This window comes from Pseudomonas sp. MWU12-2319, from assembly GCF_023242525.1.
GTDB classification, from domain to species: domain Bacteria; phylum Pseudomonadota; class Gammaproteobacteria; order Pseudomonadales; family Pseudomonadaceae; genus Aquipseudomonas; species Aquipseudomonas gingeri_D.
In genome coordinates this window covers 1-86,807 of record NZ_JALJES010000026.1, presented here as the reverse complement: position 1 = coordinate 86,807, position 86,807 = coordinate 1, and the positions used below count along the sequence as shown (strand labels likewise).

Here is an 86,807-nt window from a genome sequence, read left to right as displayed (position 1 = left end):
GAAAGGGCTGGTCGCTGCGGATTGATGGGCCAATGCCTGGCTCAAGATCCAGCTTGCGCGCATGTTCCAGATCGCGTGATGGTGCCCGCGTCGCAAGCCCGGGAATTTGAATGCGTCGCCCTTGCTTGGATTACGACGTTTAGGGACTGCGGCGCTCTCGCCCTCCTTCGCGGGAGCCCACGGGAAACGCAGGCCATCAGGAAGAGCATGGATGCCCTTTTCCTCACAGAAGATGACAACAAGCATGCCCAGGGCAGCGGCGACGCGGCTGTCGTAGATGATGAAGTCCTGGCAGATCAGCGAATACACCTTGGTCATGCCCGCGTTGAAGCGAAGATTATTCTGGAATTGAGGGCTGTCGAGATTACCAATACGCAGCACCTGTGCGACCTGTGCAATCGTGTTGGCCAAGCCTTTCTGATTGGCCTCAAGCCACTGATTGTTGTGCGCCGACACGCCACCCCAGAACATCGTAGCTTTCGTTCCTCTCAGCATGGTGGCATCGCAGTTCGCCAAGCTGAGATCAGTGCTCAGCGCATTCAATGCATTCGTGTTGCTAGTGGCGCAAGTGCCAGCGCTCACCTTCAAATGCGGTACCCCGGGGTGCTGCCATTCGTACTGTTGGTAAGCATCGTACAGGTCAGTGAACTGCCAGCGTTTAGCCGTTTTCCGGTTGACGTACTCATGCTTGAGCTGCTGATTCGAACCAAGGTGCAGGGCGAGCCACTCGATGAAGGCTTTAACTTCTGCGCGTTGTTTGTATGGGGGATAGATGCGACGGGTCACTTTGGTTTTCATAACCACTCCAGGGTATTGTCCAGAATTCGTTGCTGGCAAAGCGATACTGCAGCACCATAAGGACACTTTTTGTCCCTGAGTACCTGGTGTGAGCGAAATAAAGCCAAAAGATTTGCGCCGCAGAACGCTGACAAAAATTTTGCGCCGTGCAAGAACTCCGCTCACGACCGAGGAACTGCATGCCTTGCAAACGGAATGGGCCGAGCAAATCCCTCACATCAAAACCACCTTGCGTGATCTGCGAGCCCTGGCCGAAGATGAGCAGGTCGTCGGTGAGAAACCCAAAGGTAAAAAGTCCTTTCAATGGAGGTTGCACAGGAATGTGAGCCTCGACCTGGTACTGACGCCGACCGAATCGATGACCCTCCTCGCGATGCTGCAGCATTCTGAGCGCTTCGGCTTCAAGCTTGTGGCCAAGCAGCTGGTCAAGCTGCGTGACTATGCTTTGGGCGTGATCACTCGGAACTCGAAGCAAGACCTGATTGCGCAAGGCCGCATCACGTCCGGCACGCGATTCATGACCCTCCTCCCTGGCATCTACGACCCGGCCCACCTGGATATCATTCAAGCCGCTTTATTGGCTGGCCATAGCCTCACCATGGTGTACAAGCCGCGGGATGCCGAGGACGCGGAATGCAACTATCTGCTGAAGCCCCTGGCGCTCTCATTCCAGGATTCCAATATCTATCTTTCTGCTTACGTCGAGTCAGAACAATGGCCAAGCGGCGAACCACCTGAGGGAACTTCGCGTGGCAAGTACAGCAGCAATGGCCCTGGAATGACCTGTGTCCTGATGCTGCATCGCGTGGTCAGCGTAAGCACTAGCTTCTTGGACATTCCCGACCCTAAAAATTACCGGTTCGATTCATTCGCTATCCAGAAAGATCTCATGACCGTCCACGGCCAGGATGAGATCGATCTCGTGCTGGGGTTGGGGCCGAATCTCTTGAACCGGCTCACAGAAAATCGCCTGAACGAAACACAGAAGATCGAACCTACCGAAGCGGGAGCGATCTTGAAGTGCTCCGTCCAAGACACGCAGGGGCTGCGTCTGTTCCTGATGAGTAACGCTGATGAGATCGAGGTGCTGCAGCCTACCTATCTGCGCGAACACATGCGCAAAACACTGATGAAGGCACTCCACATGTATGTCGAGGAGAATGAGACTGCATAGCGTCATCCCCGATACCCGATGAGTGCAGGTCTAAATCCCCAAACCGCTTTCCAGCACAAGCATCTGGATGCACACAGGTCAAGCGCTCTACAGAGCTGCTCGTGTAGCATTGGATGGCACAACCAAAAATCAAAATTCCAAGAGGCTAATGTGAAAATCTATACAGCCAGGACGCTCGTAGAATTCGTAGGCATCATTGACAGCTTGAAACCTGACGAACCCAACTCACTGTGGTTCCGAGGGCAATCGAGCGCCAGTCACCGGCTCATACCTGGAGCACTGCGAAATATCCATCAGTCTCACGACCACCTTGGCGAAGAGATTGACGACACGGCAGTAAGACTCAGCAGTGGTGGGGTCTACTCCGGCCCGGACTCGGAAAAAATGCTCCAGGACTTCAAGCAGCTAGGCAGGCCATTTCTGGAACAGCAACCCACGAACGAATTCGAGTGGATGTTCATCGCTCAGCATCACGGCTTGCCGACAAGGCTGCTCGACTGGTCTACCAATGCCCTAGTGGCATTGTATTTTGCAGCCCAGGGCGCTCAGGTACGCGAAGGCGATGGAGAAGCTGAATGCGAGCGATTTGAGGAAGATAACTTCAGCGAGGAAGGCTTCGCGGTGTTTGCCATTGAGCCGACGAAGATCAATGCGAAAACGGTTTTGCAGTCTAAGACGATTGATATCGCGTCACACGCAGAACGCTGGGACAAATATCTCAATCCCGTTGAAAAAGACACCACCACGCTACCGGTATGTATCACCGCTCCCCACATGACAACCCGAATACGGGCCCAGAGCGGTACGTTCACACTTCATGGTGCGCAAATCGCAGCACTTGACTACTACACCGATTTACAAGATCTCATCTCAAAAATTTTCATCCCGTACACGTCTACCAAAGCCATCCTGGCCAGCTTGGCAAAATTAGGCATCAACGAAGGCTTCATCTATCCCAGTCTTGATTCGATCGCCAAAGACATCGCGAAGTCGGCCAACCTGACGTACGCCAACGCACGAAACAAAAAGGCAGGCAAACGATCCGCTCGTTGATCCTGAGTCTGTGTTAGGTACTGCTGGTAGAATCTGGCGCAATACCTGCCTGCCCATTTTGACGATTGGCTGTGTTCCATGGCAGTCAGCCTGGCTCACCGTTCGCCCGAACGTGCAATACATCGTCCATCCTGGCGGCACTGATCATGTGGACAACGTGCTGGTCGCTGGCATCAAGCTGCAGACCAAATTCTGATTAACGCCCGCTCTGGTGTGGGTTTTGGGCAGCTTTGCTGCCCTTTTTTTATGGTTGAAATTTACTGCCTACGATGGGTCAAGAAGGGTCTTGGTGGTGGTGCAATCCTGATGGTCATCAATATGACAACGAGAGGATTGTTTGGATTGGCAAACGAGGCCAACGCTCACAGATATTGAGCTAGTCCTACAACAGCTTATGCTGCACGGTCAGGTCTGCTTTAGACTCAGATGTAGTGTCGACCTTGTGAGTGCCGCCGGAGACCTCTGATACTTGACCTCTCTGATCGGGACTCCCGGTCTCAGATCTTCCCCCATCGTCATCGCTTTGATGATCGGACTGATCGTGACAAATTCCTTCAGCCGGCGCAGCACTTGAATGAAGGTCATCAGGACTGTTTTTGGAAAGATCGTCTCTCTCAAGCACCAGAGATGCTTGCTCTCTCCCCTCCTCGCCATCAAGTGCCATTTCCTCTTCCGCCTCAAGTACGCCTACAGACGCGGAGACCAGTCGGGGATAGTCTTCCCTTGCCCGCAACACGATTACTTTTGAAAGCCTACTGAGGTGACACTTGAGCAAATTGGCACGGTCGATGTCCGCGTCCGAATTCGCAATCATCAGATTCGCCTGGATCTTCGGTTCATTGGCCAACTCGTCTGTAGCGGTTGGGTATGGCACAGCCAACCAACGCTCGTAGTCCAGCGCAGCCCTGGAGGCGTGGAGACTGCCTCCCTTGAGGTCAGATTGGATCATCACAACGCCCTGGGCTAGGCCAGCTTGTGTGCGATCACGCTTCACGAACTGGGTGGGGAGAGCTCCCTGCCCAAATCTGTACTCGGAAACTAAAGCGCCTCCGCTGTTCAGTATCTCCTCAGCCAGCTTTCGATGCTGCGACGGAGCAACGGTCTGCAACCCGTGAGCTAGCACCGCAACGGTGTGTCCCCCAGCCTCGATGGCCGCTCGATGAGCTATCCCGTCGCATCCCAGAGCCAGCCCACTCACTACGCTCCAACGCTGGCCACAAAAAAAATCAGTGATTCGGCGGGTGATCAGCTCTCCATGTTTCGTAGGCTGCCGGGTGCCAATGATCGCTACGGACTTTTCAGGGGTTTTGAATAGAGTGCCTTTGACGAAAAGGATAAAGGGATCGTCTTTGGTGGCGGAAAGCAAAGCTGGATAGCCTTCATCCAGAGCACTGATGATGTACGCACCTGCCTTCTCAGCCGCGTCGCGCTGCTTCTGCGCAAGCTCTTGAGCCAGCTCCCAGGCACTGGGGGCAGCAACCGCCTTGGCTATCGCAGGTATTCTCAGCGATAGCTCAATGATTGGAGCAGACACCAAGCCATGAGATACAACCCGTCGAAGGGTCGCGGGGCCCACCCCGGACAGCATGGATAAGGCGAGCATTTTTTGGGTTGAAGGCGAAATCGTGATCATTGGGTATTGATGGCCTTTGTCAGTGAAAGGCACGTAACCTGCCTGGCCCCAGCTGCCATTAGATATTTCCTAGCGTAAATGAGTGAAGCCCCTGTGGTGGCGACGTCATCAATGACTACCACATGCTTATTCTCGTAGCCAGATCCTGCTATGACCTCTAGGTGATTCCTAACGTTCTGAATCCGCTGCTCCTTGGTCAGGCCCTCGCCGTGGTGCGAGAGCACCCCCTCGCGATACCGCATGAGGTCAGGAGTGAACGACACCCCTGCATTCACAAGTGGTCTCTGAGCATGGACAGTCGATAGCTGGGTCAGCATCGCCTCCAAGCGCCTGGTTCTGCCCGGCTTTGCGGGTACAACGGTCACTACGAGGGAATTACCGAAGGTGAGATGCGGGTTTCTCCGCACCAAATTCTGGAGGAAAGCGCCTATGGCCGCTACCCAATAATCAGGAACGACCAAGGCATTCTTCATGGCATGGATATCGTTGGTGACTTGGTGCCAAACCGCACGGTTTTGCGCCTGTACAGAAAAGTGCCTTCCTAAATAGTGGATGTCATGCTTCACACTCTCGTGGTCGAAAGCGCCGAACTTCTCCATACGCGCGAAGGGTTGGCGGTTCGGAATCGGGGCGCACGCCGTCTGCTGCAGGCGTTCAGCAACAGGCAGATAAGACACGTGGGAGTTTAGTGTGGAAAGCAAATCGACAGGATCATCGATGATGGCATCAGGCATTCTCTCTAGAGCCCTCCAGTCATCCCGGCGGCGAGGGGCTGGAATTCTTGGCCAAGTGGTTGTGTCAAGAACGACCTGGCAGCCTGCATCATAGGCAGCTCGTATATCTACGGGGGAATCCCCAACCATCCAAACATCCCGGGGGTCGGGAACGTTAAAATGTGCCATCGCCCCACGAATACCCGCACCACTAGGCTTGGGTTGCGCTGTGTCCTCGAACGCTATAAGGAAATCCCAGGCCAGCCCAGGATAGGCGACACCTAGAAGAGTTTCTGCGTAATGCCTAGGTGACCTTGTGAAAACACCAATTCGGGCTCCAGGGAATCTTGCTCGCAGCATTACGATGGTGAGTGCCGAGTAAACTATTCGGGCAGGATCCTGACGATAAGCGGCGCGGAGATCATCCACATACTGCTGCGACTGCCTGCCTAGAAACTGCTGACCACGAAATCTCTGCTCCAGGTCACCGGTGCGGATGAGCGTGTCATCCAGATCGAAAATCAAAAGCTGTACCGCCATGCTGTCGTCCTTGATACGTTGCGATTCCAAGACAACTAACACGGATAAAAAGCGTCAGCAACATCAATTTGCCACTAATTCGTCCAGTCAATAATTCGGGGAGCCCCTCTAGAACGAAAACGCTTTGAGGGCCCCTTTTAACGCTCAGTATCTCAGACAACGCGCGCGGACAGGTTCTTGATCCGATGGTCTATGCTGGCTTCCTTGCCTCGATCACCCGAAACGTGGCAATCGGTACCGCAGGCATCGTTTTACCGCTGCGCGACCCACTGATTGTTGCGAAGCAGACAGCCAGCGTTGACCAACTGCTTGGGGGGCGTTTCATTCTTGGATTGGCGTCGGGTGTGCCTATCGAAACCGCCAGGGAAGCTCGCGACGTTGCCCGGCAACTTGGGGCGGACTGTGCGATTGCGATCGGCGGTGGTTCAACCACTGGCTTGGGCAAGGCCATCGCCCTTGACTCAGGCCTGCCGATTCTCGCTTTCCCCACCACGTACGCCGGCTCCGAGATGACCCCGGTATCCGTCCAAGTTTCCTCCGTTCACCAAGCGGCTGTAGCCAAACGGAGCATTCCTCCCCTCCTAGGAAACCTCTACTGATCGTCAGCCCCTCGTTTCGGATCAAACCGCCACGGCCAATCATGGCTCAGCGCCCTATCGCAGGCTGGCCATCGACAGTAACCTCGCTTTTATATCAACACGAACGGCACAAGGCCTATCCACACGAAATTTTTTGAGGCTATAATCTCGTTATTCGAAACCAGAGAATCACTCAATGATTGAACCCCGCAGCCTTACCATTCCCGAGTTGCTGATCCAGCACGTCCCGCGCGACCTGATCATGGGCGTTGAAGACGCCTGCGAGGTCGGTGCAGTGCGCGCCCATGAAGCGACAAAGGACATGGACGAGAACCATCGTAAGAATGCGTTGGGTCAGATGCGGGCGTTTTTCATGAATGAAGCGTTTGACGAGACCCTGCGCGCCGCGGATTCCGTCCACACCCCGCTCAAAGGCAACAGCGTTGTCGTGGGGCGTGCTGGAATTTTCAAATTCAGCCGGGTGAACATGTCCTCGGAGACTTGGAACAACTGCGGGCGCAGCGCGATCCGCCGTCAGCTTGCCGAGGCCAATCAGTCGATCACCCAACTGGTGCAGCCGTCGCTTTTTGCTGCGGAACCTATCACCACCGCTACGTTCTTCTTCGTAGCGTGCTTCAGCGGCTCGTTGACCAACCAACCTGAACGGCCACTGGAAATACACATTGCAGTGCCAGACACCAAAATGAAGGGCTGGCTTTTCCGTGAGCCATTGGGCCGATTCCTGGCTCGCTACGACGAGGCGCCTCAGTTGCAAGTCGACCTGGCAACGCCGAAGCTCAAGAAAGGCCTACTCGAAACAGGACAGCAAACAACATCATGAGTCGTGGAATTACAGGGTTTGAGCCGGGGCGGCTGATACAAGCGCTCTCGGCGCGCGGCCTTTCTCAAGTTGCCCTGGCCAGTATGGTCGGGGTTTCACCTGCTACCGTGAGCAAGTGGAAAAATGGCCAGCAATCCCCTGAAGCTGAGGCGTTGACGAGTCTCTCCCAGGTCATCAACGTGACCCCGGAGTGGTTCACTCGCCCCTTACCAGAGAAGTGCTCTCTCCCACTGTTCAGGAGCAACGCCTCGGCGCACTCCGACGCTCGAAAAATGCTCGAAGCCCGGTTGGAGTGGGCTCAAGACATCGCGCTGGCCCTCAGCGAATTCGTGGATTTTCCAGACGTGAATTTGCCTGTGCGCTCATTCACGGATCCTGAGCAGATCACGAGCGCGGATATCGAGGAAGCTGCAGATGAATGCCGCGCGCTCTGGAATCTGGGGCGACGCGCTATCCCAGATCTGGCCATGGCAGTTGAAGGCGCTGGGGTAATTCTGGTTCGTGAAGAAACAGGCATCGCGACTATCGAAGGCCTTTCTTCATGGAGCCAAGTTTTGGGTCGCCCGATGATTTTGCTGTCAGCGGACAAGCAAAATGGCTTCCGTAGCCGTTTCGACTTGGCTCATGAGTTGGGTCACCTGATCCTGCACAAAGGCATCGAGCGCTCGACCGACCCTGTTCGACACAAGATGATGGAAGACCAGGCACACCGATTTGCGGGTGCGTTCCTGCTTCCGGCTGAAACCTTTGCCGCCGATGTGCGAAGCCCGGTCACGCTGGACAGCCTCCTGTTGCTGAAACAACGATGGGGCGTATCCGTTGCCGCCATGTTCATGCGCCTTTGGGCCTTGAAGATCATCGACGACGAAACCAAGAGCTTGCTCTTCAAGCGCCGCTCTGCTCGTTGGGGCGTCAAAGCTGAACCGGGTGATGATGGCCGTGCACCGGAGCAAACTCGACTCCTCAAGCGCACCATTGAGCTATTGGCGTCATCGGGAGTTATGCCCGTCGATGCGGTATCTAGCTACATTGGCTTGTCGGCAACTGATATCGAGATGCTCACCGGCTTGCCCCTGCGCTACCTCAGCGGCAACGGTGCTGTGGTGCACCTGGCCAAGCTCAAAAGTGTTAATGCTCCCCAGGCCAAGCCTGCGAGCGAACCTGGGGTTGTAGTTCCGTTCACCCGGGGTCGCTGACCCTGGGTGGCCGAAGTGTTCAGCCTCTGATCAGAAGTGCCAATACCGACTGAAGGCCCTTTGCAGGAGAGTGCACCCGGTACTCTTCTGCCCTGTGTTCACGGGCTGGATTCATGTGATTTCCAGCATGTTGGATGCCGGTCGCATTCAGGCTGAACGCTGTCCTCGGATCAAACTGTTTTACGACTGTTGTGGCCAATATCATACTCTTAACACTTACGGACTGAATGACCGGGACGCGGTTAAATTTACGCAAGGAAAAAGCATGTTTTTGTACAAGTATCGATCCGCAATGGGAAGCGCTGACAACGACAACACACGCCGAATTTTTTCTTCGTCTAGTTTGTATTACGCCAAGGCCTCAACCTTCAACGACCCCTTCGACGCGCAAGTCAATGTAGAGCCTAACTCGTCCCGAGCAGAGGCCATAGACCGACACTGGTTAATATTGCGCGAGCGAGCCCGTGGCAGGGGCGGCTTTATCGACAGCGTTCAAAGTACACACTCGAATGCGACATTCAACATCGAGCGCATATACGACAAGGTATTGAACGACACCCATATTGATCACGACCGATACTACCGGGACATGATCGACTCATTCGGAATAGTGTCGTTGGCGGAAAATCCCGACAATCTTCTGCTCTGGGCTCACTACGCCACCAACCACTACGGAATGTGCTTGGGATTCGAGTGGGACGAGACAGGCTTACCACCTGCTGAAGAGGTCATCTACCAGAATCGCTATCGCACGCTCGAATACTATTCACACACTGAAGCTGAACTCGCGGCGATTTCTCTTTTGCAGAAATCAGCAGATTGGGCATATGAGCGCGAGTGGCGTTCGGTGGCTAAACCCGAAATGGAGTACAACAGCAGCTTTGCGCCTGATGAACACTACGAACGAGAACTAGAGGTGCTTAGGTCGAATCCAAGCCAGTCACCCTACTACTCCGAAGAGCAACTCAAAGAAAAATACACATTCCTGGTGGGTAATGTGACGGTTGAAGGTTCTGGGCCCAAGGTTTTCAACCAGAGTGCTCTGAAGGAAGTCGTGTTTGGCATGCGCATGAGTCAATCCGACGTGATAGACCACATCAACGCAATTGAGAGCTATGGGTTCAAGCCAAAATTTTTCCAGGCTCGCAAGAATCCGAAGCGGTACCAGGTGGATATCCACGAACTCTAAGGCGTCGCCCTTCTTGGGTGTTGTGCCGATTAAGGGGTTAACCTTCGCCCACCATGAAAGACCGTAGCGCTGGGTTTTGGTCATGGACACCCAGCGCGCTGGCCAAATCCAGTGCAAACGACTCCTCAGGTTGAATGCAATTGGGAGATCGTTGGCGATGCAAACGGTTGCTCAAGTGGAATGCAATTACGCACTCCGCGGTTGATGCCAAGGAACGCAGGAAGAACACGTCATGTCAGTCGATTACCCAACCCTTGATGAAGCCCAGGAAAAGCGGATTGCTGCTGTCCATGGAGGCTTCCTGTATCAGCATCTGTTCGCGGTGGCTTGCCTACTCAAAGCCAAGGCATCAAACGTCCTGAGTGTGGTGATCGAGCGAGATGAGGACGTCGAAATCGTGCTCGCCGATACCCGAATTTATGTCCAGGTTAAAACTCGCAGTGATCCCCTAATCCCGAGCGACCTCGGCACTGCTTTAGACCGGTTTCAGCTACTCCGCGAGCAGCACGAGCAAGGCCTTCGACACGGCACTCCTCTTTTCGTGGTTGCCTCTAACCAGCCCCCTGGCCCGAAACTTAGTGCCCGTATCAAGCAGGGTGAATTGGGTGATGATGTGCAGTTCATCCATCCGGGCGAGACGCTCCCTGCGGAGCTTGCGTGCCTACCGAGTTGCTGGACTGATCTGAGTAGCGCGGTGGCCGACTGTGTGAAGCTGGCAGAGACGATTCCACATGGGGCATTGGTACCCGAATCGCTGGTATGGAAACTGGCGGGAAAGGTGCAAGCCGCCGCCACTGGCCACCAGAATCTAGGTGGTTACACCTTCCATTCAGAATCGCTACCTGCCCTGTTCGAGCAGCTACTGACGCAGCTGCAAAGATTGCCGGCGCTTCAAACCCACTATCTCCCGCAGATTGACGAGCCTGCACTCATCAACGGCGAGCGCATTCGGATCATCTGCGGCTTCTCCGGCGCAGGCAAAACATCCTGGTGCGCTCAGGCCGCAATGCATACCCCGGAACCGTGCATCTACTTCGACGCACGTGAGACCGCGGGCCCAGCGTTCGCACGATCCCTGGTGAGGGAAATCGCAGGCGGGCTGGTCGACAACCCCCATGAAATTGGTGAACTCTTCGCCCCAGGCACATCTGGCATCGACTCGATGACAGCACTGGGTCGTCACTTGGAGATCCAAGGCATAGAGCCATTGGTGATCATCGACAACGCTCACGAAATTCCTGCCGCAGATCTACAAGCCGTGTTCGGTTGTACCATGCATATGCGCTTCATCCTTCTGTGCCAACCCGTCGGGTCGATTCAGGAAGTGGAGCAAGTGTCGGGGGTGCTCCGGGAGGTGCTTCAGGGGTGGAGCTTGGACTCCGTGGCGGCGGAAGCCTCTCGCCTGGGTGCCAAGGGCAATGTTGAGACAATGGAAAGGGTGCGCGTACTGACAGGTGGCATGCCGCTGTATCTCCAAAGCGCCGCCAGACTCGCAGCCAAGGACTATGCGGGAGATCTGTCCGAGCTTTGCACCGCGCTGGAGCAACAGGCCACGCTGGAGACGACCGCACAGGAACTCATTCTTGCCAAGGTGTACCAGGGGCTCCCAGAACCGAGCCAGCACATCGTTACCCTTCTGAGCATGGTCGATGTTGCTATCACTCAAAACGAGCTGCAGAGCTTGATGGCAGCTTACGCAACAACACCTCCTGCTGCGGTTAATCAGGCTATCCGAGCACTTCGTGCGCTCGGCGTCCTGGAGGTGCAAGGCAGCCTCGAAATCAAACTCCACGATGCCATGCGATTGGTTGGAGCAAGCGGGTTGCTCGCCATGGCAGACCCACGCTTGCTGGCAACCAAGGTGGTGCTCAAAGATCTGCTTCTGACTTCCCTGAAGCAAACGCGTAGCCACCATAAGCTCAGGCTGCTCATCAAGACGTTGATCGATCTTGAAGAGAGCGAGTTTCTCATTGAGCTGGCCGGGGAAGAGCTTTTCCAGGAAACGGGGCTAGGGCCACTGCTCATCGATTATCTGGAAAAGGCGTCCAGCTCATCTGAGCTTGATGCAGAGACTAGGTGTTCAGTCCCGGAAAGTCATGGTGCATCCTTAACCCCTCAAAAGGAGGATGCATTTTGGAAGGACGTATCCATGGCTCAGCCCGAACGACGCCGCGAATTAGAGCCGAGCTCCAAGCGTCGCAAGAGTCGAATCGAAAGCTTGCCACTCGCTACAGATTGAACGTGAAAACTGTTGCCAAGTGGCGAGCTCGATCAACAACCCAAGACTCACGAATGGGGCCTGCCAAGCCCAGTAGTGCCTGCCTCACTGTGTCGGAAGAGGCAATGGTGGTCGACTTCCGCCGTCGCACGATGCTGCCGTTGGACGACATGCTGGGGCATCTCCACGAGAGCCTTCCCCAACTGAGTCGCAGCGCCCTGCACCGGTGCCTGGTTCGTCATGGCATCAGCCAACGGCCCAGCACCACCAACGCAACCAAGCGTGGAAAGTTTTCACCGGTTGAGATGGGTTATCTGCACATCGATAGTTCCGAGCTACGCCTGGAGCATGGCAAACGGCATTTGTTCGTCGCTATCGATCGAGTCACCAAATTTACCTATGTGGCTTTTTTCGATGCGGCGACGAAACGCAATGGCGCCGCTTTTTTGCGGGAAGTCGTTGATGCCTTTCCGTACAAAATTCATACGGTGCTGACTGATAACGGAGCTGCGTTTACTGAGCAGCCTAGGTACCGAAATGGGGCTACTCACCGTTTCGGCGGGCATATCTTTGATCGTGTCTGCTATGAGCACGGTATCAAGCACCGACTGACCAAGCCCTACCATCCGTGGACTAACGGCCAAGTCGAGCGCATGAATCGCACGATAAAAGAGGCCACGATCAAGGCTTTCCACTATCCAGATTGGGACGCACTGAAAGCCCATACGCTGGCCTTTATTACGGCCTACAACTTTGCCAGACATCTGAAGGCGCTGAGATGGCGAACGCCCTTTAGGGTGATCTGCGAAGCCTGGACTCTGACTCCAGAACGCTTCAAGATTAATCCGCACCACCTCATTCCGGGACCGCACACCTAGGCCTCATAGGGTTTGAATTAGCAGCGCTCCGAGTTAGCCGTGCGAAGCGCTTCAAACTGCCTATATCCTTTGATGCTCATTTTGCCGTCGGACGGTTCACAGCTCGCCCTGCTCAGTAACCGTATTCGTTCAGCAGTTTGTGCAAGAATTCACGTCGCCGTTGGACGATACTCAAAATGAGATAGTCGCGCTCGGTGTCCCTTGTCGATAAATGCCCCGCGTCCACCAATCCGTGAATGTAGCCCTCGGCCTTACCTCTTGCTTCGAGCAACGCCTCATTAGATGTGCTTTTGTAGATGTCTTCAGCGATGAGCTGCCACCGCTTCATTTGGCGCCGTCCAACCGGGTCGTCTGAAAATTTTGGTGCGTTGATCAGTGTTTTGAAATCGTTAGGTAGGCTAACTATGCTCAAGGTGGGTTCTCAGAACAGTGATGTCTGAGTCGAGGTTATCATGCGCACACTTAATCGCCTGTTGCTGGTGGGGTTATGGTTCAACCACCTTCCCCATTGAGCGCACAGCACACCACCGCACCGCACCGCTAGGCGCTTACGCGAAGAAGCGACTGCATCACTTCCGGTGTCACATCGAATAGGGGAACACTGCGCTTGGCGAGTGTGCCAACCAATCCGGATTGAGGTATGTGTCACCGCCAATGTAAAACTGACCCCCTGGGGTCAGTTTTGGGCCGGCGTTGACAGGTATGCGAAGGGAGATGATGAGCCAGAGCTTTACGACGCGAATGGATCAGTTTTGGACGGTGTACTGCAGGTGATTCGAGTTTCGCCAGCGACAGAGACGGCGGGGGAAACGGCAAAACTGAATTATTGGAAATTATGGCTCAGCCATAATTATTGCTGAGCCATAATTTTTCACTTCAAAAAGTCCCTGTAATCGGAGCAACACGTCGTCATCCAAATAGGCGAAATTCCTGCTGGTGCTGCGACGTCGAAAACAGATAAGGTTTGATCATGAATGATCCTCGCATGCCCATCATCACTGCTGATAACCACGTTCAGAGCAAGACCGCTGAACCGATGGAAGCTCATCCCTCCGTATCTCGAACTCTCGAACTCTCGAACTCTCGAACTCTCGAACTCTTGAACTCTTGAACTTTTGGCTGCTAACATGAATGCGTATCCTGAGCGCATGCTGCCTGTGGATACATGTTTGGTCACCCGCATAATTTCGCTAGTCGGTCAGGCTGATGTTGACCTGAATACGCCGCTCTTCGCGGAGGACGAATAAATCAGGGCAGCGAACCTCGACGTGCACACACTTGGCACCCAGACTCTAAATTCAAATTGTAGTTTTTGGTGTATTGTTAGGTGACTAACTACCTAGAGAACGACCATGTCCAAACTCGCAGAATTCCGCCAACTCGAGAAACACCTCGCCGAACAGCTCCAAGCCCTCGAAGCTCTGAAAGGTGATGTCGGCCTAAAGAAAGAAATTGAATTCGAGGCCAAGCTACGTGCACTGCTGGGTGAGTACAACTACAGCCTGAAAGACGTAATCAACCTGCTTGATCCACAATCCGGCCGTCGCGTTCCAGTAGTAGAGTCCAAGTCTGGCAGCCGCAAGCCTCGCCAGGTGAAGATCTACAAGAATCCCCACACCGGTGAAGTCGTCGAAACCAAAGGCGGCAATCACAAGACGCTGAAGGAATGGAAAGCAGAACACGGCTCCGCGACCGTTGAGTCTTGGCTGACAAAGTGATTTTTGTTTGAGTACGAAAGGGCCCGACGAGGGCCCTTTTTTGGTACTTGATTTCAAAAATTTCATTACAGCTCAAGCGAGCTATGATGAGTTCGTAAGAAATTTCTTACAGTTGCGCTGGCTCGGCGCGGACTACGCCGTATGACTCAAGCCTCAAAAATTTAGATCCATTATCAAGTGGAATTTTCTTTTGAAGTAACTTGTAGAAATTCTCGTCGTGAGTGGAGATTATGATCTGCTTGTTTAGTTGGCGACTAATGTTTCGCAGCAAATCGATGGTTGATAGGATATTGATGGAGTCCATAGAGTGCATCGGATCATCGATGAATATCACGTCGATTGGAGTACCTTCGTAAGTAGCGTGAATAGCCTTTGCCAAGAATATACTGAGGCTCAGAATGTTAAGTTGTGCGGCGCTAAAATACAAAGTCGGCGGGACTCGTTTGTTTTTCTCATCTACCACTACTATATGCAAGCTAGGTCGCTCATCTTGCGAGAAAGTAGGGACGAATTCGACAGTATTGAAATTGGGGTGTGGATCTATTTTTTTATAAATCTCGTTTATGAGGTCGTTGTAGAAAAAGCCAGATATTTTTGATTCCAAATACGATACAACCTCGGAGATTTCATTTTTCAACCTCTCCTGTAAAGCTTCATGTTGTGTTTTGAGCAGCATCAAGGGCGAGAGGTTTCGCTTATGTGTGAGATGCTCAATATAAGGTAGGAGGACAGGAAGCAATTCCTGCAAGGTAGAACACGTATCTATTTTTTTTCTGAGCGTTGTGCACTCTGTCAAGTACTCAGAGATTTTTCCGTTTAGTAGGCCGTGAGTTAGATTTAGAGTGCTCGGTGCAGGTATATTCAAAGCCTCGGAAAATCTTTTTCTAAAATTAGACTGCAGATCGAGCCAAGTCACCCTCGAGGCATAGAGTTCGGTATAAGCTTGTTCGATATCCGAATCTTTCAACCAAGTTTCCGCTTGAACCATCCAGCTTTGGAGAGTGGAGGTTTCGGTAAGTGCTTGGTTCAGCAAGGTTTCAGAATTACTTAATTGTTGAATTAACTTCTCTTGCTGAATTGTGCAGTGGTCATGGAGCCCTGCTCCCAATGGTAGTCCTATTTTATTCGCATACTGAGCAATAAATAGATAAGCCGGTTGCCCTTTGTATACGTCTATAGATAAACTGAGCTCTTGTATCTTTTTTTGTGACTGTTCGATAAGAGACAAGCATTGACGAAATCCCTGCTCTTCAATTATGCGGAGAGATACATGGCTTTTCTTATTTGCTTCGATAATGCTTATTTGTGAATTTATATGATTGGCAAGCGCCGGTTCGTCCATTTGCAGAGTGTGTTCTTTAGCTGCATTCAGTTTTCCTGTGGCAGTGGTCTGCTGAGATCGAAGAGTAGTAATCTCTGATTCAGTTATAAGTTTATTTTTTGTTACCTCTGCCAGCGTCAGTCGTACTGAAGCTAGGGCTTCATCGACAAACTGCAGAATGCGCCGAAGCAGCTCGTCAGCTTCGTTAACGGTGGTTTCTCTCTCAGCGGAAATACTCTGCGCCTGTTGCTGTAAATAGTTCTGTAGAGAAGGGATTGCATCGTTCTTAGCAATGGCTGCTAGAAGCTTTTCATGATCATCATAGGGGTGGTTGCACAAGGGACAATTCGCACCCTTATGCTCTAGAATTAGTGACTGTCCAAGGTTTACCAGTTGCCCAAATAGCCCGGACTGATCATTAACTGCCTTTAAAGCCAAGGCGTTTTCAGATAATTGAGCATCCAGCTGAATAACTCTTCGATTTGCTGAGGCAAGCCTAATAGATACGTCTTCGGATATGGGGATGAGCCCTGTCATGTTCGATATGACATTGTGTCGATCTAGACCAGAGATGCTAAGTTTGTTTATGCGTTCAGAAAGTGCGAGTTCACTTATGTTTAGTGCCGATAGTCGCGATTCTAAATCTTGAATCTTAAGGTTGACGTCTTGGACTAGGGCAGACTCCGTCTGAATTATCAGAAAGCTATTTCGTGCGGCGTCTTGGTATGATCTCCACTGGTGTAATAATGTATCTGTGTCAGTGATGTTTTTAGATAATTTTTCGAGCGCGATACTGATGGTCTTGTGCGTGGATTCTTCGTTTTTAAGTGATAGTGACGCTTCCGATAAGCTCTGCTCTAAGGTTGCAATGCTTTTAGTTGTAATGTCAAATTGTGGCAGCGACTGTGCAACCTGTTTCAATTCGCTAAGCTGTGAATTGAGTTCGGCCAGTACAGCCTGCTGGCTCCCAATTTGTATGTTGAGCTCTTTATATCTCCTGCTTTTTGTAACTGCAGTCGAAAGGTGGCCGAAAGTCTCGCTGGTGTCAGCTAGGCTGTTTTCTGAGTCATACGCAACTGCAGAGTCCAATATGAGACTTTTCAATAGCTCGATTTTTGAGTTTTTTAGCTCTGTAAGACTTTCGAAGCGTCGAATTATCTCTGCAATCATGAACTTGAGATTGCCTTCCGAGGCTTGATTTAAATTGCTTTCTGATACCTTAAGGTTCTGGCCTTCTTCATCTAGTGAATCCACGGCTAAATTATATTGCTCAAAAGCCGTTAGATCTACAGGTTGAGCTATCAGTTCCTCTAGTTTAGAAATCTCATCGCTAATCTCATCCAGCACCTGGGCATTTTCAGATCTGAGGGCATAGAGCTTCTTGCGAGTGTCTTCCGCATCCACGGAGAAGGTATCCATGAAGCGTTCATAGCGCTCAGCAGGTTTGCTTTCTCGAATGAACGCATCCACACCTTCTTGGGATAAAAATATATCTCTGAAAGCTGCTCGTCCCTTGGCGACTTTTCCAGTGAATGAAAAATCTCTTGCTCCCTCTACGGCTGGCGATAGATTTCGAGTAAATGGCTTTTTACTTATAGTTGTGAGGACGCTGACAGATGTCTTAAGCTTGAGGGGGGCATCATGGTTGCGTAAAATGTACTGAGGAGACTCCGGGTCTTTGCTGTTATCTGCTGCCGCCACGTTATTTGTTTTTGTTGAGGCACGAACATATCGACCTATGCTCTTGGTGAGAGCCCATTCTACAGCATCATAAAAGGAGCTTTTTCCGAAGCCATTAGGCGCATAAAGCGCGACAAATTTTGCAGGCTCACCATCTTTAAGTAGAAAATCGAAAGTGCCATTTTCAATGCTGTTGTAAGCACGAAAGGCCTGAATCTTAACGTTCTTGATTTTCATTTGTTATGTACCTATCAAGTTACTTAAAATTGCCCGCCTTTTTTCTTTGTCTATGGGGCTGTGGCTCAATGGTACGGAATTCAAAATTTCAGACAAAGAACTGATAAATTGTTCTGGTGTTTGTCGTAGGTCTAACTGCAGCGATGATCCCAGTATATCCCTGCTCAGAATTTGTTGGATGTGCTCAGCATCGAAGGGGTGCACATGTTTATCAAATATCAATTTACGACAACAGAATCTGTCATTTTGGATGCGATAAATTTCTGTTAGGGGTAACTTTTCAGGGGTGAAGAAGGCGAGGTAATAATTCCATTTTGCGCAATTGTCTGTGGCTTGAAATTTACCGGCTATGATGCTTTGTATGCTTTCCCAATTGGACAGTATGTTTTCCATGCTGCTATTGAAACATGCAAAGCAAACAATTGACTGGTCACTTGAGGCGTATGCGTAAAATTTGAAGCTTGGGAATTCAGCCTCCAGGCTTCGAAGATTAAGGTCAGCCCTTAATAAACTCTCCATAGTATTCCTTAAATAGTTTTATAAACTCGATTTGGCTCTTGCCTCTGAGTCGGTACTCATTCTTAACTAAGCAATTGCTATTAAGTGCAGTGAGGTGGTGCACCGAAAGGCTTTCAAGTTTGCTTACCGTATGTGCATCTATTTCTTGCTTTTGCGCAACAGGGTTAGGGGAGGCAATGTCGATTATTATGTCGTTTAGATGGATTTCGTCAGGCTCTATCAATGGATTGCCTTCTGGTGAGCCTACAATAATCACACCATGAGAGCTCATGGTTTGGTTTGCGAAATCCAATATCTCCCTGAGTTTTGCGAGCCAACTTTGACTTGAGTTGTGATACAAAAATTTTCGAATTTTAGCTGAATTCTCAATATATTCACTTGTAAGACATTGTACGGAATCAATTGCGCTGCAAATTACGTAAAACTCCAAAAGGCCGATCCAAAGGTTTCGATCCATTATTGCCCCAGGGGCTGTGCTTGGGATCAAAAGATTGGGGCCATATTTCTCTACCATTTGGAAAGGTTTAGGAAGGCCATTGTCAATTAGGTTTTGAGAGATTCGATTTAAGTAAACTTGGACTTCTGTAAGGGTTGTGTTGTTTATAAAGTTCAGATTGAAAGTCAGATTGCTTATGCGGGAGAAACACGCTAAGTAATCCGGGGCAAGTTGTGGGAGTTTTTTATCTGCCAAAAGCTGTATGAAGTGGTTCATTGTGTAGCAAACTAGCCGTCCAGCTTGTTCGTTATAATCAATCGGCGCTTCATCTACTCCATATTCTATCCCTAAAAGCTCGAGTCGTCCATTTGACTCGATAAAAACACCCGCCCCAGAAAATCCATTAATGTATATTTTCTGAGGGCCATTTGTGGCATTTATGATGAACTGGTGGCTCTCTGCAGAGCCTATGGTGCAGTCTTGATTTTTGATCTGCTTGGCATTTCCAACCATCTGAGCCCGACTTTCTGGGTAACCAATCATCCAGCAGGGCGTTCCTGTTCTAATGGCAGATGTTGTCACCGGCGCATAATTTAAACCTTCGATCGGCTCAATTACCAAAATGGCACAATCTAGGCCTTTAGTTTTTCCCCGATCAGGAAATGTAAGGCATTTTTTTACCTTTATCTTTAAGCCGTCGTAACTCTCTACTACTTGCTTTTTTTCAGCAACATGCCGTGCAGTTAAGATATATGCTACGTCGGGGTGCAGAGAACTTACTAAAACTCCGCTTCCTCCGTTAACCTTTACAGCGTACTGATTGACGTGCTGCAAGGCGGTCGTATCTTGTGAGAAGTTCACGGGTAAAAATCCAAACTTTGTATTGTGGATATGTTCGAGGCGTATGTGGCAAGCTCAGCGTTACTGAAAGTCTGGCTTATCACCCCTTGGTAGTTGAAATACAGTTTGGCCTGTGGATGTTGCTTGAGAATCCTGGCTATGGTCAGTCTGTCGGGATGCTGGTGTATCAAACCGTTTGTAGAAAAAAAGAACAACGAGTTATCAATCATCGAGAGAAACTCTTGGCTCGTATTGCTCTGGCTTCCATGGTGAGATACCTTAACGAAATCAACTTTTATCTTGTTAGAATCGCTATATCCCAAGGATGTAAGAGACTGTCGCACCACATCATCGGGTGCATCTGCCAAAAAGAGTGCTCTAAAGTTTCCTAGCTCCAAAAGGAATGAAATGGAGCTACGATTCGCAGGTGCGTCATCATCAACAAATAAATCCTTACTTAGTAAATTTGTAAAAGATTCATTTGTGTCTTTACGCTTTCCAGAAGTATAAGGGCTTATAAACTCTTTCGGCCATTTGTTCGCCAGTTTAAGAATGTCGCTTTTACAAGGGGAGAGTACAGTTAATGTGAATGGCCCTTCTGTATGCTTCTGCCCTGTTAATATTAGATCTTTATGCCAATAGTTTTCCGACATGATTTTGCTTTCTAGGGTAAATGCTTGTCGAAAACTGGTTTGTGGATTTTCGTCCTTGTCAAACTTGACATGGTTTTCAATAATGTCGGGGGTTTTTGTTGCCTCAGTGATCAGAATGGATGAGTTATACCAGAGCTTCTTGGTGATAGTTCCAAGATACCCATCGGTTTCAAAAGCTCGCTTCATTCCACCAATATGATCGCTGTCAATGTGAGTCAGTACGCAGAGGTCGATTGACTGTCCGCTTGCTTTAAGATTATCAAGGATTAGCCTCAATGGGCCGGGTGCCCCATTGGGTCGTCTAAAAGTATTGACCGTTCCCCCATCAATCAATATGTTGAAGGGCCCTTCGTCCCCCAGATAAGAGACCAGCAGGCAATCTCCATGGTCAGCCTGTAAGACAGTCACTCGAATGCTCATCCGAAGCTTCCTTGTTCTATTCACGCTGGCGCATTCCCAACTGCGAAGCTTCGCAGCCGCATCCCTCATAACATCGTCGTGCGAGAGAGGTGTCGGTGTCTTCACGTGACTTGGGCACTAGGTATGGCAAAAGGCCGGCTAGCACGTAGGTTACATCAATCCTGTTTCCCCGTCAGGGTCTGCCTTCGGCTAGTAGACATAACGCTCCCCTGCCTGTGTCGCCAAGCCGGCGCCAGGTGCCGACACTCTGTCCAAAGCTCCATGATGTGCTCGACTTCACCGACGAAGCGCTCCATATCAGCCAATTGCCATGCTAGCAGGCGCATCACGAATCATCTTACTTCTTCGCAGGGAATAATCTTCCACTTCTCCGACACGCCTCAATACCTTAAAGGTATTCAGCAATACTTACTCAATATTAGACACCAAAAACCAAAGGTAGGAAGCTAAAAGCCACAACAACAATACTTAAAGAGCATCACCATGAACCCAGCCTGCGAACGCGCCCCTGCTGCATTTCCCTCAACCTTCCTCACGTTGATCGGGTAATGACCATGCAGTCCCACTCCTCCTGGATCGTCCTTTCCATCACCGCGTTCTACATGCTCAGCCTCGCGCTGATCAGTTTCGGTGTGCGTCGGCACTCGCGTAGCGCCAATAACTACACCACCGGCGGCGGCCACTTTCCGGCGTTTCTGATCGGCTTTTTGATGCTGTCGGAATTTATCGGCACCGCCGTCAGTATCGGTACCGCGCAAACCGGCTTCAAAACCGGTATCTCCGCCGCCTGGAACCTCTTCGCCCTGGCCCTGGGCTTTGTGTTGTTCGCCTGGCTGCTGGCGCGTAAATACAAGGACCTGGGCGACAACACCATCTCCGGCGTGCTGTCGCGCAACTACGGGCAGAAAACCCGTTTTGCCACCTCGATCATCACCATCTTCGCCCTGGAAATCGTCGCGGTGTCCATCTATGCCAGCGGCGGCGCGGTGCTGGCCAGTGTGCTGCAGGTTGATCGCACCCTGGCGATCATCATTGTCGGTGTGGTTTCAGTGCTGTACGTCAGCATCGGCGGTATGCGCTCGGTCATCTATACCAACTTCGTCCACGCCAGCCTCAAGTACCTCGGCGTCGGGTTGGCGTTGTGGTTCGGCTTGAAACAGGTCGGCGGCATCAGCACACTGCGCACTCAACTGCCGCCCAGCATGTTCGACTGGACCGCCATCGGCTGGGGTCAGATCATCGCCTGGATGATCGCCGGGATCGGCTCGATCTTCTCCACCCAGTATGTGATTCAGGCGGTGAACACGGTCAGCGACGCGGGCAAGGCGCAACGGGCGTGCTTCTATTGCGCGGGTCTGATGATTCCCTTCGGTATCGGCGCGGCCTTGATCGGCATGTGCAGCGCCGCCTTGTTTCCCCAGGTGGATTCGCTGCAAGCCTTTCCGCGCCTGATCGCGAGCATGGATCAATTGACCGCGGGCCTGGTGGTGGCGGGTTTGGCCGGTTCGCTGTTCGGCACCATCTCAGCGGTGAGCATGGGCTCGGCCACCTTGTTGCTGCGGGACTTCTACGAGCCCTGGTTCAACCCGGAAAAAAGCGACGTCAAATCCCTGCGTTTTGTCCGACTGGCAACCGTCGTCGTCGGCCTGTTGCCGATCGCGCTGGCCCTGACCTCCGACAAGGTGCTGATGATCGCCTTCCTCGGCAAAGCCCTGCGCGCGTCCCTGGCGGTGCTGGTGCTGATGGTGTTCTATGCGCCTAAATTCGGCACGCCGAAAGCCGCGTTCATCAGCATTATCGCCTCCCTGGTGGCGACCGTCGGATGGTTCCTGGCCGGCAATCCGTGGGGCATCGACAATGCCTATATCGCGCTGTTCACGCCCCTGGTGATCATGAGCATCGGCCACCTGCTGCCACGCGGCACGAACGGCTCGCCCCTGAAAGCCCTGGAACTGCCTTGATCCCGGCGCTCTAGTCAAACCCCGAGAGATCGAGCCACCCTGGGCTTGATCTCTTAGCGCAGCAGCGCCTGCGCCACACTTCTTGACGGCGCCACCGACGACGCTTCGCTCACGGTCGAGGTGACCATGGTCGCAATGATCGACTTGAGCGCCAGTTGCCCCACGGGCTGCCCCTGGCTGTCCGTCACCACCAGCTCATCGACGCCCGCTTCAACCAGCCGCTTGACCGCCGACTCCAGTGACGTCCCCACGGGGACCGTCAGCGCGGCCTGGGCCTTGACCTGGACAAACGGGCGCATGATCGCCTCGACGTTGATCACCCGCCCCCGGTTCACTTCCTTGACGAAGTTGGCGATGTAGTCGTCGGCGGGGCTCATGACGATCTCCTGCCGGGTGCCTTGTTGCACTACCTCGCCGTCACGCAGGATCGCGATGTGATCACCGATGCGCAGCGCCTCATCCAGGTCATGGGTAATGAAGACGATGGTCTTCCTGATTTCTTTCTGCAGGTCCAGCAGCACCGATTGCATGTCCATGCGGATCAGCGGATCCAGAGCCGAGAAGGCTTCATCCATCAACAGGATCGGTGCGTCGCTGGCCAGGGCCCGGGCCAGGCCGACCCGCTGCTGCATGCCGCCGGACAGCTGATTCGGGTAGTGCCGCTCGTAGCCCTTGAGGCCGACCCGCTCCAGCCAGCCCATGGCGATCTCCATTTGCCTGCCACGGGCCATGCCCTGGATCTCCAAGCCGTAGACGGCATTCTCGAGCACGGTCCGGTTCGGCAGCAGCGCGAACTTCTGGAACACCATGGAAATGCTGTGCCGGCGAAATTCCCGCAACTCGTGGGGGCTCATCTTCAGCACATCCACGCCACCGACCATGACTTCGCCGGCCGTGGGCTCGATCAGGCGGTTGATATGGCGGATCAAGGTCGATTTGCCCGACCCGGACAGCCCCATGATCACCTGGATGCCGCCGGATGGCATGCTGATATTGATGTCCTTCAGGCCCAGCACATGACTGTGCCGGCTCAGCAGCTCGGCCTTGCTCATGCCCTGCTTGACCCGCTCGATACTGGCTTGCGCCTGGTAACCGAAGATCTTGTAGAGATGCCTGATTTCGATGCCGAAATCATCGCTCGGATTAGTGGCCATGGACCCGCTCCAGGTGCTTTTGCAGTCTTCTGCCGTAGGCCTGGCTGACCCGGTCGAAGATCACCGCAATGCCGACAATCGCCAGGCCGTTGAACATGCCCAGGGTGAAGTACTGGTTGGAAATGGCCTTGAGCACCGGTTGCCCGAGCCCCTCGACCCCGATCATCGAGGCGATGACCACCATGGCCAGGGCCATCATGATCGTCTGGTTGATGCCGGCCATGATCGAGGGCAACGCCAGCGGTAACTGGACATTTTTCAGTTTCTGCCAACTGGACGAACCAAAGGCATCGGCGCACTCCAGCATCTCGGCATCGACGTGGCGGATGCCGAGATTGGTCAGGCGGATCATCGGCGGCAAGGCATAGACCACCACCGCGATCAGCCCGGCGACCTTGCCGATGCCCAGCAACATCACCACCGGAATCAGGTAGACAAAGCTCGGCAATGTCTGCATCACATCGAGTACCGGGCTGATCAGGTTGCGCAGGCGATTGGAGCGGGCCATGGCAATGCCGGTGGGCAAGCCGATGACGATGGAGATGACGGTGCAGACGAAGATCATCGACAGGGTTTTCATGGTGTCGGTCCACATGTCCAGATAACCGATCGCCATCAGCGTGAACACGCACCCCAGGACGATCCGCCCACTGCGACTGGCGAACCAGGCAATCAGCGCCACCAGCACGATGATGACCGGCCACGGCGTGGTGGTCATGAACCGTTCGGATTGATTGAGGAACACTTGCAGCGGCTGGAAAAAAGCTTCGAACGCATCGCCGTAGGTACTGGTGAAATGACGAAAGGCCCCGTCGATGACCTTTTTCAAGGCGCGGAGTCTTTCGTCATCCATATGTGGAAAGCTGAGCAACCACTCCATGACATTCCCCTTTCGTAGAAGACCGTAAGAACGCTGGCAGGTCATTTCAATACATGGGTGTTTTTATTGTTGTCGCCGCCAAGGGAGCCATGCAGCCCGTCGCAACGGACTGCATGGCTCCGCGGGATTACAGCGCGGCCTTGATCTTGCTCGACGCCTCAGGGCTGACCCACTGGCTCCACAGCGCTTCGTTGTTTTTCAGGAAGTACTTGGCGCCCTCCTCGCCGGTGGCCTGGTTATCGGTCATCCAGGCGATCAGCTTGTTCACCGTGGTATTGGACCAGGCGCGCTTGTTCAGGTAGGCCATGACGGTGGGCGAGCGCGCGGCGAAGGACTTGGTGGTCAAGGTATAGACCCGATCGATCGGCCAGCCGTTGGGTTTCGGATCAGGACAGTCGGCGACCGTGTTGCAACGCTTCCACTCCGCCGGATCGACCGCATGGCCATTGTCCAGTTTCACCATCGGGTACTTGCCCAGCAAGGCGGTGGGTGCCCAGTAGAAGCCCAGCCAGGGCGCCTTGCGTTCGTAGGCCTTGGCGATGGAGCCGTCCAGCGCCGCCGCCGAGCCGGTATCCACCAGCACAAAACCGGCCTTCTCGAAACCGTAGGCCTTGTAGAACTGGCTGGTGACCACCGTGCCGCCCCAGCCTTGCGGGCCGTTGTAGATCGCGCCTTTCTTGGGGTCGTCCGGGGCCGGAAACAGTTCCGGATGCTTCTTCACATCATCGAAGCTCTTGATGTCCGGATGGGCGTCGGCGATGTATTTCGGAATCCACCAACCTTGCGAACCGCCGTCGGACAAGGAGTTCGCCGCCTGAATCAGGTTACCGCTCTGAATGCCCGTCCTGACGACCTCGGGCACCAGGTCGATCCAGCCTTCCGGGGCGATGTCGGGTCGGCTTTTTTCGGCCATCGAGGTGATGGTCGGCACCGTATCGCCGGTGACCAGGCTGGCATTGCAGCCGTAGCCGGCATTGAGGATCAACTTGTCGACGTTGGCCATCACCTCGGCCGATTGCCAGTTCATGTTGGCGATGGTCACATCGCCGCACTCCGCTGCTGCCGCCCATCCACTGAAGGCGACGATCCCCAGGGCAAGTCCCGTCTTCGAGAAAGACTTTATATTCATAAACGCTAACCTCGATTGCGGCCAGAGTTAGGAAGGGCCAACTACCGCGTCATCGGACCTTCTTGGGTGTCAGCAGAATGGACAAATGGACCCATGGCACTGGCGACCGAGGCCGCCGAATCCAGACCTGCTTTTATTGTTTTATCGAAGCCGCCGGCAATCATGGCTTCAAGGCCCGCGGCGGTGACGCCGCGGTAACTGATGAGTGTCTGCAAGAGTTCATCGACGCTGTAGCCAGGGCCGATCAGCTGGCTGGCGTCCACCACCACGGCGTTCACCGCACGCCGGGCAATGGCGACAGGCAGGCCGACGCCCAGGGCATGTTCGAGCAGGCTGCGCGCCAGCAGCGCCGGGTAGGCCGGCCCGGTCCCCACCAGCGCCGTGAGGTAGTTCAAATGACCTTCGCTGAAGACCTGATCGGTGCCGCCGAAGGTTTCGAACAGCCGCTGGGCAAAGGCTTTCTGCGGGTCGCTGACCGCCTGCGCGGCCAACCAGGGCGTGTAGGACTTGCCGATTTGCGCGGCGGCATTGGCCATGGCGCGGATCACCTGGCGGCTGCCGGTCAGCGCCATCACCTCCGCCAAGGGCACACCGGCCATCAAGGAAATCACCAGGCGGTTTTCAGCGAAAATCTCCACCTCGGCAAACTGTTCGGGACGTACGGCGAGGATGATCACCTCACAACGCTCCACCAGGGCCTGGTTGTCACAGGTCAGCGTCACCTGCGAGCGCCTGGCGCCCGTTAACGGGTTACGGCCGCTACGGTTCGACAGCACCAACGCCTCGGGCGGGATAAACGCCTTGTCGAGCAGCGCCTGGGCAATCGAGCGGCCAAGCCATCCCGATCCACCGATAATGCCTATCGTGGGTGCGTCGAACATATGAACCTGCCTTCGTCAGTCAGAAGTCGCGGTCATTGCGGGTTGGGGGGTGACGCGTCATCCGTGACATACCCATGGCGGGCGTAGAAGCGTTTCAACTCGCGCTCCAGGGGTTCCTGGCCGGTAAAGATCTTCACGTACTCGGGAATCCGCCGCATGCGCTCGCCGATGTCCTCCCGGGTGTTGGTGCTGATGTAGCCGATCTGCGTCAGGTAGATCGTTCGCGCCCGCACATCGGCGGCGTCGAAGTCATAGTCGAAACGCCTGAACATCCGGATCAACGCTTCACGTCGGGCGATGTCGGCGACCCGGATATGTTCGGCCACTTCTGCGGACTGCAAGGCCCAGCTGCGCATGGCGAACTCGAACTGTGAATCGAACAGGTCGGGGTTCAGCCAACAGTCGAAAACATTGAGCATCGCCTCGGCAATGCTCTCGGCATAACACTCGGTCTGGGCGACCAGGTTGCCGGTGTTCTTCACCCGCCAACGTTCGATCAAGGCGCCGAGCAGCTCTTCGCGGTCCTTGAAGAACCAATAGAAACTGGTGCGCGACAGCCCCAGCTTCTTGGCCAGCGGCATCACCCGGACCGTGTCGACGCCGCACTCGGTCAGGCTTTCATACGCGGCGTCGAGCCACCCTTCCAGGGACCCTCTCCAGCCGCTTTCTACTGCTTTGGATGGTTCGTTCATGGCTCGATCCTAATCCCTCACCCAGCACTGCGCAAGCAAAATGTACACCTGTGTCCAGCTTATTGACACAGGTGTACATTTCGCCCTACCGTAATTTCAACCGAGGTCCCTGCCCTGTTCCGGAGAGTCTTGACGATGCTGAACGATCCGCTCCTCCAGCCCTATCAGTTGAAGCACCTGACTCTGCGCAACCGCATCATGACCACCGCCCATGAACCGGCCTATCCGGTGGACGGCATGCCCAAGGCGCTGTATCGCGCCTACCACGTGGAACGGGCGAAGGCCGGCGTGGCCCTGACCATGACCGCGGGGTCGGCCGCGGTTTCCCGGGACAGTCCGCCGGTGTTCAACAACATCCTCGCCTACAAGGATGAGGTGGTCGGCTGGATGCGCGACCTCACCGACGCCTGCCACGAGCATGGCGCGGCGGTGATGATCCAGTTGACCCACCTGGGCCGGCGCACGCGCTGGGACAAGGGCGACTGGCTGCCCGTGGTATCACCGTCGTTCGAACGCGAGGCCTCCCATCGCTCCTTCCCGAAGAAGATGGAAGACTGGGATGTGGAACGCATCATCAAGGACTATGCCGATGCCGCCGAGCGGATGAAGGCCGCCGGCCTGGATGGCATCGAGCTGCAAGCCTATGGGCATCTGATGGATCAGTTCTGGTCACCGCTGACCAACGACCTCGAGGCGCCCTATGGGGGCTCCATCGACAATCGGCTGCGCTTTACCTTCGACATCCTGCGGGCCATCCGCCAGCGCGTCGGCCATGAGTTTATCGTCGGCGTGCGCTATACCGGCGACGAGCAAATGCCCGGCGGGCTGACCCAGGCCGATGGTTTGGACATCTCCAGGCGTCTGAAAGACAGCGGCATGGTGGACTTTCTCAACGTGGTGCGCGGGCATATCGACACCGACGCCGGCCTGACCGACCTGATTCCAATCCAGGGCATGCGCAACTCACCGCACCTGGACTTTGCCGGGGAGATTCGCGCCGCCACCGACTTCCCGACCTTTCATGCGGCGAAGATCCCGGACGTGGCCACCGCCCGCCATGCCATCGCCTCGGGCAAGATCGATATGGTCGGCATGACCCGCGCGCACATGACCGATCCGCATATCGTGCGCAAGATCATCGAGGGCCGTGAAGAGGATATCCGCCCCTGCGTCGGCGCCAACTATTGCCTGGACCGGATCTACCAGGGCGGGGCCGCCTACTGCATCCACAACCCGGCCACCGGCCGCGAAACCAGCATGCCCCATGACATTCCAAAGGCCGCGCGCCAGCGCAGGATCGTGATTGTCGGGGCCGGTGTCGCCGGGCTGGAAGCGGCACGGGTGGCGGCGGAACGTGGCCATGAGGTGCTGGTGTTCGAAGCCGCCAACCAGGCCGGCGGGCAGGTTCGACTCACCGCGCAATCGGAACGGCGGCGGGAAATGATCAGCATCGTCGAGTGGCGCATGGCCCAGTGCCTGGCGCGCGGCGTGAGCTTTCGCTTCAATACCTGGGCCGAAGCCGGCACCGTGCAGGACGAAAACCCGGACGTGGTGATCATCGCCACCGGCGGCCTGCCCCACACCGAGATTCTCTCGGCCGGCAATGAGCTGGTGGTCTCGGCCTGGGACATTATTTCCGGGGATGTGAAACCCGGGCGCAATGTCCTGCTGTTCGACGACGCCGGTGATCATGCCGGCCTGCAAGCCGCCGAGTTCATTGCCAAAACGGGCGCGAAAATCGAAATCATGACCCCGGACCGGACCTTCGCGCCGGAGGTCATGGCGATGAACCTGGTGCCCTACATGCGCTCGCTGCAAGCGCTGGATACCACCTTCACCGTCACCTTCCGCCTGCTCGCGGTAGAGCGCGAGGGCGCCGGGCTGCTGGCAAGCATCGACAGCGACTATGGCAGTGCGCGCAAGGTCCGGCGCGTCGATCAAGTGGTGGTCAACCACGGCACCCGACCGCTGGACGAGCTGTATTTCGAGCTGAAACCGGCGTCCAGCAACGGTGGCGTGGTTGAGCAGCAGGACCTGATCGTCGGCCACCCGCAACAGCTCGTGACCAATCCGGACGGCAAATTCCAGCTGTTCCGCATCGGCGATGCGGTGGCGGCGCGCAACACCCATGCCGCGATCTACGACGCCTTGCGACTGGTCAAGGACTTGTAAGCCAACCCATTCCCAGGTGCAAAACATGCCAGACAATGAAGCCCCCTCCTGGAAAATCAGCGCCAAGAACGGCATTCAAGGCCCGGTCAGCGGCTCGCTTTATCATTCGTCTTCCACTGATGAATGGCTGCCGACAGCGGCGGAAGGCTTTTGGATCAAGCCGCTGTTCGAGGACCCCGAGCGCGGTGAAAAGACCCTGTTGATGAAGGTCGATCCCGGCGCCCAGGTCGCCAGTCATACCCATGCCGGGGAGCTGGAGCAGTTGTTCGTACTGCAAGGCTCCTTCTTTGATCAGGAGCGAACACTGAATGTCGGCGACTACTGTTGCCGGGCGCCGGATGCGGCACATAGCTCGGGTTCGGTACAGGGGGCTATTTTGCTGTTGATTTATACCCGCCGGTGAATAGAAGCCGCAGACGATGACATCCCCCCCAAGTCCGTTACGCTCGGGGGGGTTGTGCCCCCCTCCTCCAGAGCTGACACCACAACGCCCAATCCCGGATCAACGCCGTCCGCACCGGCACTATCGACACGGCCGATAAATATGTATATTCGAATATACGAATATTCATATGTATTGTGAGACACCACCATGAGTCTTTCCCCCGCGACTGTCTTCAAGTGCCTCGGTGACGAGACCCGCGCTCGGATCATGCTGATGCTCTGCGAACAGGGAGAGCTTTGCGTCTGTGAACTCATCTGGGCACTGGACGATAGCCAGCCGAAAATTTCTCGTCATCTTGCCCAGCTACGCACCTGCGGACTGCTGGAAGATCGCCGCCAAGGGCAATGGATCTATTACCGCCTGCACCCGCAGTTGCCGGAGTGGGTCGCGGACATTCTCCAGGTGACCCTCAAGGCCAATCGAGCCTGGGTCGACCGGAGCACCGACCGCCTTACCTCCATGGCAGACCGCCCTGTTCGCCAGGCCGCTTGCTGCTGAGCCCGCGCCCGAGACAATCAAAGGTTGGCCGCCCTCTCACACTTCCCATCCCGCTCATACCCCAGGCCCCGCGGTTGAGCATCCAAGCCCAGGAGCAAATGATGAAAGTTCTGTTCATGTGTACCGCCAATAGCTGCCGCAGCGTGCTCAGCGAAGGCCTGTTCAACCTGATGGCGCCTGAAGGGATGACGGCCGTCAGTTCCGGAAGCTTCCCCAGCGGGCGCTTGAACCCTCGCGCGGTTAGCACCTTGCAAGGGCTTGGCGTGGACACTTCGGGACTTTATAGCAAGGGCTCGGAAAGCTTTGCCGACAATCCGCCGGACCTGGTGATCACCGTGTGCGACAAGGCCGGCGGCGAGCCCTGCCCGGTGTACTTCGGCCCCGCCATCAAGAGCCACTGGGGCCTGTCCGATCCGTCCGAGGTCAGCGGCACCGATGAAGAGATCCAGGCCGCATTTGACGCGACGGTTGCGCACATCCGCCAGCGATTCGCCGCCTTTTTCTCTCTCGATTTCAAAGCGCTCAACCCTACGGAGTTGAAGCAGGCGCTGGACCGGATTGGTGAGCTCTGATGAACGACTTTACCCAGGAAAACCCCAGCGATGCGCCGAACCTGGACCTGTCACTGTTCGATGTACCTAGCGATGAGCGGCTCGCCCAGTACCGCCCGCCCGCGCACAAGCCACGCATTCTCTTGCTGTATGGATCGACTCGCGAACGCTCCTTCAGTCGGTTGCTGACGGAGGAAGCGGCACACATCCTGACGCTGATGGGCGCCGAGACGGTCATCTTCGATCCGTCCGGCCTGCCCCTGCCCGATGATGCGCCCGTGGACCATCCCAAGGTGCGGGAACTGCGCGATCGGGTGATGTGGTCCGAGGGCCAGGTCTGGTGCTCACCTGAACGCCATGGCTCGATGTCCGCCGTGTTCAAGGCGCAGATCGACTGGATTCCCCTGGCGCTGGGAGCGGTGCGGCCCTCGCAAGGCAAGACCTTGGCCGTGATGCAGGTGTGCGGCGGCTCGCAGTCGTTCAACACGGTCAATCAGCTTCGCGTGCTGGGCCGCTGGATGCGCATGGTCACGATTCCCAACCAGTCCTCCGTGCCCAAGGCGTTCCTGGAGTTCGATGAGGCCGGGCGCATGAAGCCGTCGCCCTACTACGACCGAGTTGTCGACGTGATGGAGGAGTTGATGAAGTTCACGCTTCTGTTGCGCGGCCGGGAGGAATACCTGGTGGACCGCTACTCCGAGCGCAAGGAAAGCGCCGAAGCACTCTCCGCGCGCGTCAACCAGCGCTCCATCTAGGAGGACTGGCCACACGCCTCGGCGAGCATAAGATCGCCTTGGGCCTACACATTGACCGGCCACCCTTGACCTCGGTGGTGGTCGGCATCCGGTCCGAGCACGTGACCTCGCGCGGCCGTTGCAAGCCTTTGCATGTGTTTGACAAGAGCAGTGGGCTGCGGATCAGTTGATGCGATTGGCCTCTTGCTGGCGCTTGTTGATCTATTGACCTGGAAATCCAACACCCGCCGCATGACGGGGTTAAAACAAGACCCCCTAGTAGACCGATCGACTAGGAACCACTACCATCGCCCCATGAACACTCCAAAGACTCGCGAAACATCTGATGTCCGCCAAGGAATCCTTGATGTAGGCCAACGAATCATGGCCGCCAAAGGGTATACCGCCGTGGGCCTGAACGAGATCCTGGCCACCGCCGGTGTGCCGAAAGGATCTTTCTATCACTACTTCGGCTCGAAAGACGCGTTTGGCGAGGCCGTGCTGGAAGACTATTTCGAGTCCTACCTCGACGATATCGATCAGACGCTCGCCCAGCCCAACCAGACGATGGCCCAGCGGTTGCTGAACTACTTTCACATCTGGCAGGCCACCCAGTCCTTTCAGAATTGCCAGGGCAAGTGCCTGGCGGTGAAGTTGGGCGTGGAAGTTGCCGACCTTTCCGAAACCATGCGCGCCGTGCTCCAGCGAGGCACGGCGGGCATTATCGATCGCCTCACGAATGCGATTGAGATCGGTGTGGCCGAAGGCTCTCTGACCATCACCGGTAATCCTCGCAACGTTGCGCAGAGCCTCTATCAATTGTGGGTCGGCGCCAGCGTCATGGTGAAGATTACGAAAAGTGTCCAGCCCTTCGAGACGGCGATAGCCACGACCCGCCAGATTCTCAACCTGCCCTGAATCATGGCATGAGTGGTGTATCGCCCATCGTGGTGCTGCACTGCTCGCGTTACTCTCCCCCCCCAACGTCAATCCACTGTCCTTTCGCGACACCTCATCGCGTAGGAAAAACCCATGAGAAGCGTTGCGCAAAAAGACCTGAAAAAATACTAGACGACTGGTCTAATGGAAGATACTGTAGCCACACATTCACCCCACCCGACAAAAAGGAATACAGCGTAAAGTGCCATCAAGCCACGTAGCGATGCTGTTCTATCCACAGCACGTCGCGGAGCTGATCATCAAGGCTACCCAATAATTTTTCTTCGCCCAGGCCATAGACGACCAGTCTAATTAAAACGCTCGATTTGTCGTGATCCCACGGCCTCAAACTGAAAACAGGACGCTCAAAATGAAAATTCTCATGGTACTGACCTCCCACGACACCCTTGGCAACACTGGCCGTAAAACCGGCTTCTGGTTGGAAGAACTGGCAGCGCCCTACTACGCCTTCCTCGCCGCCAATGCAGATATCGTCCTGGCCTCGCCCAAAGGTGGCCAGCCGCCGCTCGATCCGAAGAGCAACGAGCCATCGTTCCAGACCGACCTGACCCGCCGCTTCGAGAGCGATGCCGTGGCGACCGCCCTGCTCGCCAACACCGTGCGACTGGACAGCGTCTCCCAGGGTGATTTCGACGCGGTGTTCTACCCAGGCGGCCATGGCCCATTGTGGGACTTGGCTGAAGATCCAAAATCGATCCATCTGATCGAGGCGTTCCTGGCTGCCGGCAAGCCTGCTGCCCTGGTGTGCCACGCTCCGGGCGTGCTGCGCCACGTGAAAAAGCCTGACGGTACGCCACTGGTTGCAGGCAAAAAAGTCACCGGTTTCACCAATACCGAGGAAGAAGCTGTAGGCCTGACCGACGTAGTGCCCTTCCTGGTTGAAGACATACTGGTCGCCAACGGTGGCCTGTACTCCAAGGGCGATGACTGGTCCTCCCACGTCGTCAGTGACGGTCTGCTGATCACCGGCCAGAACCCGGGCTCGTCCACCGAAGCCGCTCAGGTCCTGATCGCCAAGCTGAACCCGCTCAACGCCTGAGCCCGCCCTTGACGGGAGACGCGCAAACGTCTCCCGCCGGTGTGGTCACCACCGTGGAAGCCCCGTATGCTGCAAAATCGCCATGGGCCGGTTCTGCAGGAGGCGTGGGTGGCAAGGGACTTGAGGACACTATGACTGACCGCGAGCAACTCCATCGAGAGGGCTATGTGCTGCTGCGCCGAGCGATCCCGGCCGAGTGGCTGGATGAGCTTCGCACCGTATTCGATGCAGGCGTGAAACCGTCGGATCAATGGCCAGTACCGCGGGGCATGGATTGTCGCCACTCGTTGTTGGACGATGACTCCAGGGTTCAGGCGGTGTGCCGCCTGCCGGAGTTGCTGGCGGTGGTGGGTGAGTTGATCGGAGAACGATTCTTCCTCTCCCAGGTGGAGGGTCGCGAGCCCCTGGCCGGTCGCGGCCATCAACAGCTGCACCGCGACTTGTCGGCCCAACGGCCCGGCGACATGGTCGGCGCCCTGGCTTATTTTGACGACTATGGCCCCGGGAACGGCGCAACACGGATCGTCCCCGGCAGCCATCGCCCCGGGCAGGAAGAACCACCCTTGAACTTCAATGACGAGTCCCGGTCCGTGCAGCTTTCAGGCTCCGCGGGAGACATCCTGGTCTTTGATGTCGATCTGGTGCATGCGGGCAGTCTGAACGTCATCGGCGCACGCCGTCGCTCCATCCTGATCAGCTATTTCTCGGAACCCCTATACGCGTCGCACCTGGAAACAGTGGGGCTGCGAAATATTCGGATGGACACGAGCGATCGGTTCGACCCCGCGGACTTTGCCTTGAAGGGCGATTCAAACAACGCTTGAGATGCCTGAAGTTATTTCTCATGGACGCAAATCCACACCTGACGGACTATGCCGCTCAATGCGGTGAAGACTCGTAGTGCTCGCTCTAAACAGGGCAGTTGGCGTCGACGACTGACCAGGAAATCCGCGATCAGCCACGCAGGAGCCGAGCATGAATATCGCCAACTGGCTGGACGACGCCGGCCTTCGTTACCCAGAGCGTCCGGCCTTGTTCGAGGGACGACGGCAAGTCGCCAACTACGGCGTCTTTGTCGACCTGGTCCGGCACCGTGCCGGGTATCTGATCGACGAGCACGGCATTGCCCCCGGCGATCGGGTCGCGCTGTTCATGATGAACTGTTGCGAATACCTCGAACTGCTCTATGCCATCTGGTGGGCCGGCGCGGTGGCGGTGCCGATCGACTGCAAGCTGCACCCCGTCGAGGCCGGCTGGATCGTGCGCAATGCCCGGGCCAGGCTGATTTTGACCGATGGCGGCCAGGTGTTCGCGCCCGGGGCCCTGCCCCAGGTGTGTCGAGAGCTGGATCGGGAGGACATGGGCGCACTCACCTCAATCACTTCGCCGCCGGACACGCCCTGCCCGCGTCAGGCCGATGACCTCGCCTGGCTGTTCTACACCTGCGGCCCCACCGATCGCTTCAAGGCAGTGATGCTCAGCCATGGCAACTTGACGGCCATGTCACAGGGCTATTCACCCGATGTCGATCCGATCGACGCCGATGAGGCCGTGGTCTATGCAGCGCCGATGTCTCACTGTGCCGGGCTCTATAACCTGATCCATGTACGCCGGGCCGCTCGCCATGTCGTCCCGGAGTCTCGCGGCTTCAAGGTCGACGAACTGTTCGAACTGGCGAGCGGGTTCGGCAATATCACGTTGTTCGTGGCCCCCGCCATGTTCACCTGCATGGTCGAACAGGCCCGCCACCAAGGCTACGATGGCGGGGAAATCAAGACCATCATCTATGGCGATGCGCCCATCTACCCGACAGAACTGCGTAACGTACTGCTCAAGAACAGCTACGGCGAACTCCTCAAGACGGAGCTGCGCCTGTGGTTGAACACCAGTGCCAACGACACCGCCGATCACTGAAGCACATTTTCGATACCGGGCTTGGAACGGCTGCGTACAGGGTGCGCGACTCGCTCATGCAGGCCCAACGCGACCACATCGTTCAGTGCCTGGCTCGACAACTCCGGGTTGTTGACCACCAATCGCACTTCGAGGAAATCCTCGAAATCAGGAAAGATGCTCAAGCCGTTACGCAGGGCCGCCTCGCGGGACACCATGCCGAGGCCGTCCATCTGCGTGATCAACGAAAGGGTCAGGATTTCGCTGCCGGAGTAGATCATCCGCTGGGCGGATTCATAGCGCCCCAGGCCGGCATCGAGAAAGCGCGAGAAACTGTGGGAATACGGACAATCATCCGCCGGACGAACCAGAAACTTATTACCCAGCAGCACCAACGGATCGCGCTCATCACCACAGTGGGCGCCCACCACCCGGATATGCACATCCGGCAGCACAATACTCGGCAATCCGAGCTTTTGCGGGCCGATCAACACGGCCAGGTCGAAGCCTTCGTTCTTGAGTTTGCTGAGGTTTTCCATCGACTCGGCGTAGCTGAATTCCAGCTGATGGTCAGGGAACACCTCGATCAGGCGCCCGATCATTCTCCGATTGAAGTCCTCCGACAGCGTGGTATTGAGCGCCACCTTCAGGGTGCGTTGCCCAGGCGCCTTCAGCGCGGTGACTTTCTCTTCCATCTGTCGCGTGGCGACCAACACCTTGTCCATGTAGGGCGTGAGTTCCGTGCCCTGGGGGGTCAGGGTCAAGCCCTTGTTGGAGCGCCGAAACAGGCGAAAACCAAACTGCTCTTCGACCTTGTTCAACTGCGCGGCCAACGCCTGCACCGTCAAACTGGACTGCTCCGCGGCCGCCGACAACGAGCCGGTCTGCACGATGCGCATCAGGTTGCGTAAGATTCTAGTGTCCATGGGCTGATGCCCTCTAAGGTGAGCTGGCGATTGTCGCGTACCTTGCGGTCTATAGGGCGCCATTTGATACAACGGCTCACAGCGCACGCTTCCTGAAAATGAACCGACATGACCGTTCGGCGCTTTTTTTGGCACGATCGAAAATTCATATCTAGGGTTACGTAACTGGCGAAATGCCAGTCTGCGAGTATCGGAAAACCTGCTGTTACCGACAGCTAATACCCAAGAAAATCAGGGATGGTTTGTGCTTGCGATCATCTATTCGCTCGCCCTGAGTGACGAGTTGATCCCTGCGTTTCGTTGTTTTCTCTCAAGGATAGAAAGATGACCAACGTACTATCGATTCGCACGTTTTTTTCACATCCCCTCCTGGCCGCCGATCATCACAATCCGGTCATCAAGACGCCCCCGAACATTACACAGTCAGCGTGGGCAACTCAACGGCGCGATTGAATCGTCGCCCACCACCGGTGCCTTCGCTAACGCGCAATTGCAAGCGGCCATTGTCGACGGGCAAAACATCGCCACGAAACGGGGTCAGCGTGCATAAGGGTGCCCTCCTTCCCGGAAGGAGGGTTTGGCAACACCACGGAAGGATCCATCGTTATGAATCGTTCAACACCCCACGCTTTACCTCCTTACGGGACCGCCATCCAAGGCGCGATCGAGGAGGGCAATCTGCAGCAGATGAAAGCGTTGCTGAAGCAACGTGACTCAACGACACCGCACTCGAAAGACCTGCAAACCGCGTATGAAAAGCTGGCCAAGGAAGTTTCCCGTTTAGAGAAGCTTTAGGGCCTTTCTCTCAATGCAATGGAGGCAATAACTATGTCTGGTTCTACTCAGCAACTTGTCGGCTTGTTCCCACTCAGTTATCGAATTGGCACCTCGGCCCCCGGGGCACAAAGCCTGACGCTCAATCTGCTGGTCTTTACGCCCGAGCAGAGTGTCAGTGGTACTGCCATCGTCACCCAGGCGATCAACCCGCCGCTCGATCTACAGTCGGATGTCTGGGGTGAATACACCTACATGACGGTCATGTCACCGGCCGTCAGCAAAATCCTGATTACCGCTCAAGGCAACCACGGCGGCCCCACTGCGAACACTGCCGTGAACTTCAAGTTGCACCTGGTGGTGGGCAGTGACTGGAAAGAAGGCGTGGCCAGCTACCACTACCAGGATGGCCAGCACCGGGTCAGCGTCAACAACGTCCCCGCCCACCTCAATGAACCGGTGCAATCCCGCTTCTTCCCACCCATGGGCCCTGGCCCGGTCATTCTGCCCTACCCACCGATTATGCCCCTGTACGCCGCGCCGATTCAGAGCGCCATTGCCAGCGGCGACCTGGCCCAGATGAAACACCTGGCCGGCCTCGCCAAACAGCAACTGGAGCAGCAACCCCAGTTGCAGAGCGCACTGGAAGCCGCGAAGGGCGAAATCAGCAGGCTGGAGCGGCGCTGACTGGCGGCGCGATCAGACTGAACTGTCCGCATACAAACAAGGGAGTTGCACCATGTCGATTGGACTTTTTCATACTCGCCTCATCACCCATACCCCACTGCTGGGTGCGCCGGTACTTACCCTCGATCTGCTGGTCGATACCGCTCGCAAGACCGTCACCGGAATTGCCAGTGTGTTCGCCAGTACCTACCCAACGGTTAATTTCCGCGCCAAGGTCTGGGGCAATTACTCCGAGGCCAAACTGACAGCCTCGGTGGAGAACCACATTGTCCTCACCTTGGAGGGTGGCCCAAGCAGACCGCCCAGCCAGATCGCCGAGACGTTTCATCTCAAGGGGATCCTCGGCGCGGATTGGGCCAGCGGGTTTGTCGACTATAACTACTTCGAGCATGGCCAAGAGCATTACGTCAGGCACGCCGCTGTCAGCCAGGCCCCCGTCGAGCAGCACGAGCCTGGGAGGCATCCCGTACTGCCGCTCTACGCCGTGGCGGTGCAGCAGGCACAAGCCAGTGGCGATCTGGCGCAACTGAAATCCGTTGTGCACCTGGGAGAGCAGCAACTGGCGCATCACGGTGTGCTGCAAAGCGCCCTCGAGCAATTGAACGCGGAAATCGCGCGCCTGGAAGCACGCTAGTCCGCTTTGCCCGGGCGAGGCCGATTCTGGTCTCTCCCGGGTCTTTCCAACCAGAGGCAAATCCAACCGCGCCATCGACGCTAGGGAAGGCGCGAACACTTCGATGGACTCGTATCGCGCCGTGCCCGCGCGCAAGGATTTTCCCATGTCAGACAACCGCCCTGCCCGTTATCTCAGTGAGACCGACCTCAAACGCTACGTACCGGTTCATGTGGTCTGGGAAATCACCCTGGCCTGCGACCTCAAATGCCTGCACTGCGGCTCACGCGCGGGCCATCGACGTCCCGATGAACTGAACACGCGCGAATGCCTGGAGGTGATCGACTCACTGGCGGCTCTCGGTACCCGAGAGATCACCCTGATCGGTGGCGAGGCCTATTTGCGCAAGGACTGGACGCAGCTGATCCGGGCGATCCACGATCACGGCATGTACTGCGCCATACAAACAGGCGGACGTAACCTGACGCCCGCCAAGATGCAGGCCGCGGTCGACGCCGGCCTCAATGGCGTCGGCGTTTCTCTCGATGGTCTTGCCCCGCTGCATGACGCGGTACGCAATGTCCCGGGCTCCTTCGACAAGGCCGTGGACACCTTGCGCCGCGCCAAACAATCCGGGCTCGCCGTGAGCGTCAACACGCAGATCGGCGCGGCCACCCTGCCGGATTTGCCGGCGCTCATGGACACCATTATCGAGCTGGGCGCCACTCACTGGCAGATCCAGCTCACGGTCGCCATGGGCAATGCCGTCGATCACCCGGAGCTACTGCTACAACCCAGCCAGTTGCTTGAAGTGATGCCGCTGCTGGCGCGGCTTTACCGGGAGGGGGTCGATCGCGGCCTGCTGATGAACGTGGGCAACAACATTGGCTACTACGGCCCTTACGAACATCTCTGGCGCGGCTTTGGTGACGAGCGCGTGCATTGGAGTGGCTGCGCCGCCGGCCAAACGGTTCTGGCACTTGAGGCCGATGGCACGGTGAAAGGCTGCCCTTCCCTGGCCACCGTCGGCTTTTCCGGCGGGAACGTGCGCAACATGAATCTGCACGACATCTGGCATTACAGCGAAGGCATGCACTTCGGGCGCCTGCGCGGCGTCGAGGACCTGTGGGGTTATTGCCGCAGCTGTTACTACAACGATGTGTGCCGCGGTGGCTGCACCTGGACCTCACACTCCTTGCTGGGCAAGCCAGGCAACAATCCTTACTGCCATTACCGTGCGCTGGACCTGGAAAAACAAGGGCTGCGAGAACGAATCGTGAAAATCGAAGACGCCCCGCAGGCCTCCTTCGCGGTCGGGCGTTTCGACCTGATCACCGAGCGTATCGACACCGGTGAAAAAGTCAGCAGCGTCAGCGATAGCGGTCAGGTGATCAAACTGGCCTGGGCCAATCAAGGGCAGAAATCGCCGGATGAAGGGCGCATTCCCGTGCAACTGGCCCTGTGCCGTGGCTGTTTGCAATACATCTATCCCCACGAGTCGACCTGCCCGCACTGCCAAGCGGATGTGGCGGCCGCAGAAGCGGAACACCAGGCCAACCGCACCAGACAACAGGCCATCATGAACACCCTGACGGGTCTCCTGGGGATTGCGCCCAGCACCTTGATGTAGCTATTGCGCGAGGGATGTTGATTGAGGACGGTTGAGCGGCTTTGAACGGATGCAGGCAAAGCATCATCGACGAGGCCCGCTCCACCTGTACTTGTCCTATCCTTCCAGCCAACGCCCCTACTCCGGACACCGAAATGCCCGCCCCCGAATCCGCCCTCCTGCAAAGCTGGCATCACAACGCCCAATCCTGGATTGAAGCGGTTCGCGGCGGCGCCATCGAAAGCCGCCGCCAGGTCACCGACCAGGCCATCCTGCTGGCGGTGCTGGGCCGCCAGCCCGAGCGTGTGCTCGACCTGGGTTGTGGCGAGGGCTGGCTGTTGCGGGCACTGGCGACACGGGGCATCAACGCGGTTGGTGTGGACGGCGATGCGACGCTGGTGGAGGCCGCGCGGGCGGCGGGCTCTTCGCCAGTGCATTTGGCCAGCTACGAAGCGTTGGTGGAGGCGAAGGTGGATGTCGGCCGAGACTACGACCTGATCTGCGCCAACTTCGCCCTGCTGCACCAGGACATCATCCCTCTGCTCGCCGCCATGAACGCCCTGCTCGCCCCTGGCGGCGCGCTGGTGATCCAGACCCTGCATCCATGGACTGCGGCGGCGGGCGACTATCAGGATGGTTGGCGAAACGAGACCTTCGATGGGTTCAAGGGGCAGTGGCAAGCCATGCCCTGGTATTTCCGAACCCTGTCCAGTTGGCTCAATGCGCTGGACATGGCCGGTTTTCGGTTGAGTACTTTGCAGGAGCCGCAGCACCCACAGAGTGCTGCGCCGCAGTCATTGCTGTTGGTGGCCGAGAAGCGGGAGTGAGCCACACCGGCTTCCTACTTGCCCGTCTCCTCAACCGCGCCTTTGTTCTGAAAGCCGAAAGAGTATTTCAGAGCCCGTGCATGCTGGGTGCGAGTATCCGGCAAACCTATGGTCTCCGGATTCGCAAAGCCGGTAGGGCTGGAGGGGTCCATGAAGTTAGCGCGATTGATCGCATCAAACAGAAAACTGAAACCTTGCTTCAGTGTGCTCTGGGCGATGCCATGACACCCCATACAGCCGCCCATGGTCTGGCTTCCAGTGCTGTGATCAAAATCCGGCACCTTGATGTTCTTCACCGTGCGCATATTAGTCAGGGTGTTGTCCTCCGGAACGGGGAATACGTTGCTTCCGCGAAAGAGTTGAATCCCCGGCTGGCTGCTTTCGACCAGGATATTGGCCAGGTAATAATCCGGGTCGGTTTCAGTGCTCGACGGAATGGCCTGCACCCCTTTAAGCCGGTAGTGCTTCCAGACCGAATTGTTGAACGCACTGCTGCCGTCCATTAGTTGCTTGACCTGGTTGTTGACCGCCGTGACTTCGGAATAGATGGTTTGCGGTTGCACGACACGAATCGGCCCGGCCTGCCCCTTGGGGATCCCGTTGCTGCCGGAGTAGATGGGCGGAGTATGGGCCGAGTCCGCAACATCGCCCCTGGGCAGGGTCACCGTATGGGTGGTGTTGCCGTCAGAGAAGGTAGCAACCGGCGGTGAACCGTTATCCGGCGAGTAGGCAACCTTGTCGTAGTTGGCGATATAGTAAAGCCCGGTCGGCGACTTGTCGGGCAAGGTCATCGCATCCTCATGCTCGAACGTGGCGAAAATGAAGGTCGGGTAGTTGGCCGTCTTATGGATGATATGCAAGGCGACCAGGGCATAGTCTTCGTTGTACGCCACCGGTGCCTTATCGGTGCCGTGATAGGTCACCACCGTCGCCGTATGGTAGCGCGCACGCTGCGCCACCGGAATATCCGCCAGCTTGCGCCATGCCGCCTTGACCTCCACCGCGCCGTCGGGCAGGACGATATGATCCGGGTACATGCTCAGGCCTTGCGCATAGGTGTAAATGACGGGATTGGCCTTGGCCTCGAACAGGATCTGGCTGTCGTTCGAAGGGGCATAGTGACTCCCGTTCATTGCTGGTCGTGGTGGGTTGACCGGGAAAAATATCGCGTTTTGCCCTATTTGAGTCGCCTCATCCAGATTGTTGTAATGAGCAAAACTCGCGCCTGGGGCCAAAGGCACACCGTTGGGGAAACTGACATAGCGGTATTGCGGGCTGGAAGCGAACGGCCGCGTAGGGCCGCCTACGCCTTTTTTTTCCCCTCCCGGAGGAAACAACTCGGTGCGGTGGGCGAAGGTTTGCCACAACAAAGGACTGGGAGATTGTGGCAGCTTGCCCGAATCGGCAAAGCTGCTGGAGGGATTGCCAATGCCGCGGTTAGCGGGCAACGGCGTGTTGGCGGCATTGTTCAGTGCGATAAAGCTGCGCCAGGCGAAAGTTGCATAATCGGTATGGCTAAGGCCCGTGGCCAGATCCGCGGGCAGTTGCGGATTGTTCATGGTCAAATCGTTTGCAGTGATGGCATAGGAAACGCCCAATCCCGATGGATAGGCTGAATTCCCAGGGAAGCGTTTGGAGAAATACGCATTCCAATGCAGCCCGTCGTTTGAATAAAACGTACTGGAACTGCTGCTGATAAACACGCGCTCGCCGATCATCGTTGCACTGTTCAGGAAGCCCCTGGGCCCCTGGCCGTTTATACCCGTCAGCGCTTGCTTCGCCCCCCACTGGCCGGCCCGGTCGTAAGTGCGGGCGAACATGGCGCCGTTCTCAAAAGCGTAATAAGCCCACAATTGACCGTTATAGACGACGGGCACCATCGTTAGAATTTTGTCGGCGCTTTCCTGGAAGGCCAGATTTTCCCGGCTCCACGCAACACCGTCATTCGAGGTGACATAATAAACAGCGTTACCTGAGTTTTCGCTATACAAGACAAAGAGCTGTCCGTTATACACAATCGGTTTGTTATTGATGGCTGTATGGAGCGTACTGATAGGCTTGGCCGTGGACCAGCCGGTGCCGTTTTCGGAGCTGACGGTCTTCAAGCGGCCCTGGGGATCGGTAAAGGTCAGTACCAATTTTTGATTGAACACGCTCACCGAGACATTACTAAAAATACTATCCACACTGATAGTTTGTGTGGCAGACCAGTTTTTCCCTTCCGCCGAAGTGGCATAATTTATATGCTTTTGGTCATTGTTGTTGGCCCAGAACATATAAACCTTACCCTTGAACGACTGCACCGAGGGTATATAAAACGCTTGCGGCCTGAAGGGCACCGTGCTCGTCGAAGAAGGCGTGCCACTTGAAGCCTCTGGATGATCAAAGACATCGACCGTGATCCCCACACCTTGTTGCGGTGTGGCGATGATCACACTCTCCGCATAAACCGACGAGACCGACAGCACGCCACTCAGGCACAGCAACAATCGACCCAACATTGCTTTGACGTTCATATATTCGCTCCTTTGAATAGCGGCTACTACAGGGCGCGGAGGCGCCCTGATCGGCGTAGCTGTTCCCTGGCTGCCGGCCCTTGCCTTGCAACGCTACTTAGCGGCCACGGCCTCCGCTGCTTTGGCCATGTTTTCGGCGGTGGCTTCGGTCGAGTTGCCTGCGATGGTGTACAGATAAAGTGTGGTGACGAATCCGGGGGCGGCCGACAGGGCCACATCGACCGGGGCACCCGCGTTATCCGGCACCAACTTCCCGGTCATATCCTGCTCTTCGTTCAGCTCCTGCTCCACCCGCAGGTGATAGCGGGTAAATTGGATAAACTGAGGGTCGGTTATCGCGGTGGCCGCCAAGGGATCCCAGAAATACAGATATTTGCCGATACCCGGCGCGATGGTCGAGCTTTGCAGCACGTGGGTGAGGAATTGAGCCACCGGGTTGGAAATACGGGAGAGTTGGCTCACGAAATTCTGGGTAATCGGGATAAAGTTACTGGCGTTCAGCGCAACCAACTGCACAGGGATACCGCCATCAAAGGCATATTGGGCACCCAGCGGATCCAGGAAGATATTCCATTCGGCAACTTCGTTGGTGTAATAAGGCGCATCACCCAAAGCGTCAATAATATTACCGCCCGCACCCGGCTGGACGTATTCCGGCAACAAATTCCCGCCCATCATCACGATGCGGTCTACTTTACTGAGCAACAAGCGTTGCAACGCACTATCGGTTTTAGCGTGCTGGAACAAATGCCCCCAGGTCGTACCACCGCCGATCATTAACACGGTAAACTTATGATCGGCCTTTTCCAAGGTTTCCCTTAAGAAAGCGAGCGCATCAGCTCGCGTGGGATTGGGGTTTTTCCGTGGAAACAGGGCGTCGTAATGGTGATCCGCCGCCTGGCGTGTTTCAAAGGGAAAGGTATTGCTGTACACCATGGGGCGCTGAAGACCCGCCGCAACGGGGATACGTTCTATCTCAGGGTCATTAAACAAAGTGAGGAAATTGCTGACGTTTTCAACGCCGTGACTCAAGTGAACAGCGCCCACCCCCGTCACAGTAATACCTTCGACTTTTATCCCATGATGCTTGAGCAAATACGACATGGCCATGTAATCGTCGAAATCGACATCGGTATCGATGAGTACATGCGTGAGCGGTTGAACAGACATAAGGTTAGCCTCCTGGCTAATGAAGAGTTTACATCCGATGTCAGGTGTTACCGAACGATCCAGCTTGTGTAGGCACAGGTCTAACAGTAGCGATTTGCAGCGTAGGCGGCCATTTGATGTCTGTCTAGTGATCTGAGCCGTTAATCCAGCGGTCCATTGATCACACTATAGGATGTGTCCAACGCGATGGATTCAGCACGTGTATGCCTCCCGATGTTCCCCTGGCTGCCATCCAAAAGAATGGCACTTTCCTGAAAATGACCTACACCTGATAGCAAGGAAGAACGGCCAGCGATCGACAGGAGTCGATAGTCAGAATCCCCCGCCCTCCCTGCGCACACTCCGTTTCCTCTCTGTTGATCATTCCTGGCAAATCGTTGGGGATTGAACTCAGTCGTCCGGCGCCGCCGAGGAGGTAGACCACCCATACTCGATACCCCGTTTCACCCGTGAAGCCCGTCTCGGCGATCAAACCGAGACCTTGACCAAAAATAAATAAAAGGAAGCCCCCGCATTGGCAGGCATAAGCCCAAGCGATGCCAGGCGTTTTCCCTATCAAGGAGATGATCGATGACCCAATCCCCAGGAACGCTCACAGCCTTCGCGGTGGCGGCCGCGTTGTTCAGCGTCGCCGCCCAGGCCGGCACCTACCCTGACTACGGCTACGCGCCACCCGACACCTATACCGGCGCCAAATTCGTGCTCAGCCAGAGTTATCCCACCACACCGCCCAAAGGCCCGCTGCCGGAGTTCTTCAAGAAGCTGCCGACCAAGCAGGACAACAATTTTGAAACCTGGCGTGCCTACATGGACGCCGTGAAAAACTACTGCCTGGAAGGTAACGTCGACGTCAATTGGGACGTTCAGAAAAACAAGGTTCGCCAGTGGTATCACATGCCGTGGCAGCACTATGGCCCGCTGGGGCGCGAGGGCATCCATGGCTTGACCAAGGAAGCGCAGATCCAGGCCCAGCAACTGGCGTCCACGCAAACCGCCACCGGCCAGACTTACGCCGTGGGCATTTACAACGACATCGGCGCCTACACCATCGGCAAGGTCTGGAAAGACCCGCAGAACCCTGATCCGAGCTACACCTCGCAGCCCAACAGCTTCCCCAACGGTACGGTCGTGTGCAAGGCCCTGTTTGCCGACATCGACCGCAACACCGTGCCGTTCCTGGTCAACCCGGTGTTGTGGCAGGGCTATATCACCGACACCTTCACCTCCGCCAATCGCGTGGTGAAGGATGTCGCCCTGATCCAGATGGACATCGCCGTACGTGACACCCGCATGAAGGAGACCGGCTGGATCTTCGGCACCTTCCAGTACAACGGCGCCAAGACCGGCAAGGCTGGCTGGGACAACCTGGTACCGGTGGGGATCATCTGGGGCAACGATCCGAAAGAAACCGGCAATGACTTCACCAACCCGAAACCGACCGTCACCAAGATCAACCCGGCGCTGCAACAGACCGCCATCAACGCCAACACCCAGGAGCTGCCGCCGACCCACCTGGGCTGGAACGGGCGCCTCAACGGTCCGGTGGACAATCCCAACAGCTCCTGCCAGAGCTGCCATATGACGGCCGAGGCGCCGCAAGTGGCGATCATGAATCCACTGTTCCAGAAAAATCCGCCACCGGTGGGTTCGCCTGACTGGATGAGGTGGTTCCAGAACATTCCGGCAGGCCATCCGTTCACTCCTGGAACCAAGAGCACGGATTTCAGCCTGCAGATGTCGGGCAGTCTGGTGAACTTCTACCAGTGGAAGTGTGACATGGGCGGGATCTACGAAAACGGCATCAACGCTTGCGCGAAAACCGCCGGCCTGAAGTTGAAGATGCTGAAGTCCGGAAATGGGGCACCGCAGCCACTGCAGCGCGTGATCCGCGATCCAAGCCTGGAACAATTGCTCGAGTAACAGGCGACAACCTCCGGGCACTGGGTGCCCGGAGGCTGACTCATACCACTGGCTGCGACGCCTATGCTCAGCCAGGACAAGCTTCAGCGAAAACCTGCACCACCGTTTACGACACTGCCTCAGACGTCAGACAGGTGTCAGGGTCTATACTGATTTTGCCCCTTTAATCAGGAGCCAGCCTTGATCACCGTGTAGTCAACCAGGCAGAACACGTGAAGTCTTCGACACTTGCTGTAGCGCTGCTCTGTCTATTGCTCGGCGCTCCCGCCAGGGCCGAGTCCTATCTGGTCGTTACCGAGGAGTGGGCACCGTACAACTATCAGGAGAACAATCAGCTCACGGGCATGTCCACGGAGATCGTCCGGGCCATCATGGCGCGGACCGGGGATAACTTCGAGATGGTGCTGCTGCCCAGTATGCGCAGCATCCACGCATTGAATACCCGCCCCAAGACCATCCTGTATTCCCTGTTCCGCACGGCGAAGCGCGACCCCTTATACAAGTGGGTCGGACCTATCGTGGAAGAGTCCATTTACCCCTATCAGTTAGCCAATGCGCAGCAGCCGGTGAATTCCCTGGAACAGCTACTACGCGCGCCACAGATCACGACGAGACAGGCCGGCCTGATACCCGAGGTTCTGCAGTCGCGGGGCTTCAACAACCTCGCAAAAGTTGCAATCGAGAGCCGGCAGCTCTATCGCATGCTGCTCGCCGGACGCACTGACATCATCGTCGGCGACACCGCCGCGGGGGTGGCTTACTACAGCCGCGAGTTGAACATCGCCCCCGGCACGCTGCGGCAGATTCCCATCGAGCTCTATCGCTCATCGCTGTACATTGCCTTCAGCCGCGACAGTGACGACAAACGGGTAGCCGCCTGGGCCGACGCCCTGGAGCAACTGCGCCAGTCAGGTGAGTTGAAGCGCATCCAGGATCGGTACAGCCAACCCATCGGGCAATGAAAGCGTGGAACCCGCGCAAGTTTTTAGAATGGCATGATGAGCACATCCATAACTGTCGCGTCCTTTGGTCGAGAGGTTCCATTCCAGCCTTCCCCATGGATAAAACACGTTTCCAGGAGAGATCCTGCCATGATAAATAAATCAGTCCCCGACAGTTGAAGTTCTGAAAATGCCAAAGACAAAGCCGGCAGCTAGCGCGGCAGCAACGGCTGCTGAGATCGAAAGATCCATCCAGGCCCTGAACAAAATGGCTGAACGCCTTTGGGGGGATGGCAGGGAGACCGAGGCAAAAGCACTTCTCGATGCCCTGGACGCCTTGAACCGGGCGCTGGACAGGATCCGGATCGGCGAGAGCCGCCGGGTGGTGACGCTCCACTAACAAGCCAGGGACGTCCAACGGAAAACAAATCGGCCCTCTATTCGCCCACCAACCTTCGAATGCTGCGACAAGCCGAGCATGGACAAAACGAACGGCAGGAACGAGGGCATGCCAGGTTCCTGCCGTTTCAAGCGTTTGCCGGTAAAAGGCTCAGCGCATCAAAAGAAGCCCAGCGGATTGATGTCGTAGCTGACCAGCAGGTTTTTGGTCTGCTGGTAGTGGTCGAGCATCATTTTGTGGTTTTCACGGCCGACACCGGATTTCTTGTAGCCACCGAACGCGGCATGCGCCGGGTACAGGTGATAGCAGTTGGTCCACACGCGACCGGCCTTGATCGCCCGCCCCATGCGGTAGGCACGGTTGATATCACGGGTCCACAGGCCCGCACCGAGGCCGAACTCGCTGTCGTTGGCAATCGCCAGGGCTTCAGCTTCGTCCTTGAAGGTGGTCACGCCCACCACCGGGCCGAAAATCTCCTCCTGGAACACGCGCATTGTGTTGTTGCCCTTGAGCAGCGTCGGCTGGATGTAGTAGCCGGTGGACAGATCGCCTTCCAGGCGCTCCGCCGCGCCGCCGGTCAAGAGCACCGCCCCCTCCTCCTGAGCAATCTTCAGGTACGAAAGAATCTTGTCGTATTGCTGCTCCGAGGCCTGGGCGCCGACCATGGTCTCGGTGTCCAGAGGATCGCCACGCTTGATCTTGCCGATCTTCTGCATCACGACCGCCATGAACGCGTCGTAGATCGATTCCTGGATCAAGGCACGCGACGGGCAGGTGCAAACCTCGCCCTGGTTGAAAAACGCCAGCACCAGGCCTTCAGCGGCCTTTTCGATAAACTGCGGCTCGGCCTGCATGATGTCTTCGAAGAAGATATTCGGCGACTTGCCACCCAGCTCCACCGTACTGGGAATGATGTTCTCGGCCGCGCACTTCATGATGTGCGCGCCCACCGGCGTGGAGCCGGTGAATGCGATCTTGGCGATACGCTTGCTGGTGGCCAGGGCCTCGCCGGCTTCACGGCCAAAGCCATGGACGATATTCAAGACACCCGGTGGCAGCAGGTCGTTGATCAGCTCGGCGAAGACCATGATCGACAGCGGCGTTTGTTCGGCCGGTTTCAGCACCACGCAGTTGCCCGCCGCCAGCGCAGGCGCCAGCTTCCAGGCCGCCATCAACAGCGGGAAGTTCCACGGAATGATTTGCCCCACCACGCCCAGGGGTTCATGGAAATGGTAAGCCGTGGTCAGTTCGTTGATCTCTGCGGCGCCGCCTTCCTGGGCACGGATGCAACCGGCGAAATAACGGAAGTGGTCGGCCGCCAGCGGAACGTCGGCATTCAGGGTTTCGCGCACGGCCTTGCCGTTGTCCCAGGTTTCGGTAACGGCCAGCACTTCAAGATGCTGTTCAATACGGTCGGCAATGTTCAACAGGACCCGCGAGCGATCCTGTGCCGAGGTCTTGCCCCAGGCATCGGCTGCCCCATGGGCGGCGTCCAGCGCGAGTTCGATATCAGCGGCGGTGGAACGGGGGAACTGGGCAATCACGTCACCGTTGATCGGCGAGGTATTGGTGAAGTATTCGCCATGGACCGGCGCGATAAACTCACCGCCGATGTAATTGCCATAGCGCGATTTGAAAGAAACGACAGCGCCTGGGGTTCCGGGGGGTGCGTAAATCATGATTGAGGCCTCTTTGCGGGTCATTGTCTGTGGGTCGCACACGCGATGAACAGATGCTAGAGAGCCCGCGCCGCCAAACGAATACGCCCTTGGCAGGGGTCACCTTGTCATTTAGTCGTAATTGGGCCCTTCTGAAAAACCGCAAACGCGCAACGCTTCGTACTTTAGTAGGGGTTTACCTGACTATCGTCGCATTCACAAAGCAGGGGGAGTGGCATGTAATGCCGCCATTACAAGAAAGGAATCGCCCTTATGCCGCCTACCCCGGACCTCGTACCCTGAGCCCTTTCCCTGAACAACAGAGATACCCCGCCATCACACCGCAATCAAAAATAAACAGGTGCAAGGCCATGTACAAAATTCTAATTGCCGATGATCACCCGCTGTTTCGTGAAGCCATCGCCAATGTGATCAGCGACGGTTTTCCGGGCTGCGAAGTGATGGAAACCGCCGACCTGGAGAGCGCGCTGGCACTGACTCGGCGCCATGACGACTTCGACCTGATTCTGCTCGACCTGAATATGCCTGGCATGCACGGCCTCAATGGCCTGATCAATCTGCGCAACGAGGCGCCCACCATCCCGGTGGTGATCGTGTCCGCCGAACAAGACAAGCAGATTGTGCTGCAAGCCATCATGTACGGTGCGGTGGGCTTTATTACCAAGTCGTCGCCACGGGCGCAGATGACTGAAGCCATCGAGCAGATCCTCAACGGCAATGTCTATCTGCCTCCGGATATCATCCACTCGCCAAAGGCCGATACCCGGCGCAGCATGAACAGCGCCCCCGGCTTTGCGCCTGAGTTACTCCAATCGCTGACCCGCAAGCAATTGCTGGTCCTGGAACGTATGACCAAGGGCGAGTCGAACAAGCAGATCGGCTACACCCTGGAAATCGCCGAGACCACCGTCAAGGCTCACGTCTCGGCCATCCTGCGCAAGCTCAACGTGCATAACCGGGTCCAGGCGATTCTCAGCGCCGGGGATATCGATTTCACCGCCTACCTGCGGCGCTGAATGGGTCAACCCACCGACTCCTTGCCCAGCAGATGACTGATGGCAGTCTTGAGCTTCATCGGCCGCACCGGTTTGTGCATCAAGGTGTGGCCCAGCTCACGCATTTGCAGCTTCAGTTCATTGCTGTAGTTGGCCGTGATCATCAGCGCCGGCAAGGGCAAGCCACGTCGGGCGTTGATCGTGGCCACGACATCGACACCGTTCTGCTCATGGTCCAGGTGATAATCGGCAATCAACAGGTCGGCGTCGCCATGATAGTTGTCCACCTGCCGCGCCAGGTCCTGTTCGCACAGCGCGGTGACCACCTCGCAGCCCCAGCTTTCCAGGAGCGTGCGCATCCCCGCGCAAATCGTCGCATCATTGTCCAGCACCCAGATCCGTGCCCCGCGCAACCTTTCGAGCATGGGCCCCGTCATGGGTAACTGGATCTGTGGCTTGGGCGCGCAGAGGGTCAGCGGTACTTCGACAGCGAACATCGAGCCTTTGCCGGGGGCCGAGCGGACGCTGATCTTGTGCCCGAGGATCCCGGCGATTTTTTCGACAATGGCCAACCCGAGACCCAACCCGCGATCCTGATGGGGTCGTTGCACGTCGCCGCGTTTGAACTCCTGGAAAATTTCCTCCAGTTTGTTCTCGGCAATCCCGATACCGGTATCCCAGACTTCGATGGACAGACAATGGCGATGCCGACGACAACCCAACACCACGCGGCCAGTGGTGGTGTAGCGGATGGCGTTGCTCAGCAGGTTGCGCAGAATCCGCGCGAGCAACTGGATATCGCTGCGCACCAGCGCCGAACACGGCACGAACGCCAGGCGCAAGCCCTCGCTGGCAGCCGCTTGCGCGAACTCGACCGCCAGGTTTTCCAGCAGTTCGCTCAGGGCAAACGGCGCGATATCGGCCTTGATTACCCCGGCATCCAGCTTGGAGATATCCACCAGCGTGCCGAGCAGATTCTCCACGTCTTCCAGCGAATTGCTGACATTACGCACCAGGGTTGCGTTGGCCTCCGGTTCGCGGCGCTCCAACAAGGCACTGGTAAACAGGCGTGCGGCATTGAGCGGCTGAAGCAGATCATGGCTGACGGCGGCCAGAAACTTGGTTTTCGACAGGTTGGCCTGCTCGGCTTCGAGCTTGGCTTCACGCAGGCGCGACTCGACCCGACTGCGCTCGTCGATCTCACGCAGCAACTGGCTGTTCAGGGTGGTCAACTCGGTGGTGCGCTCGCGGACTCGCTGCTCGAGGTTCTGATAAGCCTGGTGCAGCGCTTCGGCGGTACGGCGGCGTTCGGTGATATCGCGGATCAGCACAAAGATGCCGATCACTTCACCATTGGCCAAGCGATTGGGCACATAGGAGCGCAGCATGTAGCGCTCCTGATTGTTGATGTTGATCTCAGGGCATTCGAAGGTCACGCTTTCCCCCGCAAGGGCGCGTTCGACATAGGTTTCCAGGCGCTGGTAATGCTCTTCGCTGTGGACCTCGCGCAGGCTCTGTCCGAGCATCACGCCACGCGGCCAGCAGTACCACTGTTCATAGACCTTATTGGTGAACTCATAGACCAGGTCGGCGTTCAGGTAGGCAATGAGCGCCGGCACATGGTCGGTGATCAGGCGGATCCAGCGCTCGCTCTCGCTGAGGGCTTCAGCATGCTGGTAGCGTTCGGTGATGTCCGTGAAGGTGTTGACGAAACCGCCGGTGGGTAAGGGATGCGTGCGAATTTCCAGCACCCGGCCATCGTCCAGCCGCTGCTCCCGTTCATGGATCACCCGGCCGTTGGCGTCGCGGCTGTCCGGCGTCAACAGCTCCAGTTCGCTGTCGGCGATGACCTCGGAAAACAGCCTGTGCGCGGCAACCGGCGCCAGCCCGCTCAGCTCCAGGAAACGCCGATTCCACAGTTCCAGGATGCCCTCGGCGTTGACCATCGCGACACCCTGGGACAGGTTGTCGACGGCCCGTTGCAGCAGGTGCGACTTCTGCGCGACGGCTTGCTCGCGGCGCATGGTTTCGCTGAGCTTGACGTCCGTGATGTCGGTAAACAGGATCACCCGGCCACCCTCGCGGGTCGGCCGCTCGCTGACCTGCAGCCAGCGACCATCATTCAGACGGTACAGCAGGTGTGCGCCGGCGCTGTGCCGCGGCTCTTCACTGAACAACCCGGTACTGGCCAGCAACCGCTTGACCTCGGTCAAGCGCATGCCCGCGATGATCCGTACCCGGCTGTTGGCCCAGAACGCCTTGAAGCGACTGTTGAACAGCACGATGCGCTGGTCTTCATCGAACAGCACGAACGCATCGGAAATACTTTCAATAGCATCGACCAGATGTTGATGGGCCGTTTCCGCCCGCAGGCGTGCGTCACTGAGCAGATGATTGCTGGCCTTGAGCTCGGCCATGGCCTGGTTCAACGCATCGGTACGCTCCCTGACCTGTTCGGCCAGGACTACCGAGTGCTGAAAGGCCGCATAGGAATCATTGCCACGGGCGGTCCCGGACTCGACCCGCTCGATCAGCGCCGTATTGATCCGCCGCAGCTTGTGATTGTCCCGCCGCAGTTGTTCGATCTGCTCAAGCAGCTCAGCGGGAGATGGCTGCACGGTTGCGTCCAATGGCGACACCGGTAAAGGTCTGGTTGATATGCATGCCATTGAACTGCTCTCCGTAGGTATTGAAACCTATCACCCGCTGCTCGCGCAGAAAGGCGCCGATCTGCTGGACACTGCCATCGTCTTCCAGCTCCAGGCGCCGCAGGAAACAATCGCAGCCGATGGTCAGCAACAACGGCCCCAGGCGCTCCCGCAAGCCGTCGAACAGCGTCTGCAGGTTCGGCAGCAAGGGGCCGGGCGTCATCGCCGTGAGCACGATGCCGTTCTCCACCGCACAGTAAAAGCTCAGGCTCAGGTCAGGATTGACCTGTTGAATGGCCCTGACGTAGTACTGATCGTTGATACGAACCGCCAGCGGGTGAGCGGCAAAAACCTGGTGATTGAGTTGTGCCACGGGCACCCCGATGATCTGCGCGTATTCCTCGGCCGCAGGCTCGGCATTGAGTTCGTAGACCCGGCGCATGCCGCTGTCGGCGCGGGTGACCACCAGCTTTTCCGCACGCGGCAGAATGTGGTGCGTGGTGAACACTTCGAAGTCCAACCAGGTATTGACCAACAGCACCACGGCCGCGCCGCTGTGGAATTCGCCGCCGAAGTACACATGGGTATGGGTCAGGTAGTTATCGTCTCCGGCAGAGCCGCCAAAGTGCGGGATATCGCCCAAGGCGGCGCTCAGCGCGGCAAGGACCGTTTCCTCGCGGCTGGACAGGCCGTCGAGCAGTGTCAGGGCAAAACTGTTGCCCTTGATCGGCGCCAGGCTGTTGCTGCGACAGCCGCCGACCAGCCGCTCGACCATTTGCTGGGCGTCGATCAGGCTGAAACGTTCCAATTCGTCGATCAGCTCGGCGGCAATGGAGAAATGCCGATGATCAAAACCCACCGCGGTCACACAGCCTCGGCCATAGCCCTGCGGGGTAATTTCCCCGGCGCTGGTACAGCCCACCACGCGAATGCCGCCAAAGCTCTGCTGCAATGCGCTGCCCAGGGCGCGCAAATCGTATTCGACCGAACAAAAGAACAGCACAAACCCCAAGTACGGGTGCAATAGCTGCCGCGCCAGCTCCTGGGCCACCTCTTGCGCCTCGGTTGCCATCGACATCGCGCTGATTATGCCGTCTGTTTGGGTCTGTCCCATGGTCGCCTTCCGCAAAGTGCGCTGTCTGATCCTTCAGTCTACGAAGACTGGACCCGGGTCCGTATCCTACTTCGGTAGGGGGTCCCCCCTGCGATGGGAGGAAGCCGCGTGCCATTACGACCAAAGACCCCCCTTGCGAGGACTAAAGGACCATTTAACCGTTATGCCATCGTTCCTAGGATGAGTGCGTCTTGATGAATGCACCACCGGCCGTCCAGGCCAATAATCACAATAACGAGGGCTAGTCATGAGCAGCACGTTCTTCATTCCGTCCGTAAACATGATGGGCATCGGCAGTCTCGATGAAGCCATGGTCGCCATTCGCAAATATGGCTTTCGTCACGCCCTGATCGTCACCGACGCCGGGCTGGCAAAAGCTGGCGTCGCGGACAAGGTCGCCAAACTACTGGCGACACAGGACATCCAGGCGACGATATTTGATGGGGCCAAGCCGAATCCGACTGTGAGCAACGTCGAAAAAGGTCTTGAGCAACTCAAGCTCAGCGGCGCCGACTTCATCATCTCCCTCGGCGGCGGCTCGCCCCATGACTGCGCCAAGGGCATCGCCTTGTGTGCGACCAATGGCGGGCATATCAGTGACTACGAAGGCGTCGATCAGTCCGCCAAACCACAAATGCCACTGGTTGCCATCAATACCACGGCGGGCACCGCCAGCGAGATGACCCGCTTTTGCATCATCACCGACGAAACCCGCCACGTGAAAATGGCCATCGTCGACCGTAACGTGACGCCACTGCTGTCGGTCAACGATCCGTCATTGATGGCCGCCATGCCCAAAGGCCTGACTGCCGCCACCGGCATGGACGCGTTGACCCACGCCATCGAAGCCTACGTTTCCACCGCGGCCACGCCCATCACCGATGCCTGCGCGCTCAAGGCCGTGGAGCTGATCTCCGCCAACCTGCGCAACGCGGTCGCCAACGGCGGCGACATGCAGGCGCGGGAGAATATGGCCTACGCGCAGTTCCTGGCCGGGATGGCGTTCAACAACGCCTCCCTGGGCTACGTGCACGCCATGGCCCACCAACTGGGTGGCTTCTATGACCTGCCCCACGGTGTCTGCAACGCGATATTGCTGCCCCACGTCGAGAGCTTCAACGCCAGCGTTTCCCAGGCTCGCCTGACGGACGTCGCCAGGGCGATGGGGATCGATACCCAGCATCTTGACCACGAGCAAGGCGCGGTCGCGGCCATTGCCGGCATCCGTAAATTGTCTTTGGACGTTGGCATTCCAGGCGGCCTGACTGAATTGGGGGTCAAGGTGGAGGACATTCCAACATTGGCGGCCAATGCCATGAAAGACGCCTGCGGCTTCACCAACCCGCGGACGGCAGAACAGGCGCAAATCGAAGAGATTTTCCACGCCGCGATGTGATTGCAACACGATGAGCGCCAGGAACCCGACCGGGCTCCTGGCGCCCACGTTCGATCAGGGCTCAGCGCCCCGCCCCTGCCCGGCCAGCGCGATAAACCGAGAGGCCGTAGAACGCCAGCGCCAGGCCAGCCAACATGCCCCCCACCACGCCGATATAGGCAAACCCGAGTTGCCGCCCCACCCAACTGCCCACCAGTGCCCCGCCACCGATCCCGATGTTGTAGATCCCCGAGAACAGAGCCATCGCCACATCGGTTGCGTCCGGCGCCAGCACCAGCACCTTCGATTGCAGCGACAGCCCGAAGCACATGATCGCCATGCCCCAGAACACGCTGAGTATCCCCAGCGTCGAAACCCCGCCACTCAACGGCAACAGCAACGCCAGGCACAGCACCAGCAAGGCCGTGGCCGCCAGCAGAAAGCGCTGTGGGTGCTGCCGATTGAATCGACTGAACAGCAGCGAGCCGAAAATCCCCGCACCACCGAACAGCAGCAGGATCAGGGTCACCACCTCGCCACTCATGCCGGCCACGGTTTTGATGAACGGTTCGATATAGCTATAGGCCGTGAACTGAGCCGTGATCACCGTTGCCGTCAGGCCGTAGACCGCCACCAGTGCGGGGCGTTTGAACAGTATGGGCAGGCTTCTCAGGGAGCCCGAGTTCTGGCTCGGCAGCAACGGCAGGATTCTGCCAAGCCAGAGCACCAGGGCGCCGGCCATCAACGCGATCACCAGAAAGGTGGTGCGCCAGCCCATGGCTTCGCCGAGCAGACGGCCCAGCGGAATCCCCAGCACCAAGGCCATGGATGTCCCGGTCGCCAGCAGGCCCAGCGCCTGTACCTGCTTGCCCTTCGGTGCCACCCGCACCGCGAGGGACGCGGTGATGGACCAGAACAGCGCATGGGACAAGGCGATGCCGATCCGGCTCACCAGCAGGACACCAAAGCTTGCGGCCAGGCTGGACAGCACATGGCTGACAATGAACAGGCCGAACAGCACCATCAGCAGTTTGCGTCGTTCGACGTTGCGGGTGAGCAGCATCACCGGCAGCGAGGTCAGGGACACCACCCAGGCATAGATCGTCAGCATCAGCCCGACCTGCGCGCTCGACAGGTCGAAGCTGTCGCCAATGGCACTCAACAGGCCGACCGGCACGAATTCGGTGGTGTTGAAGACAAAGGCCGCCAACGCCAGCGCAATGACCGGTTGCCAGTTGTCGGGGGTTTCTGTGGTGGGGCTGCTACTCATTTAAAAATCCGTCATACGCTATCGAAGAGCCACTGGTTGGTGGTTCAGGGGCCGGGCAGCCAAAAGAAAAGCCGGTCGAGGTGAAATGGGTGGCTGACACGATGCAAGTATCGCTCCTTGGAGGGGATTCATCGCTGAAAGTTGCTGGCCTTGTCGAGCGCTATTACCCACAAATAAAAACGCCGCTCAAAGAGCGGCGTTCTTGCGCATGGAACAGGGAACGAGACTCACACTACCGTGGAGGTCTCAGGCCTTGCCGTTCCAGGGGCGGTCTCCGTGTTCGTCCTTGATACGGGTCGGCAGGCCCATCACGTCCAGTGCCTTGAGGAACGGCTCAGCCGGCAGCTCCTCGACGTTGGCCATGCGTTGCACGTCCCACTCGCCGCGAGCGACCAGCAAGGCCGCCGCCACAGGTGGCACGCCCGCGGTATAGGAAATGCCCTGGCTGTCGGTTTCGGCGTAGGCTTGCTCGTGGTCCGCCACGTTGTAGATAAACACTTCACGCGGCTGACCGTCCTTGGTGCCCTTGACCAGGTCGCCAATGCAGGTCTTGCCGGTATAGCCGGGTGCCAGCGAGCTTGGGTCAGGGAGCACGGCCTTGACCACTTTCAGCGGCACCACTTCCAGGCCTTCGGCGGTCTTGACCGGTTGCTCGGAGAGCAGGCCAAGGTTCCTGAGCACCGTGAACACATTGATGTAGTGCTCGCCAAAGCTCATCCAGAAACGCACATTGGGCACGCCGAGATTCTTCGACAGCGAGTGCACTTCATCGTGGCCGGTCAGGTACAGGTTCTGCGCCCCGACCACTGGCAGGTCGTCAGTGCGCTTGACTTCGAACATGGTGTTGCTGGTCCACTGGCTGTTCTGCCAGCTCCACACCTGCCCGGTGAATTCGCGGAAATTGATTTCCGGATCGAAATTGGTGGCGAAATACTTGCCATGGGAACCGGCATTGACGTCAAGGATGTCGATCGAGTCAATGCTGTCAAAATACTGTTGCTGCGCCAATGCGGCATAGGCATTGACCACACCCGGATCGAAGCCCACACCGAGAATGGCAGTGATGTTCTTCTGCTTGCATTCCTCGAGGTGCTTCCACTCGTAGTTGCCATACCAGGGCGGCGTCTCGCAGACTTTGCCCGGCTCTTCATGAATGGCGGTGTCCAGATAGGCCACGCCGGTATCGATGCAGGCACGCAGCACCGACATGTTCAGGAAGGACGAACCGACGTTGATGACGATCTGCGATTCGGTTTCGCGGATCAGTGCCTTCGTCGCTTCGACATCCAGGGCGTTCAACGAGAAGGCCTGGATATCGGCGGGCACCTTGAGGCTGCCCTTGGCTTTGACGCTGTCGATGATGGCCTGGCATTTGGAGATGTTGCGCGACGCGATAGCAATACGACCGAGTTCGTCGTTGTGCTGCGCGCACTTGTGGGCCACCACCTTGGCGACACCTCCTGCACCAATGATAAGTACGTTCTTCTTCAATTATCTATTTCTCTTTATCTGCCAGCTTAGGAAAGGCTGGACATGTAGTCGTTGTAACCAAACTCACGAACCACCTCGACACTTCCGTCGAGTTGCTTCACCACGATGGACGGCATTTTCAGGCCGTTGAACCAATTTTTCTTGACCATTGTGTAACCTGCTGCGTCAACAAACGACAGCCGATCGCCGATGGTCAGTGGGCGATCAAATTGATACTCGCCGAAAATGTCTCCGGCCAGGCAGGATTTTCCGCACACCATGAAAGTGTGTTCGCCCGCGCTGGGGGCCAGCTTGGCATTCAGTCGATAGATCAGCAGATCGAGCATGTGTGCTTCGATGGAGCTGTCCACGACCGCCAGGTGCTTGCCGTTGTAGAGGGTGTCGAGCACGGTGACTTCCAGCGAGGCGCTCTGGGTGATGGCCGCTTCGCCCGGCTCCAGGTAAACCTGCACGGCGTATTTTTCCGAGAAGGCCTTGAGGCGCGCGCAAAAGGCGTCCAGCGCGTAGCCTTCACCGGTGAAATGGATACCGCCGCCGAGGCTGACCCACTCGACCTTGTGCAACAGATGGCCAAAGCGCTCTTCGATGGTGCACAGCATCTGGTCGAACAGGTTGAAGTCGCCGTTCTCGCAGTTGTTGTGGAACATGAAGCCGGAGATCTGCTCGATGACCTGCTCGATCTTGGCCGGGTCCCACTCGCCCAGGCGACTGAATGGCCGCGCCGGGTCGGCCAGCAGGTAATCCGAGCTGCTCACCTGCGGGTTGACCCGCAGACCGCGGACCTTGCCAGCGGAGGCTTCGGTGTAGCGCTGCAACTGGCTGATGGAGTTGAAGATGATCTTGTCGCAGTTTTCGAGCATCTCCTCGATTTCGTCATCGGCCCAGGCCACGCTGTAGGCGTGGGTCTCGCCGGCGAACTTCTGCCGACCGAGCTTGAGCTCGTAGAGCGAGGACGAGGTGGTGCCGTCCATGTATTGCTGCATCAGGTCAAACACCGACCAGGTGGCAAAGCACTTGAGTGCCAGCAGGGCCTTGGCCCCGGACTGTTCGCGCACGTAAGCGATCTTCTGCAGGTTCACCAGCAGCTTTTGTTTGTCGATGAGGTAGTACGGCGTCTTGATCATTTCAAGGCCTCCGACATGGCCAGTCAAAAAAGGATGCGCATTGTGCCTTCACTGACTACAGATCGAAAGAGCAGAAAGCTCAAGTTGCTGAGTTGGGCTGAACTGGACCTGGGGGCTGCCTGAAAATTCCTATCCTGACAGTGGGGCTGGATTTGTAGTCCCTTTCCCCGCTCCGCACCTCTGCCATGGGCGCTCCGGTCGCCAACCGTCCTGACGCGCCAAGCCTGTTATGTCGGAATGAGCCCCGCCTCCCGGTAGCTCTGAACCAGTTCGTCGAATAAACCGATATCCACGCGCGTTCGGGCAATCAATTGAGCGCCAGCAACCGCGGTGTAAATGGCCCGGGCACGCCGCTCGCACACTTCAACGCCTGCGAGGCCGGTATCAGAGAGTACTTTCGCCAGCCACGCCACATTGATGTCGGCAAACGCCAGCACTTCACGCTTCACTTCCTCGGGCAGGTCCTGGTATTCCGCGGCCATGAAGCTGGACAGACACAGCCTGTTTCCGCCCTCGAGTGAGCTTCGGAAGATCGTCGGGTACACCTGCAGGCAGCTGACCGGGTCAGGGTTTGCTCCACGTATGGCCTCCAGAACACTGGCGGTGTCTTCCCAGTAGCGTCTGGCGACGGCAGCGCCGAGGTCGGCCTTGCTCGAGAAATGGTAATAGATGCTCGCGTTCTTGATCCCCACTGCATCAGCGATGGTTCGGAAATTGATCCCACTGTAGCCGTGGATCTGAGCCGCTCCCTTGGCCGCTTCCAATATGGCTTCCCGGGCGTTTTCGCTCACGTTTTCATTCCTCGATGCTTTGATTCATGGGGTCATTGAGCCCGATGTTACTCGCACACGTCGCTACCTGCCAACTGACAGGTAGTTGTTGACAACGCAGAACCAAGCGCTCAACCTCTACCTACCACTTGACAGGCAGGTAGATAAATCATGACTTTCCAGCAACCGCACGACGTGTCCGAATCCCCAACGATGAAAATCTACGACTGGTACAACGGCCCCTACCCGGCGCGTGTCCGTATCGCGTTAGCCGAGAAAGGACTGCTGTCCCGGATCGAGTTTGTACCGGTCAATCTATGGGCAGGCGAGCACAAGAAACCCGAGTTCCTGGCCCTCAATTACTCGGGAACACTGCCCGTCCTGGAGCTGGGCGACGGCACGCTCATTGCCGAGTGCACCGCCATCACCCAGTACCTTGATGCACTGGAAGGCGCCCCTACGCTCACGGGTAAAACCCCCACCGAGAAAGGTCTCATCCATATGATGACCAAGCGTGCGGAAATCGAATTTCTAGACGCTGTCAGTGTGTATTTCCATCACGCAACGCCCGGGCTTGGGCCGGACGTCGAGCTGTCTCAGAACCCTGAATGGGGTGAGCGGATGCGGGACAAGGCAGTCAGGGGGATGCACTATTTCAACAGTGTCCTGAAAGGTCAGCCTTTTGTTGCAGGTAATGAATTCTCGATGGCCGATATTGCGCTGGTGGGCGGCATGATTTTCGCCTCGCTGGTGAAACTGCCGATACCTGATGAATGTGAAGCATTGGCCGCCTGGCAGGCCAGGATGCACGAGCGATCGAGCGTGCAGCAATGGCGCGCGATGGTGAAACGAGGATCGGGCACCGCCCGGGCAACCCAGTTCGACCACGCCACTGGCACGCCGCCGAAAGCCATGCCCCAGAGGACCAACAGCAACGCCTGACACGGCACAGAAGCAGGCGGCAGCACCAAGGCCAATAGGCGGCCTTCAGCCGTGCCTTCAAGCGCATCACCGGCCAGCCACCCGGCGCCAGCCGGCAAGTGGTTCGTTCCAGCGCCTCCTGAAATTCCCGGCGCGAAAGATCGCGCCGGGGCCTCGCGGCCTGAAATCAGTGACTGGTCATTCCGGCCATGTGCATCATGAATCGGAACAGGCCGGCCACCACGCCCAGTGCAATCACGCTGCCGAACCAAATGGAGATCAGCCAAAGCACCTGCCGATACCAAAGGGTGGCTTCGTTTTGTGCAGCCGACACTTCAGTGTTTTCGCTATCAATGGTAGCCATCGCCTATCCTCACTTTTCCTCGGAACACGTAATAGCTCCAGCAGGTGTACATCAAGATGATCGGCAGGATGAACAACGTGCCGATCAAGATGAACAACTGGCTTGTAGGGGGCGAAGCCGCCTCCCACAGGCTGATGGACGGTGGAACGATGTTCGGCCAGATACTGAACGCCAATCCGATATAACCCAGGAACACCAGCGCCAGGGTGAACACAAAGGGCCAATGGGAATGATACTGGCGTAACGCGCGCAGCAACCCGAACAGCGCCAGCACACCCAGGACCAACAACCCGCCAAACACCGCGATGTGCGCGTGGGTAAACCAGCGTGTCGCAATCTCGGGATGCAGCCATGGCGTCCATACGCAGAGCACCGCGACGACTGCCGTCAGCACAAACGCCAGCGGCCGGGTGTAGTGGCGCATACGTGACTCCAGCATGCCTTCGGTCTTGACCAGCAACCAGGTACTGCCGAGCAACGCATAAGCGACAATCAAACCAACCCCACAGAACAACGGGAACGGTGCCAGCCAATCCAGGGTGCCACCGGCAAACTGCCGATTGACGACCGCAATACCTGCGATGTACGCGCCGATCACGATGCCTTGGCAAAACGTCGCCAGCAGTGAGCCGCCGATAAAGGCCAGGTCCCAGATATGACGCTTTTCAGGACTGGCCTTGAAGCGGAACTCAAACGCCACGCCGCGGAAGATCAACCCGGCCAGCATGAACATCAGCGGCAGGTACAACGCCTCCAGAATCACCGAGTAAGCCAGTGGAAACGCACCGTAAAGCGCTGCCCCACCGAGGATCAGCCAGGTTTCATTGCCGTCCCATACTGGCGCGACGGTGTTCATCATCACATCGCGCTCCTGCGCATCGGGGATCAGAGGAAACAGGATGCCCACCCCCAGGTCGAACCCGTCCATGATCACGTACATCATCACCCCGAAGGCAATGATGACGCCCCAGATCAATGACAAATCGATGCCTTGAATACCCATGTTCAATCCCCTTGCTCAGTTGACGTGATCGCTGGACGCAAGCGTCTCGGCGACGGCGGACAGGGGGCGGCGTGGCGTACGCTCCTGGCCAGGACCACCTTGCGGCGGATGATCGTGATGCGGCTGAGGCCCCTTGCGTACCAGTTTCATCATGTAACCGATGCCCACCGCGAACACCGAGAAGTAGATCAACACAAACAACGCCAGCGAAATGCTCAGTTGCGTGACGGTGTGATTGGACGCGGCATCGGCCGTGCGCAACAGCCCGTAGACCACCCACGGCTGACGACCGACTTCGGTGGTGATCCAGCCCGCCAGCATCGCGATCAGACCGGTCGGCCCCATAAACAGCACCAGGCGCAGGAACATCCGATTGCGGTACAGCGCGCCATTGCGGCGTAACGCAAGACCCAGCACCCCCGTAAGGATCATCAACATGCCCAGCCCGGCCATGACCCGGAAGCTGAAGAAAATGATCGTCGCGTTGGGACGGTCCTCCTTGGGGAAGCTCTTGAGCGCAGGGATCTGTTTATCCAGGCTGTGGGTCAGGATCAGACTGCCCAGGTAAGGGATTTCAATGGCATAGCGGGTCTTCTCGGCCGCCATGTCCGGGATGCCAAACAGCACCAGCGGCGTCGGCTCGTTACCGACGTTTTCCCAATGCCCTTCCATGGCGGCTATTTTCGCGGGTTGATGTTCCAGGGTATTCAGACCATGGGCGTCACCGACCACCGCCTGGATCGGCGCCACGATCAACGCCATCCACAACGCCATCGAGAGCATCTTGCGGATGTGTGGCGTGTCGTTTTTACGCAGCAGATGCCAGGCCGCCGATGCCCCGACAAAGAACGCCGTGGCCACAAACGCGGCGATGGCCATGTGTGCCAGGCGAAACGGGAACGACGGGTTGAAGACGATGGCCAGCCAGTCCATCGGCATGATCCGCCCATCGACGATCGAGAAGCCCTGTGGCGTCTGCATCCAGCTGTTGGACGCCAGGATCCAGAAAGTCGAGATCAACGTACCGAGGGCGACCATCACCGTGGCAAAGAAGTGCAGCCCTCGTCCTACACGGTTCCAGCCGAACAACATGACCCCGAGAAAGCCTGCTTCAAGGAAAAATGCCGTCAACACCTCATACGTGAGCAACGGCCCGGTGATACTCCCGGCGAAGTCGGAGAAACGGCTCCAGTTGGTACCGAACTCGTAGGCCATGACCAACCCGGAGACCACGCCCATGCCGAAGTTGACGGCAAAAATCTTTGACCAGAAGTGATACAGGTCCTTGTACACCGCGTTGTTGCTTCTCAGCCACAGGCCTTCGAGCACCGCCAGGAAACTGGCCAGCCCAATGGTGATAGCGGGAAATATGATGTGAAACGAGACCGTAAACGCGAATTGAATGCGCGCCAGGTCCAGCGCCCCCGGATTTAACATGACGATACCCTCAGAGTGTTTCGCGACTCGCAGCGAACTGATGCCCGATGATCAGGAAAAATCGGGGCGACGCTCACGCCGCCCCGGCCCGGTTCAAGCGCCAAAGGACTGGATCAGGTTGCTGACCGCTGCTGGCTCAAGGCGAATCGCGATGAACTTCGAGGTCGGCGTAAAGGTGCGGTCGCCGTAGCTTTCCAGCGGCACCAGTGGGTTGGTTTCCGGGTAATAGGCTGCGGCCTGGCCCGGTGGAATGTCGTAGGCGATCAAGGTAAAACCGCTGACTCTGCGCTCACGCCCATCGCCCCAGAGCGAGATCATGTCGACCTTTTGCCCCGGCTCGTAACCAAGTTTGCGAATGTCCTGCTCATTGACGAACACCACGTCGCGCATGCCGTAGACGCCGCGATAACGGTCATCAAGCCCGTACAACGTGGTGTTGTACTGATCGTGGGAGCGCATGGTTTGCAGGATCAGGTCCGGTTTCACGGCCAGGTTGCGCACACCTTCGCTGACCAGGTGTGCCGGCAACACGCTCGGGGCAAATTGCGCTTTTCCGGTGGTGGTTTTCCAGATGCGCTGGGCGGCGTTGTTGCCCAGGTGAAAGCCGCCGGGGTGCAGCAGTTTTTTATTGAAGTCCTTGAAGCCGGGAATGGTGTCGGCAATCAGGTCACGGATGCGACTGTAATCGGCAACCGCCCACAGCCAGTCGATCGGGTGTTTGCCCAGTGTCGCGTTGGCGATCCCGGCAATGATCGCCGGCTCCGAACGCATCAACGGCGATTTGGGTTTCAGTTGGCCGTGGGAAATGTGCACCATGCTGAAGGTGTCTTCCACCGTCACACCTTGTGGCCCTTGCGCCTGCATATCGATGTCGGTACGCCCCAGGCACGGCAAAATCAGGGCCTCACGACCGGTGACCAAATGGCTGCGATTGAGCTTGGTGGCGATATGGACGGTCAGGTCGCAGTTGCGCAGGGCGTCGTGGGTGCGCGGGCTGTCGGGCGTCGCTTGGGCGAAGTTGCCGCCCAGGCCGATGAACACTTTCGAACGCCCCTCCTCCATCGCCGCAATCGCCATCACCGTGTTGTGGCCGTGGCGACGCGGAACCTTGAAGTCAAAGCGTGCTTCCAGTGCGTTAATCAACTCCGGCGGGGCCAGTTCGTTGATGCCCATGGTGCGGTCGCCCTGTACGTTGCTATGCCCACGCACCGGTGACAGCCCTGCCCCCGGCCGGCCGATATTGCCGCGCAACAACTGCACGTTGATGATTTCCTGCACGGTCACGACCGAGTGAGTGTGCTGGGTCACGCCCATCGCCCAACACATGATGACCCGCTTGGCACGACGGTACATGCGCGCGGCGAGTTCGATATCTTCCAGCGTGAGGCCGGACTGTTCAACGATGTGCTCCCACGACGTGGCATCAAGCTCCGCCAGATAAGCGTCCAGGCCCGAGGTGTGCTCGGCGATAAACGCACGGTCGAACACTGCCTCGCCATGGTTCAGCAGCGCTTCACGCTCCCACTGCAAGAGAAACTTGGCGATGCCACGGAACGCGGCCATGTCGCCGCCCAGTGCAGGACGAAAGTAGGCGGACGAGGTCGGCTCGGAGCCATTGGTGAGCATTTCCAGCGGATGCTGCGGGTGCTGAAAGCGCTCCAGGCCACGCTCTTTCAGCGGGTTGAAACAGATCACCTGTGCGCCCCGCTTCACCGCTTCGCGCAGTGGCTCAAGCATCCTCGGGTGGTTGGTGCCAGGGTTCTGGCCGATGACGAAAATCGCGTCGGCTTCTTCCAGGTCATCGAACGTCACCGTGCCTTTACCGACGCCAACGCTGTCGTCCATGCCCAGGCCACTCGCTTCGTGGCACATGTTCGAGCAGTCGGGGAAGTTATTGGTACCGTAGGCGCGAACGAACAGCTGATAAAGATAAGCAGCCTCGTTGCTGGCCCGGCCCGAGGTGTAGAACTCGGCCTGGTCGGGCGAAGTCAGTGCGTTCAGGTGTTTGGCGATCAGGGCAAAGGCATCGTCCCAACTGGTTTCGACATAACGATCAGCCACAGCGTCATAGCGCATCGGATGAGTCAGGCGCCCTTGGTATTCAAGCCAATAGTCACTTTGCGCCGCAAGCGACGACACGCTGTATTTGTTGAAAAACGCCGGGTTGACCAGCCGCCCGGTGGCTTCCCAGTTAACTGCTTTGGCGCCGTTCTCGCAAAACTTGACCATGCCGTTTTCCGGCGACTCGCCCCAGGCACAACCCGGGCAATCGAAGCCGCCATTCTGGTTGGTCTTGAGCATCGCTCGAATATTCTTGAACGCGTTTTCACTGCCCAACCAGTTCCTGGTGACCGCAATCAGCGCCCCCCAACCCGCGGCGGCTCCCTTGTACGGTTTATAACGTTCAACTTCGCTCATGGTATTTCTCCAAGACTTTGCACGCAGGCAGCGGCCTGACTTAAAGTCATTGTTAACGGCTGTTTTTATGCGCACATCCATGCGCACGTAGTTAACGCCCACAACGGATTTATTCACGCAGGGCCAACGAATGGGCCCAATTCAGGATGACGAATCCAGCCTATTCGGTGTGTGCCACACCTGTCTAATCACTCTTAATGACCGCCCCATCGAAACAATCTATCAAGATAAAAAAACATTAAGAATCAATACATTGAAAATTTAACACGCCCTTAAACAAGGCACATTTTCGCCCCATAGATTGGGTCGATCAGCCGGTTATTAATAGTGATTAGACGAGAACTAAAAACAACTTTAGCCTCCACTCAACAAGGCCCTCATATAACAGTGGACCTGCCCACTGCTGGAGGCTGTGATGACCGATCGTATATTGATGGACCGCTTCTCCCGCCCGGTCGACTATCTCAGAATGTCGGTTACCGATCGGTGCGACTTCCGTTGTGTTTATTGCATGGCCGAAGACATGGAGTTCTTGCCGCGCCAACGCATTCTGACGCTGGAAGAGCTCTATCAAATGGCGCAGAGCTTTGTGGCCCTGGGCACTCGAAAGATCCGCCTGACCGGTGGCGAGCCGTTGATTCGCCCAGGCGTGGTCGACCTGTGCAAGCGCATTGCGGCGCTGCCGGGTCTACGCGAGTTATGCATGACCACCAATGGTTCGCAGCTCGGCACGTTGGCGGCACCGCTGTTCGAGGCCGGGCTCAAGCGCCTGAATATCAGCCTCGACAGCCTTGACCCCGATCGCTTCCGCGAACTGACGCGCACCGGTGATCTGGCCAAGGTCATCGCGGGCATCGACGCGGCCAATGCCGCCGGCTTTCAACACACCAAACTCAATTGCGTCGTCATGAAAGGCCGCAACGATCACGAGATCAACGATCTCGTGGCATTCGCGATTGAACGCGGGTTGGACATTTCCTTCATCGAAGAAATGCCGCTGGGTGTCATCAGCGAGCACAGCCGTGCCGAAGCGTTCTATTCCAGTACGCAAGTACGTGAACGGATTGCCGAACGCTACACCCTCATCGACTCCGCGGAATCGACCCAGGGCCCTTCGCGCTATTGGCGCCTGGCAGAAGCGCCGCACATTCGCCTGGGATTCATCTCACCCCACAGCCATAACTTCTGCGGGACCTGCAATCGCGTTCGACTGACCGTCGAGGGCCGCCTCCTGCTATGCCTGGGCAATGAGCATTCGGTCGACTTGAAGGACGTACTGCGCCGCCACCCAGGCGAACCGCAGCGGCTGGAGCAGGTGATTACCGAAGCGATGAAAATCAAGCCGTACCGACACAACTTCGAACTCAATGACGAGGTGCAAGTGGTGCGTTTCATGAACATGACCGGCGGATAGCCTGCCCGGCTTCATTATTTTTCATAAGGTTGTTTTCCATGATCGTCAGAGCCAAACCCAACCTGATCAATGTATTGATTTCACTCAAGGGTTCTGTGGCCAAGCGGATTGCGCTGCGAAGCCTTCTGGTGGCACTGCTGGCTTCGGCGATTGTGCTGGTCGAAACCCTCCACCCCGCGTACTTCTCGAAGGTCAACGCCACGCCCTTCACACTGCTGGGCTTGTCACTGTCGATCTTCATGAGTTTTCGCAACAACGCCTGTTACGACCGCTGGTACGAAGGGCGCAAGGCGCTCGGGGCGATGGTGATGGATATACGGGGGATGATTCGGGAAACTCAAGTCATCAAGGACACCCGCCAGCGCAGCGAGATCCTGCGCAACCTCTGTGGATTCGCCCATGCGCTCAACGCCAGGCTTCGCCAGGAAGACGAACTGAGCGTGGCCGAGCCCTGGCTGGACAGATTGCCCTCTTTCAACGCACTCAATATCCCGGAAAGTGTTCTGTGTCGAGTCAGCCAACAATGCTCGACACTCGTCGAATCAGGGGGCATTAGCGAATGGCGCTATATGTTGATGGCCGGACATTTGAGCAGCCTGACCACGACACAGACGATTTGCGAGCGGATCAAAAGCACGCCGCTGCCCTTCCCCTACACACTCCTGCTGCACCGAACAAGTTACATGTTCTGCATCTTGTTGCCCTTCGCAATGGCCGAGCCACTGGGTTGGCTGACACCCGTTTTCACCGCGATCGTGAGTTACACGTTTTTCGGACTGGACGCGATTGGCGACGAACTGGAGGACCCCTTTGGCCACGACGAAAACGACCTGCCGACCAATGCCATCGTGCGCAACATTGAACGTGAAGTACTGGGTGCCACCGGCGCCACGGAGCTCCCTCCCGTACTCCAACCCATCGACTTTGTACTGAACTGATCCGAGGACCACCATGAACGCATTCGAACACACGCTGACGCACCTGGACGCCGAAGGCAGGGCCAGCATGGTCGACGTCACGGATAAAGACCCGAGCAACCGTGAGGCACAGGCACAAGCCTGGGTACGCATGTTGCCGTCCACCTTGAAGCTGATCCAGCAAAATGGCCATCCCAAGGGTGATGTGTTTGCAGTCGCCCGAATCGCCGGGATCATGGCAGCGAAGAAAACCCATGAACTGATCCCGTTATGCCACCCATTGATGCTGAGTTCGATTCACGTCGAGATGAGCGCCGAGGAGCCCGACAGCGTAAAAATCGTCAGCACCTGCCGGCTCAACGGCAGAACTGGCGTCGAACTGGAAGCCCTGACGGCGGCCAGTGTGGCGGCGCTGACGATCTATGACATGTGCAAAGCCGTCGACCGGGGAATGGTCATTGAACGTGTCCAGTTACTCAGAAAACAGGGCGGAAAATCGGGTACCTTTGTCGCCGGTGACGCCCAATGATCCTGATCAACTACTTTGCCCGCTATCGGGAACAACTCGGCATCGAAGGCGAAAAAATCGCGCTGGACGGGTCCTTGAAAACCATTGACGACGTCAGGAAGCGACTGGGCGCCAGAGGCGCGATTTGGCGGGAAGTGCTCGGCGAAACCAGCCTCATGTGCGCGCTGAACCAGGAATTGTGTACGCCCGCGGCGCCGATAGAAGACTTCGATGAGATCGCTTTCTTCCCCCAAGTGACCGGGGGTTGAGTGATGGCTGTTCAGGTTCAGACCGAGTTGTTTGATCTGGGTGAACTGACCCACGGCTTGCACGCCGAAGACCCTGGCATCGGTGCCGTGGCCACCTTCGTGGGCTATGTGCGTGATCGTAATCAAGGGGATAAGGTCAGCCACTTGTACCTTGAGCATTATCCGGGAATGACCGAGCGCTCATTGCAACTGATCGTCGATCAGGCCCATGAACGCTGGCCGCTGCAACGGGTGACCCTCGTCCACCGCGTGGGGCTGTTGAAGGTCGGCGAGCCCATTGTCTTTGTCGGCGTTGCCAGCGAACATCGCCACGCGGCCTTCGATGCCTGCGCGTTTCTAATGGACTACCTGAAAACCCGCGCGCCTTTCTGGAAGCGTGAACACACCCCGTCCGGTGAGCGCTGGGTAGAGGGAAGAGAGAGCGATCGGCTGGCGGCGAATCGCTGGGATGCATGAAATCCCCCCAACCCGGTTGGGGGGAATGCAGCGCATCAGAACAAGCCGCAGAAGGGAATAAACCGTGCCGTATCACCGACCTGCAACGTACAACCCTCGTGGATTTCGACCAGCCCGTCGGCCCAGGAGGCGCCCAGCAACACACCTGAACTCTGGTTCGGATACAGCACCGCCCGCCCCTCCTCCAGTTTGGCCCGCAGGTATTCCCGACGGTTTCCTGCTTTCGGCCAGTCAAAACCGACGTTAACCGGGAAGCTCAAGGGCGTGACGTCTTCGACACCCTGGATGCGTAACAGGTAAGCCCGGGCCAGTAGCCCGAACGTCACCAGCGCCGACGTCGGATTGCCTGGCAGACCGATGACCGGCACGGTGCCAAAGTACCCCACGGTCAGGGGTTTACCCGGCTTGATCGAGAGTTTCCAGAATAACGGCTTGCCGCACTGGCGCAGCACCTCGCCGAGGCAATCGGCATCACCGGCAGACACACCACCGGTGGTCAGGATCAAGTCCGCGGCCTGTTGCAGTTGCTCGAGCTTGAGCCGCGTGTGCCGCGGCTGGTCGGGAAGAATGCCGACATCGATGACCTCACAGCCCAAGGCGCTCAACCAGTGGCTGAGCAATGTGCGATTGCTGTTATAGATACAGCCGGGTTCCAGCGGCGTTCCCGGCTCGGCCAGTTCGTCGCCCGTGGACAGCAGCGCGACCCGTGGACGCCGTACCACCGGCACATGGGTGCAACCCTGCGCCGCCGCGATGGCCAGCTCGAACGGCCCGAGTCGTTTGCCGGCCTGCAGCAACACCTGCCCGGCACGGTTCTCCTGGCCTTGCGGACGAATATTCTGGCCAACGCTCAGCGGCTGTTTGAAACGGACGCGACCGTCCTCCATCAGCTCGACGTTCTCCTGCATCTCGACGCAGTTGGCCCCCTCGGGTACCGGCGCTCCGGTGAAGATTCGAGCGCAGGTACCCGCGAGCAATGCCTGCGGCGCCTGGCCGGCAAAAATACGCTGCGACACGGCTAGCGGCTGGCCGTTCCAGTCGTCGATATTCAAGGCGTAACCGTCCATGGCACTGTTCGGCCAGGGAGGCAGGTCCAGTGTCGCCACCAGATCATTGGCCAGCACCCGTTGCCGGGCTTCACTCAATGCGACCGGCTCGCTTTCTTGCAGACGTTGCTCCTGGGCCATGGCCAGCAGCGAGGCAATGGCCTCCTCCACCGGTATCAGAGGTGACTGGCTCATCCCCGCGTCCCACAGAGGGGCACCGACTTGAGGTGTGGCACGAAATTGCACGGCCTGTGGCGCGCATCCAGTTGCTCGGCGAGGATACCTTCCCAGGCGGTCCGGCAGGCACCGGTCGAGCCCGGCAGGCAACACACCAGCGTACCGTTCGCCAGCCCGGCCAAGGCGCGACTCTGTACCGTGGACGTGCCGATATCGAGAATGGAAATCGCCCGGAACAACTCACCAAAACCATCGATTTGCTTATCCAGCAAACAGCTCACGGCCTCGGGCGTGCTGTCGCGGCCCGTGAAGCCGGTGCCCCCGGTAATCAACACCACCTGAATCTGCTCATCGGCAATCCAGGTAGCGACCTGGGCGCGGATCTTATACAGATCATCTTTGAGCAGGTTACGCTCACTCAGGCTGTGCCCTGCTTCCAGCAATCGACTGACCAGCAATTGCCCGGAGGTATCATTGGCATATTCCCGGGTATCGCTGACGGTCAATACGGCAATATTCAAGGGTACAAACAATGCATCCGATTTCACGTTCATGTCATTCTCCGGCAGGCCATCATCAAAACAATTGCCAGAGGCTAAGGCGCTAAAACAATGACTGTCTAATCGTTACGGCTGACCGGGTTATCGAGTGCCTCTATCAATGATTTTTCCCGGGGCATTTCGCCGCTGATTGAGTCAATCGATCAGCCATTCAATGCTTGTGATTGGACACACGGACAGGACAGTGAGATTGTCTGCGCACCCCACAGGCTGGCCATCGGCGTCCATCGGATAACACCCACGGCATTGCTTCAAAGGGCCGGACCAGGATTACCGAAACCATCCCTGCGTTCTGCACAGCGGCCTCAATACTGACCTCTTATTTACTCCTCAGCAGGTGCCATCGTGGACATCAAGCAACTCAAATTCCTGATCGCGCTGGAGCAGACTCGACACTTCGGGCAGGCTGCCGCGCGCTGCCACATTACCCAGCCGACGCTGTCCATGCGTTTGCGCAATCTTGAGGATGAACTGGGCCTGGAACTGGTCACCCGGGGCCAGCGCTTCGAAGGGTTCACCCAGGCCGGTGAACGCGTGCTGGCCTGGGCCAAAACCTTGCTCGCCGCCCATGACGGGTTGTTCGCCGAAGCCGCCGCCTGTCGCGGTCAGCTGGTCGGCAACCTGCGCCTGGGCCTGGTGCCGCTCAGCGGCTTCAGCCCGATCAGCTACATCCAGGGTCTGTCCCAGACCTTCCCGGAGCTCAAGTTCAGTTTGTCCTCCATGAGTTCGGACCAGATCATCGAAGCGCTGGGCACCAATCAACTGGACCTGGGCGTGTGTTATCTCGACCACGTAAACCCCAATTACCTGGAGTTTTTCGAACTGGGCGAGACCCGCGTCGGCCTGCTTTACGACACGCGCCATTTCCATTTCGAAGGCACGGAAATGAGTTGGGAAGACGCCGCCGAGCTGCCCCTGGGGATGATCAGCAATGGCATGCACTATCGAAAATCCATTGACCTGAGTTTCCGCAGCCGCGGCCTCGACCCACAGCCAATACTCGAAAGCGATTCGACGTATCAGTTGTTCCAGGCGATCCACGAAGGTTTTTGCTGTTCAATCATGCCGCTGGACAGTGGCCTGGATAATCCGATCGAGAACCTGGCCTTTATCAACCTGCCGGATGCCAGCGTCCTTGCGCCCCTGGGCCTGGTGATGCGTAAAACCGAACCACGCTCGGCCATCGCCGAAAAGTGTTTTGCCGAAGCCAAAAAATTGTATGCCACCAAGAGCCCGATCTAGCGGGTCGGTGGTTTGTTTATGAATGGCGATCTGACGCGTTTCGATCTCAGCCTCCTGGTTGTACTCGAGACGGTCAGGCTCGTCGCCAGTCCACATGGCCCGTTCGATCCAAGTCGTATGCAAGCGACACTCTCAGTGGCGTCGCGGGTAAAGCCGGAAACGCGACTAAGACCCCGTCCAAGTACCGGGCTCACTTTGTTACGCGATCAAGCAACCAACGCTGCTTCAGCTGTTGCAGGCGCCCATCACGGTTCATCTCGTCGAACGCGTTCTGCCAGCGCGCAACCAGGTGGGCGTCCGTCTGTGGGGAAAAGGCGATATAGGCGCCCTGCGTCATCAGTGGCCATTGGTAGTGCAGTTCGTCAGGTTTGAGCCCGGCCTCATGAGCCAGCGAGGCGATGGTGAGCGTATCCGCGACGATCAGATCTGTTCGCCCCAGGCGTAGCAATCGCATCATCTGCTCGGGGGTTTCCACGCCGTACAAATTACTCATCCCCTGTTTTTTCAGGTAATCGTAAGCCAGCCATTTACGCGGCAGTGCGATTCGGCCGACGGCACTGGCGTCTTGCAGGCTATGCAACGGCGGTGCTTTTCCAGATCCCGCATAGAGTGCCGTTTCGACGTCCAGCAATGGGCCTACCCATTGGTAGTGCGACTCGCGTTCGGCAGTACGCAGTACGGTAAAAACTGCCGTGTCCGAGCCCGTGCCAGCGACTTGCAAGGCCCTAAGCAAGGGCGTCTGTTCAATATGCACATGATCGCCGGTTATCTCTGCGAGAGCGTGCACCACGTCAACGCCAAACCCCACCAACTCATCGCCGCGCTGAAAATGCAAGGGTGGATGGTTATCGGTCAGCATGCGCAGATCCGCTGCGGTAGCCGAGAAAGCAAGGAAAGACAGCAGGCAGCAGCCGAGCACCCGTCTCATGAATCGACCTCAACGTAAGGGGCATCCAGTGTATGACAGCCCTGCTCCAGATGTCTCGGTGGGCACTTGGGCGGCTTAAGCATCTGCAAACGACAAACTCGGCAGGGGCGTGTTCGGTTTTATTGAGCCGTATCAGTTCCCCTCTGGCCGTGATGCTCTAGGCTGCCCTTGAGCCCTTGCCGTTTGCGGGGCGTTCAGGAGTTTTTATGCCAACATCCCCGGTTCAGGTCACCATCAATGGAGAACTGATCGAAACCAGCGCCCTGCGTTCGATCCTGGAAGCCGTTATCGACTCGGGACAACCGCTTATCGACGCGGTCGGCTGCATGGGCCAAGGCGTCTGTGGCTCGTGCCGGGTGCTGATCCGGCGCGCCGGCGAACGGGAGGTCAGCACCGCCCTGGCCTGCGAAACCCGGGTCGAGCAGGGTTTGCAGATCAGCTTCCTCGACCATCTGCCCATGAACCGGCACCACACCTACAACCTCCATGACTGGGATGACACCTGGAACATCTCGGAGCGCATTGCCGCCACCTTTCCCGAAGCCAGCCATTGCCGGCACTGCGGCGGTTGCGACCGCGCCTGCCCCAAGGGCCTGGAGGTGCAGAAAGGCGTCAACCTGGCCGCCGTCGGGGATCTGTCAGCGAGCCAGGTATTCGACGAATGCATCATGTGCAACCTGTGCACCATCGCCTGCCCCGAGCATATTTCGCCGAACCATCTGGGCCTCTACATACGCCGGATGTCAGCGTCCGTCGGCTTTCGACCGGCGGACCTGATGCAGCGCCTGAGCCAGATCAATCGCGGCGTGATGAACGTCGACCCCAACGTAACGCTGGAATAAGGAACACAGCATGTCCGGTATTCCTTATCCGCAAGCCCTGGCCCATCTGCGCGCCAGCGCTTGCGAGCCCGCCTCTGAAGCTTTCGATAAACAGGCACTGCTGCACGCCTTCCACCCGGACTATCGGGTGGGGGCCAATACGCCGCTGCAGGTGGGCGTGAATCGCGGGGACCATTGCCCACGCGAACTGACGGACCGCCTGCACAGCAATGCGCAAATTGATGACGCGGCCCTGGCCGGTGCCCCGGTGGTCAATACCGGCGTGCTGATTATCGGCGGCGGCGGTGCCGGTTGCGCGGCGGCGCTGACCGCCGTGGAGCACGGTGCCCATGTCATCCTCGCGACCAAGCTGCGCCTGGGCGACAGCAATACGGTGATGGCCGAGGGCGGTATACAGGCGGCCGTCGGCGAGGACGACAGCCCCCAGATTCACTTTGAAGACACCCTGCGCGCCGGCCACCTCTGTGCCGATCGAACGCTGGCGGCGCGCCTCGCCCAGTCGGGGCCGGAGACTATCCGCTGGCTGATCGAGCGCGGCATGCACTTCGATCTCGCCGAGGGCGGCCTGATCGGTGGCAAGCTGTTGCGCAAGAAGCCCGGCGGTGCCAGCCGTGCGCGCATCCTCTCGTTCAAGGACTACACGGGTCTGGAGATGATGCGGGTGCTGCGCGAGGCGGTGGAGCTGGAAGAGCGGGTGAGCGTGTGGAACCGCTGCCCTCTGGTCGAGCTGCTCTCCGATGAAAGCGGCACCTGCGTGGGCGGCGTACTCTACAACCTGGAACGACACAGCTTCATCCTCGTGCGCGCCAGCCGCGTGATACTCGCCACGGGCGGCGCCGGGCGCCTGCACCTCAATGGCTTCCCCACTTCCAACCATTATGGCGCTACCGCCGACGGCTTGATCCTGGCCTATCGTCTTGGCGCTCGCCTGCGCGAAATCGATTCTTTCCAGTATCACCCCACCGGATTGGCCTGGCCGTCGCATCGTGTCGGCGGGCTGGTTTCCGAAGCCGCGCGCTCGGCCGGCGCCTATCTGGTGAACGGCCTGGGGCAGCGTTTCATCCCCGAACTGCAAACCCGCGATGTGGTGTCCGCCGCGATCCTCAAGGAATGCGCCGAAGGCCGTGGCGTCGAGCGTGACGGGCAACTGGGCGTCTTGCTCGATACCCCCGGGCTGGAGCGCCGCCATCCGGGGATTCTCAAGGAACGCCTGGTGAGCCTGGGACATGTCGCGGCCCAGTGCGGTATCGATCCGGCCGTGGAACCGCTGATCGTCCGGCCGACCCTGCATTATCAAAACGGTGGCGTGGCCATCAACGAGAACGGCGAGACCTCGGTACGCGGGCTGTACTGCGTCGGCGAAATCAGCGGCGGCATCCATGGCCGCAATCGCATGATGGGCAACGCCCTGGCAGAGATCATCACCTTCGGACGCCGGGCTGGAGAGCACGCGGCCCACACCGCCGACCCTACGCCCGCGCCGAAGGTCGGCCTGTCCCATGTGTACGACTGGCAACGCCAGTTGATCGCCGCCGGCTTGCCGCTGGACGTCTACGGCCCCGAGCTGTTCCCCGGGTACGGCAACTTCGACCTGCGCCGGCACAGTGCCGTGCCCCACCGGGCCAAGGGTGCACTGCCGACCACTCACGCCGACTCGCTGCCTTACTGAGATGCCTGAGATGAAGACTCAACTCGTATTACTCGCCCCCGCCGTACAAGTGGGCGCCGACCTCGATGCCTGGTTCGCCCAGGGCGGCGGTGAAGGCTTGCGCGCCGCACTCAGCCATCCGAGCGGCATCCTCCCGACCCTGGCCGAAGCAGACCTGCGCGGCCTGGGTGGCGCCGGTTTCCCCACCCATCGCAAGTGGGCCGCCGTGGCGGAGCAGCCCGCGGAGCTGGAAAAGTATGTCCTGTGCAACGGTAACGAGGATGAGCCAGGCACCTTCAAGGATCGCGAGCTACTGGAAAAGTCGCCGCATCAGGTGATCGAGGGCGCATTGATTGCCGCGCTGGCCACAGGGGCCAATCACGTTTACCTCTACGTCAACCCGCACCAGCACAACGCAGTGGCCGTTGTGCGTCAGGCCGTCGAGCAATGGCGGGGCTGCGCCCTCCTGGCCGAAGTCGCCCGGCAGCAGAATCGCCCGATCGACCTTGCGGTGGTGGAAAGCTCGGGCCTGTATATCGGCGGCGAAGAAACCGCGGTGATCGCCAGTGTCGAAGGGGGCTTCCCCTTCCCCCGGCAGAAACCGCCCTACCCCGCGCAAAGTGGCGTGCATGGCCAACCGACGCTGATCAACAACATCGAAACCCTGGCCCATGTTGCCCACATCCTGCGCCATGGCGCCGCCTGGTACCGAAACCTGGGCCTGGGTGACGCCTGCGGGACCAAGCTCTACTCGCTCTCCGGGGACGTACTCAGGCCAGGCCTGTACGAGCTACCGATGGGCACCTCGTTGCGCACGCTGATTTTCCAGCACGGTGGTGGCATGTTGTGCGAACGCGCCTTCAAGGCGGTATTCACCGGCGGTCCTTCCAATACCCTGCTGGGCGCGGAGGACCTGGATGTGCCCCTGGACTTCGATACGCTCAAGGCCCGGGGTTCAAGCCTGGGGACCGGGGCCATGATCGTGATTTCGGAGGGCACCAGCATCGTGCGCAAGGTGGCGGAGTACGTCGACTTCTTTGCGGCGGGCTCCTGCGGCCAGTGCCCGCCGTGTAAAGCCGGGACTTATCAACTCTCGCGGTTGCTGCGGCGAATCGATACCGGTATGGGCCTGCCCGATGACCTGAAGGCACTGGAGAGTCTCTGCCATCTGCTTCCGGGCAGCGGCCGCTGTGGCCTGATCGATGGCGCGGCAACGGTGGTGCTCAGCTCCCTGAAGCAATTTCGCAACGAATACGCCGCTCAAGTCATTGCCGTGGGTTGATGACCTGCAATCACCCTTCACTCGCATTCAGCCCCGGTATTATTAGGAACTCGATCGTGCGTAATCTCTGGACATTTCTGCTGCCACCTTGCGTTGCCCTGGTGCTCGCCCTCCTGCCGGCACCGGCCGGATTGGCCCCCCATGCCTGGTATTTTTTCGCCCTGTTCGCCGGGGTGGTCGTCGGCCTGATCTTCGAACCGCTGCCGGGCGCCGTGATTGGCCTGATCGGAGTCGCGGTCGCGGCAGTGCTGGCCCCCTGGGTGCTGTTCAGTCCGGAACAACTGGCCAGCCCAGGCTTCAAGGTGCCTGCGGAGGCCTTGAAATGGGGCCTGTCGGGTTTCGCGAACAACACGGTCTGGTTGATCTTCAGCGCCTTCATGTTTGCCCTGGGCTATGAGAAGACCGGGCTGGGGCGGCGGATTGCATTGCTGCTGGTCAAGCGCATGGGCCGCAAGACCCTGACCCTGGGCTATGCCGTCATGCTCGCGGACCTGGTGCTGGCGCCCTTTACCCCGTCCAACACCGCTCGTAGTGGCGGGACCATCTACCCGGTGATTCGCAACCTGCCCGGACTCTACGACTCCAAGCCGAACGACCCCAGCGCCCGGCGCATCGGTTCCTATCTGATGTGGGTTGCCATCGCCTCCACCTGTGTCACCAGCTCACTGTTCATGACCGCATTGGCGCCCAACCTGCTGGCCTCGGCCCTGATCGAAAAAATCGCCGGCGTGCATATTTCCTGGGGCCAGTGGTTTATCGCCGCCGCACCGGTCGGCCTGCTGTTACTGGCAGTGCTGCCCTTGCTGGCGTACTGGCTGTATCCGCCGCAGATCAAGAGCAACGAAGAAGTGCCGGCCTGGGCGGCCCGCGAACTGATAGATCTGGGCCCACTGTCACGCCGCGAAAAGATCCTGTTGGCGTTGGTGGTGAGTGCGCTCGGACTGTGGATATTCGCGGGGGATTGGCTCGACCCCGCCCTGGTGGGCATCCTGGTCATCGTGTTGATGCTTCTGACCCAGGTCATCACTTGGGATGACGCACTGGGCAACAAGGCCGCCTGGAACACCTTCGCCTGGTTCGCCACCCTGGTGGCCCTGGCCGACGGGCTGACACGGGTGGGCTTTGTGCCGTGGTTTGGTCAATTCGTCGCGGCCCACCTGAATGGATTTTCTCCAAACGTTGCCATGATGCTGCTGGTGGTGGTGTTTTATCTGGCCCATTACCTGTTTGCCAGCTCCACCGCCCACACCACCGCGCTGCTGCCGGTGATGCTGGCGGCCGGGATGGGGGTGAGCGGCATCGATCTGCAAGCCTTCGCGCTGCTGCTGGGCACGTCGCTGGGGCTGATGGGCATCATCACACCCTATGGCACGGGGCCGAGCCCGGTCTACTACGGCAGTGGTTATCTGCCCAGTGCCGATTACTGGCGCCTGGGCTCTATCTTCGGCGGGTTGTTTCTTATTCTGCTGCTGGGCCTGGGTGCGCCTTGGATTCTTGCGCTGTCCTAGAGTCGCTGACTATTTGGCGGTGGTCGCACCTGCGGACCAGATTATTGCCTGCGCAACGATCACCTGCTGCCCATTGAAAGTGACTGCAGGAGAACCATGCAGCACGTACCCCATGCTCAAGGCGTCACTGACGCGGTGGCAAAAGGCGGCGTCATCGGGGCCAGTCAGTACTCGATAAATGGGAAGTCCTTCTGGGGGTCGGCTCATAGATCAATTTCCTTCGATAATGGGTGGAGTTTCCCTGGCACACGGGGTTGGCATTGTTCACCAGAGCGATAACAGACTGTTCGATCTACCGTGATTTATAACGCATTTTCGCCCCAGTAGAGTGATTCCCATGTCACCCACCAGCACGAATCACACAGGGAAGCACTCATGAATCCACACACCACTTCGGTTAAAACAGCCATCGTCTACCACTCGGGCTATGGCCATACCGCGCGTATGGCAACCGCCATCGCTGAAGGCGCCGGCCCCGGCGCTGTGCTCGTTGCAATCGACGCCGAGGGGAATGTTGCCGAGGATGCCTGGCAAGTTCTCGCCGGCGCAGATGCCATCCTGTTTGGTTCGCCGACCTACATGGGAGGTCCTAGCTGGCAGTTCAAGAGATTCGCGGACGCCTCCTCGAAGATCTGGTTTGAGGGCGGATGGCAAAACAAGATCTTTGGCGGCTTCACCAACAGCGCCAGTATCAACGGCGACAAACTCAATACCCTTGAATACTTCTTCCTGCTCTCCGGGCAGCACGCTGGCATCTGGGTGGGTATGGATATCAAGCCGGCGAACGTCAAGGCTTCGAAGCGCGATGACCTGAATCGCATGGGCTCCTATATCGCTCCGATGGCGCAGACACCTGCCGATGCTTCCCCTGAAGAGATGTCGCCAGGGGATCTGGAGACAGCACGCCTCTATGGCGCGCGTGTCGCTTTGATTGCCGGATACTTGCGATCCGGAAAATCTCAGAGTGCCTGAAATCCAAGCCCCTCCGGTTGGGGACGGACGAAGAGGTTCGCCTCGCTATTGCAGATGCGGCCTCAGCACATCTTCGACCCATTTCATGAATACCCGGACCCGGCGCGACAGATTGCTCCGATGTGCGACGACGAGGGACACGGGCAGCGCTCGGCGACGCAAATCGGGGAGGATCTCTACCAGTGATCCGCTCTCCAAATATTGGCCGATCCCCAAGAGCGGTGCCTGAATCAGGCCAAGGCCGGCGAGGGCCGCCGCTTCGTAGGTCTGCGCGCTGTTGAGGTGTAGCGCACCTGGCAACTGAAGCGTCGCGTGGCTGTCGCCGTCCGGATATTCCCATCCATAGGGTCTTGCACCCAACATCGTCGAAAAATGAATGATCTGATGTCCCTGACGCTGGAGATCTTCCAGCGTTCGAGGGACACCATAGCGCGCCAGATAGGCGGGACTGGCGGCGTTGACCATGGGCAACTGGCCCAGTGGACGGGCAATCAGCGTCTCGTCCCTTATGGGTCCAAGCCGCAAGACACAGTCAAACCCTTCTTGCACCAGATCGACCTGCCGATCCGTACTCGACACCTCCAACTCCAACTCGGGATAAGTCGCCATGAAGGCCGGCAAGGCCGGTACGATAGTGGCGCGCGCCACCTCGGTCGGGAAATCGACCCGTAAACGCCCGCGAAGTGTCACGCGATCATCCGCGAACATCGAGTGCAGGTCATCGACATCAGCAAGCAGATCGCGGGCACGGGCATGAAATGCGCGTCCATCCTCCGTCAACTGCACGCTGCGCGTCGTCCGGTGCAGGAGCCTGACACCCATCTCCTCCTCCAGCTTGCGGACCACCGTCGAGGCCCTGCCCTTTTGGATACCCAGGCTATCGGCCGCGCGAGTGAAGCTGCCCATTTCCGCCACGGTTATGAATATGAGGAGGGGTTCGAGATTCTGCATGTTCGGGCCTCGGAATTGTTCACCACAGAGAGAACAGTACGTTCACTTTGTCAGTGCTTATAACATCCCGGAGACACAGTAAGCTTCGAAACTGGATAACCCCAGCGGAGAAAGACAAGTGTCCGAAACGATGAATCTGCATCATGTGCCTGAAACCATGACCTCGCATCGCGCCCTGTGGGTCGGCCGGATCGTGAGCGCGTTGGTCGTTATCGCCCTGGTGGCAGACGGCACCGTTCAGCTTTTCGCGCCGGCACAGATCGCGAGCCTGTTGCAGGAAACCGGGTTCGCGATGGACCTGACCCGCGTGGTAGGTCCGATCGTACTCGCCTGCGCCCTCCTTTACGCCATCCCGGCCACCACCGTCCTCGGCGCGATCCTGGTGACGGGCTTTTTGGGAGGGGCCATCTGCGCCCATGTCCGCATGGGTGAGTTGGGGTCGCCGCCGGAAATCATTTCCCTGCTTCTGGGCGCCATGGCCTGGGGCGGCCTCTACGCGCGCGATCCCCGTATCCGGGCCATTCTGCCTATCCGCTGAACCGGGCGGCGCAGACAGCGCATCGGTTGTTAAGCGCCATTGCCCCCTTGGCGCCGGAGTACAACATGGGTGGCTTTCTCCGATGCGACGAACTGAACGCATTCGTATCCCAGGGCGCGCGCGTCAACCCCCTCGAACAATCGCTCTCCCCCGCCCAGCAGGACCGGCGAAATAGCGATGTGCAGCTCATCGATCAGGCCGGCACGAAGATATTGCCGGATCGTGTCAGGCCCACCACCAATGCGCACATCCATTCCGTTGGCGGCATCGCGCGCCTGCTCAAGCGCCTCGTGAATACCGCCGGTGACAAAGTAGAACGTCGTTCCGCCTTCCATATGGATGGGCGCGCGCGGGTGATGAGTCAAGATGAACGTTGGAACGTGATAGGGCGGGTTGTCTCCCCACCAGCCTTTCCAGTTCATGTCGGGCCAGGGGCCGCGAATCGGTCCGAACATGTTTCTTCCAAGAATCCAGGCACCCACGTTCTTGAAGCTCCGCGCAGCGAAGTCGTCATCGATCCCCGTTGTGCCGCCCTCGGCGCCAAACAGGGTGCGCTGGAAGGTGCGTGTTGGGATTAACCACTGGTGCAAATCTGTCCCGCCCACGCCGAGCGGATGATTCAACTCCTGATTCGGGCCCGCTCCGTATCCGTCAAGCGAGATAGTGAAACCCGCAACTCGGACGCGTGTCATGTTCATGCCTCCTTTCGATTGACGCCTAGCTCTCTGTTTCGACAGCCATTCTGCTGTATAGCTCCGACTGCTCTGTATAACAGTCCGCAGAAAAACTCACGGGGAACGGCTCCCGGTTTGGTATGGCATAAGCATAGTTGAGAAGGATCGGGAGGTTGTAATGACGGTAGGGTCTCCCTACCCTTTCGCAGAGACTTACGACCCAGTACCTTTTCTTCTGCCTCCACGCATGCCTATACCTGGCCCAAGTTGACTGGATGTGTTCAGTTTCTGATTGGCTGGGTCAAAGGCAAAACTCACTTCCACTCTAAAATCACTCCCGCAGCCGCTCCTTCTCGAGGACTGGTAAACGCCACGATCCCGAGTGCCACATTCACTCGATGAGCCAGGCGTCCGATACCTCACTGCTTATTCAGGCCCAACCATGAAACTGACCAGTAACGCCTTTGATGACAACGCCGCCATCCCGGGGGAATACGCCTTTGCTGTTCCGAACGCGCAGAGCCACTACACACTCTCGAGCAACCGCAACCCACATCTGGCGTGGACAGAAGTCCCGGAGCATACTCAATCGTTTGTTCTGATATGCCACGACCCAGACGTCCCGAGTGTGGGCGATGATGTGAATCAGGAAGGTAAAGTCATTGCCGCGTCCTTGCCGCGCGTCGATTTTTACCATTGGCTCTTGATCGATATTCCTGCCAACCAGCGGGAAATTACCGAAGGGAGTCATAGCAACGGCATCACCCCCCGAGGCAAAAACGGTCCGCAAACCGGCGATGGCCAACGCCATGGCCTCAATGACTACACCGCCTGGTTTGCATCGGACCCACAAATGTCCGGCGAGTACTACGGGTACGATGGCCCATGCCCGCCGTGGAATGACGAGCGGCTGCACCACTACGTGTTCACTGTCTACGCTTTGGACGTGCCCAGCCTCGTGATATCGGGCCCGGTTAACGGCGCGAATATTCTGGATGCACTGCAAGGGCATGTACTGGCCAAGGCCAGCCTTACGGGCACCTACACCCTCAACATGGACCTGTGATTTTGCGGCCAACTTCAGGAACCACACCCTCACCATGGATCGGCCTGAGCCTGTGACTGCCCCGCAACCGGACGACGCCCGCTGGCTGCTGCCATCGGGCGCCCCCCTGCAAGCGCAAGCACCATGCATGCTGGCCAGGCCGCGCCTGATGGGTCCTCAGCACGCTACCAACTTCCGCTTTTTTGAAGCGACGTTGCTGGTCGTGACATCAGGCCATTTGACACTGGACAGTGGTGAACGTACCTGGGAGTTGGCTGATCCCCGTACCTTGATGGCCGTGGCCAAAAACGCCATCACGGATATTCAAAAAACACCGGATAAAAACAGTTCGACGTTTGCTTCTCTGTTTTTGACGTTCGCACCGGGCCTGATCACTGAGTTTCACCAGCGCTATGGGCACAACGTCACGGCCTCATCCACGGTCACTGAATGCAAGACGGCGGAACTGGACGAAGACTTGAATGATGCACTGCAGTTTTGCATTCGAGGAATCGACTCACGAACCGTTTCGGAGGCGCAACAGACAAATCGGTTGATGGGACTTCTGTTGGCATTGCAGGAGCGGAATATTGTATTCCTCCGTCCTTCAATCCCTGGGCTGGCGGAGCGATTAACCCAGTTACTGGCCAAGGCTCCGGACAAACACTGGACAGCGGCACAGGTAGGTCGCGAATTAGCCGTCAGTGAAGCCACCTTGAGGCGACGCCTCGCGGAAGAAGGCGTCAGCTTCAGCGCAGTGCTGACCGAGATTAGAATGCATCACGCGATGATGCTGTTACAGACGACGCATTTCAGCATTTCGCAAATAGCCGACGCCTGCGGGTATCGCGCAATCTCGAGATTTTCAATGCGTTTCAAAAGCCGCTTTGGTTTCTCTCCTGTACGGTAGGAAAGAAACGGATGGCCCCACCGTTTTCGTTCATTCGGATCATGGCAGAAGCGAAACCAGGCGAGGCTCGATGGAGGTCTCAAGCACCTCCAGCAGCGCCAGTGTCACCGGAAGCTTGAAACGCCGTGGACCCGCGCTCCCTGGGTTGAGATACAAGGTTTCATCACGCCATTGAATGAGAGGCTTGTGCGAGTGGCCGGTGATTACCAGCTTTATGCCCTCATCCAGAGCTGTTGGAACATCGGCGATGTCATGCACGAGCAGGGTCCGCCATCCGCTCAGGTCGAGCCGCAGAAGGTCCGGCAGATGGGCTGCCCAGGGTGCGTCCTGGTCGTTATTACCGCGCACAACGAACAGTGGAGCGATAGCGGCCAGGTGCTCAAGCACCTCAGGCTTACCGATGTCGCCGGCGTGAATGATTTTTTCACAGCCCTTCAGGGCAGCAAGGGCCTCGGGACGGAGAAGGCCGTGAGTATCGGAAATCACTCCAACTTTCATGCAGGGCACCGTGAGGGCTGGAAGTGGTCAGCGAGTGTACCCACAAGTGCCTCGGGCAGAGCAATGTATCGAAATCACGGTCACCTGTTGCGACAAAGCGAGCCGGTGGCGCATTCGGCCAACCTGGCGGTTCAACTTCTCGCTATCTCCGGTATGGCGTCTGCAATGGAGATACGGCCCAAGCCCAACTTCACCAGCTCCTTACGCAGCAGCGAGCGCTCAAGCACCGCCATTCCGGCCTGCCATTCGATCGGCAGCAAATGACTCAACTTCTGTTGGCTGACCAAGGGCTCAGCCAGAAAGTAGCTCTTGCACTCGCGGATGCTGATGACGTTCAACAGCCAATCTCTACCCTGCGCCGCCAGCCAGTGAGCAATCGTTGAGCGATGCGTTCGGATCAGCGCACTGGCATCCCACACCGCCATCTGCGCGAAAACCTGCGGCAGGTTGCTATCGACTTTCAGCCGCTTCATATCAACCGCCAACGCGCCAATCAGGTCTGACTCGATAGTCGCTTGGCACTCGGAGAAATACCGCTCAGGCCAGTCCGCAGCCAGTTTCGCCCGCCGTGCGAGGACCTCATAAGCCCGGATATCCGATTGGGTGGTCAACTGCCCGGTGAAATTCAGGGTATTGTCCAGAATCGCCGTGGCCAGCAACGCAGCACTTTTTTTGCTGATCCGCGGCAACAACCCCGTCGCTTCCCAACGCTGAAAAACCTGAGTCGCTGCTGCTCCGATCTGCAGAATCTCCGCACCAGATCCAAGCTTCTGCGCCCAATAGTTTTCAAAACCAGGGTGGTGGTCAATGACTTCCACCACCTGATCAAGCACCACCACCGGGTCAAAATGGTGGTAGTCGGAGACATCCACCAACACGAACTCATCACCCGCTCTCGGCCGATAATCGTCCAGAGAGGATTGCCATCCGAGCACGGTCCTGGAGATGCTGGCATTGAGCGGGGCACTACTGACGGCCCGAGCATCGACGCCCTGTTGATTCAACAGCTCGGCGTACGCAATGCAACAGGCATACGCGTCGATGTCCAGGTACGCCGACCCGGAGGTCACCACCCTCATGACACGTGAGCCACAGCGTGAGCTGCCGAGACAGTCGAAGACAACTTCAGCGCGTGGGCCATACCCTCCAGAATCCGCTCATAGCCGAACTGACACTGTTCTTCGTCGATGGAAATACGTACTGTGGCTCCGGCGACCCGGTCGGGATATCCCAGCTGTGTGACCGTGTTGGATAGGCTGAGTGTCTTGTCCGAACACGCCGACCCTGCGGTTATGTAGATCGACTGCGTGTTCAAGGCTGACTGTAGTTTTTTTGTATTCACTCCCGGCGATGCAATAAAGCTCACGCACGGTACACGCGGTGCTTGCTCACCGATCACGACCACCTCGCCCAGCATCGCTTGCAGCGTACGTTCAAACGCTTCCCGACTGCGTTGTGCCGCGGCTTTTGCGGAGCAGCATTTCTGCTGTTTCTCCTGCAACGCGGTTTCAATCGAAAGAACACCCGGGTAATTCTGCGTACCACCGCGCAACCCGCCTTCCTGGCCGCCACCAACAATCAACGGCGACAATCCGTAGCGATCTCTGGCGTACAGAAAACCGGCACCGGGTATTGGAGCCACTGTTGAAAATCAAGCAGTCGGCACCCGCACCCACCACTATCAGATTTATCCATGATCTGACAAAACATCGACATCGGCTTTCCTTAAAATCCATTGTCCATAGTTAAAACAGCGTATTAGCGTGCCGAATTACTTTGTCACGTTCTTTTTCGGCAGACAAAACT

78 protein-coding genes and 3 pseudogenes are annotated in these 86,807 nt (G+C 57.6%); 46 read left to right on the top strand and 35 right to left on the bottom strand.

Going from position 1 to position 86,807, the window contains the following annotated elements:
* Nucleotides 1-798, bottom strand: a 798-nt coding sequence (locus M5C01_RS29910; RefSeq protein WP_248764439.1) for a hypothetical protein, incomplete at its 3' end; no start/stop codon positions are given.
* Between the two features lie 88 nt (nt 799-886).
* Here M5C01_RS29910 and M5C01_RS29905 point away from each other — a divergent pair.
* From M5C01_RS29905 to M5C01_RS29895, 3 genes and pseudogenes are all read left to right on the top strand, one after another.
* Entirely contained in the window at nt 887-1,972 is a 1,086-nt protein-coding gene (locus tag M5C01_RS29905; RefSeq protein WP_248764438.1) for a WYL domain-containing protein, read from the top strand.
* Nucleotides 1,973-2,122: 150 nt separating this feature from the next.
* Complete coding sequence (locus tag M5C01_RS29900; protein ID WP_039588957.1) at nt 2,123-3,025, top strand: FRG domain-containing protein; 903 nt, start codon at nt 2,123-2,125, stop codon at nt 3,023-3,025.
* Nucleotides 3,026-3,110: 85 nt separating this feature from the next.
* Nucleotides 3,111-3,221: pseudogene (locus M5C01_RS29895) on the top strand (carbohydrate porin); the annotation flags it as partial.
* Between the two features lie 186 nt (nt 3,222-3,407).
* On the opposite strand, the gene M5C01_RS29890 reads toward M5C01_RS29895, so the two are convergent.
* Both M5C01_RS29890 and M5C01_RS29885 read right to left on the bottom strand, forming a co-directional pair.
* Nucleotides 3,408-4,691: a DNA-processing protein DprA gene (locus M5C01_RS29890; protein ID WP_248764437.1), complete on the bottom strand. Its 1,284-nt coding sequence runs from the start codon at nt 4,689-4,691 to the stop codon at nt 3,408-3,410.
* On the bottom strand, nt 4,655-5,911 hold the full coding sequence (locus tag M5C01_RS29885; protein WP_039588955.1) for an HAD hydrolase-like protein: 1,257 nt from the start codon (nt 5,909-5,911) through the stop codon (nt 4,655-4,657). The genes M5C01_RS29890 and M5C01_RS29885 overlap by 37 nt, the downstream gene beginning before the upstream one ends.
* Before the next feature lie 149 nt (nt 5,912-6,060).
* Between M5C01_RS29885 and M5C01_RS29880 the strand changes: the two genes are divergently transcribed.
* The 6 genes from M5C01_RS29880 to M5C01_RS29855 all read left to right on the top strand — a co-directional run bounded on the left by M5C01_RS29880 (nt 6,061) and on the right by M5C01_RS29855 (nt 12,811).
* Nucleotides 6,061-6,510 carry an LLM class flavin-dependent oxidoreductase gene (locus tag M5C01_RS29880; RefSeq protein ID WP_255916954.1) on the top strand — a complete coding sequence of 150 codons (450 nt, stop codon included), beginning with the start codon at nt 6,061-6,063 and terminating at the stop codon, nt 6,508-6,510.
* A 175-nt stretch (nt 6,511-6,685) separates the two neighbouring features.
* A complete protein-coding gene (locus M5C01_RS29875; protein ID WP_152741921.1) occupies nt 6,686-7,330 on the top strand; it encodes a hypothetical protein in 645 nt (214 codons plus the stop codon).
* Nucleotides 7,327-8,526, top strand: coding sequence for an XRE family transcriptional regulator (locus M5C01_RS29870; protein WP_039588951.1), 1,200 nt, complete (start codon nt 7,327-7,329; stop codon nt 8,524-8,526). The genes M5C01_RS29875 and M5C01_RS29870 overlap by 4 nt, the downstream gene beginning before the upstream one ends.
* 265 nt (nt 8,527-8,791) lie before the next feature.
* The gene (locus tag M5C01_RS29865; RefSeq protein WP_178130010.1) at nt 8,792-9,715 is read left to right on the top strand and encodes a DUF2971 domain-containing protein; all 924 of its coding nucleotides are present in this window, start codon (nt 8,792-8,794) and stop codon (nt 9,713-9,715) included.
* 232 nt (nt 9,716-9,947) lie between these two features.
* Entirely contained in the window at nt 9,948-11,954 is a 2,007-nt protein-coding gene (locus M5C01_RS29860) for an ATP-binding protein (protein WP_248764436.1), read from the top strand.
* A complete protein-coding gene (locus M5C01_RS29855) occupies nt 11,849-12,811 on the top strand; it encodes an IS481 family transposase (protein ID WP_152741923.1) in 963 nt (320 codons plus the stop codon). The genes M5C01_RS29860 and M5C01_RS29855 overlap by 106 nt, the downstream gene beginning before the upstream one ends.
* Nucleotides 12,812-12,923: 112 nt before the next feature.
* Here the strand turns inward: M5C01_RS29855 and M5C01_RS29850 are convergent, their stop codons facing one another.
* Nucleotides 12,924-13,139: a hypothetical protein gene (locus M5C01_RS29850; protein WP_248764435.1), complete on the bottom strand. Its 216-nt coding sequence runs from the start codon at nt 13,137-13,139 to the stop codon at nt 12,924-12,926.
* Between the two features lie 264 nt (nt 13,140-13,403).
* Between M5C01_RS29850 and M5C01_RS33000 the strand changes: the two are divergent.
* Both M5C01_RS33000 and M5C01_RS29840 read left to right on the top strand, forming a co-directional pair.
* Nucleotides 13,404-13,585, top strand: a pseudogene (locus M5C01_RS33000) (hypothetical protein); the annotation flags it as partial.
* A gap of 578 nt (nt 13,586-14,163) precedes the next feature.
* The gene (locus M5C01_RS29840) at nt 14,164-14,529 is read left to right on the top strand and encodes a histone-like nucleoid-structuring protein, MvaT/MvaU family (protein WP_152741925.1); all 366 of its coding nucleotides are present in this window, start codon (nt 14,164-14,166) and stop codon (nt 14,527-14,529) included.
* A 106-nt stretch (nt 14,530-14,635) separates the two neighbouring features.
* Here the strand turns inward: M5C01_RS29840 and M5C01_RS29835 are convergent, their stop codons facing one another.
* The 3 genes from M5C01_RS29835 to M5C01_RS29825 all read right to left on the bottom strand — a co-directional run bounded on the left by M5C01_RS29835 (nt 14,636) and on the right by M5C01_RS29825 (nt 20,635).
* Nucleotides 14,636-17,767, bottom strand: coding sequence for an AAA family ATPase (locus tag M5C01_RS29835; RefSeq protein ID WP_152741926.1), 3,132 nt, complete (start codon nt 17,765-17,767; stop codon nt 14,636-14,638).
* A 496-nt stretch (nt 17,768-18,263) separates the two neighbouring features.
* Nucleotides 18,264-19,583: an ABC-three component system protein gene (locus M5C01_RS29830; RefSeq protein ID WP_152741927.1), complete on the bottom strand. Its 1,320-nt coding sequence runs from the start codon at nt 19,581-19,583 to the stop codon at nt 18,264-18,266.
* Nucleotides 19,580-20,635, bottom strand: coding sequence for an MBL fold metallo-hydrolase (locus tag M5C01_RS29825; RefSeq protein WP_152741928.1), 1,056 nt, complete (start codon nt 20,633-20,635; stop codon nt 19,580-19,582). The genes M5C01_RS29830 and M5C01_RS29825 overlap by 4 nt, the downstream gene beginning before the upstream one ends.
* A gap of 554 nt (nt 20,636-21,189) precedes the next feature.
* Between M5C01_RS29825 and M5C01_RS29820 the strand changes: the two genes are divergently transcribed.
* Nucleotides 21,190-22,596, top strand: a complete 1,407-nt coding sequence (locus M5C01_RS29820) for a sodium:solute symporter family protein (protein ID WP_152741929.1) — start codon at nt 21,190-21,192, stop codon at nt 22,594-22,596.
* 53 nt (nt 22,597-22,649) lie between these two features.
* On the opposite strand, the gene M5C01_RS29815 is transcribed toward M5C01_RS29820, so the two are convergent.
* From M5C01_RS29815 to M5C01_RS29795, 5 genes are all read right to left on the bottom strand, one after another.
* Nucleotides 22,650-23,750 (bottom strand): glycine betaine/L-proline ABC transporter ATP-binding protein, encoded by a 1,101-nt coding sequence (locus M5C01_RS29815; protein ID WP_152741930.1) that lies wholly within the window; start codon nt 23,748-23,750, stop codon nt 22,650-22,652.
* Complete coding sequence (locus tag M5C01_RS29810) at nt 23,740-24,630, bottom strand: proline/glycine betaine ABC transporter permease (RefSeq protein ID WP_152741931.1); 891 nt, start codon at nt 24,628-24,630, stop codon at nt 23,740-23,742. The genes M5C01_RS29815 and M5C01_RS29810 overlap by 11 nt, the downstream gene beginning before the upstream one ends.
* 127 nt (nt 24,631-24,757) lie before the next feature.
* Entirely contained in the window at nt 24,758-25,759 is a 1,002-nt protein-coding gene (locus M5C01_RS29805; protein WP_103496814.1) for an ABC transporter substrate-binding protein, read from the bottom strand.
* 41 nt (nt 25,760-25,800) lie between these two features.
* Nucleotides 25,801-26,640: a pyrroline-5-carboxylate reductase dimerization domain-containing protein gene (locus M5C01_RS29800; protein ID WP_152741932.1), complete on the bottom strand. Its 840-nt coding sequence runs from the start codon at nt 26,638-26,640 to the stop codon at nt 25,801-25,803.
* Nucleotides 26,641-26,672: 32 nt separating this feature from the next.
* A complete protein-coding gene (locus tag M5C01_RS29795) occupies nt 26,673-27,332 on the bottom strand; it encodes a TetR/AcrR family transcriptional regulator (RefSeq protein ID WP_103496816.1) in 660 nt (219 codons plus the stop codon).
* Nucleotides 27,333-27,467: 135 nt separating this feature from the next.
* Between M5C01_RS29795 and M5C01_RS29790 the strand changes: the two genes are divergently transcribed.
* The 9 genes and pseudogenes from M5C01_RS29790 to M5C01_RS29750 form a co-directional block, all read left to right on the top strand.
* Nucleotides 27,468-29,504, top strand: a complete 2,037-nt coding sequence (locus M5C01_RS29790; RefSeq protein ID WP_152741933.1) for an NADH:flavin oxidoreductase — start codon at nt 27,468-27,470, stop codon at nt 29,502-29,504.
* Between the two features lie 25 nt (nt 29,505-29,529).
* Nucleotides 29,530-29,907: a cupin domain-containing protein gene (locus tag M5C01_RS29785; RefSeq protein ID WP_178130011.1), complete on the top strand. Its 378-nt coding sequence runs from the start codon at nt 29,530-29,532 to the stop codon at nt 29,905-29,907.
* A gap of 189 nt (nt 29,908-30,096) precedes the next feature.
* Entirely contained in the window at nt 30,097-30,447 is a 351-nt protein-coding gene (locus M5C01_RS29780) for a metalloregulator ArsR/SmtB family transcription factor (RefSeq protein WP_152741935.1), read from the top strand.
* 101 nt (nt 30,448-30,548) lie between these two features.
* Nucleotides 30,549-31,019 (top strand): arsenate reductase ArsC, encoded by a 471-nt coding sequence (locus M5C01_RS29775; protein WP_103496820.1) that lies wholly within the window; start codon nt 30,549-30,551, stop codon nt 31,017-31,019.
* Entirely contained in the window at nt 31,019-31,753 is a 735-nt protein-coding gene (arsH, locus tag M5C01_RS29770) for an arsenical resistance protein ArsH (RefSeq protein ID WP_152741936.1), read from the top strand. Before M5C01_RS29775 ends, arsH begins: the two co-directional genes overlap by 1 nt.
* Before the next feature lie 294 nt (nt 31,754-32,047).
* A complete protein-coding gene (locus M5C01_RS29765) occupies nt 32,048-32,650 on the top strand; it encodes a TetR/AcrR family transcriptional regulator (RefSeq protein ID WP_152741937.1) in 603 nt (200 codons plus the stop codon).
* Nucleotides 32,651-33,041: 391 nt separating this feature from the next.
* Nucleotides 33,042-33,731 carry a type 1 glutamine amidotransferase domain-containing protein gene (locus M5C01_RS29760; protein WP_152741938.1) on the top strand — a complete coding sequence of 230 codons (690 nt, stop codon included), beginning with the start codon at nt 33,042-33,044 and terminating at the stop codon, nt 33,729-33,731.
* Between the two features lie 131 nt (nt 33,732-33,862).
* On the top strand, nt 33,863-34,555 hold the full coding sequence (locus M5C01_RS29755) for a phytanoyl-CoA dioxygenase family protein (protein ID WP_152741939.1): 693 nt from the start codon (nt 33,863-33,865) through the stop codon (nt 34,553-34,555).
* A gap of 151 nt (nt 34,556-34,706) precedes the next feature.
* Nucleotides 34,707-35,552 (top strand): annotated as a pseudogene (locus M5C01_RS29750) (AMP-binding protein); the annotation flags it as partial.
* Nucleotides 35,553-35,638: 86 nt separating this feature from the next.
* Here the strand turns inward: M5C01_RS29750 and M5C01_RS29745 are convergent.
* A complete protein-coding gene (locus tag M5C01_RS29745; protein WP_152741941.1) occupies nt 35,639-36,550 on the bottom strand; it encodes a LysR family transcriptional regulator in 912 nt (303 codons plus the stop codon).
* Nucleotides 36,551-37,156: 606 nt separating this feature from the next.
* Here M5C01_RS29745 and M5C01_RS29740 point away from each other — a divergent pair.
* From M5C01_RS29740 to M5C01_RS29720, 5 genes are all read left to right on the top strand, one after another.
* Complete coding sequence (locus tag M5C01_RS29740) at nt 37,157-37,345, top strand: DUF1843 domain-containing protein (protein WP_100941712.1); 189 nt, start codon at nt 37,157-37,159, stop codon at nt 37,343-37,345.
* A 33-nt stretch (nt 37,346-37,378) separates the two neighbouring features.
* On the top strand, nt 37,379-38,011 hold the full coding sequence (locus M5C01_RS29735; RefSeq protein WP_100941713.1) for a DUF1842 domain-containing protein: 633 nt from the start codon (nt 37,379-37,381) through the stop codon (nt 38,009-38,011).
* Between the two features lie 52 nt (nt 38,012-38,063).
* Nucleotides 38,064-38,645 (top strand): DUF1842 domain-containing protein, encoded by a 582-nt coding sequence (locus M5C01_RS29730; protein WP_103496829.1) that lies wholly within the window; start codon nt 38,064-38,066, stop codon nt 38,643-38,645.
* Between the two features lie 145 nt (nt 38,646-38,790).
* A complete protein-coding gene (locus tag M5C01_RS29725; RefSeq protein WP_103496830.1) occupies nt 38,791-40,254 on the top strand; it encodes a GDL motif peptide-associated radical SAM/SPASM maturase in 1,464 nt (487 codons plus the stop codon).
* 134 nt (nt 40,255-40,388) lie between these two features.
* Complete coding sequence (locus M5C01_RS29720) at nt 40,389-41,060, top strand: class I SAM-dependent methyltransferase (protein WP_152741942.1); 672 nt, start codon at nt 40,389-40,391, stop codon at nt 41,058-41,060.
* Nucleotides 41,061-41,074: 14 nt separating this feature from the next.
* Here M5C01_RS29720 and M5C01_RS29715 read toward each other — a convergent pair whose 3' ends face one another.
* Complete coding sequence (locus M5C01_RS29715; RefSeq protein ID WP_152741943.1) at nt 41,075-43,576, bottom strand: sialidase family protein; 2,502 nt, start codon at nt 43,574-43,576, stop codon at nt 41,075-41,077.
* A 93-nt stretch (nt 43,577-43,669) separates the two neighbouring features.
* Nucleotides 43,670-44,746, bottom strand: coding sequence for a nucleoside hydrolase (locus tag M5C01_RS29710; RefSeq protein WP_152741944.1), 1,077 nt, complete (start codon nt 44,744-44,746; stop codon nt 43,670-43,672).
* Between the two features lie 570 nt (nt 44,747-45,316).
* On the opposite strand from M5C01_RS29710, the gene M5C01_RS29705 reads away from it, so the two are divergent.
* From M5C01_RS29705 to M5C01_RS29695, 3 genes are all read left to right on the top strand, one after another.
* On the top strand, nt 45,317-46,666 hold the full coding sequence (locus M5C01_RS29705; RefSeq protein WP_152741945.1) for a hypothetical protein: 1,350 nt from the start codon (nt 45,317-45,319) through the stop codon (nt 46,664-46,666).
* 212 nt (nt 46,667-46,878) lie between these two features.
* Entirely contained in the window at nt 46,879-47,628 is a 750-nt protein-coding gene (locus M5C01_RS29700; RefSeq protein WP_177104563.1) for a transporter substrate-binding domain-containing protein, read from the top strand.
* Nucleotides 47,629-47,797: 169 nt separating this feature from the next.
* Nucleotides 47,798-48,007, top strand: a complete 210-nt coding sequence (locus M5C01_RS29695; protein ID WP_103496844.1) for a hypothetical protein — start codon at nt 47,798-47,800, stop codon at nt 48,005-48,007.
* A 158-nt stretch (nt 48,008-48,165) separates the two neighbouring features.
* Here M5C01_RS29695 and M5C01_RS29690 read toward each other — a convergent pair whose 3' ends face one another.
* A complete protein-coding gene (locus M5C01_RS29690) occupies nt 48,166-49,686 on the bottom strand; it encodes an aldehyde dehydrogenase family protein (RefSeq protein WP_103496845.1) in 1,521 nt (506 codons plus the stop codon).
* Between the two features lie 350 nt (nt 49,687-50,036).
* On the opposite strand from M5C01_RS29690, the gene M5C01_RS29685 reads away from it, so the two are divergent.
* Nucleotides 50,037-50,702: a response regulator transcription factor gene (locus M5C01_RS29685; RefSeq protein ID WP_152741946.1), complete on the top strand. Its 666-nt coding sequence runs from the start codon at nt 50,037-50,039 to the stop codon at nt 50,700-50,702.
* A 5-nt stretch (nt 50,703-50,707) separates the two neighbouring features.
* Here the strand turns inward: M5C01_RS29685 and nahK are convergent, their stop codons facing one another.
* Together nahK and nosP are read right to left on the bottom strand one after the other, a co-directional pair.
* Complete coding sequence (gene nahK / locus M5C01_RS29680; RefSeq protein WP_152741947.1) at nt 50,708-53,350, bottom strand: hybrid sensor histidine kinase/response regulator NahK/ErcS'; 2,643 nt, start codon at nt 53,348-53,350, stop codon at nt 50,708-50,710.
* Nucleotides 53,280-54,443, bottom strand: coding sequence for a nitric oxide-sensing protein NosP (gene nosP / locus M5C01_RS29675; protein ID WP_103496848.1), 1,164 nt, complete (start codon nt 54,441-54,443; stop codon nt 53,280-53,282). Before nosP ends, nahK begins: the two co-directional genes overlap by 71 nt.
* A 247-nt stretch (nt 54,444-54,690) precedes the next feature.
* Here nosP and yiaY point away from each other — a divergent pair, with 247 nt between their 5' ends.
* Complete coding sequence (yiaY, locus tag M5C01_RS29670; protein ID WP_103496849.1) at nt 54,691-55,839, top strand: L-threonine dehydrogenase; 1,149 nt, start codon at nt 54,691-54,693, stop codon at nt 55,837-55,839.
* Between the two features lie 61 nt (nt 55,840-55,900).
* Here yiaY and M5C01_RS29665 read toward each other — a convergent pair whose 3' ends face one another.
* From M5C01_RS29665 to M5C01_RS29650, 4 genes are all read right to left on the bottom strand, one after another.
* Nucleotides 55,901-57,088, bottom strand: a complete 1,188-nt coding sequence (locus M5C01_RS29665) for a sugar transporter (protein WP_152741948.1) — start codon at nt 57,086-57,088, stop codon at nt 55,901-55,903.
* A gap of 246 nt (nt 57,089-57,334) precedes the next feature.
* On the bottom strand, nt 57,335-58,579 hold the full coding sequence (locus M5C01_RS29660) for a saccharopine dehydrogenase family protein (protein WP_152741949.1): 1,245 nt from the start codon (nt 58,577-58,579) through the stop codon (nt 57,335-57,337).
* Between the two features lie 26 nt (nt 58,580-58,605).
* On the bottom strand, nt 58,606-59,703 hold the full coding sequence (locus M5C01_RS29655; protein ID WP_103496852.1) for a carboxynorspermidine decarboxylase: 1,098 nt from the start codon (nt 59,701-59,703) through the stop codon (nt 58,606-58,608).
* Nucleotides 59,704-59,930: 227 nt separating this feature from the next.
* On the bottom strand, nt 59,931-60,494 hold the full coding sequence (locus M5C01_RS29650) for a TetR/AcrR family transcriptional regulator (RefSeq protein ID WP_178130012.1): 564 nt from the start codon (nt 60,492-60,494) through the stop codon (nt 59,931-59,933).
* A gap of 150 nt (nt 60,495-60,644) precedes the next feature.
* Between M5C01_RS29650 and M5C01_RS29645 the strand changes: the two genes are divergently transcribed.
* On the top strand, nt 60,645-61,415 hold the full coding sequence (locus M5C01_RS29645; protein ID WP_152741950.1) for a glutathione S-transferase: 771 nt from the start codon (nt 60,645-60,647) through the stop codon (nt 61,413-61,415).
* 166 nt (nt 61,416-61,581) lie between these two features.
* Here M5C01_RS29645 and M5C01_RS29640 read toward each other — a convergent pair whose 3' ends face one another.
* The 4 genes from M5C01_RS29640 to M5C01_RS29625 form a co-directional block, all read right to left on the bottom strand.
* A complete protein-coding gene (locus tag M5C01_RS29640; protein ID WP_152741951.1) occupies nt 61,582-61,758 on the bottom strand; it encodes a DUF2474 domain-containing protein in 177 nt (58 codons plus the stop codon).
* Nucleotides 61,745-62,761, bottom strand: coding sequence for a cytochrome d ubiquinol oxidase subunit II (cydB, locus tag M5C01_RS29635; RefSeq protein WP_152741952.1), 1,017 nt, complete (start codon nt 62,759-62,761; stop codon nt 61,745-61,747). Before cydB ends, M5C01_RS29640 begins: the two co-directional genes overlap by 14 nt.
* Nucleotides 62,762-62,776: 15 nt before the next feature.
* Nucleotides 62,777-64,198, bottom strand: a complete 1,422-nt coding sequence (locus tag M5C01_RS29630) for a cytochrome ubiquinol oxidase subunit I (RefSeq protein ID WP_152741953.1) — start codon at nt 64,196-64,198, stop codon at nt 62,777-62,779.
* A gap of 93 nt (nt 64,199-64,291) precedes the next feature.
* The gene (locus M5C01_RS29625) at nt 64,292-66,616 is read right to left on the bottom strand and encodes an FdhF/YdeP family oxidoreductase (RefSeq protein WP_152741954.1); all 2,325 of its coding nucleotides are present in this window, start codon (nt 66,614-66,616) and stop codon (nt 64,292-64,294) included.
* A gap of 415 nt (nt 66,617-67,031) precedes the next feature.
* Between M5C01_RS29625 and moaA the strand changes: the two genes are divergently transcribed.
* From moaA to moaE, 5 genes are read left to right on the top strand one after another with little or no spacing between them, the layout of a single operon-like run.
* Entirely contained in the window at nt 67,032-68,030 is a 999-nt protein-coding gene (gene moaA, locus M5C01_RS29620) for a GTP 3',8-cyclase MoaA (RefSeq protein WP_152741955.1), read from the top strand.
* A 38-nt stretch (nt 68,031-68,068) separates the two neighbouring features.
* Nucleotides 68,069-68,968 carry a bestrophin family protein gene (locus tag M5C01_RS29615; RefSeq protein ID WP_103498903.1) on the top strand — a complete coding sequence of 300 codons (900 nt, stop codon included), beginning with the start codon at nt 68,069-68,071 and terminating at the stop codon, nt 68,966-68,968.
* A gap of 13 nt (nt 68,969-68,981) precedes the next feature.
* Nucleotides 68,982-69,476 (top strand): cyclic pyranopterin monophosphate synthase MoaC, encoded by a 495-nt coding sequence (moaC, locus tag M5C01_RS29610; protein WP_152741956.1) that lies wholly within the window; start codon nt 68,982-68,984, stop codon nt 69,474-69,476.
* Nucleotides 69,473-69,724 (top strand): MoaD/ThiS family protein, encoded by a 252-nt coding sequence (locus tag M5C01_RS29605; RefSeq protein WP_100940291.1) that lies wholly within the window; start codon nt 69,473-69,475, stop codon nt 69,722-69,724. Before moaC ends, M5C01_RS29605 begins: the two co-directional genes overlap by 4 nt.
* 3 nt (nt 69,725-69,727) lie before the next feature.
* Entirely contained in the window at nt 69,728-70,180 is a 453-nt protein-coding gene (moaE, locus tag M5C01_RS29600; protein ID WP_103498906.1) for a molybdopterin synthase catalytic subunit MoaE, read from the top strand.
* 35 nt (nt 70,181-70,215) lie between these two features.
* Here the strand turns inward: moaE and glp are convergent, their stop codons facing one another.
* Complete coding sequence (gene glp / locus M5C01_RS29595; RefSeq protein ID WP_152741957.1) at nt 70,216-71,421, bottom strand: gephyrin-like molybdotransferase Glp; 1,206 nt, start codon at nt 71,419-71,421, stop codon at nt 70,216-70,218.
* Nucleotides 71,418-71,957, bottom strand: coding sequence for a molybdenum cofactor biosynthesis protein B (gene moaB / locus M5C01_RS29590; RefSeq protein WP_100940289.1), 540 nt, complete (start codon nt 71,955-71,957; stop codon nt 71,418-71,420). The genes glp and moaB overlap by 4 nt, the downstream gene beginning before the upstream one ends.
* A 351-nt stretch (nt 71,958-72,308) precedes the next feature.
* Here moaB and M5C01_RS29585 point away from each other — a divergent pair, with 351 nt between their 5' ends.
* Nucleotides 72,309-73,205, top strand: a complete 897-nt coding sequence (locus tag M5C01_RS29585; RefSeq protein WP_103498899.1) for a LysR family transcriptional regulator — start codon at nt 72,309-72,311, stop codon at nt 73,203-73,205.
* A gap of 190 nt (nt 73,206-73,395) precedes the next feature.
* Here M5C01_RS29585 and M5C01_RS29580 read toward each other — a convergent pair whose 3' ends face one another.
* On the bottom strand, nt 73,396-74,133 hold the full coding sequence (locus tag M5C01_RS29580; protein ID WP_152741958.1) for a transporter substrate-binding domain-containing protein: 738 nt from the start codon (nt 74,131-74,133) through the stop codon (nt 73,396-73,398).
* A 206-nt stretch (nt 74,134-74,339) separates the two neighbouring features.
* Between M5C01_RS29580 and M5C01_RS29575 the strand changes: the two genes are divergently transcribed.
* The 4 genes from M5C01_RS29575 to M5C01_RS29560 are packed head-to-tail and all read left to right on the top strand — an operon-like array spanning nt 74,340 to nt 79,413.
* A complete protein-coding gene (locus M5C01_RS29575) occupies nt 74,340-74,975 on the top strand; it encodes a 4Fe-4S dicluster domain-containing protein (RefSeq protein WP_103498897.1) in 636 nt (211 codons plus the stop codon).
* Nucleotides 74,976-74,985: 10 nt separating this feature from the next.
* On the top strand, nt 74,986-76,644 hold the full coding sequence (locus M5C01_RS29570) for an FAD-binding protein (RefSeq protein ID WP_152741959.1): 1,659 nt from the start codon (nt 74,986-74,988) through the stop codon (nt 76,642-76,644).
* A gap of 10 nt (nt 76,645-76,654) precedes the next feature.
* A complete protein-coding gene (locus M5C01_RS29565) occupies nt 76,655-77,905 on the top strand; it encodes an NADH-ubiquinone oxidoreductase-F iron-sulfur binding region domain-containing protein (protein ID WP_152741960.1) in 1,251 nt (416 codons plus the stop codon).
* Nucleotides 77,906-77,961: 56 nt separating this feature from the next.
* Nucleotides 77,962-79,413: an anion permease gene (locus M5C01_RS29560; RefSeq protein ID WP_103498894.1), complete on the top strand. Its 1,452-nt coding sequence runs from the start codon at nt 77,962-77,964 to the stop codon at nt 79,411-79,413.
* 9 nt (nt 79,414-79,422) lie between these two features.
* Here the strand turns inward: M5C01_RS29560 and M5C01_RS29555 are convergent, their stop codons facing one another.
* Nucleotides 79,423-79,620, bottom strand: coding sequence for a DUF1737 domain-containing protein (locus tag M5C01_RS29555; protein WP_152741962.1), 198 nt, complete (start codon nt 79,618-79,620; stop codon nt 79,423-79,425).
* Nucleotides 79,621-79,788: 168 nt separating this feature from the next.
* On the opposite strand from M5C01_RS29555, the gene M5C01_RS29550 reads away from it, so the two are divergent.
* Nucleotides 79,789-80,385, top strand: a complete 597-nt coding sequence (locus M5C01_RS29550; RefSeq protein ID WP_152741963.1) for a flavodoxin family protein — start codon at nt 79,789-79,791, stop codon at nt 80,383-80,385.
* A 45-nt stretch (nt 80,386-80,430) separates the two neighbouring features.
* Here M5C01_RS29550 and M5C01_RS29545 read toward each other — a convergent pair whose 3' ends face one another.
* Entirely contained in the window at nt 80,431-81,336 is a 906-nt protein-coding gene (locus tag M5C01_RS29545; RefSeq protein ID WP_152741964.1) for a LysR family transcriptional regulator, read from the bottom strand.
* 118 nt (nt 81,337-81,454) lie between these two features.
* Here M5C01_RS29545 and M5C01_RS29540 point away from each other — a divergent pair, with 118 nt between their 5' ends.
* Nucleotides 81,455-81,874, top strand: a complete 420-nt coding sequence (locus M5C01_RS29540; protein WP_178130013.1) for a DoxX family protein — start codon at nt 81,455-81,457, stop codon at nt 81,872-81,874.
* Between the two features lie 29 nt (nt 81,875-81,903).
* On the opposite strand, the gene M5C01_RS29535 is transcribed toward M5C01_RS29540, so the two are convergent.
* Nucleotides 81,904-82,566 (bottom strand): dihydrofolate reductase family protein, encoded by a 663-nt coding sequence (locus M5C01_RS29535; protein WP_152741965.1) that lies wholly within the window; start codon nt 82,564-82,566, stop codon nt 81,904-81,906.
* Nucleotides 82,567-82,990: 424 nt separating this feature from the next.
* On the opposite strand from M5C01_RS29535, the gene M5C01_RS29530 reads away from it, so the two are divergent.
* Together M5C01_RS29530 and M5C01_RS29525 are read left to right on the top strand one after the other, a co-directional pair.
* Nucleotides 82,991-83,614 (top strand): YbhB/YbcL family Raf kinase inhibitor-like protein, encoded by a 624-nt coding sequence (locus M5C01_RS29530; RefSeq protein ID WP_152741966.1) that lies wholly within the window; start codon nt 82,991-82,993, stop codon nt 83,612-83,614.
* Nucleotides 83,615-83,648: 34 nt separating this feature from the next.
* A complete protein-coding gene (locus M5C01_RS29525; protein ID WP_178130014.1) occupies nt 83,649-84,503 on the top strand; it encodes a helix-turn-helix transcriptional regulator in 855 nt (284 codons plus the stop codon).
* A gap of 39 nt (nt 84,504-84,542) precedes the next feature.
* On the opposite strand, the gene M5C01_RS29520 is transcribed toward M5C01_RS29525, so the two are convergent.
* The 3 genes from M5C01_RS29520 to M5C01_RS29510 all read right to left on the bottom strand — a co-directional run bounded on the left by M5C01_RS29520 (nt 84,543) and on the right by M5C01_RS29510 (nt 86,643).
* Nucleotides 84,543-85,001, bottom strand: a complete 459-nt coding sequence (locus M5C01_RS29520) for a metallophosphoesterase family protein (protein ID WP_103499748.1) — start codon at nt 84,999-85,001, stop codon at nt 84,543-84,545.
* A gap of 131 nt (nt 85,002-85,132) precedes the next feature.
* Nucleotides 85,133-86,080, bottom strand: a complete 948-nt coding sequence (locus M5C01_RS29515) for a DHH family protein (RefSeq protein ID WP_152741968.1) — start codon at nt 86,078-86,080, stop codon at nt 85,133-85,135.
* Complete coding sequence (locus M5C01_RS29510; protein WP_255916953.1) at nt 86,077-86,643, bottom strand: aminotransferase class V-fold PLP-dependent enzyme; 567 nt, start codon at nt 86,641-86,643, stop codon at nt 86,077-86,079. The genes M5C01_RS29515 and M5C01_RS29510 overlap by 4 nt, the downstream gene beginning before the upstream one ends.
* Nucleotides 86,644-86,807 lie beyond the last annotated feature (164 nt).

Coding starts and splice junctions, on each gene's coding strand:
- M5C01_RS29865 (WP_178130010.1), top strand. CDS start 8,792: ATGTTTTTGTACAAGTATCGATCCGCAATGGGAAGCGCTGACAACGAC.
- M5C01_RS29705 (WP_152741945.1), top strand. CDS start 45,317: ATGACCCAATCCCCAGGAACGCTCACAGCCTTCGCGGTGGCGGCCGCG.
- M5C01_RS29535 (WP_152741965.1), bottom strand. CDS start 82,566: ATGACACGCGTCCGAGTTGCGGGTTTCACTATCTCGCTTGACGGATAC.
- M5C01_RS29800 (WP_152741932.1), bottom strand. CDS start 26,640: ATGTTCGACGCACCCACGATAGGCATTATCGGTGGATCGGGATGGCTT.
- M5C01_RS29690 (WP_103496845.1), bottom strand. CDS start 49,686: ATGATTTACGCACCCCCCGGAACCCCAGGCGCTGTCGTTTCTTTCAAA.
- M5C01_RS29850 (WP_248764435.1), bottom strand. CDS start 13,139: ATGAAGCGGTGGCAGCTCATCGCTGAAGACATCTACAAAAGCACATCT.
- M5C01_RS29545 (WP_152741964.1), bottom strand. CDS start 81,336: ATGCAGAATCTCGAACCCCTCCTCATATTCATAACCGTGGCGGAAATG.
- M5C01_RS29605 (WP_100940291.1), top strand. CDS start 69,473: ATGATCCTGATCAACTACTTTGCCCGCTATCGGGAACAACTCGGCATC.
- M5C01_RS29645 (WP_152741950.1), top strand. CDS start 60,645: ATGACTTTCCAGCAACCGCACGACGTGTCCGAATCCCCAACGATGAAA.
- M5C01_RS29820 (WP_152741929.1), top strand. CDS start 21,190: ATGCAGTCCCACTCCTCCTGGATCGTCCTTTCCATCACCGCGTTCTAC.
- M5C01_RS29580 (WP_152741958.1), bottom strand. CDS start 74,133: ATGAGACGGGTGCTCGGCTGCTGCCTGCTGTCTTTCCTTGCTTTCTCG.
- M5C01_RS29695 (WP_103496844.1), top strand. CDS start 47,798: ATGCCAAAGACAAAGCCGGCAGCTAGCGCGGCAGCAACGGCTGCTGAG.
- M5C01_RS29755 (WP_152741939.1), top strand. CDS start 33,863: ATGACTGACCGCGAGCAACTCCATCGAGAGGGCTATGTGCTGCTGCGC.
- M5C01_RS29870 (WP_039588951.1), top strand. CDS start 7,327: ATGAGTCGTGGAATTACAGGGTTTGAGCCGGGGCGGCTGATACAAGCG.
- M5C01_RS29785 (WP_178130011.1), top strand. CDS start 29,530: ATGCCAGACAATGAAGCCCCCTCCTGGAAAATCAGCGCCAAGAACGGC.
- M5C01_RS29715 (WP_152741943.1), bottom strand. CDS start 43,576: ATGAACGTCAAAGCAATGTTGGGTCGATTGTTGCTGTGCCTGAGTGGC.
- nahK (WP_152741947.1), bottom strand. CDS start 53,350: ATGGCATGCATATCAACCAGACCTTTACCGGTGTCGCCATTGGACGCA.
- M5C01_RS29740 (WP_100941712.1), top strand. CDS start 37,157: ATGAATCGTTCAACACCCCACGCTTTACCTCCTTACGGGACCGCCATC.
- M5C01_RS29525 (WP_178130014.1), top strand. CDS start 83,649: ATGGATCGGCCTGAGCCTGTGACTGCCCCGCAACCGGACGACGCCCGC.
- M5C01_RS29575 (WP_103498897.1), top strand. CDS start 74,340: ATGCCAACATCCCCGGTTCAGGTCACCATCAATGGAGAACTGATCGAA.
- M5C01_RS29760 (WP_152741938.1), top strand. CDS start 33,042: ATGAAAATTCTCATGGTACTGACCTCCCACGACACCCTTGGCAACACT.
- M5C01_RS29720 (WP_152741942.1), top strand. CDS start 40,389: ATGCCCGCCCCCGAATCCGCCCTCCTGCAAAGCTGGCATCACAACGCC.
- arsH (WP_152741936.1), top strand. CDS start 31,019: ATGAACGACTTTACCCAGGAAAACCCCAGCGATGCGCCGAACCTGGAC.
- M5C01_RS29765 (WP_152741937.1), top strand. CDS start 32,048: ATGAACACTCCAAAGACTCGCGAAACATCTGATGTCCGCCAAGGAATC.
- M5C01_RS29565 (WP_152741960.1), top strand. CDS start 76,655: ATGAAGACTCAACTCGTATTACTCGCCCCCGCCGTACAAGTGGGCGCC.
- M5C01_RS29725 (WP_103496830.1), top strand. CDS start 38,791: ATGTCAGACAACCGCCCTGCCCGTTATCTCAGTGAGACCGACCTCAAA.
- M5C01_RS29860 (WP_248764436.1), top strand. CDS start 9,948: ATGTCAGTCGATTACCCAACCCTTGATGAAGCCCAGGAAAAGCGGATT.
- M5C01_RS29780 (WP_152741935.1), top strand. CDS start 30,097: ATGAGTCTTTCCCCCGCGACTGTCTTCAAGTGCCTCGGTGACGAGACC.
- M5C01_RS29515 (WP_152741968.1), bottom strand. CDS start 86,080: ATGAGGGTGGTGACCTCCGGGTCGGCGTACCTGGACATCGACGCGTAT.
- M5C01_RS29730 (WP_103496829.1), top strand. CDS start 38,064: ATGTCGATTGGACTTTTTCATACTCGCCTCATCACCCATACCCCACTG.
- M5C01_RS29795 (WP_103496816.1), bottom strand. CDS start 27,332: ATGAACGAACCATCCAAAGCAGTAGAAAGCGGCTGGAGAGGGTCCCTG.
- M5C01_RS29570 (WP_152741959.1), top strand. CDS start 74,986: ATGTCCGGTATTCCTTATCCGCAAGCCCTGGCCCATCTGCGCGCCAGC.
- M5C01_RS29550 (WP_152741963.1), top strand. CDS start 79,789: ATGAATCCACACACCACTTCGGTTAAAACAGCCATCGTCTACCACTCG.
- M5C01_RS29520 (WP_103499748.1), bottom strand. CDS start 85,001: ATGAAAGTTGGAGTGATTTCCGATACTCACGGCCTTCTCCGTCCCGAG.
- cydB (WP_152741952.1), bottom strand. CDS start 62,761: ATGGGTATTCAAGGCATCGATTTGTCATTGATCTGGGGCGTCATCATT.
- moaB (WP_100940289.1), bottom strand. CDS start 71,957: ATGAACGTGAAATCGGATGCATTGTTTGTACCCTTGAATATTGCCGTA.
- M5C01_RS29745 (WP_152741941.1), bottom strand. CDS start 36,550: ATGGACACTAGAATCTTACGCAACCTGATGCGCATCGTGCAGACCGGC.
- M5C01_RS29775 (WP_103496820.1), top strand. CDS start 30,549: ATGAAAGTTCTGTTCATGTGTACCGCCAATAGCTGCCGCAGCGTGCTC.
- M5C01_RS29875 (WP_152741921.1), top strand. CDS start 6,686: ATGATTGAACCCCGCAGCCTTACCATTCCCGAGTTGCTGATCCAGCAC.
- nosP (WP_103496848.1), bottom strand. CDS start 54,443: ATGGGACAGACCCAAACAGACGGCATAATCAGCGCGATGTCGATGGCA.
- M5C01_RS29835 (WP_152741926.1), bottom strand. CDS start 17,767: ATGAAAATCAAGAACGTTAAGATTCAGGCCTTTCGTGCTTACAACAGC.
- M5C01_RS29530 (WP_152741966.1), top strand. CDS start 82,991: ATGAAACTGACCAGTAACGCCTTTGATGACAACGCCGCCATCCCGGGG.
- M5C01_RS29685 (WP_152741946.1), top strand. CDS start 50,037: ATGTACAAAATTCTAATTGCCGATGATCACCCGCTGTTTCGTGAAGCC.
- M5C01_RS29655 (WP_103496852.1), bottom strand. CDS start 59,703: ATGATCAAGACGCCGTACTACCTCATCGACAAACAAAAGCTGCTGGTG.
- M5C01_RS29665 (WP_152741948.1), bottom strand. CDS start 57,088: ATGAGTAGCAGCCCCACCACAGAAACCCCCGACAACTGGCAACCGGTC.
- M5C01_RS29735 (WP_100941713.1), top strand. CDS start 37,379: ATGTCTGGTTCTACTCAGCAACTTGTCGGCTTGTTCCCACTCAGTTAT.
- yiaY (WP_103496849.1), top strand. CDS start 54,691: ATGAGCAGCACGTTCTTCATTCCGTCCGTAAACATGATGGGCATCGGC.
- moaE (WP_103498906.1), top strand. CDS start 69,728: ATGGCTGTTCAGGTTCAGACCGAGTTGTTTGATCTGGGTGAACTGACC.
- M5C01_RS29640 (WP_152741951.1), bottom strand. CDS start 61,758: ATGGCTACCATTGATAGCGAAAACACTGAAGTGTCGGCTGCACAAAAC.
- M5C01_RS29840 (WP_152741925.1), top strand. CDS start 14,164: ATGTCCAAACTCGCAGAATTCCGCCAACTCGAGAAACACCTCGCCGAA.
- glp (WP_152741957.1), bottom strand. CDS start 71,421: ATGAGCCAGTCACCTCTGATACCGGTGGAGGAGGCCATTGCCTCGCTG.
- M5C01_RS29805 (WP_103496814.1), bottom strand. CDS start 25,759: ATGAATATAAAGTCTTTCTCGAAGACGGGACTTGCCCTGGGGATCGTC.
- M5C01_RS29615 (WP_103498903.1), top strand. CDS start 68,069: ATGATCGTCAGAGCCAAACCCAACCTGATCAATGTATTGATTTCACTC.
- M5C01_RS29885 (WP_039588955.1), bottom strand. CDS start 5,911: ATGGCGGTACAGCTTTTGATTTTCGATCTGGATGACACGCTCATCCGC.
- M5C01_RS29625 (WP_152741954.1), bottom strand. CDS start 66,616: ATGAGCGAAGTTGAACGTTATAAACCGTACAAGGGAGCCGCCGCGGGT.
- M5C01_RS29825 (WP_152741928.1), bottom strand. CDS start 20,635: ATGAGCATTCGAGTGACTGTCTTACAGGCTGACCATGGAGATTGCCTG.
- M5C01_RS29810 (WP_152741931.1), bottom strand. CDS start 24,630: ATGGAGTGGTTGCTCAGCTTTCCACATATGGATGACGAAAGACTCCGC.
- M5C01_RS29630 (WP_152741953.1), bottom strand. CDS start 64,198: ATGTTAAATCCGGGGGCGCTGGACCTGGCGCGCATTCAATTCGCGTTT.
- M5C01_RS29815 (WP_152741930.1), bottom strand. CDS start 23,750: ATGGCCACTAATCCGAGCGATGATTTCGGCATCGAAATCAGGCATCTC.
- M5C01_RS29710 (WP_152741944.1), bottom strand. CDS start 44,746: ATGTCTGTTCAACCGCTCACGCATGTACTCATCGATACCGATGTCGAT.
- moaA (WP_152741955.1), top strand. CDS start 67,032: ATGACCGATCGTATATTGATGGACCGCTTCTCCCGCCCGGTCGACTAT.
- moaC (WP_152741956.1), top strand. CDS start 68,982: ATGAACGCATTCGAACACACGCTGACGCACCTGGACGCCGAAGGCAGG.
- M5C01_RS29790 (WP_152741933.1), top strand. CDS start 27,468: ATGCTGAACGATCCGCTCCTCCAGCCCTATCAGTTGAAGCACCTGACT.
- M5C01_RS29555 (WP_152741962.1), bottom strand. CDS start 79,620: ATGAGCCGACCCCCAGAAGGACTTCCCATTTATCGAGTACTGACTGGC.